Genomic DNA, 115,343 nt, shown 5'->3' with positions numbered 1-115,343 from the left:
GATTAAGTGCAAACTCGTTATGGATGTCTTTTGAGATCGTAGCTTCAGCCCAATCTTGAATGTCTTTTGCTGTGCATAATTCTACAATCAATTTGAGTTTTAGACGAAATTTTTCCTCATCATTCATCTTTTGTATTTTTAAATAATACCATTGATTTCATTTTGGCATAAAAAAACCCACCGAAGTGGGTTTTTAGAACTTAATTTAAATTAAGCATTTTCACGAGCAATTGCGCGGTAGCCAATATCTTTACGATATTGAACGCCGTCGAAAGTCACTTTTTGGCAAAGCTCTAAAGCTTTCGCTTGTGCTTCACCAATGGTATTACCCAGTGCAGTAACGCAAAGTACACGACCGCCAGCAGTCACAATGTCACCATTCTCAAGTGCTTTAGTACCAGCATGGAAAACTTTAGCATCAGCCATTTCAGTGTCTAAACCTGAAATTACATCACCATTGCTAGACGTTTCTGGGTAGCCCTTAGATGCAAGTACGATACCTACTGTCTTGCGCTCATCCCAATCTGCTTCCGCAGGTAAGTTACCAGCAATACCAGCTTCAACTAATTCAACTAATGATGATTTTAAACGCATCATGATCGGTTGAGTTTCGGGGTCGCCAAAACGACAGTTAAACTCGATCACTTTAGGTTGACCTTGTTCATCAATCATCAAACCTGCGTATAAGAAACCTGTATAAACATGACCGTCTTTTTTCATACCTTCAACGGTAGGACGCATCACTTCATTCATGGTTTTTTCAAATACGTCAGCGGTCACTACAGGTGCAGGAGAGTATGCACCCATACCGCCAGTGTTTGGACCTTGGTCGCCTTCAAAAATACGTTTGTGATCTTGAGAGGTTGCCATTGGCAAAATGTTGTCGCCATCAATCATGCAAATGAAAGACGCTTCTTCACCAGCAAGGAATTCTTCAATCACAACACGTGAACCAGCATCACCAAATTTGTTGCCAGCCAGCATGTCATCAATCGCATCAAATGCTTCTTGATTGGTCATCGCAACAATAACGCCTTTACCCGCAGCAAGACCGTCAGCTTTAATTACGATTGGCGCGCCATTTTTCTCTACAAATGCTTTGGCTGCATCTACTTCTGTAAATACATCATAGAAAGCAGTAGGGATGTTATGGCGTTTAAGGAAGTGCTTAGCAAATGCTTTTGAGCCTTCAAGCTGTGCAGCAAATTGGGTCGGACCCCAAATTTTCACGCCAGCTTCGCGACAAGCATCGACTACACCATTGACTAGAGGTGCTTCTGGACCAACCACGATCAAATCAACTGCATTATTTTTTGCAAAGTCGATAATCGCGGCATTGTCTAAAATATTAAGCGCAACATTTTCGCATTTATTTTCTGTTGCAGAACCTGCATTACCCGGTGCTACAAATACTTTTGTGACTTTGTCATCTTGTGCGATTTTCCATGCTAGTGCATGTTCACGACCGCCATTACCCAAAACTAAAATATTCATCTAAAAATCCCTCAAAAGAATAAAATCCCTCCCGACCTCCCTTTAAAAAAGGGAGGGGATCACGCTTGAAAATCAAGGTTTCTTACGTGAAAAGTCCCCCTTTTTACAAAGGGGGATTTAGGGGGATTAATAAATACGACTTTTAATCAATTAATGACGGAAATGACGCATGCCAGTGAAGACCATTGCAATACCAGCTTCATCAGCAGCAGCAATTGTTTCTTCATCACGCATAGAACCACCCGGTTGGATAATGCATTTGATTCCTGCTTTCGCAGCGTTATCAATACCATCACGGAATGGGAAGAATGCGTCAGATGCCATTACAGCGCCTTCAACCACGAGTCCAGCATGTTCAGCTTTAATTGCTGCAATACGTGCTGAGTTTACGCGGCTCATTTGACCTGCGCCAACACCAATCGTTTGACGGCCCTTTGCATAAACAATTGCATTAGATTTAACGTATTTCGCAACTTTCCAAGCAAAGATTAAGTCATCAATTTCTGCTTCAGTTGGAGCGCGTTTAGTCACAACTTTAAGGTCATCTTTAGTGATCATACCTAAGTCTTGATCTTGAACCAATAAGCCGCCGTTTACACGTTTGTAGTCAAGCTGTGCTTTACGTTCAGTAATCGCTGGAAGTTCGCCGCATACTAATACACGTACGTTTTTCTTCGCGCCAGTTACTTCAAGTACGCCTTCAGCAATGCTTGGTGCAATAATCACTTCAACGAACTGACGGTCAACAATGGCTTGCGCAGTTGCAACGTCTAATTCACGGTTAAATGCAATGATGCCACCGAATGCAGATTCAGGGTCAGTTGCATAAGCAAGGTCATAAGCCGCTTGAATGCCGTCTAGGGAAACTGCAACGCCACATGGGTTCGCGTGTTTTACGATTACACATGCAGGCTTAGCGAATGATTTAACACATTCAAGTGCTGCATCTGTATCTGCAATATTGTTATAAGATAATTCTTTACCTTGAAGCTGTTTCGCAGTTGAAACTGAAGCTTCAGTCGCAGTGTCTTCTACATAGAATGCAGCAGATTGATGCGGGTTTTCACCATAACGAAGATCTTGAACTTTGTTCAATTGAGTATTGAAGGTACGTGCAAATTTGTCAGCTTGACCTTCTTCCTTACCTACGCGAGCGCCTAAGTAAGATGCGATCATGCCGTCATACTGTGCAGTATGTTCAAATGCTTTAACAGCTAAGTCAAAACGTGTTGCATAAGATAAAGCGCCTTCAGCTTTAAGCTCAGCAACTACAGTTGCATAGTCAGCAGCATTTACTACGATACCTACAGATGCATGGTTTTTCGCAGCAGCACGAACCATTGTTGGACCGCCGATGTCGATATTTTCAATCGCATCTGCAAGTGAACAGTTTGGTTTCGATACAGTTGCAGCAAATGGATAGAGGTTTACAACAACTAAATCAATAGCATCGATGTTGTGTTCTGCCATCACAGCTTCGTCTAGACCGCGGCGAGCTAAGATACCACCATGGATTTTCGGATGTAGCGTTTTTACACGGCCGTCCATCATCTCTGGGAAACCTGTATGCTCCGAAACTTCAACTACGGCAACATTATTGTCTTTCAACAATTTGTATGTACCGCCAGTAGATAAAATTTCTACCCCTAGAGCAGCAAGTTCTTGTGCAAATTCAACAATACCAGTCTTGTCAGACACAGAGATTAAAGCGCGTTTAATAGTCATGATCTTCGTCACAGTTTTCAAGTACAAATAAAACAGAAATAGCTAAATTCGGGTCAAAAAAAATGCCCGCGGAAGCCGCAAGCATTTTATCATTTATTCACTCATTAAACCGTGAGCTTTTAACTTTTTACGTAAAGTCCCGCGGTTTAAGCCGAGAATCTCAGCAGCGCGTGTCTGATTACCACGCGTATATTCAAGAACTACAGATAGAAGAGGCTTCTCCATTTCCGCCAGCACCATGTCGTATACCTGAGATGGTTGCTCGCCTTGCAATTGTGCAAAGTAATGGCGAACTGCGCGATCTACGTGAATACGAAGAGCGACATCAGATTGTGCAGTAAAAATAGGAGATTTGCTATTCATGCGAATTAATCCGAAAAATCAAATATCACTTGGGTAAAGTGATTTGTTAAAAGTGGTCTATAAACTTTAATGAACTCCGTTTTAGTTCCTAATCCGGAGTTCTAAAACTTGTACATTACTTGTAGCTTGACACAACTCGCTAAATTGATCGAAAAATAAGCGTAACAATAAATTAATATTTGTTACAGCCTAAAAAACAAACAAAAAATCTACTCGATACGCGATAAGTTATAAAGCGTACGGTTGGGATTTTATTTGTTGTGAAAAATCAGCGAGGAGTTTGCAGCACAAAGCTTTCGTGGCGCGTATCATACCATTGTCTAAGCAAAAGTGAGCAAGAAAACTGCATTTTTTTTAGGTTTTTTTACATTTTTTAATAGTTTTTTCCAATATTAAGGGCGAATCAATTCTATTGAATAATTATCGAAGCTTTTACGGTCAATTGGGAGGACAAATTCAAATTTGAATGGACTACTTTTTGGAATTCGCTGAATGCCATTTAGTGTTTTATCTAAATATTCTTCTGGTTGTAATTGGTAAGTCGCAATTTCAGTACCATTTTCTTTTAATGAAACCTTTAATAAAGGTAGTGCAAGACTACGATCATGGTGATTGATCATCTCACCACTAAATTTGGTTTCTTTCTTTCCGGTGCTGCGCGCTTTGACTTTTTTAGTGCTAATTAGACTGTAGTGTTCTTCAAGTCGAGAACAATTAAACACATCACAGACTTTAGTGAAGGCAGCACCCATGACAGGGCTACTTTTTAAGTACTGTGGGTTAAACCAGAAAAATTGGAAAATCAATGCACCAAATAATAGGAAGTTAACTGAAATCCACATTAAATAATTTAAGGTGCTGCGTTTTTTTTCTTTTTCGGCTTGTTCTGCCCAATTTACAGCTGGAAGGTTGCCAATGGGTTCTGTGCTGAAATAATTTAAGTTATTTAAATAGGTTCTTAAATCAATATTTGAGTTTTCAACTTTTTGATCAAACAGCTTCAATAAAGGATGAGTTGCTTCTTCAGTATCGCTGTTGCTAATCGGTTGTTGAATATTAAATTCATTCACGTGAATGGTTGCAGGCTGTTTTTTTTCTGCATCTTGTGTGTTCGGAGTAGAAAAAGACAAGGCTTTTTCTACAACCAAATGAGATAGCGCATTAAAAGATGTTGAGCACTTTGGGCAACAGACCATACCCTGAGCGACAGTAAGCTGCGGAACAGTTACTTTATAAGTTGAAGAACAAGTCGGGCAGTTAGTTAGTTTGTCGCTCATAAGTACACATTTTAGATTTTAATACTTCTGGCGTTTTCCGGAAATTCGGCACCAGGTTTCGTCACGTTTTTCTACGTCTAATATATCAAAAAATTCAGAATAAACACTAGAAACATCAGAAACTTGCTCTTCAATTACACCTGCGAGTGCGAACTCTCCCTCAGATTTAATTAAAGTTGAGAAATCTGCCGCTAACGCCATTAATGGGCCAGCAAGAATATTTGCAACAAACACATCGGCTTTTTGACCTGCAAGCTCAGTATTGAACTCTTCAGGTAGGCCGACATATAAGTTCTCAAGTACGCCATTTAGTTCAGCATTCTGTTGAGTTGCTAAAACTGCTTGTGGGTCAATATCCGTCGCATAGACTTTTTTCGCACCCAAAAGCAGTGCAGCTACACCTAAAATACCTGAACCACAACCGTAATCGATCACGATTTTATCTTTAAGGTCGACTTTACCTAGCCATTGTAAGCAAAGGAAAGTAGAGGCATGGTTACCTGTACCAAAAGCAAGACCTGGATCAAGCTTGATATTTACGGCGTCTGCTTCAGGTGCTTCCATCCATTCAGGTACGATCCAGTATTTTTCACCAATTTGGATAGGCTCATAGGCATCCATCCAAGTACGTTCCCACTCTTGATCTTCAATGAATTCGCTGCGCATAGGTGCCTCAGGCAATTGTGCTTTAATAAATGTCTCTAAAGCAGCAACATCGATTTCTTCATCGTCTTCTTGAGCATAAATACCGGTAACAATCACTTTATTCCAAAGTGGAGTTTCGCCTGGAAGTGGTTCAAGTAAATCCTGATTCTCTGCATCATCTAGCGTTACACTCACTGCACCCAATGAACTGAGCAATGTTTCTGTGTAATCAACTTGAGCTTTCTCAACAGTAATATGAATTTGTAACCACTTCACGGATATAACCTAAAATTGTTTTATAAAAAGCTATTGTAACGGAACTAAGCAAGTTGCAGCGAGAAAATATGTATTTTCCTAAAATAAAAGGATGCGCATGGCATCCTTTTATTGGTTATATCTTCTATTCCTTTATGCCTGCTCTTCGATTTGAGTAGGCAATGGCGCAAAACGGGTAATTAAGAAACCAAATATTGCAGCAAAGATATACATAAAGAGTGAATAAACTGCGGCAGGCATTGCTACAGCTGAGCTTGCCATAACGGTTAGGGCAATAGTCATCGCAAGCGTACTATTGTGAATGCCAATTTCAAAAGCGCATGCACGGGCTTGTGCACTATTAATACCGAATAGTCGTGGTACAAAATAACCAATACATAGACTCAAAATACAGAACAGTACAGTTGCTAAGCCAACTTGGCCCAAATAGGTCGCAATGTTATTTCGCTCACTATAAATCGCACCAATAATAATTAATACGAGAAAGACGACGGCAAAGATGCGTAAAGGTTTATGGAGTTTTTCTGTGAGTTTGGGTGCGTAATGGCGAAGTAACATGCCAATACAGACAGGAATAATAATAATGCCGAATACTTGCAGAATTTTCCCAAACTGTAGGCTAATTTGCTGACCTTCTTGCATGAAGTGTTGAATAGAGAAATTGACAATTAACGGTAGGGTAATGGCGGCAATTACTGAGTTAATCGCAGTTAAGGTAATGTTTAACGCCAAATCGCCTTTAAATAAATAGCTAAACAGGTTAGCTGTACTTCCGCCTGGTGAAGCAGCCAGCAGCATAAGTCCTACAGCGAGTAATGGTGGTAAAGCTAGAAGTTTACATAGAATGAATGCTATCCCGACCAAAAGAATCAATTGACAGAATAAAGCAATCAGCACTGCTTTGGGGTGTTTGCTGACACGGGCAAAATCCTTCGGGCTAAGTTCAAGCCCAAGCCCAATCATAATAAAGGCGAGGGCCAGCGGTAAAAGAACTGTAATAATTCCAGAATCCATATTGAATGTTCTCCTTGAGCATGTTTAAAGGATTCCCACCACTATCCATATGGCGAGCGATTTTTATAAAAATTAATGTGTAGCTTCGGGGTTGCGTTTTTGAATCAGGTGGCTCCCACGACGGGTTAAAATGAAACCAAATAAGGTCGCCAGAAAATACATGAAAATAGAATAGACGCCAGCAGGTATGGCGATTGTGGTGCTTTCAAGTACACTCAATGCAATGGTTAAGGCAATACTGGTATTATGAATACCAATTTCAAAGGTGCATGCTCGCGCTTGTTTTTCTGGAATACGTGCCAGATGAGGAATTAAATATCCCAAAAACAGCCCACTGAAACAGAATAGACAAGTGGCAATACCAACACTGGCAAAGTAAGTAATAATGTTGCTTTGTTCCCGCACCACGGCAACGAGAAAAATCAGCGTTAATAAAAAAATGGACAGCATGCGCATTGGCTTATTAAATTTATAAGCAAAGGTGGGTAAAGAGTTTCGTACCAACATTCCTAAACACACTGGAATAAAGATAATTAAAAATACATGGGTGATCTTCTCGATCGGCATACCAATTGCAGTGCTTTCCCCTAAAAAATATAAAATGGATAGATTGACAATAAAAGGCAGGGTAAAGCAGGAAATAACAGAATTTATCGCTGTTAAAGTAATGTTGAGTGCAACATCACCTTTATAAATATAACTAAATAAGTTGGCAGTAGGCCCGCCTGGTGAGGCTGCTAGTAGCATTAAGCCAACAGAAAGTAGTGGGGGTAACTCAAGTAAAATGCATAGAACAAATGCGATGCCAGTTAATAAAATAAGCTGAGTAAAAAGTGCAATAAAAATTACTTTAGGATAACGTCCCACACGTAAGAAATCTTTGATTGAAAGTTCGAGCCCAAGCCCCATCATCATAATTGCCAATGCAATTGGCAGAAAAAATGCAAATAATCCCGAATCCATGGAATTTCCTGATATTTTTATCTTTATAGTCTTTTTGAGTGTAGCTGAGTTTTACAAATAAGCAATAAATAAAGCGGGTAAAAAAACGACGTTTTACCCGCTTTAAGTTTGATCTGTTAAACAGTCGATATTTACCTTGCTAACAAGATTATTTAGGGCGCGGAGGCGTGAATCCAAGCGCACATTTACCTTTAACTTCTTGTCCATTAATTGTAGCCATGGTTGCTTTTGCATCTGCGCTACATGTGCTTAGAAGTTCTGTTTCTTCACCATGAATATTTACATTTTTAGAAGAAGCAAAGAATTGTGGTTCACATGTACCATTCCAGATAATTCCGCGGTAAGCAAAGCTAACTTGAGCACCTTGAGTCTTACCTTTACACACTTGTTGATAGCGTTGGGCATCATAGACTTTTTCAACTTTGTCATTTGCTGATGCTGCTAGTGGGGATAAACATAAACCGCATAAAACCGTGGAGAGCAAAATATTCTTATTCATGCTTTTAGTCCTTATGATTCTCATGGGATCTCTAACAGCATAAAAAATAGCCAAAATAAAACAACAATGATCAGGTAACTTTTGCGGTAGATATGTATAGTTTTATGACGAATATGCAAATTATGTATGTGTATAAAGGAAAAGAACGATTTTCTGAACGCCTAAATACGATAAATTAGACTGAATCAGTCAACTTATCGATGAAATTTTGCTATAATCTTTCGTCATCCTTTTTTAATCTCCTTTACCACTATGCATTATCCTAAAGTTTACGATGTCATTGTTATCGGCGGCGGTCACGCGGGTACAGAAGCAGCGCTTGCTGCGGCACGTATGGGTCGACAGACTTTACTCTTAACTCATAATATTGAGACTTTAGGGCAGATGAGCTGTAACCCAGCCATTGGTGGTATTGGTAAATCACATTTAGTACGTGAAATTGATGCTTTGGGCGGTGCAATGGCATTGGCTGCCGATAAAGGCGGTATTCAATTCCGTATTTTAAATTCACGTAAAGGTGCAGCAGTACGCGCGACTCGTGCGCAAGCTGACCGTGTGCGTTTTAAAGCTGCGATTCGTCATACTTTAGAAAATCAAGCAAATTTGGATATTTTCCAACAAGCCGCTGATGACCTTATTGTTGAAGGCGATACTGTTAAAGGCGTAGTCACCCAAATGGGTATTCGCTTTGATGCGAAAACAGTTGTACTGACAACGGGTACATTCCTAGGCGGCGTGATTCACATTGGTCTAAATAATGCTTCAGGTGGTCGTGCTGGTGATCCTCCTTCAATTTCGTTAGCTGCGCGCCTACGTGAATTGAACTTGCCTGTAGGTCGTTTAAAAACAGGTACACCACCACGTATTGACGCACGTTCTGTAGATTTCTCTGTAATGACGCCACAGCCGGGTGATTTCCCGTCTCCGACGATGTCATTCATGGGTGATGCGTCTATGCATCCTGAGCAAATCAACTGCTACATTACCCATACCAATGAACGTACCCACGACATCATTCGTGGTGGTTTAGACCGTTCACCAATGTATACAGGTGTGATTGAAGGTGTTGGTCCACGCTACTGCCCATCAATTGAAGACAAAATTCATAAATTTGCAGATAAAGATTCGCATCAAGTATTCCTAGAGCCAGAAGGTTTGGATACACATGAGCTTTATCCAAATGGTATTTCAACTTCATTGCCATTTGATGTGCAGTTTGAATTGGTTCGCTCAATCCGTGGTATGGAAAATGCGCACATTTTGCGTCCAGGCTATGCAATTGAGTACGATTATTTCAACCCGCAATCTTTGAAATTCTCTTTAGAAACCAAATCGATTAATAACTTGTATTTTGCAGGTCAAATTAACGGTACAACAGGTTATGAAGAAGCGGGTGCGCAAGGCTTGCTTGCAGGCTTGAACGCTGCGCGCCGTGCGTGGGATCAAGAACAATGGACACCTAAGCGTGATGAAGCATACATGGGTGTATTGGTTGACGACCTGATTACTTTGGGTACTAAAGAACCGTACCGTATGTTTACCTCACGTGCGGAATACCGTTTGATGTTGCGTGAAGACAATGCAGATCAGCGTTTAACTGCTATTGGCCGTGAAATGGGTCTGGTGGATGATGCGCGTTGGGATTCGTTCTGCCAAAAAATGGAAGCTGTAGAAACTGAAAAAGGCCGTTTACAGCATCTATGGGCTGCTCCAAACAATCCATTAGGCAAAAAATTCGTTGAAATGACAGGTGATGATCTGTCTAAAGAAACCAATGCGATTGATTTGTTAAAACGTCCAAATATCAACTTCTCGCAAATTGCTGAATTGACTGGTTCAGAAGTTTCAGCCTTTGTTGGTGAGCAAATTGAAATTGCTGTGAAATATGCAGGTTATATTAACCGTCAGCAAGAAGACGTTGCGCAAATGAAACGTTTGGAAGACACACGTATTCCAGAAGACTTTAATTATGATGTGGTTTCTGGTCTTTCTCGTGAAATTACACTGAAATTGAAAGATGTTCGTCCTGAAACATTGGCACAAGCTAGCCGTATTCCGGGTGTAACACCTGCCGCAGTTCAATTGGTGATGATTACAATACGTAAGAATAACCAAGCGAAAAAATCTGCATAAGATTTTAAGCTAAAAGAAAACCCGCTACTTAGCGGGTTTTTTATTTATGCTACTTTATTATCTTCTTTTTCTTTTAAGCGCTCTAAGAGTTCAATGAACCATGGTTCATTTCGGATGTTATCTAGTTCTTTATCTGTATTTAAATGGTCAAGATTTGGGAGCGTATTATAACTCAGAGCCTTAAATAAATTATCTTTAGCTAAATCATTTTGGCTGGTTATCGAATAATAACATACTAAATTATAGGTTCTTTCGGGATTTATTTCTAAAGCATTGTTGATTGATGTAAATGCTATATCGAATAAATTTTTATCGTTTTTCAAATAAGCAAGACTTAAAATAGCTCCATTGTAATTGTTAAGATGTTCAAAATTTTCAGGTTGAAGTTTATAAGCCTGCTCAATAAGATTTACTGCTTTATGAAATAAACCTTCATCTTGTTTTTGAATAGCAAATAGAAGTACGCAGGCTCCATAATTAGCATAATGATCTGGATTGTTTGACATTAAATTTAGTACTTGATCGTAAGTGTCGAAACACTTCTGAGATAAAGCTTCATCATTTTTTATTACAGCTATCTCAATAATGGAATGTGCGTAACCTATTAAACTATTTACATACTTTGAGTTGATAGATAACGACTTTTCAAACTGTTTGACCGATAGGACAAACATATCTATATCATTATTTATTCTAGCAATGTGACAGAGAGACACACCATAATTATTAATACATCCAACATGGCTTTCACACATAGATAGAGCTTGAATATACAAGTTTTGACATTCTATATGCTTTTTTTCTTCCAAATAAATTCTTGCTTGTTGATCATAAGCCCACATGACTTGATCAATTTCATGTTCATTCAATCCATTTATTGACTCTTTATTGGAATATTTATGAATAAATGCTGTATATAGGGTTGTTGTTAATGATTTTTCGGATTGTTCAATTAAGTATGTGGTTAAGTTTTCCAAAATATCTAATCCGTCACCGAGAGGATATGGTTGCACAGTTTCAAGTTGCTGATTTAAAAACTTGTAAGGATTAGAAAATAATTCAGGTGGGAAACAATCAAGCTCTTTTGCTAGTTGAATTAAGAAGTCATCGGCAAAAGTATCTCCTATGTAATGGGTTAGATTGTTATTTTTCTTTAAAAATTTTTTAACGGAATCTGATTCTAATCCATCGATTGTGCTTTTTGTACCAGTCCAAATTAATCGATGCTGTTCAGAATATTTTTCCTCCAGTAGTGGGAAGAAAGCATCAGCATTACCACTATATCCAATAAATAGGCTTGGGTTTGTATTTAATGTTGCTGCAACGAATTCACCTAATTTTTCAGTATGTTTTTCGGTTTCGTCTTCTGTATTTAGCTGTACAAAACCAGTCCCTTGACCATGTAAATGAACAATAGAAGGGTCATTAATCAGGTGATACAAATGGGGATTGGCTGTAGCAAAATCATAAATTGAGGGGTGTAAACCGAGCATATTGCATGCACGAGAAAGAATACTATCAAAATTAAAGGTCAAAACTCGCTGAATATAGCCAGCTTGCATCAGGCAAGCTAAAGCAATATGTGCCCAATTTATCTTTTTGTTATAAATGATATGTGGTTTGAGTAAGCGTCTGCGTTCATCTTTGTCGAGTGCAGACATATATTTACCATAGTTATATTTGTCTTTTTCATGGTTAATATTTTTAACTTGTAATGGAAACTTTTCATGAATCTCTTGAATTAAACCAGTCGCAGAAGGTACATCTGCTTTGACTGAACAACCTGCACCTGTGAAAAAGACATAAGGCTTTTTATTTTCCTTAGATTGTTTTAAAAGCTGTGCGACTTCTTGTACTGTAAAGCTCATTGTTAATATTTATTGGTAAGTATTCCTTTGATTGTAATGGATATTGAAATTATAAAACATAATATTTATATCGAAATCAACTTCGCATTTTGTCTAAAACTATTTAAATAATCATTTCTAGCTATGGTTTGATCATTAAAATATTTCGAAAAATTAAATCATTGAAATATAAACAAAAAATAAATAATTAAGATGTGGAATGTATTGTTATACAAAGTTTTAAGTCTTAATTAAGTCATATTGCTAAGCTTAATTCCTACTATTGTAGTGGTATTTATTTAACGCGATAAAGAAGACACTTCAACCATGGCGGAAAACCGCATTTGCGCTCAATGAATGGAGTTCGATTATGGCAAATCAAGAATCGGGAAAAATGCAAAAATTTCTAACGGTATTTTTGTGTTTCTGGGTGGCATTTTTTGAAGGCTTTGACCTACAAGCACCCGGTATTGCTGCGAAAGGAATTGCAGCCACATTTTCCTTAGACCAAGTCCAAATGGGCTATGTATTTAGCCTTGGCGTATTTGGGATGCTATTTGGTGCATTTTTTGGTGGACGAATAGCAGACTACTTAGGACAGAAAAAAGTCCTCATGTTGTCTATTTTTATCTTTGGTGTGTTTATGTCGATTACGGCACTTGCACCAAGTATTGAAGTTTTATATACCGCACGTTTCTTTACTGGGTTGGGCCTGGGGGCTGCAATGCCAACCATGATTTCGGTTGTGGGTGATGAAGCAACAGAAGCGAATCGAGGTCGTTTAAACAGTTTGATGTACTGTGGTTTACCTGTTGGCGCTATCTTTGTTGCTGGCTTGGGCATATTGTTTAAAGACATTTCATGGCATACCTTGTTCTTAATTGGTGGTTTAACGCCACTAGTACTGCTTCCGTTTATGGCATTTATTTTAAAAGATAAACGTAAGGAAAAAGTTCAAGCTGAAACAACTGAAGCTGTGCCGGGTATGGGGCAAATTTTATTTGCTGAGCAACGCTATAAGTATACTTTGCCACTTTGGTTAAGTTTTTTCTTTACCCTTATGGTGAACTACATCTTGATTAGCTGGTTACCAAACTTGCTGATGGAGCAAGGTTTGGAGAAACAGCAAGCATTTATGATCATGCTGGTATTCCAAGTGGGCGCAGTCATTGGTACTTTGGGTCTGGGTTATCTACTTGATCGCCTAAAACTTTGGCAAATGGCAGTAATTATTTACACAGGTCTATTTGTTGCACTATTTGTATTGTTCACAACAAGTTCAATTCCACTGCTTATTGCGGCAGGTGTAATGGGTGGTATTTTCTCTACAGGAGGTCAATCTATTCTGTACGGTATTTCCCCAATCTTTTATTCTCCAGCTGGTAAAGTTACTGGTGTGGGAAGTGCAATTTCATGGGGTCGTCTTGGTGCAATGACTGGGCCATTATTGACTGGTAAGATTTTAGCACTCGGTTTAGGTACAACAGGTATCTTAATCGCAAGTGCACCGGGGATTGTATTGTCAGCTGTTGCTGTAGCAGCGCTATCCGCTTATAAATCTGCACAAAAGAAGTAAATTTTTAAAATATGAAAAAAGGAGCTGCGGCTCCTTTTTTCATGGTAGAAATTTTTATATTGATTTCAGAACATTTGATAGAATGAGGGAAATACCCAAAAAGTTCTGTTTTTATGTCTTATCAACTTATTGAACTCGATATTTCTCCATCAGATAACATTCAATGTCCACACTGCCAGCAGCACGTAATCGATTGGTCAGAAGAGCAGTATGTTCAACCATGTGAGCATGTTTTATTTATTGCGATGGATATTGGTTTTGAATACATCACCGATGAATTTGAACAAACAATGCAACATACTGTCGATGAGTTGCATGCCAATGATGACCTTTATCACATGTTTACTGAAATTACGGCTTCGACATATCCAGAGTTTTTGATTTATCAATCTGACTTAGGCGCAGAAGGTTATTCGCGATATGTTGGTTTTACTGTTTGAAAATAATTATTTAAAGATCTGAAATTTTCGCATCAAAACTCAAAACATAAAAAAAGCCAGTCGTGTGACTGGCTTTTTTTGTTCTATTGCAGTTAAAAGTTAAAAATTAACTTTCAACTTCTTCTTCTACATCATCTTCAGCACTGTCCATACCAAGTTCTTTGAGCTTGCGTGTAAGTGTGTTACGACCCCAGCCAAGAAGTTCAGCTGCATGGCGTTTACGACCACGTGTTTGCTGTAATGCAGCATTGATTAATGTGCGTTCAAACATTGGTGTCGCAATGTCGAGAATTTTCATTTCGCCATTTTTCAACTTTTGTATAGCCCATTGACCAAGTAACTCATCCCAATGATGTACACCAATTCGGTCGATGCCTTGATTGGTTGGAGTGCCATCACTGCCTTGAATAGGTATTTGTTTTAATTCTGATGGTAAGTCTTCAGGATAAACTTCACGACCTGTAATCATCACGGTGAGCCATCGGCAAGTATTTTCGAGCTGACGCACGTTACCTTGCCAAGGGAGTTTCTGCATATATTCTTGCGTTTCAGGGCGCAGAATTTTTGGACTTACACCTAGTTCTTTACCTGCACTCGCCAAGAAATGCTGCGCAAGCATTGGAATATCTTCGCTACGGTGTGCAAGCTTAGGAATATGAATACGAATCACGTTTAGACGGTGGTATAAGTCTTCGCGGAAACGACCTTCATGTACTAACTTTTCAAGATCTTGGTGGGTTGCAGCCACAATACGCACATCAACTTTAACTGGGATGTGACCACCGACGCGGTAAAATTCACCATCAGCCAAAACACGGAGTAAACGCGTTTGCGTTTCAAATGGCATATCACCAATTTCGTCTAGGAATAATGTACCGCCATTGGCTTGTTCAAAACGACCTTGACGCTGTGTATTTGCCCCTGTGAACGCACCTTTTTCATGCCCGAATAATTCAGTTTCGATTAAGTCTTTCGGGATTGCAGCCATATTGAGTGCAATAAAAGGTTTGTTGCCACGTGGTGAATGCTTATGCAATGCATGAGCAACCAACTCTTTACCCGTACCAGATTCACCATTAATCAGTACAGTAATATGCGACTGTGACAAACGCCCAATTGCACGGAAAACTTCCTGCATAGCAGGAGATTCACCAATAATTTCGGTAGACTGAATTGGCTGAACTGTTTTTGCAGACTCTTGTTGCTGTAACTTGGCAATATGCAAAATGGCACGATTGACTAAAGCCAATGCTTCATCAATATCAAAAGGTTTTGGTAGATACTCAAACGCACCTGTTTGATAACTTGATACCGCAGACTCAAGGTCTGAATGTGCTGTCATTATTATGACAGGTAGATCGGGGTAATTGCCTTTTACTTTCCCTAGGAAAGTTAGACCATCAATGCCGGGCATGCGAATGTCAGTTAAAATAACATCAGGGGCATCCACACTTAATTGATCTAAAGCCGATTGAGCTTCTTCAAAACTGGTAACATCAAACCCTTCTTCCTTAAAGGTTTTTTCTAACACCCAACGCATGGCACGGTCATCATCAATGACCCAAATCTTATTACGCGACATGATCTGACTCCCAAGGTAAATATAAGCTAAATATTGTTTTTCCCGGCACTGATTGACATTCAATCATTCCGTTATGTTGATGCATGATATTTTGTGCAATGCTTAACCCAAGTCCGGTGCCTTTGGCGCGGCCTGTCACTAAGGGATAAAAAACCGATTCTAAAATATCTTGTGGAACACCCGGTCCATTGTCTTCAATATCAACACGGACCGCAGAGCGTTTTAAAACACCATTAATCGTAACAAGCCGTTGAATGCGCGTTCTGAGGGTAAGTTCAGGTTGATGGTCGACAAAAAAATCTTTGTTTTCAGTCATGGCTTGGACAGCATTGACACTAATATTGAGCATGACTTGAATGAGTTGATCTCGATCCGCCAATACATCTGGTAAAGACAAATCATAATCGCGGGTAATTTTGATTTTCTTTTTGGTTTGATTGACGATTAGGGCGCGAACACGTTCAAGTGGTTCATGCACATTGACTGGTTCATAGCTTGGTAGTTGACGTGAACCGAGCATGGTATCTGCAAGATTTCTTAAGCGATCGACCTCACTGATAATAATGTCGGTAAATTCACTATATTTCGGGTCGTTTAAACTGCGTGCTAAAAGTTGTGTTGCACCACGAATTCCGCCAAGCGGATTTTTAATTTCATGTGCCACGCCTCGAATCAATTGACGCGCAACCTGATGCTGTTGAATCAGGTTTTCTTCTTTGGATATTTTCAACATCCGATCAATCTGATTTAACTCAATAATCAGCAGCGGGTGATAGGGCTTGCCAGAGTTAAGCTGTGAAACGGTATAGTCCACATGAATATCTTTGAAATTGACATTAATAGTTGCTTCACGACGCGTGTAGTGCTGACTAGTGGTCAAAGTATTCATTAACGCATCATGCGTATTAAATTCATCATCTGGCATATGTAATAAATTCAGCACAGGTTGACCAGATGCGCGTAATAAACTGATGTCAAAAAGGGCTTCACATGATGAATTTAAATAAAAAATATTCAGGTTGCTATCGACCAATAAAATGGCAGTGGTCAAATTATCCACTAAAAGCCGGTAATCAATCGTCATAGTCTGATCCATTAGCGTAAGGTTCCTGTCTTAAAATGGCGCAATGGCATCTTCATAAAGCAATAAGTTAACTGTAATAAGTTTCGAATTGATGCAGGTTATGCAAGATGCAAGCCAACTATTATTAAAAACGCTAAGTTTTGATGCTTATTTGAATAAATGCGTACGTTTAAGACTTTGAATAGAGTGTATAGCGGATTCAAAAGAGACTGTAAATTGAAAATGTATCAAAATGGTGCAAAATAAATTATATGGATGAATTTATAGCATTATTTTGGTGCGTGATATAAAGAGTGGGCTTTTCACCTGTTTTTATCAACTGAAAAGACATACAATACGCGGATTATAGTGGAGCGCAGATTCATGAAATCCCCCAAAGTCGGTTTTGTTTCTTTAGGTTGTCCTAAGGCGTTGGTAGATTCCGAACGAATTTTAACTCAGTTAAAGACTGAAGGTTATGATGTAGCATCAGATTATGATGGTGCTGATTTAGTTGTTGTAAATACCTGTGGTTTTATTGAATCTGCAGTACAAGAGTCTTTAGACGCCATCGGTGAAGCGATGAGCTCTAATGGTCGCGTGATCGTGACTGGCTGTTTAGGTAAAGACGAAGACAAAATTCGCCAAATGCATCCGAACGTTTTAAAAGTAACGGGTGCTGCGGCATATCAAGAAGTAATGGAAGCTGTGCACGAATATGTGCCTGAGCCACCCAAACACAATCCATTTATTGATCTAGTACCAGAGCAAGGTATTCGTTTAACACCAAAACATTATGCATATTTGAAAATTTCAGAAGGTTGTAACCATCGTTGCACATTCTGCATTATTCCAAGTATGCGTGGTGATCTAGTTTCTCGTCCTGTGGGTTCAGTGCTCAGCGAAGCGCAAGCATTGAAAAAAGCAGGGGTGAAGGAAGTCTTGGTTATTTCACAAGATACTTCTGCCTATGGCGTAGACACCAAATACAAACTTGATTTTTGGAATGGTCAACCTGTAAAAACCAAATTCTTTGACATGTGTGAAGCACTTGGTCAATTGGGTATTTGGGTGCGTTTACATTACGTTTATCCATACCCACATGTGGATGCTGTCATTGACTTAATGGCACAGGGCAAAATCTTGCCTTATTTGGATATTCCATTTCAACATGCTAGTCCAAAAATTCTGAAGTTGATGAAGCGTCCTGCGCATAGTGAAAACACTTTAGAGCGTTTAAAAGTTTGGCGTGAAAAATGCCCAGACCTTGTGATCCGTTCTACATTTGTTGTGGGCTTCCCAGGCGAAACTGAAGAAGACTTCCAAATGTTGTTGGATTGGTTGAAAGAAGCGAAGCTTGATCGTGTAGGTTGTTTCACATATTCGCCTGTTGAAGGTGCTACAGCAAACGACTTGCCAGATCATGTGCCTGAAGAAATCAAACAAGAACGTTATGAGCGCTTCATGCAAGTTCAGCAAGAGATTTCAGCTGCAAAACTGCAAAGTCGTATCGGTCAGAAAATGACAGTACTCGTGGATGACTTAGAAGAAGAATTCCCAGTGGCTGTTGCACGTTCTTATGCGGATGCACCAGAAATTGATGGTAATGTTTTTGTTGAAGATATTGATAAATCATTAATCAAAGCAGGTGATTTACTCGAAGTTGAAATTACAGATGCAGATGAATATGACTTATTTGCCAAACTAGTTTCAGTGAAGACTGCTTAAACGATTCATTAAAAATAATTGAGATTAAATAATTCGGAGTTGATGATGATGGATTCTAAAAAACCACGCTTTAGTCGTATCTTACTCAAACTTTCTGGCGAAGCACTTGCTGGAAATAAAGACATGGGTATCGATGCTCAAGTCTTAGATCAAATGTCGCTTGCGATTGCTCACCTTGTGGGTTTAGGTGTGCAAGTGGGTATCGTGGTTGGTGGTGGTAACTTATACCGTGGTAGCCAATTACAAAAAGACGGTTTGGTTGGTCGTGTAACAGGTGACCAAATGGGTATGTTGGCGACTGTGATGAATGGTTTGGCATTACGTGATGCATTGGTACGTCGTAATATTAAAACTCGTCTAATGTCAGCTTTACCGATTGGTGCCGTGGTTGAATCTTATTCAAGCCGTGATGCAATCCGTCATTTAACTCGTGGTGAAGTATGCGTATTTGTTGCCGGTACAGGTAACCCATTCTTTACAACAGACACAGCTGCATGCCTACGTGGTATCGAAATCGAAGCAGATTTGATTTTGAAAGCGACTAAAGTGGATGGCGTTTACAACAAAGATCCAAGTAAGTTTGAAGATGCTGTGAAATATGACACATTAACTTTCGATCAAGTGTTGGATGAAAAGTTAGGTGTAATGGATTTAACAGCAATTTGCTTGTGCCGCGACCACAATGTTCCACTTCAAGTATTTGATATGAACAAATCTGGTTCATTGCTTTCAGTTGTGATGGGCGAAAAAGAGGGTACTCACGTTACGAACTAATGTACGTGAGCCATAAAGCTCTTTATACTACACTCTATTTTAGAATTTACATCTTTTCGAATTAAGTAAGGAAGATCACATGATTAACGATCTTAAAAAAGACGCAGAAGAACGTATGAACAAGTCTCTAGACTCTCTAGAGCACGGTTTTGCAAAAGTTCGTACTGGACGTGCGCACCCATCAATTTTGAATGGTGTTATGGTTCCTTACTATGGCTCTGATGTGCCATTAAACCAAGTTGCAAACGTGGGTGTTGAAGACTCACGGACTTTACTTGTACAACCTTTTGAACGTTCAATGGTTGCTGCAATTGATAAAGCTATTCGTGAATCAGATTTGGGCTTAAACCCAATCACAGCTGATGCAATCCGTGTTCCAATGGCGGCATTGACTGAAGAAACACGTAAAGACATGCAAAAAGTTGCACGTAACGAAGCTGAAAATGCAAAAGTTGCGATTCGTAATATCCGCCGTGATGTTTTAGGTGATATCAAAGCATTATTGAAAGAAAAAGAAATTTCTGAAGATGATGAACGCCGTGCAGGTGATGATATTCAAAAAATCACAGATAAATTCGTTGCTGAAGTTGAAAAACGTCTGGCTGCAAAAGAAGCTGAATTGATGAAGGTCTAAGTTTTAATGACCTCATCAGAAGAAACTTCCCGTCTTCCAAAACATGTTGCCATCATCATGGATGGCAACAATCGTTTTGCCAAAAAGAATCAAATGCAAAAAGGTGAAGGGCATCGTTCTGGAAAGGACATCCTAGATCCCATCGTTGAACATTGTCGTAAAAAAAACATCCAAGCACTGACAGTTTTTGCTTTTTCAAGTGAAAATTGGAATCGCCCTCAATTTGAAGTTGATTTACTCATGGCTCTTCTCGAAGAGACCATTCATGAGCAGTTGCCACGTATGGAAAAATTTAATATTTCTCTACGTTTTATTGGTGATCGTTCTCGTCTATCTTCTCAGTTACGCGACTTAATGTTGCAAGCTGAACAAAGGACTGCTAATTTCGATAGCATGACCCTCACCATTGCGATTAGTTATGGTGGTATGTGGGATATGGCTCAAGCTGCAAAACATATTGCAGCAGATGTTTTAGCAAATAAAATCGATCTTGAAGCAGTGGATGCTGATGTCTTTGGTCAGTACGTAAGTTTGAGTGATTTACCAGCAGTAGACTTGTTGATTCGTACAGGTGGAGATTTCCGTTTGTCGAATTTCTTGCTTTGGCAAGCTGCCTATGCAGAACTCTACTTCACCCAAACGCTTTGGCCAGAATTTACCATTGAAGAATTTGATGACGCACTTGCAGTTTTTGGTGGTCGTGAACGTCGTTTTGGTAAAACTTCAGAGCAGATTCAACAAGAGCAACTTGAGAATAAATAAATGTTAGAGCGGATCATAACCGCATTGGTACTAGTTTCAGTTGTACTGAGTTGCATGTTTGCAACCGAGTCTAAATATCCAATGCTTGTGCTGATGATTATTGCATCAGCTGTTGCTGGCTATGAGTGGTTTAAGCTTATGCCTCGCAATACTAAAAATGTGATTAAACCACTTGCTTGGGGCTATGGTTTAGTCACCGCAATTCTTTCAGCATTGGCATTGCATTATAGTGACGTAGCTTTGTTGCTTTGGGCTGCATCAATTTTTACTTGGATCCTCAGTGTTTACTGGGTGAAATCTTATCCGGAGTATGATAATTGGTATAACCCTAGCTTAAAAGGTATTGGTTTAGTCCTTGTTTCAGCAGCCGTTACGGCTATTTTTGCTGTCTGGGATAGTTCACCTTGGTGGCTCATGTACCTGTTCCTATTGGTTTGGGGTGCTGACAGTGGTGCTTATTTTGTTGGTCGTAAATTAGGTAAGCGTAAACTTGCTGCCGATGTAAGCCCAAATAAATCTGTAGAAGGTTTATATGGTGGTTTATTTACTGCAATGATTATTGTAGTGGTGGTGGAAGTCATGTACTTAGACCTAAGTATTGCTGAACACATATTATTTTTAATTCTTTCAGTCGTTACTGTTTTTAGTTCAGTGCTGGGCGACCTATTTGAATCAATGATTAAACGCCGTGCTGGTATTAAAGATTCAGGTCGTATTTTGCCTGGACACGGTGGCGTATTGGATCGTATTGACTCGTTGCTTGCTGCAGCTCCTATATTTGCAGCAGGTATGTATGTTTTGAAACTTATTGGCGTAGATTTATAGATGTCAAAATCTGTTTGTATATTGGGTGTTACAGGATCAATTGGTCAAAGTACTTTAAAGATTCTGCAAAATCACCCAGAAGAGTATTCTGTATTTGCTGTTACCGCGCATAGCCGAATTGTAGAACTTGTAAAAATTTGCAAACAGTTTCGACCGAAAATCGCAGTAGTTCCACAAGATCAAGTGGATCAGCTGCGCCAATTACTCATTCAAGAAAATTTAGCTGATATTGAAATTCTGCAAGGTGAAGCGGGCTTAATTGCAGTTGCAGAACATCCTCAAGTTGATGTTGTTATGGCGGCGATTGTTGGTGCGGCAGGTTTGCTTCCAACACTAGCTGCGGCTAAAGCAGGTAAACGTGTACTTCTTGCAAACAAAGAAGCATTGGTGATGTCAGGCGACATCATGATTCAGACTGCACGTGAAAATAATGCACTATTGTTACCTGTAGATTCTGAACACAATGCAATCTTTCAATGTTTGCCACAAAGCTATTTGCAAAAAGAACGCAATGGTCAGCCTAAAATGGGTGTTAAGCAAATTTTGCTTACGGCATCTGGTGGACCATTTCTTCATCATAGCCTTGAACAACTTGAAAATGTTACACCTGCCCAAGCGTGTAAACATCCAAACTGGTCTATGGGGCAAAAAATATCGGTTGACTCCGCAACTTTAATGAATAAAGGTTTGGAACTCATTGAAGCATGTCACTTATTTGCAGTTGAAGAACAATTTGTAACAGTTGTTGTGCATCCGCAGAGTATTATTCATTCCATGGTTCAATATGTAGATGGTTCAACTTTGGCACAAATGGGTAATCCTGACATGTGTACGCCGATTGCACATGCACTTGCATGGCCAGAGCGTATTCAGACACATGTACCACCTTTAGATTTATTTTTGCATTCGCAGCTTAATTTTGAAGAGCCTGATACGCAGCGTTTTCCTGCATTAAAGTTGGCTCGTCAAGCAATGAAAGCTGGTGGTTTAGCACCAACAGTACTTAATGCTGCAAATGAAATTGCAGTCTCAGCATTTTTAAATAATCAAATTGGCTTTACTCGCATTCCACAAATTGTTGAACACACCTTAAGTCAAATTGAAAATAGCGCTGCAAATAGTATTGATGTGATTTTAGAAGCGGACCATACTGCAAGAATGGTTGCTGAGAAAGCAGTATTGAATTCAGGAAGTTAAGACATGAATGCCTTGTTTATGATCATTGCAGCAATTTTGCTACTTGGACCGCTTATTGCGATCCATGAGTTTGGGCATTATATTGTTGCACGTAAATTGGGTGTGAAAGTCCTGGTGTATTCAATTGGTTTTGGTCCTACTTTAATCAAATGGACATCTAAAAAATCAGGTATTCAATATCAACTTTCAGCGTTGCCACTGGGTGGTTATGTCAAAATGTTGGATGAGCGTGAAGGTAATGTCGCGGAAGCTGATTTACCCAAAGCATTCAATCGCCAACATCCATGGAAACGTATTGCGATTGTTGCAGCTGGTCCACTGATCAATCTTGTATTGGCAGTGGTTTTATTTTGGATATTATTTTTACCCGCTCAAGAGCAACTGAATACACGTGTTGGTAAAGTTCTACCGAATACACCTGCTGCATCAGTTCACATGCAAGCGGGTGATAAAATCACTGCTGTAGACGGCACACAGGTTTCGACTTGGGAGCGTTTAAATTATGCCCTTGTTGATCGTGTCGGCGAGACAGGTAATATTCAAATTCAGGCTGAGCGTAATGGTCAGTTACAAACCTTCAGTTTACCAATTCAAAGTTTTTTACGCGATCAATCTCAGTCGCCACTCGAAGTTTTAGGTTTTACACCTTATCGCCCATCTATACCAGCTGTTGTTTCGCAATTGAGCGAGGATGGTGCTGCGATTCGTCAAGGGATGAAAAAGGGTGACCAAATTGTTTCGATTGATGGCGTAAAAATGAAAGATTGGTTTGATGTTGTTCAAGTTGTACAAGCATCACCAGAAAAATTACTTAAAATTGAAGTTTTACGACAAAATAAAATTGTACATTTGGATGTAATGCCGCAAGGTAAGCGCGACCAAATGGGTAAAGTAACAGGACTGCTTGGTGTTCAAAGTGATCCTGGTAAAGTTACTGTTCCAGCAGAATACAAACAAACAATTCAATATTCACCTGTTGAAGCAGGCGTTAAAGCAGTAGAGAAAACGGGCCAAATTTCCGGCATGATTTTAAACTCTATTGTAAAAATGGTACGCGGTTTGGTGGGTTTAGATAATTTATCTGGTCCAATTACCATTGCGAAAGTGGCGGGTCAAAGTGCTGAAATGGGGTGGCAAACCTTTATTTCATTTATGGCACTCATGAGTGTAAGTTTGGGGATTTTGAATTTATTACCCATTCCAATGCTTGATGGCGGTCATTTAATTTACTATTTTATTGAATTAATTCGTGGTAAACCTGTTTCTGAACAAATACAATTGGTTGGATTAAAAATTGGTATGGTATTGCTGGGTAGCATGATGCTACTCGCTCTATTCAATGACATTATGCGTTTATAAGAACGTTATACGTAATAAATTAACAGCGGAAAAGACTGGCATGCAGCACAAACATTTATTTATGCCATTGGCACTCGTTAGTGCTATGGCCGTAGCACAACAAGTATATGCAGCCGATGATTTTGTAGTACAAGATATTCGAGTTGATGGCTTAGTACGTTTAACACCTGATAACGTAGCAGGAATGATTCCATTCACCGCTGGTGATCGTGTTAATGATCAAATCATTTCGAATTCTATTCGTAGTCTATTTGCCTCTGGTTTATTTGATGATGTGAAATCATCACAAGAAGGCAATACTTTGGTGTATACGGTTGTTGAGCGTCCAGTCATTTCTAAAGTTGAATTGAAAGGCAACAAACTCATCCCTAAAGAAGCACTAGAGGAAGGCCTGAAAAAAATGGGTCTGTCTGAGGGGGAAGTGCTGAAGAAGTCTTCTCTGCAAACTGTTGAAACAGAGCTTGAACAGCAATATATGCAGCAAGGTCGTTACGATGCAGATGTGAAAGTCACAACGACTGCACAGCCGAACAACCGTGTAAACGTATTGATTGAATTTACCGAAGGTCAATCTGCCAAAGTTTTTGACATCAATATCATTGGTAATACAGTCTTTAAAGAAAGTGATATCAAGCAAGTCTTTGCCTTAAAAGAAAGTGGTTGGAACTCGGTTATTTCGCGTAATGACCGTTATGCACGTGAAAAAATGGCGGCAAGCCTTGAAGCATTACGTGCGCTATATCTGAACAAAGGTTATATCAATTTTAATATTACCAATTCTAGCTTGAATTTAAGTGAAGATAAAAAACATGTCTTCATTGAAGTTTCTGTTGATGAGGGTGAGCAATTTAAGTTTGGAGAAACCCATTTCTTAGGTGACACCTTATATACGCAGTCAGATTTAAACGCACTTAAGTTGTATAAAGATGGCGATCTATACTCTCAAGAAAAAGTGAATGGTGTTAAGCAACTTCTACTTCGTAAGTATGGTAATGCGGGTTATTACTTTGCTGAAGTGAATATTGTTCCTGAAATCAATAAAGACACTAAACTTGTAGACCTCAACTACTACGTAAATCCGGGTCAGCAAGTAACAGTCCGTCGTATTAATTTCACAGGTAACTCTAAAACTGCTGATGAAGTTTTACGTCGTGAAATGCGTCAAATGGAAGGTGCTTTAGCAAGTAATGAAAAAATTGACTTGTCTAAAGTGCGTCTAGAACGTACAGGTTTCTTCAAAACTGTAGATGTTAAACCTGCACGTATTCCAGGAACACCTGATCAAATTGATTTAAACGTAGCTGTTGAAGAGCAACACTCAGGTACAAGTACTTTGGCTGTTGGTTTCTCACAAAGTGGTGGTGTAACGTTCCAAGCAGGTTTGAGTCAAACTAACTTCTTGGGTACAGGTAATGCGGTTTCTATCGATTTGTCTCGTTCGGAAACGCAGGATTACTATAACTTAAGTGTGACGGACCCGTACTTCACTATTGATGGTGTACGCCGTGGTTATAACATGTACTACCGTAAAACCAAGTTGGATGACGACTATAACGTTAACAACTATGTAACCGACAGTTTTGGTGGTGGTATCAACTTTGGTTATCCAATCGATGAAAACCAAAGTATCAGTATGGGCTTGAATATTGATAATACCGAAGTGACAACAGGTCCATATGTTTCTACATATGTGCGTGATTATTTACTAGCAAATGGTGGTAAAGCGACGGATACCACATCATTCTGTCCTGCTGATGCGTCTGGTAACTCACAATTAACTGTGCCCGTATACAAAACTGATGAGAATGGAAATTTTGTACTAGATAGTGAGGGTAATAAAATTGTTACTCATAACACTTGTGCAGTACCTGAAGAATCATACGACAGTGCTTTTAAAGGTGATTTCTTAACTTATAACCTTAACTTGGGTTGGTCATACAATACCTTGAATCGCCCGGTATTCCCTACATCGGGTATGTCACACCGCGTCAATGCTGAAATTGCCTTACCAGGTAGTGATGTTGAATATCAAAAAATCACTTACGATGCACAGGCTTATTTCCCGCTAGGTAAAGACTTTGTACTACGTGGTTACGGTAAGTTAGGCTATGGTAATGATTTACCGTTCTATAAAAACTTCTATGCAGGTGGTTTTGGTTCGGTACGTGGTTATGATAACAGTACTTTGGGGCCTAAATATCCTGGCGTGTATTATGATGCGCAAAATCAGGTTGACTATGATCCAGAAGAAGTGGGTGGTAATGCTTTAATTCAATTTGGTACTGAATTAGCTTTACCAGTGCCATTTAAAGGGGATTGGGCACGTCAGGTTCGTCCAGTTTTATTTGCAGAAGGCGCACAAGTATTTGATACACAATGTGACGTTCCTCAATCGAGTGAAGATCGCAAATATTGTAAAGATAATTTTGGTTTCGATATGAATAATATGCGTTATAGCGTAGGCGCAGGATTCACTTGGATTACCATGATTGGTCCAATTTCATTAAGTTATGCATTCCCGCTGAATGACAAAGCTGGCGATGAAACCAAAGAAATTCAATTCGAAATCGGTCGTACTTTCTAAGTACGACCCATTTTGGGTAAATATATTAAAGGGATAGAAAATGAAAAAATTAGTTGCTAGTCTAGCTTTGGTTGGTATGTCGTGCACGACAATGGTACAAGCAGCTGGTTATGGTGTTGTTGATTTAGAAAAAGTTGTTGAGCAAAGTACGTATATCAAACAGCAAAATGCATCGATTCAGCAGCAAGTTAAACCTCAAACTACAAAAATTGAGAGTTTGGCTAAAGAATTAGAGCTAATGCAGCAAAAAGCCCAACAAGAAGGTGACAAACTTTCCGCAGCACAAAAGCAGCAAATGGGGCAGCAATATCAAGCAAAACTGAAAGAGCTGAATGATCTGCAACAAAAGGTACAGACTTCTGTTCAGGCGAATATTCAAACTTTGAATCGCACGATGGACTCAAGAATTAAACAAGTTGCAGAACAATTACGCACTGAAAATAACCTTGATGTTGTTTTGAATAAAAATTCAGCACTTGCTTATGACCCTAAGTTTGAATTAACTGATAAAATGATTCAAAAGGTTAATGCAATTAAATAATCAATGAATTCTCAAAAATTCAGTTTAGAAAAACTTGCTCAACTTGTACAAGGTCAATGTATAGGTCAGGCTGATTTGCAACTGAGTGGGATGGCAAGTCTTGAACATGCACAATCCCACCATCTCGCTTTTGTAAATGCAGATAAATACTTGCTTGAGGCGCAACAATCTCAGGCAGGTGCACTTATTGTGACTGCTGAAATGCAGGCGCATATTCCTTCGCAACAAAATTTTATTGTTGTACCCAATCCATATCTTGCGTTTGCGATTTTGACGCATGTTTTTGAAAAGAAACATGTGAGCATCGGTATTGAAAGTACAGCGCAAATTGATCCCTCTGCTATTATCTCGGATAGTGCCTATGTCGGGCATTATGCAGTTATTGGTGCACATTGTGTGGTGGGTGACGGTAGTCGTATCGAATCACAAGTGAAACTTGATGATGGTGTTGAAATTGGTAAAGAATGTTTTATCGATTCGCATGTGACCATTACGGGTGAAGCAAAACTCGGTGATCGTGTACGTATTCATGCCAACACAGTCATTGGTGGTGAAGGTTTTGGATTTGCACCTTATCAGGGTAAGTGGCATCGTATTGCACAATTAGGTTCAGTTCGCATTGGGAATGACGTGCGAATTGGGTCAAATTGTAGTATCGATCGTGGTGCTTTGGATGACACAATTTTGGAAGATGGTGTCATTATTGATAACCTTGTGCAAATCGCGCATAACGTCAAAGTTGGTGCGAACACTGCAATGGCTGCTAAATGTGGGATTGCAGGAAGTACGACTATTGGCAAAAACTGTATCTTAGCGGGTGCTGTAGGTATCGTGGGTCATATTAATATTACCGATAATGTGACTATTACGGGGATGTCAATGGTCACAAAAAGTATTTCCGAGCCGGGAAGTTATTCATCTGGCACGCCAATGCTTGAAAGTGGTTCTTGGAAGAAGGCTGCAATTCGCTTTAAACAATTAGCAGATGTGCCATTGACCCAATTGGTCAAACGACTTGATCATATGCAATCTCAAATTGAGTCCCTTGAATCAACATTTAAATTGCGTAAATAATTATGATGACAGAGTCGAATACCCCAGCATTCACAAAACCTGAATTACCAATGACCATTCAGACCATTCGTGAATATTTGCCGCATCGTTATCCGTTTTTATTGGTTGATCGTGTTGTTGAAGTGACCGACAACGGGATTGTTGGCTATAAAAATGTAACGATTAACGAAGAATTTTTACAAGGCCATTTCCCAGGATACCCAATTATGCCGGGTGTTCTGATTGTCGAAGCACTTGCTCAAGTTTCTGGAATTTTAGGTTTCATCATGAATGGTGAGAAGCCTTCTGCAGGTTCTTTGTTCTTATTTGCTGGCGCAGAAAAGGTTAGATTTAAAAAACAAGTGGTTGCAGGCGATCAACTTGTTTTAAAATCTGAATTAGTGATGCAAAAACGTGGCATTTACAAATATAATTGTATTGCTACCGTTGATGGTATTGTCGCAGCAACCGCGGAAATTATGGTTTCGCATCAAAAAACAGAGAAAGCATGAGCAATAACGATTTAATTCATCCTACCGCTATTATTGATTCATCTGCAGTGATTGCTGCAGATGTGCAGATTGGGCCATATTGTATTATTGGTCCAAATGTAACAATTGGAGCGGGCACTAAACTGCATTCACATGTCGTGGTGGGTGGATATACCCGTATTGGTCAGCATAACGAAATTTTTCAATTTGCAAGCGTAGGCGAAGTTTGCCAAGACCTGAAATATGCAGGTGAGGAAACTTGGTTAGAAATTGGTGATCACAACTCAATTCGTGAACACTGTAGTTTGCATCGTGGTACCGTTCAAGACAAAGGTCTTACCAAACTTGGTAGCCATAACTTACTTATGGTGAATACCCACATTGCACATGACTGCGTAGTAGGTGATCATAATATTTTCGCCAATAACGTGGGTGTTGCTGGACATGTTCATATTGGTGATTATGTCATTGTTGGTGGAAACTCAGGTATTCACCAGTTCTGTAAGATTGATTCTTTCAGTATGATTGGTGGAGCTTCACTGATTCTGAAAGACGTTCCGGCCTATGTGATGGTATCTGGTAACCCAGCTCACGCATTCGCTATGAATATTGAAGGTATGCGCCGTAAAGGGTGGTCTAAAAATGTGATTCAAGGTTTACGTGAGTCATTTAAACTGATCTATAAAGATGGTTTGACCACCAACGAAGCTATTGAACGCATTCGTACTGAAATTTTACCTGAAGTCGCAGAAGCACAATTATTGATTGATTCTTTAGAGCAATCAAAACGCGGAATTGTTCGTTAAGTAATCTTCAGAAAACCAATCTGAAATAAAAAAAGACACCGCTTGTGGTGTCTTTTTTATTGTCTCACGTGTAAGTATTACTTTTTAAGATAACCCGCTTCTTCAGATTTTGGATATTTTTGCAGAAGCTTATTTTTTAATTGTGTTGCTGAAGCCGCATTGTGGTCTACATCTTTTGAAATGCTATATAGTTGATAGAGTGCACGTGGAGCACGGCTCGATTCTGGATATTTGTCTGCCACAATGCTGTAGTTCTTTTTCGCTTCTACATAATTGGTGGGTTCAATGGCAAGATTGAATTCAGCTAACCAGAAATAAGCATTACCAATGTAGACACTATTTGGATTATTTTTTATAAAATTTTGCATCGGTGCAATCGCTTTTTTTGCACCACCTTGCTTATAAGCATCTAAAGCGACGGTATAGGCAGCTTTTTCAAGTTCAAGGCTATCTCCGCCTGCATTCACAGGTTTTGATGCTGACGTGCTTATTGTAGCTTGTTGTACAGAGGTTTGTTTAGTTGTACTAGGTGGTGCTGGGAGAAGTACCTTGTTGGTTATCCTCCGTTGCGCCCGCATCCTCAGATGGATCAACTTTTTGTTGCAGGAGTTCAAGACGCTGATCTAAATCGGCGTAGCGATTGGTTAACTCGCTTTTGAGTTTTTCAATTTCGTTATCTTGTTCTTCCATTTTGCCACGTAAGGCACGTAACTCATTTTCTAATTGTTGGTTTTTTTGCATCAATTGCCAATTTAAATTGGTCGGTACTGCTGCTGCACCGCCGGTCTGAACAGCCGTGCTATTTGCAGTGTATACGGTTCCATTATTTGCGCCACTCAGTCCTTTAGACTCGATTGGGATATTGGCATAGAGCGCACCAGAGCATGCAAGGGCGAGGGCACAGAGTATATGCTTTTTGAGCATCATAAAATTTCCATTTAGTTACGAACTGAGCTGCTTTGCAAATTTTTATCACAGACAGCCAATTGATAAAGCGATAAGCACATTAAAAACGCCAAACTTATGAATTGCAATAAGCTTTTACTATCTTGTTGTGTATTAAAGTAAATAATATGCCCTAAATTTTCATGCTTTCTACACAATATAAATGGACATTGATTTATAAATAATCAAACGATTACACATCGAGTGGAAAAGCAAGTTTTTGGCTTGCAACTTTATTAAAAATCTCTATACTCTGTTCTTGCAATGGTAGCCCTGCCGGTTACTTCGCAATTGTACTCTACAAACCCCGCCAGGACCGGAAGGTAGCAACGGTAGTAGAACTATGATGTGCCGAAGTCCTGCTGGTAGGGTTGCCACCAGTTTATAAAAATAATATAAATTATACTTCTATTTAAATCTCAATATTTTTTATCTGATTCTTCTAAACCTTGCTTATATTTCATTTTCCCGTACATTTAAATTTATTTATTCGTCATTTAAATCTTTACGTGCAATTACTTTGAAGATAGTGTCTAAATCAAAGCCCCGATATTGCAAGAAACGAATTTGCTTGGCTTTGAGTTTTGGATCACGTTCAACCTCTTTTCCAAATTTTTTGACTTTTAAACTATAGGCTTGGGCAACCCAGTCGGTTTCTTTAAGTTCGTCTTGAATCAGTTCACTATTAATTTTCTTATTTTTTAACGCAAGTTTAATTCGATTTGGCCCTTTACCTTTCCTTTTTTGGCTCGAGAGCATCAGCTCTGCGACACGTTGATCGCTCTGATAGTTTTCCCGTGCGAGCTCTTCTACAAGTTGAATGACTTCATCACGACTATCTGCATACAGTGCTAATTTTTCGATCAAATCAGCTTTTGAATATTCTTTACGAGTTAATACAGCAAAGGCATATGAGCGTAAGCGTGTACCTGTGAGGCCGGGCTTTTTCTCAGTATTGATGTCTTTGCCGTTGGCATCGAAATGCAGCGCATCTGTATTTAGACTTTGACTAGAAGTTGGATTTGCTGGAATTTGATCTTCATCCTCAGCGAATTGTTGTTTCAATGCTTCGTAGTCAAGCAGGAGTGGGAAGTAGTCTTTAGTCATAATGTCATTTTAATACGATTCTTAGGTGCAAAACAAAACGCCCCGTAGGGCGTTTATAAACTTTTTTATGAAAGCAGATCTTAAGATTCTAAAAAGTCTGGCTCTTCTTCGTCCTTTTCATCGGCTGGCAGTGTTACTGGTGTAAGTAACTTTTCGCGAATTAAGCGATCCAGTTCTTGCGCAATTTCTGGATTCTCTTCTAAATGACGAATCACGTTATTTTTACCTTGGCCAATTTTATTGCCTTGATAAGAATACCAAGCACCAGCTTTTTGTACCAATTCTTGTGCTACAGCCAAATCGACTAATTCGCCAAGTTGGTTCACGCCTTTACCGTATAAAATCTGGAATAGCGCTTCTTTAAAAGGAGGAGCCATTTTGTTCTTCACCACTTTTACGCGGGTTTCTGAACCGACAATTTCATCGCCTTCTTTCACTTGGCCGATACGGCGGATGTCTAAACGTACAGACGCATAGAACTTCAGTGCGTTACCGCCTGTCGTTGTCTCAGGGCTACCAAACATCACACCAATTTTCATACGAATCTGGTTAATGAAGATCACCATACAGTTAGAGCGTTTTGCGTTACCAGTCATTTTACGCAGGGCTTGGCTCATCAAACGTGCTTGTAAGCCCATATGAGAGTCACCCATCTCGCCTTCAATTTCGGCACGAGGGGTAAGCGCAGCAACAGAGTCGACTACGATCAAATCGATTGCACCTGAACGTACCAGCATGTCAGCAATTTCAAGCGCTTGTTCACCATGATCGGGTTGTGAAACAAGAAGATTGTCGATATCTACGCCTAGTTTGCGTGCGTATTGAGGATCTAAAGCATGTTCGGCATCGATAAAGGCACAAGTTCCACCAGCTTTTTGACATTGTGCAATTGCTTGCAGTGTCATTGTGGTTTTACCAGAAGATTCAGGGCCGTAAATCTCAACGATACGTCCTTTTGGTAAACCGCCAATACCTAATGCGATATCTAATGTGAGTGAGCCCGTAGATACTGCTTCAACAGCTTGTACGGTGTTATCACCAAGACGCATAACGGTGTTTTTACCAAATTGTTTTTCAATCTGGCTTAAGGCCGCATTTAACGCCTTGCTTTTATTATCATCCATCTTACAACCTCAATACGATGTCACGAAACAATATACTCAAGTGGATGTATTCAGTTCAAATCTGTTCCACAAGCGTATAGTGACAGAATTCATCCTTTTGTTCTATGAAAATCACAACCCTTGCGACAGGTTGTGACGCTTTAACTTAATCATCATTATAAGACCATTGCTGGTCAAACTGTTGATCATTTTCTCTTTTAAATTTGCCAATATCTCGACGATCTTTTTTACTTGGTCGATGATCTGGTCGAGCTAGATTATGCAACTTTCTTTGTGATGCGAGCAATTCCCGTTTTGCAATACTCACCTCAGTTTCGTCATAAAGCAGCTGAGCGGTTGGGGCAGGCCCACGAACATCTGAGAGTGCTTTTACTACGACAGTCTTTTTCTCAAGACCTTGAGCAATGGTTAGCTCCATACCAATTCGAACTTCTCGAGAGACTTTTACGCGTTCACCATTATGATGGACTTTACCACCTTCAATGGCATTTTTAGCAATCGAGCGGGTTTTAAAAAAACGTGCCGCCCAGAGCCATTTATCAATACGCATACCAACCGCATCTTCGGCTAGATTCGATTTACGCATATTTCTTTTGTTCCTCGTCTTTAGTTAAAGCTTCGCTTTCTAAAATAGTGATTAGATCTGTTAATGCGGACAACATTGGATAATTACAAGTTTCACGTGCCGCTTTTGCAGATGACGGTTGCTGAATGGAATAAAGTTGTTCTATGCCAAATGTTTTGGCACCATTTAAAACTTTTTCGGTGTCATCAATGAAATAGCAATTTGAAGGATCAAAAGGATGCTCTTGTTGTAAAACTTGCCAAAATTCGATGAACTCTTTGGCATGACCCAATGTTTCAGAGCTGACAATCACATCGAAATAGTCACGTAGACCTGTTTCTTCGAGCTTAAACTGTAAACCCGCATAGTCTGCATTGGTTGCAATCCACATCGGGTAATTATTTTCTTTTAAATAGCTAAGCAGTTCGATACAGCCTTGGCGCTTTGCAACTTTATGTTTATGTTCAATTTGTAGCGCTAAGACATCTACGCCAACTTGTGACGTCCAAAAGCGAGATGAATACCATTTTAGGGTATGATTATGTTGTTGGTAAAAACTAAATAGTGTTTCTTTACTTTGCTCAAGCGTGCATTCATGCTGTTTGGTATAGCGAACTGGCAGTAGTTCATTCCAGATGAAATCATCATAAGCAAGATCGAGTAAAGTTCCGTCCATATCAAAGATGATCGTCGGCTTTTCTGAGTAATTTGGCATATAAAAGGTATTCTATGTTTAAAACAACAACAGCACCGCAAGACCCAATGATTTTGCAGCTTTTGCCCATTGTGACACAGGCATGCGAAATTTTGCGAGAAGAATATCAGCGTTATTGTTCAGGTGCAGATTTTGATATTGAACATAAAAGTGATGATTCACCTGTAACCCAAGCTGACTTTCGCTCGAATCATTATATTACACAAGCACTTTCTCAGGTATCGGACTTACCTTTACTGTCAGAGGAAGGTCTAAAGTCTGAGCGTATGCAATGGCAGAAATTCTGGTTGCTTGATCCATTAGATGGCACCAAAGAATTTCTACATAAGCGTCCTGAATTTACCATTAACTTGAGTTTAGTGGATGGCTCAAATACAACGTTTGCGGTTTTGGCAATCCCCGGTGAATACAGTGCATATTTTTGTCCTCTAAAAGGGCAACCTTTGAAATATGAAATGCAAACGGAATCTTGGTTTGAATACACAGAAGCTAAAATAGAAGAACCTGTACAAATTGGTTTGAGTCAAAGTGCTCGGCATAAGCCTGAATATGGCCAATATTTAGAAGCATTAGGTCATTTGTGTGAATACAGTACTTACCATGCAGGGAGTGCTTATAAGTTTTGCATGATGCTAGAAGATAAAGTCGATATTTATCCACGCTTTCATCCGACCTGTGAGTGGGATACGAGTGCAGGGCAGTGTTTGATTGAACGAATCGGTGGTGGCTTGGTCGATTCTAAAGGTCGTCCATTTATTTATAATCAACGAGAAACTTTATTAAATGGTCGTTTCATTGCATATAAAAATAATGCAATGAAGCAATTGGCTTTAAAAGCTTTACAACAGATGAATCTCTGAACTTGAGCTGTTATAGTGTGTTGATACCTAGATCGTTTATCTTGTAATGAAGAATTGTTGATTATGGCCTTAGATTTGCTCCCGTCCAGTATGTTGAAGGCAATTGATTTATTGCCTGATGAGAAGACGCCGGTGACTTTATTTACCCGCCATTCCATTCGTGAAGTGGTGCAAGGGCAAGGATTGGCAGGCTATGATTTACAACTTACCAGCCAAGGCCGCGATTTGGCAGAAGCTTGGGGAAGTTATCTAATTGAAAATACGGATCGTGTGATACAGCACTGTATTTCCAGTCCCATCCAACGTTGTGTCGATACCGCAGCATTGATGATTCAAGGCGCTGACCATGTCACGATTGAGCCAAATACACATCATATTGAGATTATTGAGCAGGGACTGTTGGTTGAGCCGGGCAGTTTTGTTTTAGATATCAAAAAAGCTGGGCCGTTCTTTCAAAAGCAAGGCGCTTTGGGCTTTATTAATAGCTTTGTGAATAATGCCTTACCCGGTATGAAACAACCTATACATGGTGTGGTCGATGTGCTTGAACTGATTTATAACACCCATCCGACCAATGATTATGGGTTGAGTCTGGCTGTCAGTCATGACACGATTATTGCCGCAATCCTCGCTATTATCTCTGGAAAAAATATCGTTACTCGTGAAGATTGGCCTAAGATGATGGAAGGGCTATTTGTTTGGTTTGAAGGTGATGTTTTTCTTGAATCTAAACTGAAATGGATTTGGCGCGGTGAGCTCAATGAGCTAAATATCCGTGATTTTCAGCAAATGTATTTGAGTGAAATGTAAAAATTATATTGAGTATCACTCAAATTATTTATTCAGCAAAGGCATCCTATTTTCATACGATGCCTTTTTTGTGTATTGACCATAATAAATTATATACGTGCGCGCATACGTGCAGGAAATTCATTTAACTTTAGAGATAAACCATCGTCATTTAGAGGCCAAATGCTGGTATTCACGGCTACATGCTGCTGATGGATACGGCTATATTTATCAGCGGCAATCAATGTTGCAAGATCATGTCCTTCAATACTATAAGCATTGACCACATCGGCTGGATATTGTGTTCGATGATAAAAATCTGATTCAGTTTCACCATCATGTAGGGCAAAAATGCGTTCGATTGCGGGTAAATATACGCCATAGCCTAGCCAAGAATCCACGCCTTGTGATGCTTGGATTTCAGCAGTTGATTTCATATTTGAGATGACTTTTCCCAAGACATCTTTTTCACCTTTTTCAGTGAAATACTCAATATATTGCTTTTCAATTTTCTCAAATTTTTCTAATGATGGTAAAAACTGGTTAATTGACATTTGCATCCCTCTTTTTCAGTTGTGCAACACCGGCTGCTATAGGATGAAAATAAAAATACCATAAAAAATATATGGGATTAAACCATTTCCTTAAATTTTTATTTCAAATTTTTTAAAAATATCCTGACAAATTTTGTCGATTATATACGTTTGTATTTATAGGCTTAGATTAGGTTTTAGTTGAAAAGTGAAATATCTGTCACAGCAAATGTTATATATTTTGTGTGAATATTTATATTTTATTTGAATTGTTATTAAGTGACAAAACACGGCAGTTGAATGATCTAGTCAAAAAAAATAGTATCTACAATCTTATAAAATGTTGATTTATATATCTTATATAGATCACTTAATTGAGTTTTTTTGTGGTTGATTGGGGGGTAGTAGTGAAAAGTGTGATAGGTTTTTCATATAATAAATTGTCAATTTGTATTGTGTCACTAATGTTGGTTGCTTGTGGTGGCGGAGGCGGAGGTGATAGTTCTGGTGGCTCTGCATCATCTGCCAGTTATCCTGAGCCTACACAGGATATTGTCGATGAAACAAGCATTGGTTTTTATGACTACGATGCCAATGATGCTGTTCGTGAAATACGTAATGATTTAGTCGGTAGTTTTTCAGCCCAAGTTCAATTTGGTCAAAGTCATGTGGTCGATCCAAATGCGAATGAAGCCAAGAAAATGCCACGTTTAACCAGTGAAAAAGAAGCACTGTTAATTGTCACGCCAACGCTTGATATGCAAAATATCAAGCAACTTAAAGTAGAGATCTATCAAAACAATCGCTTACTTAGAACCGTCGCATTAAATGATCCAACTCAGATGCCTGTTTCAGATCAGAGCGGGCAAAGAGGACGTCCAGATGTTTGGTACAGTAAACGTGCATGGACTACAAAACTCAATTGGGATGAAGTTAAACCCGGGCTAAGATTAAAATTTATCGATAGTAATAAAGTTAGTGGTGAGTTGCCTGAAGATAAAATCGATTTTGCTGCACCCGGTGAATTGGTTTTAAATAATATTCGTGTGGGGATGTTGGCAGATACACCAAAATCTTCAGGTCATTACATGCTTTTAGAACCTGAAAAAGCAGGGACAGATTACTTTCAGACTATTCCTGCTGCGGAAATGACTGTAGCACAATATGATGATATGCAATTATCACGTGTAATGGTTTCATCAGGCGTCATTTACGATACGGTTAGTGCAACAACTGGTGATGTCTATTCTGGGGATATGCGTGGAGATGTTGGTAAATCAACCTTTAGTGTTGGCATAAACCTTGCCAACTGGGGCATTACCAGTGCATCTATGGAAAATCAAAGCCAGCCTCAGTTAACGCAAACAGTGGTTGTTCATCATACCAAAGGTAACTATGCCAATGGTGTGCATACCCATGGCTTAAGTGGTGGTAATGGTATGCTGACGCTCTATGATTCTGTCGGTAATGAGTTTAGCCATGAAATTGGGCATCACTACGGTTTAGGGCATTACCCTGGTCAGGTGGGTGATAATCTATTTTGGGCTGCACACCATGCAGATAGTGGATGGGGTTATATTGCCAATCGTAATATGATGCGCGGTAATTTATCGTGGACAGCAACATGGAAGTGGGATGGAGCGAATGGTATCCCTAATTTTAAAAATCTTTTCCCGTACGGAAAAGATGCCATGTCTGGTGGATATACTGATAGTAATGTATCGCGCTACACGCACTATACGGGCTACAGCACATTCCTAAAAATTCAACCGCACTTCGACCGTTATGTTTGGGATGAAAGCTCACCTACAGGCTACAAAAAGTGGAATAAAACCACACGTGAGATGGAAGTTGCTCAGCCGAAGATGCCTAATTCAACAGCACCTGTTTGGTATAAAGCAGATCAAAATTATCCACGACCACGGATATTTGGTCAGCCTGTCATTACCATTTTAGGGGGCTATGATCCAGTCAATCAAGTTGGTTTGTTATATCCTGCTGCACGTTCAAACTGGGGCAATGTGTATGACTTAACGGCTGCCAATACAGCTTTGGATCAAGCGGCGTGTTGGTTGAATGTACAATATAGCAATAAGGTCAATAATATTGCCTTAGCACCAACCCGTTTAGGCAGTAATGCCAATAAACTGCATGTTAATTTAGCCTTAGCTGATGCACCGAAAAAAGTTGATTTATACTGTAAAAAAGCGGGTGAGGAAGCCAAATTATTAGCCAATATTGATATTCCAGTGTATGATGCTGCACTGAAACCTGCAGTTAAAATTGGACGTAAGAATGGTTATAGTGCTTTGCGTGCTATTGAACTTCCTCAATTAGAACGCGCTTTAGAAGCTCAAGCAGCAAATACAGTTGTTGCACTTAATCCGACTGAAAAAATGCTGTATGACTCATACAAAAATGACTCATCTTTGATGAGTAGTGTGGCACGTCAGCAACTAACTCGTTATGAGTCGCAACAAAATACAGCCTACCGATTGAATCGTTGGATGAATGTATATGCCCAAGACTTAACCAATCAAGTACCTGAAGCGAAAAGTGCACTCGATGCATTTATGAAAAAACTTTCAGTAACTCAGGAAGGTTTATTTGAGCAGGCGACATTGATTAAAAATGGTAACAACTGTTTGAAATCGGAAACATTAACGGATGGAAAATTAAATTTATACATTAGTGGTCCAAGCGGATGCACGGCGGATGAAACTGAACAGTGGGTATATGATGCCATCGGTCGTATACACAGTAAGTCAAGTCCAGACCAATGTATTACAGGCAATGGTGGTTCAGCTAAAGTGACTTTAGAACGTTGCGTGTTAAACCAAACCAATCAAATTTGGACGATGGACCCTGCGACCACAACGATTCGTCAAAGTGGTCAATGTATGGACTTAAATACGGGACGTTTGCAAAATAACCGTGCGGATTTAATTCGATATAACTGTACCAATGGTGGCAATCAGCGTTGGACCAATTTGACAGCAAGTCAAAATTTATTATGGACGTATTTGTCGCCTACGAATATGAAGTTACTAAAGCAATAATCTCTGAATAAAAAAATAAGGTCCAATTGAGGCCTTATTTTTTTTATATTGTAAAATATACAGACACAAAAAAAGCCCTAAAAAGGGCTTTTTTCATCGCAACAAATTAGTTAGCTAAAGCTTTAACTTGTGCATTTAAACGGCTCTTATGACGAGCAGCTTTGTTTTTATGGATGATGCCTTTATCAGCCATACGGTCGATTACAGGAACAGCTTTTTTGTAAGCTTCTGAAGCGACAGTGTAATCACCAGCAGCAATAGCAGCTACTGTGCGTTTAAGATAAGTACGAACCATAGAACGTAAGCTTGCGTTGTGTTGACGTGCTTTAACGTTTTGACGAGCACGTTTTTTTGCTTGAGCAGAGTTTGCCACTCGTGCACTCCTTGAAATTGATTGGTCTGGGCGGGCTGAAATTACATCTGAAAACCAACATCAGAAGAACTATCACCAGCCCGTAAACAAGTGCCATATTGTGATTAAACTGAACGCTTAAGTCAAGTCTTGACATGCTTTCACAACATTTTAGATGCAGAAAAATTTCAAAGAAAACGTTAGATTAGTCTAAAGCGCTAGAGATTGTATGAAAAATGACTAAAAGTATTGAAAATGCGATTGTTATTGGAGCAACAGGTTTGGTAGGGCGAGAACTGGTGCGCCAACTAAGTTTAAATCAGGGGTGTAAGAATATTACTGCAGTGGTGAGACGGCGTGATTCGGAGCTAAATAGTTTAAAAAAAGTGCAACAATTGGTCACAAATGATTTTTTAACTCTCAATTTAGATGATGTGAAAGATTATAGTCATGCTTTTAGTTGTTTAGGGTCAACTATAAAAAAAGCGGGTTCCAAAGAAAATTTCTATCATATTGATTTTACAATTAATGCTCATTTAGCAAATTTATTGGAGCATACAGAAACACACTATTTGATAGTGAGTGCACTTGGGGCACAGCCTAACTCCTTGTTTTTTTATAATAGGGTCAAAGGTGAGTTGGAATATTATTTAAAAAGTTTAAAGCTCGATAAAGTCTCAATTTTCAGACCATCATTATTGTTAGGCGATCGGACAGAAGCACGTCCAGCAGAAGAAGCGACACAAAAACTCTATAAACGCTTTTCGCATTTAGTACCAGACAGTTTTAAGTTTAAGCCAGTGACAGCTGAACAAGTGGCTCATACTATGGTCGAGGCAGCGCAAACTCAAACTGAAAAATTTGAGATTTATGATAATTTACGCATACTAAAAACCAAATAATGAGGGTTTAATCGTGTCTACAGTTCCATTCGTCACTTGTGATTTACTTGATGATCATCCAGAGATGGATTTACAAGTGGTGATCCCATCACTCGATGGTAAGTTTTTTCAAAGTTATGGTGCACGTAAAAGCTTTGGTGGTCAGGTTGTAACGGTAAAATGTTTTGAAGATAATTCTCGTGTTAAAGAATTATTAGCGACCGATGGAACTGGAAAAGTCCTAGTTGTCGATGGTGGTGCATCAATGCGCTGTGCACTAATGGGCGATATGATTGCTGAGTCAGCAGTGAATAATCACTGGAATGGCGTCATTATATATGGCTGTGTGCGTGATGTTGATGCGATTGCGGAACTTGATTTGGGTGTTCATGCTTTGGCGGCAATTCCAAGAAAAAGCAATCGTAAAGGTGTAGGCGAAACCGAGGTTGAATTAAGTTTCGGTGGTGTAAGTATCCAGTCTGGAGATTATATTTACGCAGATAATAATGGAATTGTGATTGCTAAAGAGCAATTGGTTCAACTGTAAAAAGATACAAATTTAAAAATTATCATTTCAACCGCATCAGCCTAGTTCACTAGGCTGATGCAAATATAAAACCAAGTAAAATAATAAAAGGAAAATCCCTATGTTGTTACATCAAATTAAAGTGGCTCAGGCACTCCTCTCAGGCGTTGCAGAAGGTGGGCGCGGTACAAATGGTACGGCATTTCCATTTCAACCTGAAAAGGCGTTAAAACTCTATGAATTTGAAGGGTCGCCATATTGCCGTCGTGTGCGTGAAGTACTGACAACATTGAACTTAGACTATGAAGTATATCCTTGCCCTAAAGGAGCAAAGAAATATCGTTTAGATGTGCAAAAAATAGGTGGCAAACAACAATTTCCATTCTTGGTTGATGAAAATACGGGTGATCAGTTATACGAGTCTCAGCAAATTATTCATCATCTATTTAAAAATTATGGTAAATCGGGAAAAACACCCAAAAAATATGCAAGCTACCCCAAAATCCCTTATATGGCCTATGTCGGAACACTGATTAATGGAGCTCAAGGCGTATGGATAGATCGTAAGTTAATTCATCGTGATGCACCGCAGCAATTACTAGAACTGTGGGGATTTGAAGCGAGCCCATATACACGTATTGTACGTAGTGCATTATCTGAAATGGAGCTCGCTTTTAAGTTTCATAATGTGGCGAAAGAGCGTTGGCAGGATCAAGGGCTAGCAGCATTACGTTTAAAACCTGGGAAATATGTGCCAATGAAAGGTGGAAAGCGTGAAAAGGTATTGAAAATTATGGGGGATAATATTCAAGTGCCTTATTTAAAAGACCCCAATACGGGTGTTGAGCTTTTTGAATCGGAAAAAATTGTACGATATCTGAAGCAACAATATGGTCTACAGACTTAACTAAATTTGGCAATTAGGCGAGAGTACTTTGACCAAAGAGTTAAAAGTACTTCATCGCCGAAACGTTTTTAAACAATTAAATTAAGCAAATAAGTCGATAAAGTTTAAAAATAAATCTATAAAAATAAGAAATTTACTTAATTATAGGGATATGTTTTAACTATAATTATAGTTAATGTAAAAAGCATTTCATTTTTTGGGGGTATAAATCATGACACCAGAAGTAATATTACCCGTCCCAGTACTTGTTGTAGAAGATGAAGAAATCATTCAATTACGTTTACGTAAAATTCTGACAGAACTTGGCTATAAACGTGATGAATTAATTTTCACCAAAAATGTAAAAGAATCGATTCAAGTAGTAGACACACAACCCATTTCATTGGCATTGGTTGATTTAGGTCTTCCAGACGGAAATGGGATTGAAATCATTGAAAAAATTCGTTCACTCGAATGCAATACCATGATACTTGTTGTTTCTGCATGGAGTACGCAAGAGAGTTTATTTTCTGCGATTAAAGCTGGCGCAACAGGTTATGTGCTTAAAGAGCGTGATGATGCTGAAGTGCTATTGTCAATTCGCAGTATTCTACGTGGCGGCGCTCCAATTGATCCGTTTATTGCACGTGAGATTCTAAAACAAATTTCAGAGTCGGAAGGACCAGCTCAAGAAGAAACTGTATCAGCTGAAGTTGAAAGTATTCTCACTAGCCGCGAAAAAGAAATTTTAACATTGGTGGCGCAAGGACTGAGTAATCGTGAGATTGCTGAACAACTATTCGTATCGCGTTATACCGTAGAGAGTCATATTAAGCATATTTATCGGAAACTCTCGGTAACCAAACGTACTAAGGCGGTGAGTACAGCAAGATCGATGGGGATCTTATAATGCGAAAATGGGGATATTACTTATTTTTTATCCTCAGTATATTTTGGGGGAGTATGACCAATGCTGCCCAAGTTTATCCCATTAATGAACAATGCAATGTAACATTGAATGATGTATTAAAAGTTAAAACACCATCAAATAAAGAATTACCACGAACTGGATGGAAAAGCACTCAAATCCCAGATCGTTGGAAGGATGATCCAGCCTGGCAAGGCTATAAGGGTGGCGCTTGGTACAAATTGGATTGGTCTTGGCATTGTAAGGGCAATGCGCGTTTAGCTGAACCGATTTCATTTTATATTGATTATATTGTGACTGCTGGTGCAGTTTTTCTGAATGGTGATTTGTTGTGGAGCAATACCAACCTCGAAGAGCCGTTATCCAAAAGTTGGAATGTTGCACGGTATTGGATTTTACCTATAAGTGGGATTAAGCAAGATCATAATGAAACAATGATCTATGTGACTGGTTATGCCAGTACGAATGCAGGCTTAGGTCCAATTAGCTTCAATAACGTGATGGCGAACATTACACAAACAGAAGATGTTACTTGGTCACGAAGAACAGTTATACAACTGAATTTACTACTTTCAGGTACGCTTGGAATTATCTGTTTTGTCATTTGGATTATGCGGCGCAGTGATACAAGTTTTGGGTGGTTTACACTTTCGACAGCCCTATGGATTTTATTCCTTAGTAATACGCTAACCACGGAAACATTTCCATTCCCCAATTCAATTTTTGCTACCAAGGCAAACTTGATATTCGCAATGCTGTATTTCCTCTGTTTCTGTACTTATATCTTGAGGTTTATTGGGAAGAAGTTCCCACGGCTTGAGCTAGCATTTACGATATTAACAGCATCATTAATTGGGATTGTGTGTATTTTGCCTTTTGATCAAAATGCCGATGTTTCCTCGTATATTTTCCTGCTGTACTGTTTTATCTTTTTCTGTACCTATGTTTATCTTTGTTATGTGAGTTATATAGAAGCAAAGAATGACTATATTTTGCTCAGTATTTGTTTGTCTGGAATCATTATTTTTGCTGTTGTCGACCTTGTCATATTAGGTTTCTTCCCTAAAAATGGCTTTGATCCTGTATCACCTTTTACCTCTCCAATTATTACACTATTTATTGTTATTATTTTAGGTGCCCGTTTAAATAAGAATATTCAACGAATTGAAAAGTTTAATGATGAACTTGAATTTGAAGTGAAAAAAGTCAGTGATGAATTATGCGATAGTATGAATGATAAACATCAACTTGAATTGAGTAATGTTCGTCTTCAGGAGCGCATTAAATTATCCCATGATTTACATGATGGACTCGGTGCTTCGATTGTGCGTTCGATGATTTTGGTCGATCAATGCGATAAAAATATTTCAAATAATCAGTTTCTCTCGATGTTGAAATTGCTTCGAGATGACCTAAGGCAAATCATTGATAGTGGCTCATCTTTAGATAGTAAAGTACCTGATTCACCACTACTTTGGGTTGCGCCTGTTCGTCATCGTTTCAGCCAGTTAATGGATGAAATTGATATGAATGCTAAATGGATATTTCCAGCAGAATGGACTGTGAAACCGACGGCCTTACAATGCTTGACCTTAATCCGAGTAATGGAAGAAAGCCTGACCAATATCGTCAAACATAGCCAAGCGAATCAAGTTGTTGTCTCGATGTGTCATTTTGAAAATGATCTATTTGTTTTAACGATTGAAGACAATGGCGTAGGATTTGATGTGGATAGTGTGTCTTTAAATGGGATGAGTATTGGGATGCGCAGTATGAAAATGCGAGTTGAACGAATTGGTGGAAAATTAACAATTAATTCAAAGCCTGGATGTACTGTCGTACATGTTGAAATTAATTTAAAATCAATTGTATAAATATATATAAGAAAAAGAAATTTATGCCTAATCGAAGATTAAACTACACATCAAAAGTGTTGTGTTTTGTAGGGTTGCTTGTGTGGTTGGTAGGGTGTTCCCACTCAGATCAACTTCCACAACAAGGGGAGTTTGGTCAAGTTCTACATCAACAAGCACGCTTAGCAACAGAAGATATTGAACAGTTAGTTGCGAAAAGTCAGTCTAAACAAGGTTCCAATGATTTTGCAGAATATACGATTCATTACACGGCACATTCAGGGCAAAATCCATATCGTACGGTATTAGTCGTACAGGGCGCTGCGCTAGTTACAGGTGATGTGAACTTAAAATTTAGAGTTGATAATTACAATTCAAATGTAAATAGCAGCTCAAGTAACTTGTTAAGCATGGATGCAGGAGTCGATTATTTAGAAAGACGCCAGAAACTCAATGCAGGTGAAGCATTTACATTTGTATTAGATGGCGCGCCATTTTCTGTGAATGCTGCAAATGATCCTAATGAGATGTCTACTCAACTGAGTTTAGTGGAGTCTAGTAATGTCCAGTTTCAAGGTATCGAGCTTCAAATCTGGCAAGGAAAAGGCAGTAAATACGGTGTAATGCGGTATCTTTGGTTTATTGGATTGGTGTTATTGACTCTATGGGTTTATCGAGTAATCGTCGAGAAAAAAGCCGATCAAGTCGAAGATTTTTTAAATAGTAGAAAGTGGAAAAAATAATATGTTCCAGAAAATCAAAGGGAGCATATCGCTCCCTTTTAATTTCATTTTATTCAGACTCTGTTGGCACAAGCATCAGTACAGATTCATTTAATAACATCGCAATATCTTCAAGAATATCGGCATCATATAAATTTTCATCTAAAGCCAAAGCTTGACCATCGGCAATGATTTTTAAGTGTGTTGCAAATTCATCTGAAATGCACAAACCTTCACCATTGGCCCAGAATAAAATGTCACCATCTTGTTCTGTATACAATAGGCGTGATGCAGGCTCTAAAATCAGTTGATAGCCTTGGTCGAGTGCTTCTTCTAAGTCACCTGTACCAATTTCCTCTGCTTCAGGAATATTGTCAGGATACTTAGGTTCAGACATCAGGCTCATGATCGCATATTCAATCACAGTTGAATTATGCAATTGCTCAAACAGTTTTTCTTTGAGGTAGCCAATTTCATTTTCTGTGATTTGTCCAATTGAACTGATTTGATCACGAATGATGTCGGTTAATGGGTTTTTAAGCAGTTGGTCATCACTAAATTTATCTGCGACACGATCCATCATTTCAGAGACATTTGGCATGCGAAAGCCAAATGAGAAGGTGAGGCATTCATCTTCTGCTACGCCATAATGTGACAGACCAGGTGGTACGTATAATAGATCGCCCGGTGCTAAGACTTCGTCAAAGTGTACATCCATATCTGGAAGTAAACGTAAAGGTTGACCCGCAACAAATTCCGTTTCTGCGTCGCACATTTGACCCAATTGCCAACGACGATGACCATAACCTTGAACGAGAAAGACATCATAAAAGTCAAAATGTTTACCGACAGATCCGCCTTTTTGCGCATAAGACACCATGATGTCATCACGACGCCACTGCGGAATAAAAGAAAACTTTTTCCACAGTTCGGATAAATCAAACGAATAATGATCAACGGCTTGAACCAATAAAGTCCACAGCTTTGGCATTTTTTGGAAGTCAGCTTTTAATAAAGGAGAGGACTTCACTGACCATTGATTTGGATCGCGATCTTTTTGTTTAATCAAGCGGGCAGTCACATTGTCTTCAAGTGCTAATTCCATGACATCGTTTGGCTCTAAAATGCCTGCGATTTCAGGAAGTGCATTACGAACGAGGAGCGGTTTTTTTTGCCAATATTCGGCAAGGAATTGCTCAGCGGTGATTCCACCGAGTACATCAAGAGTTTGAGCCATAGCTAAAAACATAAAATTTCAATGGTGCTATTGTCCCTTGAGATTCCAGTTTTTAGCAAGACTCAATTTTACATTAATTGGTGATGAAGTAAAAAACTTGAATTAGTTTAAAGGATTATTCTTTAGATAGAGCATAACCTGATTTTCAACATCTTTTTCATATGCATTTGCAGCAGCTGTCGTTTCTGAAAATTTCATAAACTCTTCAAAATGATGTGCTGTATCAATTTTTGTATTATCGCCTTCAGAGATGAGTTTAAAATGATTAGGCATCACTTTGAGCATCATATCCAAATTTTCACTTTGGAGTTGTAGAAGCTTTTGAATTTCTGTGGTTTGAGGTTGAATACTTTTTAGCTTAATACGAGCGTCATCAACTAACTTTTTTAATTGAGTTTCAGCGTTAATGCTTGTACCAGTTTTTGTCTTTTTACCGAGTTGCTGAACAATATTTGCCTGCATAGCAGAACCTTGCTGTTCCAATTCCGCATAAATAAATTTGTATTTTACCCATTCATTCACGAGGTTTTTATTATATTGTGAAGGAGTAGAAACCGTATTTTGATTCACCGTTGTTGCCTGAGTTTGGGCTACGCTAAAAACTAAAGTAAGTGCAATCAAGCCAGAAGTTAAAAGATTCTTTGTCATAATGCGTCAGTTCTTGGTTATAAAAAATTAAATAAATTTCATCATTAACTCATGGAGCTAATGATGAATGAAAAAAATATAAATTGAAAAAAATTAAGGCACCAATATTTTCAGATCACGCAAAATACCGCAGAGCTTAATCATTGGCATACCCATCAGTGTGGTTTGGTCTTGACCGATCATTTCCTCAAACAAGCTAATCCCTAAGCTTTCACATTTAAAGCTACCAGCACAGTGCAAGGGCTGTTCCACTTCTACATAACGTTCAATTTCAGGCAAGCTTAATTTGCGAAATTTCACTTTATAATGTTCGACCAATGTTTGTTCATAACCTGTGGACTGCTGTTGGACACTAAGAGCAGTGCTGAAATACACAATTTTGTCAGAGTTGGCTTGCAGTTGCTTAACAGCTTTTTCATTGCAAAGTGGCTTACCGATAAAAATATCTGGAGCACCTTCACGCCAAGCGACTTGGTCTGAGCCAATGACAATCGCATCTGGGTTTTGTTCAGCAATAAAACGGGCTTTTTCGAAAGCCAGTCGTTTTGCAAGCTCGTCGGCGTGGTTTTCACCGCGTGGGCTCTCATCTATATCTGGTACAACTGAGTGATAATCAATCCGTAAACGGTCCATCAGGTCTTTACGGGTTTGGCTGCTTGAAGCCAATATGATTTTGGGAGTACTCATTACACTGCATATTCCATAAGTACATCAAGCGGGACATAAGAGAGTGCCGCTTGGTGACACGCTTGTATTTTAATAGGTGGGGCAAATCCTGCTTGAAATGCTTCCACCCAGCGGGTCACACAGATACACCAAAAGTCCCCAGGTTGTAAGCCTGGAAAACCAACTTCGGGTAAGGGTGTGATTAAGTCATTACCAACTTTTTGAGAAAAGTTTAAAAATTCAGATGTCATTTGTACACACATGGTGTGTTGACCAAGGTCAGTTGTCGCTGTGTGACAAAAACCATTTCTAAAATATCCGGTAATCGGATCAAAGCAACAGCTCGCAAGTGGCTCGCCTAAAACATTTAAACGATTGATATTCGGGTCTGGATGAATAGACATAAGCGCTGAATCTTTATAAGGCTTTTCTCTATCATAACAAAACTTTGCCCCTACATAGCTTTTCTGCAAAAGAAGCTAACGTTTTTCTGCATAATCATTTAAAATCGTGGCGTTTTGAAATTAATAAGAGAGCGATACATGAACTTTCAGCGTATGACTGACCTTGATTTGGCGGGTAAACGTGTTCTGATCCGTGAGGATTTAAACGTACCAGTTAAAAATGGCGTGATTACAAGCGACGCACGTTTACGTGCTGCATTACCCACAATTAAAGCAGCTGTAGCAAAAGGTGCTGCTGTAATGGTGTATTCACACTTAGGTCGTCCTGTTGAAGGTGAACCTAAAGCTGAGCAATCTCTTGCTCCAGTGGCAGCTTATTTAACAGAAGCTTTAGGTCAAAATGTTCAATTAATCACTGACTATTTAAATGGTGTTGAAGTTGCTGCAGGTCAAGTGGTATTGCTTGAAAACTGCCGTTTCAACGTGGGTGAAAAGAAAAATAACCCTGAATTAGCTGCTAAATACGCTGCACTTTGTGACGTGTATGTTATGGATGCATTTGGTACTGCACACCGTGCAGAAGCATCTACAGAAGGTGTTGCACGCTGTGCAAAAGTTGCTGCTGCAGGTCCATTACTTGCTGCTGAACTTGATGCTTTAGGTCGTGCATTGAAAACTCCAGCAAAACCAATGGTTGCGATTGTTGCTGGTTCTAAAGTTTCAACTAAATTAGATGTATTGACGTCACTTTCTGATATCTGTGATCAATTGATCGTGGGTGGTGGTATTGCCAATACTTTCTTGGCAGCGGCAGGCTTTAATGTTGGTAAATCACTTTGCGAAAATGATTTGATTGATACTGCAAAAGCGATTTCTGCAAAAGTTTCAGTGCCATTACCAACTGATGTAGTTGTTGCAGATGCTTCAGAAATTGATTTTGCAGACTTCTTAGGTTCATTGGCTACAGCTAAAGCAACTGTGAAAAAAGTTAAAGACGTTGCTGATAACGATATGATCTTGGATGTAGGTCCAGAAACGGCTAAAGCATTTGCTGAAATTTTAAAAACATCGAAAACCATCCTTTGGAATGGCCCAGTGGGCGTATTTGAAGTAGATCAATTCGGCGAAGGTACAAAAACACTGTCTTTAGCGATTGCTGAATCTGAAGGTTTCTCTATTGCAGGTGGTGGTGATACTTTGGCTGCAATCGATAAATATGAAGTAGCAGACAAAATTGGTTATATCTCGACTGGTGGTGGCGCATTCCTTGAATTCGTTGAAGGAAAAACACTTCCTGCAGTTGCAGCACTTCTTGATCGTGCATAATTTCACATGATCAATCAGATCGTGTTTGATATGAAAAAGGCTAACGTCGGTTAGCCTTTTTTTATGGGCGTTCATTTGAACGTCATCAAAGTGCAATATTTCTGCAATAAAATTCTTTGCAACACCTAATACGTTGCAGTAGGAAACACCAATGAAATTTAAATTAGCTTTAGCTGTACTTATGATCGCGCCATTAACACTTACAGCTTGTGCTAAAAAAGAACAAGCACCGGCAGCGGGCACAGAAGCTTCTTCTGTTGCAACTGATGATGTGCAAACAAGTCCAGAGCAGCAAAAAGCCATTGATGCATTAGACAAACCTGTACTTGATGAAAAGAATCAAGACGTGCCTGCTGAACTTGCAAATGCTCCTGCAGATGAAGCAACTGCTCATGCTGAAACTGAAGCGTCAGCAGCAGCAACACACTAAGTTTGTTGTCTTTATTTAAAAAGTCCCTGCAAATGCAGGGATTTTTTTTTAAATAGTGTTATTTGTTGCTGAATTGAAATGATTGAGCATGTAGAATATGCGGCATTACCTGGGAGGATATTATGGCTCTTATTTCATTGCGCCAGCTCTTGGATCACGCCGGCGAACATGCTTACGGCGTACCAGCATTCAATGTAAACAACTTAGAACAAATGCGTGCAATTATGCTTGCCGCTGATGCTACGAATTCACCTGTGATCGTACAAGCGTCTGCAGGTGCTCGTAAGTATGCAGGCGCTCCGTTCTTGCGTCATTTGATTTTGGCAGCAATCGAAGAGTGGCCACACATTCCTGTGGTTATGCACCAAGACCATGGTACAAGCCCTGACGTATGTCAACGTTCTATTCAGTTAGGCTTCTCATCAGTCATGATGGATGGTTCTTTAGGTGAAGATGGTAAAACACCAACTTCATATGAATACAACGTAGAAGTAACTCGTCGTACTGTTCAAATGGCACATGCGTGTGGCGTTTCAGTAGAAGGTGAGATTGGTTGCTTAGGTAGCCTTGAAACTGGTATGGCTGGTGAAGAAGATGGCGTAGGCGCTGAAGGCGTACTTGACCATTCTCAACTATTAACTTCAGTTGAAGAAGCGCGTTCATTCGTTGCTGACACCAATGTTGATGCATTGGCAATTGCAGTGGGTACTTCACACGGTGCGTACAAATTCACTCGTCCACCTACAGGTGACATTCTAGCGATTGACCGTATCAAAGAAATTCACGCTGCGTTACCAAATACGCATCTTGTTATGCACGGTTCAAGCTCAGTGCCACAAGAATGGTTAGCTGTTATCAATGAATTTGGCGGTAACATTGGCGAAACTTACGGTGTTCCAGTAGAACAACTTGTAGACGCAATCAAACACGGTGTTCGTAAAATTAACATCGATACTGACTTACGTCTTGCTTCTACAGGTGCAATGCGTCGCATGATGGCTGAAAAACCAGCTGAATTCGACCCACGTAAATTCTTCAGTGCAACAGTTGATGCAATGAAACAAATTTGTATCGATCGTTATGAAGCATTTGGTACAGCAGGTAATGCTGACAAGATTCGCCCAATTTCTTTAGAGAAAATGGTGAATCAATATAAATAATTGGTCTTAAGAATTGATCTTAAGCTGAATTATTTAGCGAGAAAAGCCCACATAATGTGGGCTTTTCTTTATGCTGATCTAAGTTGATAATAAAAAGATGTCATTTACTTAAATTTTATAACAAGAGCATGCAATGGAACTGATCTTTGCTGCAGCCATCTGTAGCGTCCTTGTCTCTGTCATTTTGAAAATGAGCCGTGATAAAGGGCTAAATCCCGCGCAAATGATTACTTGGAATTATGCTTCGGCAAGTATTCTGTGTTTTTACTGGTTTAAACCAGACTTAGCTCATGTCTCGCTATATAAAACACCTTGGATATTAATTATTGCTCTCGGGGTATTATTGCCCAGTATTTTCTATTGTTTAGTCAGATCCTTACAGTCTGCAGGCATTTTAAAAACTGAATTAGCACAGCGTTTATCTGTCGTATTATCTTTAACAGGAGCTTATTTTGTTTTTAATGAATATTTTAATGCTATTAAGCTTGTGGGGATTGCACTTGGTGTGCTGGCTGTATTATTAATTTTATTATCACAACGAAAATCTGATCACCATGCTGGCAATGAAGGTATGCTATTTCTGCTCAGTGTTTGGGCAGGATATGCACTCATTGATGTACTGCTTAAATTTGCATCAGGTTTGGGCATGCAGTTTGCTGTCACCTTAAATTTGGTCTTTATTTGTGCATTTATACTGTCTGTTGTTTATAACTTGGTTCAATATAAAAGTGTTGGACAAACTAAAAGTGTGCTCGCAGGTTTAGGGTTGGGGATTTTAAATTTTGCCAATATTGCCTTATATGTGAAAGCACACATGTTGCTAAAAGATACGCCAGCTGTGGTGTTCGCTGGCATGAATATATTGGTGGTGGTATTTGGTGTGCTCGCAGGTTTGATTATATTCAAAGAAAGGCTCAAGGTAGCAACCATCTTTGGTTTAATCGCAGGCATTATGAGTGTGGTTTTTTTAGCTTATGCCATGTCTGTTTAAAGTAACGTGTTGCATAAAACATCGGATGTTGAATGAGATCATTGAATTCAACCAGACCTAAAAGCCGACCAGCTTGGTGGCAATCTGGACAGGTTGGATAATGATGATTTTCAAGTCGATAGGAATGAAAATAGCAGTGATTGCAATGTGTGCATTCAAACTTCATCGGCATGTGTAAAAGCGCATACATATTTCACCTCGAGTTGACTTTGTCGTTTTGATTCCATCAATATTGCAAATATCAGACCATAATTCGAAATAGCATTCTGAGCTTTGTTGCAAAATGATTTGCACATAAAAAAATCCCCGAAAGTGGGGATTTTTTTATTCAAATTATATTTAGCGAGTCAGTTGTTGAAAGCGTTGTAAGGTATTTTCTAGATAGCATTTACCTACAGCAACAGGGTACTTCAATATATCTTGTGCTTCCATTGTTCCTTGTAGCTGACCGGCTTGATTACAGTTTGGGCAGTTAGGATAACTATGAACCATATCACTAAAATATTTTTGCATATAAACCGTTTTGCACGCGTTGCAACGAAATTTCATTGGTGATTTTATAGCTGTCGGCATGGGAGAGAAACCTGTTTGAAATTTGTGCAAAATATACTCGATTATTGTTTAAAAAATAAGTCCTGAAATGACAAAAAAGGTGCTTTAAAGCACCTTTCGTCGGTTTTATGAAAAGTTTACAAGTGTGTAAAAATATCTTCAGCCTTTAAACGCGATTTTGGCAATTTTGCATTGAAGTCATTTTCACTGCGATAACCCAGCGTCATAATCACAGATGGTATTAAACCATGCTCTGAGAGTTCCAATTCTTGGCTAATAATGTCTTCATCAAATCCGCCAATAGGCGTAGCATCAATATCTTCAATACCCGCAGCCAATAACATTTGACCGAGTGCAATAAACGTTTGGTTTTCTGCCCAGCGTTGAACATCACCTTTTTCATTGCGGTAATAATCTACATAACCAGTACGACTATCTTTTTGGCCTTGTTTTGCTTTGTCATCTTTAAAGCGTCCACTGTTGTCATCTTGGGTAAGCAAATTTTCTAAATGCTGTTCGGTAATGTCTGCTTTGGTGCAAAATAATATAGTGTGTGACGAATCCAGTACTTTAGGCGCATTGTATGAGTATTTCCCAACCAATGCTTTCGCAATACGCTGTTTCGCAGCATCATTGTCTGCAATAAAAAAATGCCAAGGTTGAATATTAATAGATGAGGGCGCTAAACGTAGAATCTGTAATAGGCGTTCAAACTGTTCTTGTGGAATTTTCTTCGTTGGATCATAAGCTTTAGTGGTGTAGCGTTGTTTTGAAATGTTTAACAGATCCATCGAAAATCTCCAGATAAAGTTTCTATTAGTTTAACGGATTACTAGAATTTAGGTCTAAACAGTTTTTACTCTAAATATAGATATTAGTCTTATATGTCGATGTAATGTTATATAAATAATTAGAAATATGTAGGTTTTGGATTGAATGAGCGTTTTTAAAAATGAAGAAATAGCAAAATCCTATTGGTAGTTTTTGCCAAAAGGCGTTTAATTGAAAGACGTTTATCATAGTTCAAATATGAGTAGGTCGCATGGATTACACCAATCACTTTAAACAGAAGCTAAAAAACCAGCAGCAAATTGGTTTATGGGTCGGTCTGGCAGATGCCTATGGTACTGAAATTGCAGCCAATGCAGGATATGACTGGTTGCTGATAGATGGTGAACATGCACCGAGTGATTTGCGAACAACATTGGCGCAGTTACAAAGTATTGCAGCCTATCCATCTCAAGCTGTGGTACGTCCACCGATTGGAAGTGTGCAACTGATTAAACAATTACTCGACATTGGTGCGCAAACATTACTCATTCCGATGGTGGAAACGGTCGAACAGGCTCAATTGATGGTAAAAGCTGTACATTACCCACCTGAAGGCATTCGCGGTGTTGGTGCTGCACTGGCACGTGCAACGCGTTGGAATAGTATTCCAGACTACTATGCAACGGCCCATGAGAATATTTGTCTATTGATTCAAATTGAATCGGTAGAAGGGATTAAAAATCTGGATAAAATTTTGAAAGTAGAGGGGATTGATGGCGTATTTATTGGCGCTGTTGATTTGTCTGCAACTATGGGCTATCAAGGCAACCCAAACCATCCAGAAGTACAAAAAACTGTGATTGATGCAATTCAACGAATTCGTGCTGCAGGTAAGGCAGCCGGAATTTTATCAACGCAACATGATGCTACACAGCAGTATTTAGAATTGGGTACTGAGTTTGTTGCTGTCGGGGTGGATACCAGTGTATTAATGAATTCACTGCGAGAACTTTTAGCCAAATATAAACCTGAAGCAAAAATAACAATAACCGAAGGTGGTTATTAATCGTATACTAAAACCAAAAAGCAGCAATGTGCTGCTTTTTATTTGAAATTTATTTATCAATTAACAATTGATTAGGTTTAATTTGAAGTCAAAAATATAAAATGTCTTAAAGAATACAGCTGAAATATTTGCCATTTGATAAAAAGTACTGTATAAAACGCCAACTTCAGAGTAAGTATTGTGCTTACTATTTGTTTCTAGCTGTTTGTGATTTATTTTTTCAGAAATTTCCCGCCTGAAAATACTCTATGTAACAACATATCGTAACTACAGAAATATTATTAAATTTGTGTTTATTAATCTCTTCGTTTAGTCACAAAAAGCTCATATGATGAGTAAATGTTTTGAAAAATTTAAATGAAAGCTTTGTCGCGACCGCAGTTAATGGTGGTCAAATCAATGTAAAATTAGTGCCATTACAACGTCAGCAAAGTACACCAAATGGTTTTATTATGGTGGATGTTGGTCAAATGGTTGAACTTGAAACAGGTGAAACGTTTCCGCTCAATGTCGATGGTAAAAGTTTCTATACGGGCATCAACCGACTATATCGTTTCTAATCTTACATAATATCAACGTGGTGTTTTAATAATGCCACGTTTTGAGTTTTAAATCTTTGAAATCTAGATCGCTCTGGATTTCTAAAATCTGTGCGTCATGCTCACGCCAATCACCAAGCACGATTCTTTTTTTATCTGCAACTTGATGTATATTCGGTCTGTGTGTATGTCCATGTATCAAAAGATCAGCATTTTTAAGTGCAAGACTGACCGCAGTTTGATTCACATCCATAATGTCATACGATTTAACTTGTTTGGTTTCCGCGCTTTTTTTACGAAAGCCATTGGCAATTTTTTGTCTAAAACTTATAGGTAAACTTTTCAGAAAGCCAAGCAATATTGGGTTGCGTATAATTTTACGGAATTTTTGATAGGACACATCGTCGGTACAGAGCAGATCACCATGTTCAAGGCGAATTTGGATTGAGCCTATGCTGATGTTATCGATATCATTTAATAAATGACCATCAAACTTATTTAAAAACTTTTGACCTAAAGCGAAGTCTCGATTACCAACTTGGAAATATATGTGATTGCCTGCTGCATTGAAATCTTTTAAGGCATGAACGATTTCATCTAACCAAGGGGCAGTGAAGTCATCACCAATCCAAGCATTGAACCAATCACCTAAAATATACAACTGGGTATTTTGATTTTTATATTGCTCTAACAAAGCTAAAAACCCCCGAACGAGTCGAGGGTGTTCAGGTGACAAATGTAAATCAGAGATAAACAGATAGGTCACGGTCATTTTCCTTATTTTAGAATCCCTCCCAGCCTCCCTTTTTCAAAGGGAGGAGATCCAGCATCCTAAAGATATGAAGCTCCCTCCTTTAGTAAAGGAGGGCTGGGGAGGATTTAAAAATTATTCAGAAATGATTTTTGCTGATTCGATTACAACGTTCTCTAGAGGAACGTCAGCGTGGTAGCCACGGTTACCTGTACGAACGCCTTTGATCGCGTCAACAATGTCAAGACCTTCAGTTACTTTACCAAACACTGCATAACCCCAACCTTGCGCTGTTTTACCAGTGTGGTTAAGGAAAGAGTTGTTTTTTACGTTAATGAAGAATTGAGCAGAAGCAGAGTGAGGTGCTTGAGTACGCGCCATAGCGATTGTACCCACATCGTTGCTTAGACCGTTGTCAGCTTCGTTTTCAATAGAGTCACGCGTTGTTTTTTCTTTGAAGTTTTCATCCATGCCGCCGCCTTGGATCATGAAACCATCAATAACACGGTGGAAAATCACGCCGTCATAGAAACCATCGCGAACATACTGTAAGAAGTTTTCAGCAGTTTTAGGTGCTTTATCAGTGTTAAGCTCAAGAACAATACGACCTTTATTGGTGTTTAATTCAACTTGAGGAAAACTCATTGTGTAATCTCCTATACATGGACATGAAAGCCATGGGTTTTTTGGTTGTGAGAAGCATAAGCAAACTGTAAACTACAAGGCAAGTAAAAACGTTATTTTCTTTGTTAAAAATGAAGAAAAGCGTTTTAATTATCCTAATTTTTTATTTTAGAAGTGATTTTACTGCTATGAAGCCAAATGATGTTGTTTCAACACTGCCAAACACCCCGACACCAAATAGTAACGCCGTCGATGCTGTGCAGCAGGAACAACAGCCGGGCTTAGACTTTGTACGTCAGGTGATTACGGATGATTTAGCGGCTGGTCGTACTCAACAAGTGATTACACGTTTCCCGCCAGAGCCAAATGGTTATCTTCATATTGGTCATGTAAAAGCAATCTGCCTGAACTTTGGTATTGCTCAAGAATTTACAGGACTATGTAATCTGCGTTTTGACGATACAAACCCAGATGCAGAAGAACAAGAGTATGTCGATGGTATTGCCAACGATGTGAAATGGTTAGGTTTCGAGTGGAATGGCGAACCACGTTATGCGTCTAGCTATTTTGATCAGCTTTATACTTGGGCAATTCAATTGATTGAACAAGGTGATGCCTATGTGGACTTACAGTCACCTGAAGAAATCAAATTGAACCGCGGTAACTTTATTGAGCCGGGTAAAAACTCGCCATATCGCGATGCTTCAGTTGAAGAAAACTTAGCACGCTTTGAACAAATGCGTAACGGTGAGCTAGGTGAAGGTAAGGCAGTACTGCGTGCCAAAATTGACATGACTTCACCGAACATCCACATGCGTGATCCTATTTTGTATCGTGTACTTCATTCTGAACATCACCAAACGGGTGATAAATGGAAAATGTACCCGATGTACGACTATGCGCATCCTTTATCAGATGCGATTGAAGGCGTAACGCACTCGCTATGTACATTAGAGTTTGTGGATCATCGTCCATTCTATGATTGGGTTGTGGAAAAAGTTAAGTCCCCATCTGTACCGCGTCAGTACGAATCTAGCCGTTTAAATGTGGATTACACCATTACCTCTAAACGTAAATTACGTAAATTGGTTGAAGGTGGTCATGTCAATGGTTGGGATGATCCTCGTATGCCAACAGTAGTGGGTATGCGTCGTCGTGGTTTTACGCCTGAAGGTCTGCGCGATTTCTGTAAGCGTGTTGGTGTGACTAAAGTTGACGGCAGTATTGTTGATGTTGCAATGCTTGAATACTGCATCCGCCAATCTTTAGAAAATACGGCTGCTCGTGGTATGGCTGTGTTGAATCCACTGAAAGTGACTTTAACCAACTTGCCTGAAGCAATGGATGTAAGTCATGCGCGTCATCCAAACGTGGATATGGGCGACCGTATCATTCCATTGACTCAAGATATTTACATTGACCGTAAAGACTTTGAAGAAGTGGCACCTAAAGGCTTTAAACGTCTCATTCCGGGTGGTGAAGTACGTTTACGTCATGCTTATGTGATTAAGTGCGATGAAGTGATTAAAGATGCGAATGGTGAAGTGGTTGAGCTGAAATGTTCAATTGACCCTGAAACTTTAGGTAAAAACCCTGAAGGTCGTAAAGTGAAAGGTGTAGTGCATTGGGTTTCTGCAAGCAAAGGTATTCCTGCAGAAGTTCGTATCTACGACCGTTTATTCACTGAATCTGACCCTGAAGTAGGTGATGATTTCTTGGCAAACTTAAACCCTGAATCACTCAAAGTGGTTCAAGCAGTGATTGAGCCTGCACTTGCAGACGCTCAACCTGAAGATCGTTTCCAATTTGAGCGTGAAGGCTACTTTGTGGCAGATCAATTTGATCACTCAGCTGCAAAACCAGTGTTTAACCGTATCTTAGACTTAAAAGATAGCTTTAAACCGGGTAAATAATTTCTTATTTTTCAATATGATTTATATTGATTTATAAGTAGTTTAAGATTTAGCTCAACTTCGGTTGGGCTTTTTCATGTCAAATAATTCAAAGGCTGCAAGAACATCTATTAAGGAAGAAGCGTGATTATTCGAGATAAATCCAATAGCTTTAAATTGCTGTTTGCATGGCATGGCACGATTTTACCTAAGGTCTTTGTTGCATTGATGATGGTTGTGCTGATCTCAGCGGCATTGGTTTATTTGGCTGCGCATCATTTTGTACAGGTTCCCGAAGTTCCCGCCATTGGTTTTACCATTTTTGGGGTAATACTTTCGATCTTCCTTAGTTTTCGTAATACGGCTTGCTATGAGCGTTGGTGGGAAGGGCGTAAGTTATGGGGCGCATTGATTGCAGATACACGCCATATTATTCGCGATAGTCATGTGCTGAATAATCATGAACGTCAAGTGATGATGTATCGCGTCATGCTATTTACGCATTTATTGCGTGATCGATTAAGAAAAAAATCTCAGTCTTTTGAGCATTATCGTGAACATGTTCAATTATCCGATACGCAGTGGCAAGCCTTACAAAGCCAAATGAACCCACCGCAGTATGTGCTGGAAATCGTGCAAAAGGATTTGGCTGAGTTGTATAAGCAAGGTCGGATTTCAGACATTATTTATACAGGATTAACCAAGCACACTATCGCACTGGGGGATATCCACGCGGGCTGTGACCGTATTTCTTCAACGCCTTTGCCATTTTCCTATTCAGTACTGCTACACCGCGCTGTATATTCTTTTTGCTTTATTCTGCCTTTTAGCTTGGAATCTAGCCTAGGCATATGGACACCTGTCATTGTAGCGCTGATTGCGTATCTATTTTTGGGTCTGGATGCGCTCAGTGCGGAACTAGAAGAGCCGTTTGGTGAACAGGAAAATGATTTAGCCTTAGATTCAATTGTCCGTAGTGTTGAACGGGAAATGCTCAGCTCATTAGGCGCTGAATTACCACCTGCATTGTTAGCATCTAAAGGTAATTTAAGCTGATTTAGCAGTTACATGTGATTTTGAAATAACAATTCAGTGGTGGTGAATTATTTTAAAACTATGCTATCACTGAATAGAACAATAATTAAGGAAGATAAAAATGAATGCAGTGATTGAAACGCAAATGTTGATTCGCAAGTCAATCAATATCGTCTTTAACGCTTTTGTTGATCCATTAATCACGCAGAAATTTTGGTTTAGTTCCTCAACAGGTTATTTGGAGCAAGGTGCCAAGGTTGAATGGACATGGGAAAAATATCATGCTGTTGCCCAAGTACATGTATTAAAAATAAAAGAAAATGAACTGATCAGACTAGAATGGGGTGATCCCAAAACCAAAGTCGATTTTATCTTTGAAAAAGTCTCTGCAATGGAAACCTATGTGCATATTAAAAACTATGACATCCCACTGCAAGATCAAGCATTAATCGATTTTGTGATTGATGCTACAGGTGGTTTCACGACAGTTTTGGATGCCGCAAAAATATTTTTGGAACATGAGATTGAACCCAATCTAATCTTTGATAAATTTCCGCCTTTTGAATCAGCCCATTAAAAAAGATGAAATATAAACAGGACGTTATAAACTAAATGTTTAACGATTTTTAGGATCTTGTCGTTTTAAATAGTTATAGACAGGCATCTGCATTTTGGCTTTTTCGCGCAGTTTCTTCTTAATATAGAATACCAAAGCAAAGCAGGTTGTGGTTACAGTGAGCATCATGCTGCTCATGTAGGTCATGATCGAACTGATATACCCAATGGTGGTTAGTCGATTCATCATGCGGAAGACTTGTGGACTACTTTCAACGCCTGTAATGGCCCAAGTACATAAGTGTTCGCAGTTATTAATAATGAGATGATAGTTGTTTTCATGCATACGTGAACGCATGCGGCGCACGACTTTACGCCCTTTAAATTTAGGGTTGTTATACTGCTGAACTAAAATTTTTTTGCCATGACTGAAGTTTTCAATCGAAGTGATTTCAATCGGATGCTTTTTGAAAAGGTGTGCAAAACCAGAGTAGTGAATTACTCGACCACGACCAGCGTATATACCATGATGGCTATAGCCTAAGTGTTTAACAATTAGATGTGTTCCTAATGGATAACCATCTTTCTGCACATGCATATTTATGCGAATCCTAATCTAAAATCCGATCTATATATTAAGTTCTAGTCTACTTTCAATCTGTGAATTAATCGACTATTTTAACGGTGATTCATCTAAATATTGATCAACTTTTGTGTTCAGCTTTGGAGTGTACAATGCTTTGGCTTAATTTAAAGGCAGCTGTGAAAAAAATAGGCTTTTGTATTGCAATAGGCGGTGTTCTAGCTCCAACTATGACATACGCCAAACTTCAGGCGTATCGGATCAATCAACCGATTGCTGTGGATGTGGTGGAAATTACCGACTTAAGTAATCTCCAGCTTTATTTGAACGATAAACATGGGCAGCCATATCAGGATTTCCAGCGATTAAAAACATCATTACAGCCCATTTGTAAGAAAATGGAATTTGCGATGAATGCTGGGATGTATCAGGCGAATTTGAGTCCTGTTGGTTTATATATTGAAAATGGTGTACAGCAAAAATCATTAAACCGTGCGACCAAAGGTTTTGGTAATTTCTTAATTCAGCCAAATGGTGTTTTGGCATGGAATGCAAATCAAGCCATCATCACGACGACGCAAAAATATGCAGCGTCAAATTTCAAAGCACGTAATGCGACCCAGTCTGGTCCAATGTTGGTGATCGATGGGCATATGAATCAAAATTTCTTAGCTAAATCTGATTCATTGAAAATTCGAAATGGTGTCGGGATAAAAAATGGAAAGTTGTATTTTGTGATTAGCCGTACAGGGGTATCTTTTTATGCCTTTGCTCAGTATTTCAAAGACAATCTAGGTGTGAAAGATGCGCTGTATTTGGATGGTTCAATTTCAAGTGCGGTGATTTCTGACTTAAATCGATTTGACAGGAATTTGCGACCTTTAGGACCAATCGTGGCTTATACACCTACGTTTAAATGTAAATAAGCCCGAACAATCGAGCTTATTTGTCCTAAATGATTTGAAGGTTGTGAAGTTGGATTATTTACCCACTAAACCTAAGAAGCTGGTTTGAGTTTTACAAATTTGAATAGCTTCATCTTTAGGTTTTTTAGAAATTTCTTCTTCAAACTGTTTTTTCTGCTCTTTAATCTGATCTTCACTGAGCCCCATTTGCTTAGACAGGGATTCTAGCTTTTCCCAAGATTCTTCACATTCTTTTGGCATTTTGCTACAAGCAGTCAGACCAAGGCACAGAGTGGTGAGTAGGGCAATTGAGAGTTTATTCATGTGTATATCCGTTGTTTTTGAATGGGTTTTTTATTGGGTGAATTAAAAATAGAAAATTGGATTAAAAAAATAAAACCAATGAAAATAGTGTCTTATTTGAACGAGTATAGCGCAAGCTGAATAAATAGCCAGACTATATTTCTACGAGGGGTTTCGTTTCGGTATTTTTTAAGTAGGGTAATGTGATAAGCACTAAGACGTTCGTGGTATCTATGCTTGTTGCTGCATTAAAAAAGGCATTTTGTATATTACAAAATGCCTTTTCAAGAGTATCTGTTTAGACTCTACTGTAGAGGTAGATGCTGGATTTCATTTAACTCTCTGCGGCTATAACCTCTAGACGCAAGAACCTTTTTAATACCAAGAATAACATCTTCATCTGTTGCAGTTGTAAGAGCAGCAATGAGCTGTTCATTGGTTTTACAAGAGCAATCATTTTCAACACAGGCAATTTGATTCTTATGCCCGTTTTGCTGTTCATCTGAGAACAGCTTATGCCAAAAACTCATAGAGCCTTCATTTACGACCTAACATAGGACGAAATATAACCAATCCATTAAATAAAGCAAGACTACCAAAGTGATATTTTAAACAGTTGAACAATTGTTTTTTCGATTGGACTTTTTAAATTGTTAAACTCATCTCAAAAAATCGACTGAAAAATTTTGTATGTGATTAGAATATAAATAGATTTTTAAATCATAAAAAAGGAGCTTATCTAAAGCTCCTTAATGACATTTGTATGACTTGAAATAAATTGTTTAAATCTTCTCAAGCAAAATGCTAGATTCCACATGATGGGTATATGGAAATTGATCGAATAAAGCAAATTTAGTGATTTTATGACTTTGTGAGAGTTGCTTTAAATTGTCATGTAAGGTGTCTGGGTTACATGATATATAGATAATGCGTTCGAAACGTTGTAAAAGTTTCAATGTCTCATCGTCAATGCCGGCGCGTGGCGGATCAACAAATACCGTATCAAAGTTATAGCTAGAAATATCAATTTCTGCTTCTTCTAAACGGCGGAATTCACGTTCGCCATTATAGGCTTGGGTAAACTCTTCGGCAGATAGGCGAGCCACTTGAATATTATCAATGGCATTTTTTTCAATATTCCACTGCGCTGCATACACAGATGACTTAGCCAGTTCTGTTGCGAGTACACGGTGGAAACGTGTAGATAATGGCAGCGTGAAATTACCATTACCACAGTACAACTCAAGCAAATCTTTGTCAGATTGTTCAGCGGCATTACATGCCCATTCCAACATTTTTTGGCAAACGCCTGCATTGGGCTGGGTAAAGCTACTTTCAATTTGCTTGTATTGATATTTGCGCTCAAAGACTTGGAGTTCTTCAACCACATAATCGTCAGTTAAAATGACGCGTTGACCACGGCTACGACCATAAATTTTAATATTGAGCTTATCTGAAAGTGCTTTAGCTGCGGTTTCCCATTCAGCAGTCAGTGGGCATCGGTAAACTAAAGACACCAACATTTCGCCTTTTAGCGTTGCTAAAAAGTGTACTTCAAATAAACGCTTTGACAGAATTTCTTGTGCTTTTAACTCATTGAGCAATACAGGCATTAAAGCATTAATGCTTTTGTCTGCAATTGGGAAATCTTTGATTTCAACAACTTGTTTTTGGTCGTCTGCGTCACGTTCAAACATCGCATAGAACATATCATTTTCTGTATGCCAAATACGGAATTCAGCCCGCATACGAAAGTTCTGTTCGGCCGAAGGGAAAACTTCTAAAGAGGGAGGATTGTATTCTGAAAATTGAGCCGTAATACGGGCAACTTTGGCATCAAGTTGTTGCTGATAAGTTGAAGTCATATGCAGTAGAAAATCGCAAACATATTAAAAAAAGTCATGTTAGCAAAAATCACCCTAGAAGACTAAATTAATTGTGTTTTAAACCTGATAAATCCTATGATATAGCGTGATGTGATGAATATAAAATGTCATTCACTTTTGTTATAGCCGTAGATCATCATGAACTTAAAAAAATGCTCAGCCATCATGGAACATTCATAACAACTGAGCGAACTGAGGAAATGATTAACGTATCGTGATTAATTCATTGTCATGAGGCTGGCATTACCACCCGCTGCCGCAGTATTAATGCTAATGGCACGTTCTATAACGAAACGTTCAACAGGGATGCTGTAATTACCTGTACTTAAATGAGTGATGCCAACAATTGCACCTTTGCGTGCAGCGATTTGCTTTTGAATTTTGAGCAATTCATCTTGTGTACCATGATGTAATACGGCATCAAAATCACCTTGAACAATATCAGCAACCACTTTAAATACATTGGCTAATGGTTTTGGCATTTGATTTAAATATTTCAACACAAAAGTATTGTCCGCAAGTACCGCAGGCTGACTACCCACCGATAAAATCGCAGCAATTTGATTGAGTTGATCCGCCTCATTTTGCGCGAGTGACAATACTGCTTTACGTGCCAAAATGGCATATTGGTTATGTTCGCCTGTAGGACCCTGTAACTCAAAACTTTGACCGGCTGCAGTCGCATTCGGTTGTTGAATTTGAATATCAGGGAATTTTTGTGCAGCCCACGTTTTAAAAGCTTCATAAGCAGGGAAAGTCGCTACTGCTGTTTCAGCTTTAGCTGCATAAGGTGCTGCAAGCTTTTTCTCAGAAATTTGATGCATTAAGCGATATAGATAAAGAGGACCACCCGCTTTAGGGCCTGTACCTGATAAGCCTTCGCCACCAAATGGCTGAACGCCTACGACAGCACCGACAATGTTTCGATTAATATATAAATTACCAACTTCTGCATGCCCAATGACTTTTTGAATAGTGTCATCAATACGGGTATGTAGACCCATGGTTAAACCATAACCTTTCTGATTGATGTGAGCCAATAAGTCTTCAATTTCGCCATATTTATAGCTAATCATATGCAGCACAGGGCCAAATACTTCTCGCTCTAAATCATTTAAATTCGGGAGCTCAATCAAGGTTGGTGGAATAAAGGTGCCATTATTCAGCTCATCTTCATCTGTATTGAACATGATTTGATGTACGGGATAGCCTTTAGAGCGCATTTTATCAATATGTTTTTGAATATTGTCTTGCGCTTCACGATCAATGACAGGACCAATGTCGGTTTTTAATAACGCTGGGTTGCCTACACGTAGTTGCTTCATTGCACCTTTGAGCATGTTGCGTACAGTCTCCGCATTATCTTCTTGTACACATAAAATGCGGAGGGCAGAACAACGTTGACCTGCACTGTCATAAGCAGAATTGACCACATCTAAAACCACTTGTTCAGTCAGTGCGGATGAATCCACAATCATGGCATTTTGACCGCCCGTTTCCGCAATCAATACCACGCTTTCACCAAATTGATTAAGGCGCTCTGCGACAGTTTTTTGCAAAATACCTGCAACTTCAGTTGAGCCTGTAAACATGATGCCTTGTACGCGTGCATCGCTACTGAGTTTTGCACCAATCGTTTCACCCTGACCAGGGAGTAATTGAAGCACGTCTAATGGAATTCCTGCTTCCCATAAAATATGTACAGCTTGAGCCGCGATTAACGGTGTTTGTTCAGCAGGTTTTGCAATGACGGTATTACCAGCAACCAATGCAGCAGCAATTTGCCCTGAAAAAATTGCCAATGGGAAGTTCCAAGGGCTGATGCACAGGACGGTGCCTAAAGGTTCGATACTGGTATTTTGCGGAAGATCGAGCATTTGTGCTGCATAATAGCGTAAGAAATCAACTGCTTCACGTACTTCAGCTATAGCATTGGCATAGGTCTTGCCACTTTCACGTGACAATAAAATCATTAATGGCTGTAACTGTGCTTCCATCAAATCTGCGGCACGATTCAAACAAGCTGCACGTTTATCTTTAGCGGTGTTTTTCCAACTGCTTTGTGCTGCCTTTGCTTGTGCTAAGGCTAAATCAGCCTGTTCGATAGTAGCCTCAAAGACTGTACCCACAATATCTTCATGGCGTGCAGGGTTTAGAACAGCCTGACCATCTGTTAGAGAAATATTGTTAAAAGCGCTGCCCATTGCATGAGATTGCCATTGTGTGTGAGCAAATTGATTCGCTGTAGTGTTTAACTCTGACAAATCACGATCATTCGCTAAATCGAGACCTTTAGAGTTTGTACGTTCATCAGCATATAAGTTGACAGGATAGGGAATTGATCCATGTTTAGCACCAACCACATGTTCTGTTTGAGCGGCAGCTAAAATAGTTTGACGTGGATTTTCAATTAAATCTTCAATTTTAAGATTTTTGTCTGCAATACGATTGACGAAAGATGTATTGGCACCATTTTCCAGTAAACGACGAACCAAATATGCCAGTAAGGTTTCATGGTTGCCGACAGGTGCGTAAATACGACAAGGAATGCCCAGTTTATGGTCAGATTTTTTGCCAACCACTTGTTCATAAAGTGGCTCACCCATGCCGTGAAGGCATTGGAACTCATACTGGCCTGGATAATATTGCTCAGGCTGTGCAAGGTGATAAATGGTTGCAACCGTTTGAGCATTGTGCGTTGCAAACTGCGGGTAAATTTGTTCAGGTGCAGCAAGTAATTTTTGTGCACATGCAACATAAGACAAATCCGTATGAACTTTACGAGTAAAGACGGGGTAGTCAGCCATCCCTTCAACTTGTGTTTTTTTAATTTCGCTATCCCAATACGCACCTTTAACCAAACGAATCATCAAGCGTTTTTGACTGCGCTTCGCTAAATCAATGACGTAGTCGACCACATAGAAACAACGCTTTTGATAGGCTTGAATGACGAAACCAATGCCTTTCCAGTTTGCTAGTTGTGGCTCAAAACATAGACGTTCAAGCAGTTCGAGTGAAATTTCTAAACGATCGGTTTCTTCTGCATCAATGTTTAGGCCGATATCATAATGTTTTGCTAATAGCACAAGCTCAAGGACTTTGCCATAGAGTTCATTGTGTACACGGTCAATTTGTGAACGTTGATAGCGAGGATGCAGTGCCGATAATTTGATTGAAATACCAGGGCCGTTATAAACGTCTTTGCCTGCCGAAGCTTGACCAATCGAATGAATGGCTTGGGTATAATCTTCATAATAACGTTCAGCATCAGGGTCAGTTAAAGCCGCTTCACCCAACATGTCATAAGAATATTGAAAGCCTTTATCTTCTAAAATTTCAGCATGTTTTAATGCTTCTTGAATGGTTTCACCTGTGACGAATTGTTCACCCATCATACGCATTGCGACATCAACAGCTTTACGGATAATACTGCGACCACTACGTGCCAAAATACCGGTCAGTAGGCTCGATAAACTTTTTTGTTGAGGCGTTTCCATGAGCTTGCCTGTGAGCATTAAACCCCACGCAGCAGCATTGACAAACATTAAGTTGCTTTGACCTAAGTGGTCTTTCCAATTGCCTTGGTTGATTTTGTCTTTTATTAATAAATCACGCGTCGCTTTATCGGGTATACGTAACAAGGCTTCAGCTAAACACATCAAGGCTATGCCTTCTTGCGAAGACAGTGAAAATTCTTGAAGTAGTCCTTGAACGATACCAGCTTTACCAGTACCACTTTTCCGTTCGCGTAGGGAATGGGCTAAATCAAAAGCCAATTGTTGAATCTGTTCGCTAATCGGTGAAGGAATATCACTATGTTCAAGCAAATTTTCCACACATTCAGTTTCGGCACGGCGCCATGCTGTATTTATCGACTGCTCGAAACTATTTTTTTCATTAAACTCGGTGATGTAATCAGCGTTTGGTGCGACTTCGAAAACTTGTCCGTTCATCTTTACTATTCCATATCATTGTTTTTAACCTACAAATAAATCTTGAGGTCAGTCCTTTATTTAATTTATGATCACAGAATATTTAGCGAATAACTCACTATAGTTTTAATTATATTTAGAGAATAATTCTGATGAACAGCCCTTATTTGAGCTTAGATCGTATCGATTTTAAAATTTTGGAATTACTTCAAGTAGATGGAAAATTATCTAATATTAAACTTGCTGAGTTGGTAAATTTATCGCCTACAGCAGCATTAGCGCGCGTACAAAAACTATCCAAAGAAGGCTTTATTTTAGGCTATGAAGCACGTCTAAATCCAATTTTATTGAACAATGGTTTTGTGGTTTTTGTTGAGATTTTATTAGATAAAACCACACCCAATGTCTTGGAAGATTTTTCTGATGCAGTACGACAAATTCCCGAGATTGTGGAATGTCATATGATTAGTGGTGGCTTTGATTTTGTCGTGAAAATTCGCTGTGCAAACATGGAAGAGTTCCGAAAAATTTCAGGACAAGTCCTGTGGCAGTTACCGGGAATAAAAGAAACGCGCAGCTATCCAGTGATGGAAGTGATTAAAGAAAGCATGCAGATCAAAGTGAAGCCGCCAGCACGGGCGAAATAAATATTAAACTCGCATGAGAAAAGGGGCATTTAGCCCCTTTAATCTGTGCGAAGAAAATTAAATTTCAGAGATTTCTTTTTGGTATTTTGCTTCTGCTTGTTCAAAACGTTCAACAACTTCTGTAGCTGGCGCTTTATCCATTAAACTTACGACTACGATGCTAATCCAAGAGAAGATAAAGCCCGGAACAATCTCGTACAATCCTAGATGCCCCATATAGTTTTTCCAAACAATCACAGTTACAGCACCCACGATCATTCCAATGATCGCACCATTTAAGGTCATGCGTTTCCACATTAGAGATAGAATAATCAGTGGACCAAATGCAGCACCAAAGCCAGCCCAAGCATAAGAAACCAAGCCTAGAACCTTGCTTGCTGGGTTCATCGCAATAACAATTGCAAGTACAGCAATGACCAATACCATGGCACGTCCAATCCATACGAGCTCATTTTGAGATGCATTTTTACGGATAAAACCTTTGTATAAATCTTCCGTCAATGTCGTTGAGCAAACCAAAAGCTGACAGCTTAGGGTACTCATTACTGCTGCTAAGATAGCCGCTAAAATGACACCTGCAATCCATGGATTAAACAGAATTTTGGTTAATTCCATAAATACCGTTTCAGGGTTTGCATTGACCACACTGGCAAGCTCTGGATGTGCTTGGAAATAAGCAATGCCGATATAGCCAGCGGCAACAGCGCCACCTAAGCACAGAATCATCCAAATCATACCAATACGACGTGCGGCAGGAATAGATTTCACTGAATCAGCTGCCATGAAACGCACAAGAATGTGTGGCTGACCAAAATAGCCTAAGCCCCATGCCATGCTTGAGATAATTGCCATGGCGCCTAAACCTTCAAAAAGGTTAGATGCTTGTGGACGTGCGGCTTCTAGTAAAACACCGATATCTTGGCTGTTACTGCCTAATGATAAATATGTAATTACTGGTGTGATTAATAAGGCGAAAATCATTAATCCTGCTTGGAAAGTATCTGTCCAACTAATGGCTAGGAAACCCCCAATGCAGACATAACTAATGGTTGCAATTGCACCAATCCACAGTGCTGTGGTGTAGTTCCAACCAAATAAACTTTCAAATAGTCGCGCGCCTGCAACCATACCTGAAGCACAATAAATCGCAAAGAACACTAAAATGACGACAGCAGAAAGGATACGCAAGATTCTTTTTTTGTCAGAAAAACGACTCGTGAAATAATCAGGCAAGGTCAGAGCATTGTTTTGATATTCAGTATGAACACGTAAACGACCCGCTACAATTAACCAGTTGAGCCATGCGCCAATAATTAAACCAATGGCAATCCAAGCTTCAGAAAGTCCTGAAAGATAAATTGCCCCTGGCAAACCCATGAGTAACCAGCCACTCATATCAGAGGCACCTGCGGAAAGAGCAGTTACCACGCTGCCTAAGCTACGACCGCCAAGAATATATTCATCAAAATTGTTTGTTGATTTATATGCGTATAAACCGATGGCAAGCATGGCAAGGATATAAAAAATAAAAGTGACTAATGTCGGGTTTAAATGGCTCATAGGCTTTTCGTCCTTAATAAAAGCGAATCATCTGCTTCCTAGATGAAATTTTGTACTTGTGTCATAAGTCGCAGATTCAAACATAGTTTAAAAATTACACTCTGTAACAATTAAGGGTGTTTTATGTATGACAAGTGTAATTTACATTTTTAGCAATTACATAGTGTTTTAGGTAAATGTCTAGAAGAATGCTTAAATTTATAGCGCTGAAATGCAGATCCATTTTTGAGCAAATATTATTGATCACGAAAATCAAACTTTATATTTTGCTATCAAATTACATAAACTTACATTCTAAACAAAAAATAAGTACTTGTAATATTTGGTTGCATTTCAGCATCATTTGAGATCTAGCGCGAAAGTGAAAACAGTTTGATGATGAAATATGCACAAAAATAGTGCGTAGATAGAGGGTATGCGCAGTGACGACGGTTCAAATGGAAATAACAAGATTAGAGCATGATTTGTTGGGTAATAAAGCAGTACCACAATCATGTTATTACGGGATACATACGCTTCGAGCAGTGGAAAATTTTCAAATTTCTTCACAAATCGTTGGGCGCAATCTAAATTTTATTCGTGCGATTGCACAAGTAAAAAAAGCATCGGCACAAACCAATCAAGAATTTGGCAGAATTCAGAACGATATCAGTTTTGCTATCCAGCAGGCTTGTGATGAGTTAATAGAACATCCAGAAAAGTGGACTGACTCGTTTCCGATCGACATTTACCAAGGTGGCGCAGGTACGTCCATTAATATGAATGCAAATGAGGTCATTGCCAATATTGCGTTGGAAACATTAGGCGAGGCAAAAGGGACATATCATCGTATCCATCCAAATGATCATGTCAATAAATCACAATCGACCAATGATGTTTATCCGACAGCATTGCGTTTAGCGACTTATAACGCTTTTGATGGTTTATTTAGCGTATTGAGGCAACTGGTAGATAGCCTATATATAAAGTCAGAAGAGTTCCAGCATGTTATTAAAATGGGGCGGACTCAGTTACAAGACGCTGTCCCAATGACTTTGGGGCAAGAGTTTCGAGCATTTGCAACTTTACTGAAAGAAGACTTAAAACTGATTGAGCAAACACGCCAACTATTATTGGAAATCAACTTAGGTGCAACGGCAATTGGCACAGGAGTGAATTCACCAGAAGGCTATGCTGCAAAAGTCGTGGAAAACTTAGCGCATTTAACAGGTCTTAAATTACAGGGTGCGGAAGATTATGTTGAAGCCACCAGTGATTGTGGTGTATTTATTATTTTATCGAGCTGTTTAAAACGTTTGGCTGTGAAACTATCGAAAATTTGCAATGATTTACGCTTGCTCAGTTCAGGGCCAAGAACAGGTTTGGCGGAAATCCGTTTGCCTGAGTTACAAGCAGGTTCATCTATCATGCCTGCAAAAGTTAATCCTGTGATTCCAGAAGTGGTTAATCAGGTCGCATTTCGCGTAATGGGCAATGATTTAACGATTACGATGGCGGCAGAAGCTGGACAATTACAACTTAATGTTATGGAACCGGTTATTGCACTTGCAATGAATGAGTCAATTGAGCTTTTGGTGAATGCAATCATTTCATTGGATACCAAGTGCGTTCAAGGTATTGAGGCAAATACCCAAGCATGTTTTGATGCCGTGATGCGTAGTGTTGGAATCGTGACATTATTAGATCCAGTTTTGGGTCATGCAAAATGTGATGAAATTGGCAAGCAATGTATTGCTGAAAATAAAACCATTCGACAGGTTGTATTAGAGCAGGAGTTATTAACTGAGCAAGAACTGGATGAAATTTTCTCCATTGAAAACTTGGTTTCAGAGGTTACACCGTTCAGTATGCCACTTGCGCAAGTCAGCTAGTGTCAACCTTTATATAGCAAGATAAAGAAACTATATAGAACATGAAAATGAACTTAAAAAGAGTGAAGCATTGCCTTCGCTTTTTTTATTGGGAAATGTTAAGTGGCTTAGTTTTCAGCACCGATTTAACGCGTGCTTATATTTAAAATACTCAGCGATAAGCTGTATTTTCGCAGTACAATACAGCTTTTACCACGCTATAAATCTGTATGTTTAATAAGTTAAGCCAACTATTTAAAGGTTCAAAACCATCAGCTGAACAAATTTATTTAGAACAACATCATATTCAGCATGATGAAACGCAAGGCTATATTATTGATGGTGTCGTGCTAAACACACTTTCAGAACGTATGGAATACTTATCAAATCGAAAATTGACGAATTTTAATGATCTAAAACAACTCTATTCAGCGGCTATGATTATCAACGAAAAAATTGATTTGGAAATTGCCAACCAACGTTTTGTTGCACGGTTAGGCAATACCGAAGAAAATTTACTTCAGTTCAAAAATTACGTAAAACTGCTAAATGACTATTATTATGAGTTTGTTCGCGATCGAAAATAATTCAGTAGGCTTTAATCTTCACAACATGTATGGCACACATTTTATTTTATAAAGCGTGTATAAAAGTCTTTGATTTGGGGTAGAAAATAACGCGAGGAAAATGCAACGTGTTAATATGTGCTTAGGTGATTAAAACATTAAAAGCTATTCCCATGTTCCAGCAAGAAATTTCACAACTCAATCTAAAACAGCTTAAAGCTGGCGAAAAGCGGTGGGTCGGAAACTTACAAGGCTCATCTGCGGCGCTGTTATTTAAAGAAATCAGTAAGCAGTCCAAACAACTGTTCGTTATAGTAGCGCGCAACAATCAGCATCTTGGGCAATTGGAAAGCGAGCTGGAATTTTACGGAATAAAGCCTACGATTTTTCCAGATTGGGAAATCTTGCCTTATGATCGCTTATCACCTCATCAAGATATTGTTTCTGAACGGTTAGCAATTTTATCTAATATGCCGCAGCAAGGTGTATTGTTGGTTTCAGCAACAACTTTAGCACAGCGCATAGCACCCACATCATGGGTCTTAGGCGAACACTTTGATATTAAAGTGGGTCAAAAATTTGATTTAGAACAACAAAAAGCACGCTTGGTACAAGCGGGCTATCATTTGGTCGATACCGTCTATGACCACGGTGAGTTTGCCGTCCGTGGTAGCATCATGGATATCTACGCTTCGGGGCAAAGTGCTCCAATTCGTATAGACCTCTTTGATGATGAAATTGATAGCCTAAAATTCTTTGATCCTGAAACTCAGCGCACCACGCAAAATCTTCAGCAGTTTACCGTTTTACCTGCCAAAGAATTCCCTTTAAAAGAAGCACGATCACTTTTTCGTGATCGCTATGCAGAAAGTTTTCCTTCAGCAAATCCGAAGAAAAATCCAATTTATCAAGATGTACACGACGGCATCTCATCACCTGGGATTGAGTTTTATCTACCGCTATTTTTTAGCAAAAGTGCAATGCAGGAGCAAAGTACGCTATTTTCGTACTTACCAGAGAATGGCATTGTCATTACAGATAAAGCGATAGATGATGGTTTGATTCAATTTTGGTCAGATGTGGTACGACGCTATGAAGATCGTCGTCATAATATTGATCAACCGATTTTGCCGCCAGATGAAGTCTTTTTACAACCGAATCAGGTGTTAGAACATCTGAATAAGATGCGTCGAATCGTTGCTTCGCCTGAAGCATTTGATGAAAAAGCGGGTGTGCTCAATCTGAGTACTGAAGTGCCACCACGTTTACCTGTCGATCCAAAACGTGAAAAACCATTTTTAGCCGTAAAACAGTATATCGACAGTGCAAATTATCCTGTGCTTTTGGTTGCTGAAAGTGCCGGTCGCCGTGAGACTTTAAAAGATGCACTACGACCTAGTTTAGGTGATATTCCAACAGTTGAAGGCTTTGATGAATTTATTGCATCCATGCATGCGATTGCAATCACCAATGCGCCACTAGATCGTGGGTTACTCTTAACAGATAAGCTCAGCGTTATTTCGGAAAATCAACTTTATGAGCATCGGGTCGTTCAGCGTCGCCGTAAACGTCAACAAGAAGTATCCGAAGAGTTTTTGGTACGCAGTCTGACCGAACTCAGCATTGGCGCACCTGTTGTACATATTGATTATGGCGTAGGGCGTTATGCAGGCTTAATCACCTTAAGTATTGATGATCAAGACCATGAGTTTTTACAGCTCGATTATGCAGATGCAGCCAAAGTCTATGTTCCTGTGACGAACTTGCATCTTATCAGCCGATACAGTGGTGGTGATCCAGATTTAGCACCTTTACACAAGCTCGGCACAGATGCATGGTCAAAGGCAAAACGTAAAGCACTTGAACAAATCCATGATGTTGCAGCGGAACTTTTACATATTCAAGCGCGTCGACATTCAAAACCGGGTTATGGTTTTGAGTTGGATCAAAGCTTATATATGCAATTTGCGAGCGGCTTTGCTTATGAAGAAACGTTAGATCAGGCAAATGCGATTGAAGCCACAATTTATGATATGCAACAAGCCAAACCAATGGATCGTTTGGTTTGTGGTGACGTCGGTTTTGGTAAAACTGAAGTTGCTATGCGTGCAGCATTTGTGGCTGTACAAAATAATAAACAAGTTGCGGTTCTCGTTCCAACCACCTTACTCGCGCAGCAGCATTATGAATCCTTTAAAGATCGTTTTGCTGATTGGCCAATTCGTATTGAAGTTCTATCTCGCTTTGGCTCATCAAAATCACATACCAAAACCATAGAAGACTTGGCTGACGGTAAAGTGGATATTGTCATTGGTACCCACAAAATTTTGCAAGAAAGTGTGCAATTTAATAACTTGGGTCTGATGATTGTCGATGAAGAACATCGCTTTGGTGTACGTGATAAGGAGCGTATTAAAGCCTTACGTGCCGATGTGGATATGCTGACATTAACTGCAACACCGATTCCACGAACATTAAATATGGCGTTTAGTGGGATGCGGGACTTATCCATCATTGCTACACCGCCTGCGCGTCGTTTAGCGGTTAAGACCTTTGTACAAGAGCATACGGATGATGCAATTAAAGAGGCAATTCTGCGTGAGTTATTACGTGGCGGTCAGGTTTATTTCTTACATAATGAAGTTGATACCATTGAACGCGCAGCTGAAAATTTAAGAAATTTAGTTCCAGAAGCGCGTGTAGCTGTCGCGCACGGACAAATGCGTGAGCGTGAGTTAGAGCAAGTCATGCAGCAGTTCTATCACAAAGAATATAATGTTTTAGTCTGCTCAACCATTATCGAAACAGGTATTGATGTCCCGAATGCTAATACAATTTTGATTGAACGGGCAGATAAACTTGGTCTGGCGCAGCTACATCAATTACGTGGTCGTGTTGGACGATCACATCATCAAGCCTATGCCTATTTACTTGTACCATCGCTCAAAGGCTTAAAAGGCGATGCCGAAAAACGTTTAGATGCGATTTCACGCGCTTCAACTTTAGGAGCAGGTTTCATGTTGGCGACTGAAGATTTGGAAATTCGTGGCGCAGGTGAATTGCTAGGTGAGCAACAAAGCGGATCAATGCAAACGATTGGTTATAGTCTGTATATGGAAATGCTTGAAAAAGCTACAAAAGCCATTCAAAAAGGTAAAACACCAAACTTTGATTCCCCATTGTCATTAACCTCTGAAATTAGCATGCATATGCCAGCCTTAATTCCAGATGAATACTTGGGGGATGTGCATCAACGACTGTTGTTCTATAAACGTATTAGTAATACGGACAGCCAAGAAAAGCTAGATAACATTCGTATGGAGCTAATTGACCGTTTTGGTTTGCCGCCACAACCAGTGAAGCAGCTATTTTCTGTGCATCAACTTCGCTTAAAAGCTGAACAATTAGGTATAACCAAAGTTGATATTGCGGCACAAGGAGGTAGTATCGAATTTTCTCCCGATACTCCAGTACAAGCGATTTCAATTATTCAAATGATGCAGAAGCATCCGACTTTCTTCCGTATGGAAGGTGGGCAGCGCTTAAAAGTAATGGTGATGTTAGAAGAATATGACAAGCGCATTCAATTTATAAACGATTTACTAGACAGTTTATTGAAAGAATTAGCACACTAATAAGTCATTATGGCCTGTAAATTGCTTCTTTAATTCAGTTAAATGCAATTGGCGTTTTTTCAATAGAAGAAACGCTTGATTTTTTTGAAATATTTATTACAGTCGTAAGAACTGAATGTTGAATTCAAATGCAGTTTATTTGTAATGAAACGTTCTGTACCGAATATTCACACCCTTTAGGATGTGATAGTATTAGCCATCATTCTAATTTTGCATCATTTATAAAGATATGTTTAGTTTACATCCACAACTTGCTCAAGATACGTTTTATGTAGGCGACTTTCCACTGTCAACATGTCGTTTGATGAATGATATGCAATTTCCGTGGCTTATTCTAATTCCACGTGTGCCGGGTATCACAGAGCTTTATGAATTAAGTCAGGCAGACCAAGAACAATTCTTACGTGAATCAAGTTGGTTATCTAGCCAATTAGCACGTGTTTTCCGTGCAGACAAAATGAATGTTGCTGCATTGGGCAATATGGTCCCACAATTGCATTTTCATCATGTGGTTCGTTACCAAAATGATGTGGCTTGGCCTAAACCTGTTTGGGGTACACCAGCAGTTCCATATAACAACGATGTTTTGGCACATATGCGTCAAACATTGATGTTAGCGCTTCGCGGTCAAGGCGATATGCCATTTGATTGGCGCATGGACTAATCCTGATTTACGGACAATATCTGGATACTAGGAAAATGGAAGTCCGTATGGGGGCGATCGAGTGCCGTTAGACAATCTAATTAGCAAAGAACCTAAACAGTTTGAGTATTTTCATCGTTTGATGGGGTATATCATGCTGTCTTTGGTAATTGTTGTCTATCACTACACTCAACCCGATACGCAATATCAAATTTATATTCCAATATTTCTCAGTGTCCTGTTACTGATTATTCCAAAGCTATCGCATTGGTTAATCTATCGATATAGTAATAGCGTAAAACGCAGTGTTCTTTTTATTATCGATATTGTCATTATTTCAGTTTTACTTTCTGCAATTCACTTAAATTTAGTCCTGACATTTCTCGCTTTCTTTGCCTTGTTGTATACAACAATTTATAACAAAATCAACTTCATGATGTTTGCCTTGGCAAGCCTCATTGGCATTGCAGTTTTTTACTTATGTAATATTTATATTTTTGGTTTTCAAGAGTACTTTGAGGCGACCAGTAGTGAGCTGACGGTACTTGGTTTTATGTGTTTGATTACCTACTTTGGCGTCGGTACTTTTTATCAACGCAGTCAAGTTCAATCTTTAACCAATAAAAAAGATCATTATTATGATCAAATGAATCGTTATATGGAATTTGCTAATCAGCTCAGTCGTTATGCACCGATGCAGCTTTGGCAATCTATTATGAAAGGTGAGTCTGAAGCCAAAATTGAATATAAGCGTAAGAAAATGACCATTTTCTTCTCAGATATTCAAGGTTTTACAGAGCTTTCAGAAACCCTTATTCCAGATGATTTAGCCTTCCTGCTGAATGATTATCTAAGTCATATGACTGAAATTGCCAAACAGTATGAAGCGACTGTCGATAAATTCATGGGAGACGCAATTCTTATTTTCTTTGGTGATCCGCATAGTCAAGGCGTTGAGCAGGATGCAAAAACCTGTTTAGAAATGGCCATGGTAATGCGTCAGCAAATGAAACTTCTGCGTGAACGCTGGATTAAAATGGGTTATCCGCCACTTCATATCCGTATGGGTATATCGACTGGTTATTGCCACGTGGGGAACTATGGTGCTGCACATCGTATGGCTTATACCATTGTTGGTCGTGATGCGAACTTGGCAGCGCGTTTACAAAGTGCCGCTGAAGTGGATGAAATTTTAATTTCAGATGACACACATCATTTGATTAAAAATGATTATTTATGTGCACCGAAAGCACCGATTTTTCTCAAAGGGATTAAGGGGCCAGTGCGTACATGGCAAGTGATGGAAAAATATACCTCACAAAAAACCGATTACCAACGCTGGTTTGATTATGAATACAAAGGCTTCAATCTATTGCTGAATTTGGATGAAGTACAAAACTTTGAATATCCAGAATTGATTCATGTATTAGAACGTATGATTAAGCGTTTACAAACTCAGCAAAAAATGACCAATTCGGAAGGGATTGTTAAATTAAATCTTGAAGACGAAGTGATTGAAGAAATTAAGAAAACCGAATCTCATACTTAAATTTCTTGTATATATCATCACTCATAATTGTTAATCGTTCACAATTATATTCCAATCTTTTTCAGGTCATTGACCACAAGTAAGAATAGGCATTTAAAATTATTTGCTAAATTCATCTGCAAATGGCCATAAAAAACAGCTCTTGGTGAGCTGTTTTTTAAATCGTTACAGGATGATTTAGTGATTTTCCGACGCATGGTTAATTGTATATTTCGGAATTTCAACTTCTAAATCTTCGTCTTCGATTTTCACTTGGCAAGAAAGACGAGAGTCAGGCTCTAAGCCCCAAGCGCGGTCAAGAAGATCTGCTTCAACATCATCCATTTCGTCAAGCCCATCAAAACCTTTGCGTACAATGACGTGGCAAGTGGTACATGCTTTAGACATATCGCAAGCATGTTCAATTTTGATGCCATTTTTTAACATGCTTTCGCAAAGGTTGGCATTTGCTTCGACTTCAAACTCAGCGCCATTTGGGCAAATTGTTGCGTGAGGCAATACTTTAATACGTGGCATAGTCTTTACCTGTTAATTAATTTGAGTTTGACCAATCATCGAGTTTAGTGCCTTTTAATGCGGCATCAATGTGCTGATTCATACGCGCAGCGGCAAACGCATCGCTATGTATTTTAAGCTGTTCAACAGCATGTTCAATAGCTTTGATATCGGTGCTTTCTAATGCTGTATCTAATACTTTGCGTGCAGCAGTTAAATCAGTTTGCTGTTGCTCAGTCAGCAACTGTGCATCAACTTTAAGTGCCTGGTCGAGTGCTTCGAGTTCACGTTTTGCTTCGACTTTGGTTTCTTGCAAATGACGTAAGTTTTTATCTTCTTCAGCAAACTTGTAGCCATCTATCAATAAACGTTCGGTATCGGCATCTGATAAACCATAAGAGGGCTTAATGTCAATTTGTGCATGTACACCAGAAGTGGTTTCTTTAGCAGATACAGTGAGTAAACCATCTGCATCGACTTGGAAGGTTACTTCAATACGGGCTTGTCCAGCAGTCATTGGTGGAATACCGCGAAGTACAAAACGTCCTAAACTGCGACAATGTTCAACCAGATCACGTTCACCTTGTACCACATGAATCAACATTGCTGTTTGACCATCTTGATAAGTGGTGAATTCTTGGCGACGCGCCACAGGAATAGCAGTATTTCGTGAAATTAAACGCTCAACCAAACCACCCATGGTTTCTAAACCTAGTGATAATGGTGTGACATCTAGAAGCAAAGAACCATCTTTAGAATTGCCAATGAGTTGGTTGGCAGTAATAGATGCCCCAATTGCAACAACTTCATCCGGGTTAATGGTGCAAAGTGGCTCTTGATTGAAAACTTCAGCTACTGCTTTTTGCACGGCATAAGAGCGGGTCGAGCCACCCACTAACACAACGTTTTGAATGTCGTCTAGTTCAAGTTTGGCATCACGCATCACGCGTTTACAAACACTAATAGTTTTATCTAATGCAACTTTAATAATTGCTTCAAAAGTAGGGCGGTCTAAAGTTAAAGACTGGTCTAATACCTTAAGTTCAACAACATCTGTATCACTTAGCGCTTCTTTTGCTTTACGCGCAGAAACAATGAAATGTGCAAATTCAGCATCATCTAAAGTTTCAATATTCAATTGCTTTTTAGCCCATTTCACGATTAGGCGGTCTAAGTCATCACCACCGAGTGCCGTATGACCACCAGTTGCTAGAACTTCAAAAACACCTTGAGAGAAACGTAAAATTGAAACGTCAAAAGTACCGCCACCTAAGTCATAAATTACATAGTTTTGATCATGTGCAAGATTTGTTTCTTGATCTAAACCATAAGCCACAGCTGCAGCAGTTGGTTCATTTAATAAACGAAGAACATTTAAGCCTGCAAGTTGGGCTGCATCACGTGTTGCTTGACGCTGTGCTTCGTCAAAATAAGCGGGAACAGTAATAACTGCACCATTGACTGGGTTATTTAAGCTACTTTCTGCACGGTCTTTAAGTTGTTTTAAGATTTCTGCAGAAATTTCAACTGGGGTTTTACGACCTTGAGCGGTTTCAAATGCTGGCATTTCATTCGCTTCACCTGCAAGTGCATATGGGTGTTGGAATTTAATGTCGGCTTTAGAGCGACCCATAAAGCGTTTAACAGAAACGATCGTATTTTTAGGATCTGTCGTTAAAAAAGCTTTTGCTGCATCACCATATTCAGATGATGATTCGCTATAGTGTGCAATAGATGGAAGTAACACTCGACCGTGTTCATCGTTGAGCACTTTTGCTTTACCAGAAAGTACCGTGGCTACTAAAGAGTGTGTAGTCCCAAGGTCGATACCAATCGCAATGCGGTGTTCATGCGGTGCACTTGATTGACCAGGTTCTGCAATTTGCAAGAGAGCCATGTGTTACATCCTTTGAACGTCAAAAATTAAAAATAAATTAAAAATCATCATCTAAATCAAAGCTATCATCGTCTAAAAAGCGATCTTCAGCTTTTTCAATGTCTGCCATTACTTTTTGGAAAAAACGTAATTTACGGACAGTGTCGCGAGCTTCAGCCCAATCTTCATCATCGTAATCGATTTTAAATTCACGTACTAAACCATCAATCCATTGTTGAACTTCAGTTTTAAGTGAGGTGAGGTCATCGGCAGAACCAGCTTCGTCCAATTGCTCACGAATTTCGAGTGCATCTTGGAGGAATTCAAAATCGCTGATGGATTGATCAAGATGGTAATCTTGTTTTTTTAGGCTGAGTAGATAAGCTGCACGGCTATCAACGTTTGATAAAGCTTTAAATGCCTGATTAATTTCACTTGATTTAATCAGTGCAAGATCTTTGTCTTCAGCTTTATCTGGATGATATTGTTGCTGCAACTTTAAAAACTCAGATTTTAAAACAGCTAAATCAATATCGAGTGCTACAGGTAAGTTAAACAACTCAAAATGATTCATGGGAGAATTTGTCCGCGATAGATGTGTAAAAAATGTTGCTTTAAATGCAATTAAAACAGTGAATAGTACACTGTTTTAATGCGAAAAAGGGAGTATTGCAGCCAGGTTAAACAGTGAAAGATTCACCACAGCCGCATTCGCCTTTTTTATTCGGATTGTTAAATTCGAAGCCTTCGTTTAAGCCGTTTTTAACATAGTCCATCTCCATACCTTCAAGATAAACCAAGCTTTTCGGGTCAACGAATACTTTAACACCAAACTGTTCAAAGACTTGATCATGTGTGTCGACGTCATCTACAAATTCAAGCACATAAGCCAAGCCAGAACAGCCTGAAGTTTTCACGCCAACGCGAATGCCTTCACCCTTACCGCGATTCTTCATGTAATTGCTGATATGAGTTGCAGCATTTTCAGTTAAATGGATCATGAAAACTCCGTTAATCTTTCTTAAAACGCTTAAACAATTAAGCTTTTACTTTCTTGCTACGATAGTCTTCTACAGCAGCTTTAATTGCATCTTCTGCAAGTACAGAGCAGTGTACTTTTACTGGTGGAAGCGCAAGCTCAGTTGCGATATCAATGTTTTTAATTGCTTGAGCTTCATCAAGCGTTTTGCCTTTAAGCCATTCAGTTACTAAAGAGCTAGACGCAATTGCTGAACCACAACCGTAAGTTTTGAAGCGTGCTTCTTCAATTACGCCATTGTCATCAACTTGAATTTGTAGACGCATTACATCACCACAAGCTGGTGCACCGACCATACCTGTACCAACGTTTTCTGCATTTTTGTCTAAAACACCAACATTACGTGGGTTTTCGTAATGATCAATTACTTTTTCGCTATAAGCCATGATGCTTCTCCAAAACTCGGGGTCAGCCTAAGATTAATATGGGGGTGAAATTACATTTATCAATGAGATAGCCTTAAAAATAAAGCTATCTCACCGGGTTGAATTAGTGTTCAGCCCATTCTACAGAGTTTAGATCGATACCTTCTTTGTACATATCCCAAAGAGGAGAAAGATCACGCAATTTTTCAACTGCAGACTTAGTGATTTCAAGTACATGGTCAATGTCTGCTTCAGTGGTATATTTACCAAAACTGAAACGGATTGAGCTATGTGCAAGTTCGTCTGAAAGACCAAGGGCACGAAGAACGTATGAAGGTTCTAATGTTGCAGAAGTACATGCTGAACCTGAAGATACTGCTGCATCTTTAAGTGCCATCATCAACGATTCGCCTTCAACAAAGTTGAAGCTAACGTTTAAGTAGTTTGCAACGTTGTATTCTGGGTGACCATTTAGAAAAACTTGTTCAAGACCTTGCAAGCCATTCCAAAGTTTGTCACGAAGTACGCGGATACGTGTTTGTTCTGCATGTAGGTTTTTACCTGCAAGTTCAAATGCTTCACCCATACCGACGATTTGGTGAGTCGCAAGTGTACCAGAACGCATACCACGCTCATGACCGCCACCATGCATTTGCGCTTTAATACGCACACGTGGTTGACGACGTACATAAAGAGCACCGATGCCTTTAGGACCATAGATTTTGTGGCCTGAGAAACTCATCAAATCAACTTTCATTGTTGAAAGATCAATTTCTACTTTACCTGCAGCTTGCGCAGCATCAACGTGGAAATATGTTTTGTTTGCACGAGTCAATTCACCGATTGCAGCTACATCTGTAGTTGTACCGATTTCATTGTTTACCATCATCAAAGATACAAGAATAGTATCTGGACGAAGTGCAGCTTGAACCATTTCAGGTGTAATAAGACCTGTTTTAGCTTCTGGCTCAAGATAAGTAATTTCGAAGCCTTCTTCTTCAAGCTCGCGGCAAGTATCAAGAATCGCTTTATGTTCGATTTTACTTGTAATAATGTGTTTGCCTTTAGAACCGTAGAACTGAGCAATACCTTTAAGTGCAAGGTTGTCAGATTCAGTCGCACCTGAAGTCCATACGATTTCGCGTGGATCAGCTTTTACAAGATTGGCTACTTGTTCACGAGCATATTCTACTTTTTCTTCTGCCTGCCAGCCGTAAGCGTGTGAACGTGACGCTGCGTTACCAAAAGTACCGTCAAACGTTAAACATTCCATCATACGTTCTGCGACTTGAGGATCTACAGGAGTAGTTGCTGCATAGTCAAGATAAATAGGACGCTTCATGTTCAAATACCTGTAACCGATAAAAGGGCTGAATCAAAGTTTGCTGAGTTCTGGCGAAGTGATACGGTTTGAACGTTGTCACGTGCTACAAGGTCAGCAAGGGTGATTTTTGCGAGATAATCGGCAATGTGGTGGGAGAGTTCCTGCCATAAATCGTGAGTCAAACACATCGCACCATTTTGGCAGTTACCTTTATGGTCACAACGCGTTGCGTCAACTGTTTCATTTACAGCTTCAATAATTTCCAAAACAGTGATGTCTTCAGCACTACGAGCAAGGTGGTAGCCACCATTTGCTCCACGGATACTGGACACTAAGCCGTGACGCTTTAATTTTGCAAATAACTGCTCTAAATAAGCAACTGAAATGGTTTGACGAGCTGCAATTTCGGCAAGAGTAATCGTCTGTTCAGTAGGCTGCAAAGCTAGATCGAGTAGAGCAGTCACTGCGTAGCGACCGCGAGTTGTTAAGCGCATGATTCGATACACATGTTAAGTCTAGATGTGCAGATTTTATGAATCCTGACTAAAATAGTCAAGTTTTTTTAAGAATGTTTATTTGTTTTATTTTATGTGAAAAATTATGTATTTAGTTGAACCACACATTATACACTAATAACGTTATTAAAAGAACAGCTATTAGACTAAAAGCGATGTTAATACGTTTTTGACGACGTTCAATTCGTTTAATACGATTTTTGTATTGCTTAACTTCAACTTGTAAAGTATTGATTTTTGAGCGCTGTTGATCGATTTTCTCTAAAAGTGGAGCAATACGCTTCTTAGATGCAATGACATCAGTTTCATCTGTAGGTTCAGATAACCATTGTTTCCAATCGGCTAGGATTTTTGGAACACTAAATAATGTAACTAAATCACGAAATTCATCTTTTAGGACTAAATCCCCATCGATGCGCATTTTTTTAATACTTTTACGATTGCCAAAAACAAATATTTTTATCAGATCCATCAATGTGGTACGTACGTCTAGATCGATTGCTTTGTCTGGAGACTTTGTGTCAAAGAGGATACCATGCTCAGAGAATTGAACATAAAAGTCAAAGTAAGGAATATAGCTGTTTATTTTTAGTGCAATTTTTTGGTCAACAAATTTTTTAGCTTGTAATGCTACAACACGATCATGTTTTAGAATAAAGGTAAAAATAGTTTCTAAAACAATCAGGGTCATAGTAAGCAACAAATGAGGTTGAGCTTGTGTTTGTTGCGTATCACTCATAAAAAAAATGTCCTTTTAAAATCATTAAGCGCCAAAAGCGAGCATCCTGCTCAAATCTGAGCTAACAATATACCAAAAAGTTGGTAATTCAACAGCTTTGTAGAACAGTTTAGCGAATCTATCAAGTAATATGTTTGCTATTATGAGGATAAATTGTGGTTCACATGTGAGTGTGCACATAAAATAATCAGGAGAAGTGCAATTTATGGAAAAATTAGAAAGCATTAATGATGATGTGCCATCAACAGCAGATAAACCTTTGAAATCACGTAGTCGTGGACAATTTGATCGAAAGTCAAAAATGGACTTTCGAAAGTATACTAAGCAAATTTGGCTTGCTGGTTTAGGTGCTTTTTCACGTGCTGAAGGTGAAGGAAATAAGCTTTTTGACTCTTTAGTCAAAGTTGGTGAGGAGCTTGAGTCCAAAACAATTGATATTGCTGATCAAACTGTCGAAAAAGTTTCAGAAAAAGCTAAGGAATCGGTTACAGATACCAAAGATAAAGTAGAAAAAATTTTAGATAATAGTGTTAATCATTCTTTAAACCGTTTAGGATTAGTCACTGTAAAGGATTTACAGCACCTAGAAAGGCTTATACTTCAATTACATACTAAAGTTGACCAATTGACCGAAGAAAATGCTCAATTAAGAGCCGAAATATTAAAAAAACGCTAGAATTTTTACTATTATCGAATTTTCAAGGTTTTTTTCGTCAAAAAATTATATAAAAAGAGGTTGAGGAGTATTGCGTTTAACCCTAAAGCATTGCTATAAAGGCGCTATGGCGTTTTAAACAAATTCTTGAACCTTAAATAAACGATATTAAGAGGACGTAATTTTCATGAATAAATCAGAATTAATTGATGCAATTGCAGAAAATGGGGGATTATCTAAGGCCGATGCCGGTAAAGCTTTAGATGCTACAATTGCTGCAGTTACTAGTGCACTAAAAGCTGGTGATACAGTTACTTTAGTTGGTTTCGGTACTTTCAGCGTTAAAGAACGTGCTGCTCGTACTGGTCGTAACCCACAAACTGGTGCGACTCTAGAAATCAAAGCAAGTAAAGTTCCAAGCTTCAAAGCTGGTAAAGGCTTGAAAGATTCTGTAGCTTAAGTCGATTAAGCTTATTAAACGCGCCAACTTTGGCGCGTTTTTTATTGGTAAATGTGATTAATCTATTTATCGCATTCATTCATCACGGGTTTTCGGTTAAAATTCACCGCAAATAAAATATTGGAATACTTATGGAATCGTTTCGTAAAGTCATTAGAGGTTGGTTGGGCAAAGTGTTGCTCATTTTGTTTTTGACCCCTTTAGCACTTGTAGGTATTGAAGGATATTTTAGTGGTGGTTCAAAAGATGCAGCTAAGACTGTAAATGGTACTGAAATTTCCAAAAAAGAACTCGAAGCGTTAACGAGCTCATTAAAAGAACAATATCTAGCTTATGCACAAGGTGATGAAACATTGTTAAACCAAAGCTTTATTAATAATAAAGCAATGGATACGCTGATTTCTCGTCAATTGTTATTGCAACAAGCAGATAAACTTGGCATTAGCCTTAGTGATGCTCAAATTGTACAAATGATTCATCAACAGCCAAGCTTCCAAGTGAATGGCGTATTTTCTGATGAGCAATTTGCAAAGTACTTAGAATCGATTGGTATGAATAATCGTGCGTTTGTTGAAAACTTACGTAAAGATCATTCTTTGAAAATGTTGTCTACAACGTTCATGCAATATGCATTGGTAAGTAAGTTGGATATTTTGCAGATTGCGAATCTTCAAACCGAACAACGTAGTATTCAGTTGGCAAGTATTAATCTTGAAAACTATAAGAAAAATGTGAAAGTAACCGATGCTGAAATTGCAGCATATTACGAAAAGCATAAAAACAAGTTTAAGCAAGCCACTAGTGTTGATGTTGACTATGTATTGTTAACACCTGCAAATATTACTGCTCCAGTTGAGCCAGCGACTGACGCTGAACTTAAAGAAGCGTATGACGCTTTTGTTGCAACTGCACAGAAATCTGTTAAACCTATTGTTAAACACATTTTAATTACTGCAGACAGTCGTTCAGATGCTGATGCGAAAAAACTCGCTGAAAGTGTTGATGCAAAAATCAAAGCAGGCTTAAGTTTCAATCAAGCTGCAGCTCAATTTTCAGAAGACCCTGAAAGTAAAGCAAAGGGTGGTGAACTGGCAGCTTATGAAAAAGGTGTATTCGGTGATGCATTTGATGCTGCTGTAGAAAGTGCAAAATCTGGCGCTGTTTCAGCACCTGTTAAAACTGATGCAGGTTATCACTTGATTCAAATTGAAGCACCTGCTGTGAAAGTTGCCTCTTTTGAACAAGAGAAGCCACGTTTACAAGCTGAAGTTGCAGCATCGAAAAAAGCCAATATTTTCTCAGATACTGTAAATAGTCTGAATGATATGGTGGTTAGCAGTGATGCATTAGATGTTGTTACTCAAGAAGTTAAAGGTGCAAAAGTTCAAACGGTTAAAGGTTTGACATTGGCATCACAGCATCCTGTACTCAGTGATGCAAATGTGAAATCAAAATTGTTTAATGATGATGTAAAAAATGGTGAGCGTAATGTTTCATCTAGCATTCAGTTGAAAAATGGCGATACCGTTTGGGTAAAAGTGCGTAATTATCACGCTGCTGGTGTGCAAACGCTTGCAGAGGCTAAAGCACAAGTTAAGACCCAATTGATTGAGCAAAAAGCATCAGATGCAGCGAAAGCACAAATTCAGGCAACATTAAATGCATTCAATACTCAACCTGCGGCAAGTGTTGCTAAAGGAAGTTTGAACTTTGAAAATGCAGGCACATTTACACGTGCTGATGGTTTGTTGAAACGTGAAATCCAACGTGCTGCATTTAGTGCAAAAACACCGAAAGAAGGTCACTGGTCTGTAGTTACAACGAATTTGCCAAATGAATTGGTGGTAGTTGCTGTAACAAATGTGAAAAAGCAACCAGAAGATGCGTTGACTGGTGAGCAACTTACTGAATTGACTAAGTTGTACCAGCAGTTACGTGGTCAACAAGAGTTTGATGATTACACTCGTTATCTAAAAGACCATGCAAAAATCAAATAATTGATTGATGTAGTAAAAACCAGCCTGAGGGCTGGTTTTTTTATGTCATAAACTGACAGTAAAAACAAAAAATAGAAAATGGGCAAATTTGAATTGAATTAATTTTGTCCTCGATATTAAAAAATAAACCCTTTTCATTGCTTAAAACACATCTTGAGGAAGTAAGCATTTTTTTCTTTAAAGTACATTGTTTTAAGAATGTAGCGTATTCAAAAATATGTCTCATCTTAACGGACTATTTCTGTGTATTGTTTTGATGTATCTATATGAAATACGACAGAAGAGCATAATCTTAAATGGTGTGGGGGACATGCCAGTTTGAGAGGCAGTGCAATAGCAGTTTTAGCCTTATTTGAAATTTTATCGACGTTTCGCTTAGCTGTTTAATATGAGTAAAATGAGCAAATAAAAAGCGAGATGATTCTCGCTTTTTATAATGTGAAATAACCAATTTTAAAAAAATTAAGTACGCACCTTAATTTCATAACCCGTATATTTACGAATATTAATTACACCTGTATCTAAAATTAAATACTGACCTTTAATCCCTTGTAATTTACCGCGGATAATCGGAGTTTTATCTAGATTGTGCGATTTAATTTTTTCAGGATATTCTTCCACAGGATAAATAAATTGACGAGGAAGTTCATCTTCGAGTAATTCAACAGTTTCATTGAATTCAAGTTTTCGGCTGTATTCTTCACGGATGGTTTGAATTTTGGGTGCAAATTCTTCAACCAACTGATCACGAATTTCAACTAAATTGATTGGTTCAGCTTCGCCTTTTAGGAGTTTACGCCAATCGGTTTTGTCAGCGACTTGTGTGCCAAACATGACTTCAAGCTGACCAGATAGGCGGCGCGAGCCAACTTTCATGATTGGTAGTGCTTGGGTGGCACCTTGATCTAACCAACGTGTCGGCATTTGACCTAAGCGGGTAATACCGACTTTTAATGCGCTCGAATTGGCCAAATAAACAATATGAGGTTGGAAGCAGACTTCATGTGCAAAATCATCCTCACGGCAAGTACCGAGGTGATAATGGCATGTTTCGGGCTTCATAATACACATATCGCACGAGGCTTTAGTCTTCATGCATTTGAAGCAATGACCTTGTGAATAAGACTTTGGTGTTTTAGCACCGCAAGAAACACAGTAAATATTACCTGTGGCTTCAATCTCAATTTCTTGGCCAATATTAAACGGCAGATCAACTTCTGCACGATCTAGAATAAATTTATACTCAACATTTGCCTTGTGTGTATGTTGATCAGTTACACTAAGGTCCTTAAGACCGGCATGCATTTTATGGCAAATGCCTTGTAGTTCCATACAAATAATCTCTCAATATTAAAGGATGCGGTAAATGGCTGAACAAAATGTCATCACTTCTATGCTAGACGATTTGTCAAAAGAGCAGCCCATTTCTACCGCAACGTGTATTGGTCAAAATCTTGAACAATACAATCAATTTCATCCAATTCAATGGCAATATTTTAACGTAACTGAGTTTTTAAATCTGCCTTTTACCCAACGTTTTGACCTTGGTTTTGTGATTCTTGATACAGAGGAAATGGTAGCACTGTCTGAACAGCAGAAAACCCAGATGTTAGTGAAATTACGTGACCTCATGGCAAAGCGTATTGTTGTGGTTAGTAAACTGCAAGATGAGCGTCTATTGCGTGCTTTAGGGTTTACACAGCTAATTGATAAAACAACTCATGAAAGTGATTTTGCATTGTGGCAGTTTAATATTTTGACCTATAAACATATTCCAGATTGGTTTAATTCAAAATTTTGGGCGAATCCTGAAAACTGGGATAAATTCCGTTGGTAACAAGTACTTAGTGTACTTTTTGTTGCAAAAAGTAACAAACAAATCTGATTTAATCCGTGTTTCCAACGTATGCTGTAAAGCAGGTTTAAAACAGGAAAAATAAAATGACGAATTTAAACAATATTGTCGAAATTTTAGCGAAACAAGCGCTTGGCGGTTCAACAGGGCAAAACCAACAAGGTGGTTTAGGTGGCATTCTTGGTTCTGTATTGGGGCAGTTGGGGAATAATGCAAATACACAAAACCAAGCGGGCGGACTTGGTGGTATTTTAGGTTCAGTACTTGGACAGCTAGGTGGTGCAGCTCAACCACAACAACGCACCAGTGGTGGAACAAACACTTCGGCTATTCTTATTGCAGTTTTACCTTTGGTTTTGGCTTGGATTCAAAAACAAGGTGGCTTACAAGGCGCACTAGATAAATTGCGTGGCCAAGGTCTTACTAGTCAAGTGGATGATTGGGTGTCGACTGGGCCAGGTGACAATGCTGAAGTAAATAATCAACAGGTTCAAAGTTTGTTTGATGATGCTGAAATTGAAAAAGTGGCACAAGAAACTCAGACACCTAAACAAGAAGTATACAGCGCAATTTCTACAGTATTGCCACAAATTATTGATTCATTGACTCCTCAAGCAGGTCAAACCAATCAAAGTGAAGCCAATGCGGATATTCAGCAAGTAATGAATTTGGTTTCAGGTTTTCTTAAACGCTAAAAATCTTTTACCCTAAAAATAAAAAAGCCAGTGTTCACTGGCTTTTTCCATTTAAAAATGAATTATTTGGAAAATATAAAATAGACTTAAGATGGGTTAAATAAACGATTCGAAGCACAAATCTTTTTACCAATATAAAGTGACTTCTTTTGACGTATTAAAATAATTTTGGATTGAAATTCGAGCTCACCAAATTCAGGTTCAACTTGTACATAATGTAATTGACCATATTCATCACGAACGCGTGCTTGTGCAGAAAATCCGGGACGAGCATTGCCGCTGGATATGGTAGCTAAACGTCCAAGTAAGTTGACAGTTTCTTTCTTGTATTTGGGTGGGACAACCTGATCTAAGCAGTGAATCATAAAAACGGTGAAAAAGATTGCAATAATTAGGGCAGGCAGCATGAGGTAATAAGCAGGGATAAAACGATTTTCTTGTGCGTGAATACAAAACTCTAAGACATAGCCTGCGAAGCTAAAATTCATGAGTAAAAAGAATAAAATTAATGTTTTGGAAAATTTAACATTAAGTAATGGTAGTTCTTCTAAGCGCTGTGGCGCAATTTTTTTGAGTAATTGGCTTGGGCTAATATTAATGTAATAACCAATGGTTTCTACCATGCCCAACAAAAGCACAGCCAATAAACTTAAATGGAAAGGGATTAAGTTATAGTCTGTTAAAAATGCGGACATGGTGATATTCCAGAGCTTATTCTTCTGTGAGGTAAATTCCACCATCAGAATGCACGTTAATCTCTACTTTTTCAAGAGATTGTCCTTGGCATGGACCAGAAATACATTCACCAGATTCAACCATAAATAAAGCGCCATGGGTTGAACACTCAATAAACTCTTGGTCACGGTCTAAAAATTGGTTTTCCAAAAATTCCAATTCAACTTGTAGGTGAGGACATAGGTTTTGGTATGCGTAAAAAATACCATCACGTTGAGTAATAAAAATCGTATCGCCATTTGGCGTTTCATATGAGCGTGCTTCACGTTCAGGCACGTCATCGGTCATGCAAATTTTAAACATTAAGCACATTCCTTTTGGAAAGTCTGTAAAAGCGCAGCGTAGTCTTCAACCGCAAGTCGAGGACCAAATTGAGAAACTACTTCACTAGAAATTAAAATCGCCAGTTCTGCGGCAGTTTTATAATCATGACCAGCATTTAATGCATAAAGGAATGCACCAGCAAATGCATCGCCCGCACCGTTGGTGTCGACAGCTGTGACTTTGCGACCTGGAACAGTAAATGTATTGGCTTCATTGTGAATTAAAGCGCCTTTTGCACTTAATGTAATGACAATGTGTTTACTTAATGATTGCAATTTGGCTAAAGCAGCCTCTAAAGTTTCGGTTTCGGTATACATTAGCGCTTCTAATTCATTACAGAACAGTAGATCTACACCATCATCTAGAAGTTCATCTAAACCTTCACGTGCATACTGAACCATTGCTGGATCAGAAAGCGTTAGCGCAATTTGGACATTATTTGCTTTGGCAATTTCACGTGCTTGCTTTACAGCTTGGCGTGCAGTATCTGATGTTGAAAGATAACCTTCAATGTATAACCATTTTGCTGAATTCAATGCAGAAAAATCAATTTGAGTATCAGTTAATTCAGCGGTAATACCTAAATAGGTATGCATGGTACGTTCAGAGTCTGGGCTAACCAATACCATACACGTACCCGTCACACCTTCACTGATGGATTGAGTAGCAGTTTGAATGCCTGCTTCATTTAAGCCATTTAAGTAAATTTGACCTAATTCATCATTACCTACACGGCAACCATAAAATGCAGAACCGCCTAATGCACTAAATGCCACAGTCGTATTTGCAGCAGAACCACCAGAAGCTTGACCTTTATAATCTTGAGTGGTTTTTAAATTGTTATAAAGTGCAGCTTGAGTGTCACCATCCGTTAATTGCATGGTGCCTTTTTGCAAATTTTGCTGAATAAGGAATTCGTCAGAGACTTTAAATTCTTGGTCAATAAGTGCGTTACCAATTGCAAAAAGGTCAACTGTTGCCATGTTGTTCAATCACATCAAAAAATGAAAGTGTTAAGTTTACACGAATGCTCAGGATTGCTGTAGTAAGTTGAATAAAATTCAATTAAAGGACAGCTGTGTATATATTTCACTCATACTCACTAATTTTTTACATTTTTTATTGATTTAGTTGCCGTTTTAATCAGCTTTGCTATTGTGCAAAATGATTTTTTTTACTTTTATAGTGCAAAGGGTTTTTCGTGCTAATTCGAAGTACGTTTTGTAGAAATAAATAGATAAACTGATTAAAAGTGTGAGTATATGGAAATAACAATTCGTCAAGCTGAGCAATTGCCTGCTCAAATCGAAAATATTGCCGCGTTAGCACAGCATGAAGGCCATGTTTTTATACACCGTTTAATCGAAGAGTATCGTAGTGGTAAAAACCGCTTTGATCAAACTGGTGAGCAACTATTATTGGCTTTTGATGGCGATAAGTTAATAGCTTGTGGTGGTTTAAATCAACAATGGGGTGATACTGGTGTGGAGGAGCGAATCGGTCGTGTTCGTCGTTTCTACGTGCATCCACAATATCGTCAGCATGGCGTTGGGAAACAGTTGTTGATTGAGCTTGAAAAAGGCGCGAAAAAGCATTTTTCTGCACTTTGCCTAAATACTCACACTAAATCTGCGGCAAGTTTCTATCAAAAGCAAAATTACGTATTTGTGGAAAATCATCCAAATTATAATTATTTTAAATATTTGGTTTGATGTTTTAAGCATCACATCGACTTAGTTGATTCAATATAGCATCCATTTTTTGGATGCTTTTTTTATCTATTTGATTTTCATGACTTCGCAAACCGCACAAAATTTCACGTTGTAGCAGGCTTACATTTGGGCAAGTTAATATTCAATTAAGCATGAACATAAATGATGGAACTAAGCTATTCATCAGGTGATGCTTAGGATGACTTCTACAGAATTAAAGCAGTTAAGAGTTAAAGTACCTGCGATTACAGGATTATTTTGGATCACAAAAATATTCGCCACTACTTTTGGTGAAACGGGCGGTGATGCACTGTCGATGTCTATGAATTTAGGTTATCTGATCAGTACGTTTATTTTTGCATCTATATTTATTGTTCTTCTATTTTTCCAAATTCAAGCTAAAATTTATCGACCTTATTTGTATTGGGCAACCATTATTGCCAGTACTACGGTAGGAACGACATTAGCTGATTTTGTCGATCGTTCTTTGGGTATTGGTTATTTAGGCGGAAGTCTCATATTAATTAGTCTAGTGCTCATTTCATTATTCAGTTGGTATCAGGTTGAAGGTACGATTAATCCATATGCCGTACAACGTCCTCGAACCGAAGTATTTTATTGGTTAACGATTACCTTTTCGCAAACATTGGGTACAGCCTTGGGTGATTGGACTTCTGATAGTGCAGGACTAGGTTATACCGGTGGTATGGTGCTGTTTATAAGTTTGATTGCATTGATGGCTATACTGTACGTCTTTACATCTGTAAATCGTACGGTGTTGTTCTGGAGTACCTTTGTTTTAACCCGTCCATTGGGTGCAGTCGTGGGTGATTTCTTGGATAAACCCATTAGCTCGGGAGGCTTGGATTTAAGTCGTTTTACAGCTTCATTGGTCTTGCTGATTGCTATACTGGTTTGTATTTATTGGTCTACACGTCGCGATCAAACTGCAGCGAAACTTATGCATTAGTTCAGGTATCAATGACTTGATCGTTTTTACATACGCCAAAAAGTATCTCGATTAAAACAGTTGGAAATGTCGTTTCAGTGAATCTAGTTGTAGTTTTTTAAGGTATACTTTCAAGTATCTTTAAAGTATTAAATTAGGAGCACACATGACTGTAGATGTCACTGAAACCATTTCTCAAACTGTACATCCTGCGTTTCAGCTGATACGTCAACACCATGTTGATGCCTTAGACATTTTAGTGTCTGAATATAAACACAAAGTCACAGGTGCGGTGCATTATCACTTAGCCACCAATCATGATGAAAATGTATTTTTAGTTGCATTCCGTACGCAGCCTATGGATTCGAAAGGCGAAGCGCACATTCTTGAACATACAGCACTTTGTGGTTCAGAAAAATTCCCTGTACGTGATCCATTCTTTTTAATGATTCGTCGTTCGTTAAATACTTTTATGAACGCTTTTACTGCTGCCGATTGGACAGCTTATCCATTTGCGACACAAAACAAGAAAGACTTCCAAAACTTACTTGAAGTGTATATGGATGCAGCGTTTGCAGCGAATCTAAATCCACTAGATTTCGCTCAAGAAGGTATTCGTATTGAACTTGAAAATGGCGAACCTGTGTTTAAGGGTGTGGTATTTAATGAAATGAAAGGTGCGATGAGTTCGCCTTCAGATCAGTTATATCACCAGCTTGCACATCATTTATTCCCTGAAACAACTTATCATTACAACTCAGGCGGCGATCCAAAAGATATTCCAGACTTAAGTTACGATGAGTTGGTTGGATTCTACAAGTCACATTATCACCCAAGTAATGCGGTCTTCATGACCTTTGGCAATGAACCTGCTTATGACTTACAAGAGCAGTTTGAAAAACTGGCATTGTCTAAATTTGAAAAAGGTCAAACCTTATATTCAAAACCTGAACGTCGTTTAGCTGCACCAGTGGCAGTTACTGAAACCTATGCGGTGGATGCAGAAGATTTAAAAGACAAAACCTATCATGTGTTATCTTGGTTATTACCAGAGGCGAGCAACATTAAGCTTCGCTTGGGTATGCGCTTGGTTGAAGGTGTATTACTTGAAGACTCAGCTTCACCACTTCGTCATTATCTTGAAACATGTGGTTATGCTCAATCGACTGGTCCATTCATGGGCGTGGATGATTCGAACTATGAAATGACTTTCTTCTGTGCTGTTCAAGGTTCAAACCCTGAACATACAGAAGAATTTAAAAATGGTGTATTCAACATACTTGAAGATGTTGCATCTAAACCTGTGGATGCGGCATTGGTTGAAGCGATTTTGCATCAAATTGAATTACATCAACGTGAAATCAATGGTGATGGTACACCATATGGCCTCAGCCTAATTCTTAATGGTTTAAGCAGTGCTATTCACCATTCAGATCCTGTCGATGTATGGGACGTGGATACCGCAATTGATTTGGTGAAAGAAGAGTTGAAAGACCCAATGTGGCTTTCAAATTTAATTAAAACCTATTTGCTAGATAATCCACACCGCGTTCAATTGACTTTGGTTCCAGATGCAGAGAAAAATGCAGCGGAAGCAGCGGCTGAAAAAGCACGATTGGCAGACATTGGTGCCAAGCTGACTGAAGAAGATAAAGCTGAAATTATTCAACAAACTGAAGCGTTGAATATTCGTCAAGATACACCAGATGATTTGAATCTATTGCCAAAAGTCGGTCTAGAAGACATTCCTGCACAGTTGCAAATCGTTCAAGGTCAGTTGCGTGAAATTATCAGCAATGGGCTAGATACCCCATTAAATCTCTACCATGCAGGGACCAATGGTATTTATTACCAACAAGTGCTGATTCAAATTCCAGATGAAGTGGTGCAATCTCCTTACTTCAACTTACTGTCAATTTTGATGGGTGAAGTGGGTGCAGGTGAATACAATTATCTTGAACTCCAACAGCTGCAAACAGCAGTGAGTGGTGGTCTGGGCATGGGTGCAACATTGCGCTCAAAAACAGACGATAAGGGTAAAATCAGCGCATGGTTAACACTTACGACCAAGTCATTGGTGAATAACCTTGAGGCCATTCGTTTATTAAAATTGGCATTTGAACAATTACGTTTTGATGAAAAGAATCGTATTGTCGAATTGCTGCAACAACGTAAAGCACGTTGGCAGTCTCGTGTTTCTGGCTCAGGTCATAGCTATGCAATGCAAGTTGCGAGTCGTGATCACAGTGCTTTAGCACTCCGTGACTATCACAATACGGGACTTGGTGCTTTAAATTGGCTATCAAAACTTGTCAGCAATATTGAAAAAGATGAATCTGCTTATGATGCCTTAATTGCTGAGTTGAAACTAATTCACAATCGTTTGTTGAAAGCGCCTAAGCAATTCTTATTGGTGTGTGAAGAACATCAGTCTGATCGCTTGGTCGAAGAAGTTCAAACTATTTGGGATAAAGTGGCGATTGAAAACAATGCCAATGCATTAACTCAAGTGAATTTTGCAAATAGCCATAAAGACGAAGCTTGGTTAATTCAAGCCAATGTTCAGTTCTGTGCTTCAGCATATCCTGCTGTTGAAGTATCACATCCAGATGCTGCGCCTCTGATGATTCTCGCTGCATATTTACGTAATGGCTTCTTGCATAGTGCAATTCGTGAAAAAGGCGGCGCTTATGGTGGTGGAGCTAGCTATGATGGCAATGCATGTTCATTCCGTTTCTATAGCTACCGTGATCCGCGCTTAGCAGAAACATTTAAAGATTTTGATGTAAGTGTTCAATGGTTATTAAATGCAGAGCAACAACCTCATCAGCTTGAAGAAGCGATATTAGGTTTGATTGCAAGCATGGATAAACCGGGTTCTCCTGCAGGCGAAGCAATTACTGCATGTTATGCTTTATTACACAACCGTACGCCAGCCTTCCGCCAAATGTTACGTGAGCGTCTACTGCATGTAACTTTGGATGATTTGAAACGTGTTGCGCAAACTTATTTACTAGAACAACAACCGACCAAAGCAGTTGTTGCACCTGTAGCAAAACGTGAAGCCTTGATTGAGCTTGGTTTTGAAATAAAACAAGTAAATTAAAAGATATAAGGGGTTTTTATGACGTTCAAATCTCTTGAGCGTACAACATTGCAACTGAGCCTCATTGCGCTCAGTTCATTGTATGTAAATGGTGCATATGCACAGTCAAATGCAGAAGTTGCTGCAAGTCCTGCTACGCCTGAGGCGTGTGTGGCACTTGAGTCGAATGCAGAGCGACTGGCTTGTTATGACATTTTGTTTAAAGTACCTGAAGCAGCTAAAGAAACTTTTGTGTCTGAACGTCAAGCGGCTCAGGAAATTAAACCTGAACCCACTGAAAAGTTGACGCTAAAAGAAAAGGTAGGTCATGCCTTTACAGATCGTCTTTTTGCAGTAGAAGCACCAAAATTAAATCCTAATCTGTCTTTGTTAGATAGTCGTTGGGAACTTTCGCAAGAAAGTAAGCTTGGAACTTGGAATATCCGTGGCTATCAGCCTGTTTACTTAATGCCAGGTTACTGGACTTCAGACAAAAATGAACGTCCATCAAGTCCAAACGAAAACAACACCGTTCAAGAAGGGAACGAGCAGAACTTGAAATCAATGGAAGCAAAGTTTCAGCTTTCATTGAAAACAAAAGCTGTTGAAAATCTATTTGGCAACAATGGTGATATTTGGCTTGGTTATACGCAGTCATCACATTGGCAAGTCTATAACGAAGAAGAGTCTCGTCCTTTTCGTGAAACTAATTATGAGCCTGAAGCGAGTTTGGTCTTCCGTACGAATTACGAACTGTTAGGTTTGAATTGGCGCATGCTTGGCTTAACTTTTAATCACCAGTCAAATGGACGTTCAGATCCACTGTCACGAAGTTGGAACCGGGTCATGCTGAATCTTGGTTTTGAACGTGATAATTTTGCCCTAATGTTGCGTCCATGGTATCGCTTTGAAGAAGATGCAAAAGACGATAACAACCCAGACATTAAAAATTATATGGGTCGTGGCGACTTAACGGCATTCTATCGTCACAATGATCATGACTTCAGTTTGCTGCTACGTCATTCACTTAAAGGTGGAGATGATTCGCATGGCGCTGTGCAGTTTGATTGGACTTTCCCAATCAACGGTAAACTTCGCGGAACATTACAAGTGTTTGATGGATATGGTGAAAGCTTAATTGATTATAATCACCGTGCGACGTATGTCGGTCTGGGTGTATCATTAATGAATTGGTTCTAAATATTGATTAAATAATAAAAAACCACGCTTAGGCGTGGTTTTTTATTTCTGTTGTAAACGGTGAATTAACCGATTTGAATTTCCGAAGGAGGATGTTTTAAGCGGCTCTTTTTAGGTGTCGCAATGAGGTAGGCAAGGGTGAGTGGCCCAAGTCGTCCTGCAAACATTAGCAACATAAGTGCCACTAAACTTGCAGGTTGTAAGTCACTAGTGATACCACGAGATAAACCAACTGTACACGCCGCAGAAACTGCTTCAAACAACAAATCTAAAAAGCGTTTGTCTGGTTCTAAAAGAAGCAAACTAAAGAAGCCAATAAAAATTAAAGTTACAGTAATGAAAATCACTGCGAGTGCCTTAAAAGTCGTTTTTTCCGAAACAGAGTGATTAAATACTCGAAGCTCATCTTCACGTCTTAAGAAACTGATGACACTAAGTACCACAATAATAAAAGTACCAACTTTAATACCGCCTGCAGTACTTAAAGAGCCACCTCCAATAAACATCAATAGCATAGTCACTAGAGATGAAGCATCTGTCATGCTTTGTACAGGTAAGCTATTAAAACCTGATGAGCGTGGCACAGTTGCATGGAACCACGCATTAAGAGCTTGATCACCAACAGACATGCTGGCTAATGTCGCTGGATTCGTCGCCTCTAAGGCCCAAATCGTGATAAAGGCGAAAACATTTAAGCCCACAATAGTGGATAAAATAAGCTTGCTATTGGTACTCAGTTTTTTCCAACTTTTATTGCGGCGAATATCCATCAATACTAAAAACCCAATACCTCCAATGATGTACAGCATACTAATGGTAAAGGTAATGAAGTAACGATCTGCAAAGCTCATTAAGCTATTGGGGAATAGTGAAAATCCACCATTATTAAAGGCAGAAATACTATAAAAGGCTGCATAAAATAGGGCTTGGAGAAAATTATATTCTTGCATCCATGCGATCGTTAAAATGACTGTGCCAATACATTCAAAAAATAGGGCATATAAAAATACGCTTTTAATAGTCATTGAAACTTTGGTTAGGCTGGTTTGACCAATGGTTTCTTGTGCCATGACTTGCTGCTTTAAGCCCATCTTGGGGGAAAGGCTCATCGCTGCTAAGATGGCAAATGACATAAAGCCTAGTCCACCACATTGCAGTAGGCCCATAATGACGATTTTGCCAAATACCGTATAAGCTTCACCGACATTCACCACAGATAAACCTGTAATCGTGACAGCTGAGGTTGCGGTAAATAACGCATTCAACCAAGTTAAATCCCCATGATGGGAAAATGGCAATTTTAGTAATAATGTACCCAGTACAATTAAACCTAAAAAGCCTAACGCCAAAATACTTGGTGGACTTAAATTAATCGTATTTCGATTTTTATTATGCAAATTCATGCTGTTATTTATGGCCATGATTTCGTAATTCCACACAACTTCACTAGGTATATCTTATTATTTTAAAGGCTTGCTTTAAAATGCTTAGACAGTCGGCGTAATGGTTCAATCGAACCTTCGACCACTAGAATATCACCTGTTTGTAAAACAAGATTGGGGTCTAAGTTGTATTGAATGTCTTTGCCACGTTTATGAAGAATGGTTTTAATCTCAGTGACATGATCCATAATTTGATTCAGACGAAGACCTTGTTGTGCGTCTTTAATTTCAACTTTCACTAAATAATGGTCATCTTCTAGCGCCATATAGCGACTCACCATCGGGTAACTTAAAGATTGCGCAACACGGACGCCCATATCTTCTTCAGGATGAATAATTTTACTAATACCGAGATGCGTCAAAATCATATGATGCGCTTTGGACTTTGCCTTAGCCCAAATTTTATTGATCCCCATATTTTTTAAATGCAGCACACATAGAATACTGGCTTCAATGTCTTCACCAATCGCAACAACGACAGCTTCACAGTTTTGAATATTGAGTTCTTGCAGGACATGTTCATCAGTTGCATCTGCAATTACCGCATGGGTCAATTGATCAGAAATGCTTTCAACAAATTTTTTATTGCTATCTATACCGATCACATCATGCTTTAAATTGACTAATTCGGTAGCTACGGTGGCACCGAAACTCCCTAAGCCAATTACTGCAAACTGAGCCATACTTAAAGATTCCTGTATTTATATCGTATTTATTAACGATAATTGGCTATAAAGCAAACAATTATTCGTCTATGCTGTTTGTAGGGCATATTTTATCGGTTTAGCGATATTTCAGCTATTGAGCTTACAAAATTATATATAACAAAAGCTTATTGGAATAGAACCCCAATAGGAGTTTAGGCATGCACAAGACACTGTATCAGGCTTTGCAAGTTGCTTTTCCAGAATTAAAAGACACCACGTTGCCTGAAGAATAGGATAATTTTGAAAGTTTAACGCTGTGGCTCAATCATTTTTATTCGAATTTGCAGCAATTGCAGATGTCGGATTATCGGCAAAATGGCATTGCAGAGTGCCATCGCTTACAGCAGCTCAAAATTGATTTAAATGAACTTAATAATGAAATTGAGGCTGAAATGAGTACCTTTCAGCAAATGTATGAGGAAAGTGATCAAGAAATTGATCCTGAACCTGCGCATGCTTATGATTTTGAGTTTACCTACAATGTCATATTCAACAACATTAAAATGTTTATTGAGCCTTATGATCTGGCACTTTTAGTCATAGAGCGTGAGAATCCGTATTGGCTTTTAGTGCCCAATAGCGAAGAATCAATTGACTGCATCATGACAAATTTTAATGACATTTTTGGCAATGAGGAGCCAATGGTATTAATTGATTAGCGTTTAGATTTTATAAGCGCTGTAGAGTTTTCTCGTTTGCTTTTGCTGTTATATTTTGTTCAAATCAGATTGCTATGATCAAGTTGTAAAGGTCATACGAAGCTAGGTATAAGCACGGGTGAAAGGACTTTATATCCTGTGTGAATCCTGCCTATTAGACAGACAACCTTATGTATTACTCATTGATTTTTGGATAAATGTTGTTGTGAGAAATATGATTTATTTTTAACAATATAAGTAGCTTAGATAATAAGAATATAAGAAGTCAAACATGAACGAGAAAAAATCTATTAGTGGCTACAGGAATGGTATCCAGAACTCCAAACAGAAAAAATTCCAAAATCAGATAACTGTAGTCAATTTGAACAATTTAGGTGTTGGCTATTATCGGAGAAGAAAGTAGGTCATGAGCGCTCATTCATCATGACTTTTGATCCGTTGAATTTTAAGCCGTCAGATTTATTTAGTAGTGCGGTTTTGCAAGATTTACACATCGATATGAACAATCTGTATCAGTATATCACTCGGTAAATTCGGCCGATTCAAGAGCACCATGAGTAATCTAAAAGGCTTTTAGGAAAATATTACAATGTACAGGAACAGCTTGCAGAAATTATGCTCAACGTGCTTTATCAAGAACTGGGCAAGTGTAAATATTAACTGCTTTTGATCTGTGCGGAACAGTATTATTGGCTTGCAGTGCATGAAGATGCAGAGAAAGTTCATCAATTTTGTAAAAAGTTTGATAAGCAGTTTAAAACTGAAAATCTCAAAATAGATATTTACGTGCCTCAGGATAACTTACTCAGTTTATAGATCAGTTTAAAAAATAGCCTAAGCAAATTTGGCAATTTACAATTTTAAAATCGAACATATTATGGTTATGTCGTTTCTTGAATTTCATCCTCCGGCTCATGAAAAATCCGGTAAATCATCATAGCAATCATCGTTATTACAAAATAACCAACCAGTCCTTTGGGTTGATAGGGTTCTTGATCGGCATAACTGCTAATAAAAAGTATAAGTTGCATCAAACAAAACAGCATAAACATATAAACAGCAGTTGCTTTATATGCATGCTTTGGCGCAAGTTTAAGCATGCTGTATGGAACACGTACAGTAAATATTGCGAGTAAGATCAATAAGGGAATGGCAGCTGTAAAATCCTGAAAAAAGAGTTTTAAAATGTTAATTAGTGCGCTGATGCATAGTAATTGTAAAAAGGGAATGATAAAAAATCTTTCCCAAGATGGATTATTCAATTTAAAGATCATTTTTGTTATCACTAATTTTTTATCTTTAATGAATCTACAAAAAAATAGCCTGTAAACATACAGGCTATTTTTAAAAAATTTTGAAACCAGTGTTTATTTCAAGAAACGCTGATAACCCAAGTTATTGGTAATTTCAGCATATGGGTAAGTAATACTTTCCAATGTTTCGATTAAACCATCTGGGTTTTGCTTAGCATCAGTTGCTTCCATACCCACAAGGACACGACCTTCAGCAGCACCATGATTACGGTAATGGAATAGTGTGATGTTGTGTGTTGGGCCAAGACGGTCTAAGAAAGTCAGTAATGCACCTGGGCGTTCAGGAAATTCAACACGGAATAAACGTTCATTTTCGATGTCTGCATGACCGCCAATTAGGTAGCGAATATGCAGTTTAGCCACTTCATCATCAGATAAATCGTCTACATCGTATTGCAACTTAAGTGATTCAAAAATGTCATGACGTTCTTTTTCGCCACCTTTTAAGCTAATACCTACAAATACTTGGGCAGCAGACGCATCGCTAGCACGGTAGTTGAACTCAGTAATGTTACGACCTTGTAGTGCGCGGCAGAAGTTTAAGAATGAACCTTTTTCTTCTGGAATCGTCACGGCAAAAATTGCTTCTTTGCGTTCACCCAGTTCGGTACGTTCAGCAATATAACGTAGACGGTCAAAGTTCATGTTGGCGCCGCAGACAATCGACACCATGTTTTTGCCTTCTAGGCCATGTTCAGCAACATACTTTTTAATGCCGGCTAAAGCCATTGCACCTGATGGTTCAACAATACTGCGACATTCATCAAAGGTATCTTTAATGGCAGCACAAATTTCGTCTGTGTTGACTAGAACAACGTCACGTTCAACGATTGGGCCTGAGTTATTTGATTTTTGTAACTGGATCACTTCAAATGGTTTTTCACCAATTTGCGCAACCGCTGTACCATCTGCAAAAAGACCTACAGACGGTAAAATCACACGCTCGCCAACTTCAAATGCAGCTTTTAAGCATGCTGATTCGTCATATTCCACTGGAATGACTTTCACATGCGGCGCAACATCACCTAAGTAGGCTGCAACACCAGCAATTAAACCACCGCCGCCTACAGCTACGAAGACATATTCGACATCACGCCATTGACGCAAAATTTCATTGGCAATTGTGCCTTGTCCAGCCATCACAAGTTCATCGTCATATGGCGGAATAAAGGTCATTCCTTCATCTTTTGCACATTGGATGGCATATTTATTCGCAATATCAAAAGAATCGCCATGTAGAACAACATCACCGCCCAAACGCTTAACCGCTTGCACTTTAATATCAGGTGTGGTTTTTGGCATAACAATAATGGCGCGAATTCCCAGTTTTTTACCAGATAGAGCCACACCTTGCGCATGGTTACCTGCTGAAGCCGTAATAACGCCACGTTCTAACTGAGATTTCGGTAATTGACTAATACGGTTATATGCACCGCGTAGTTTGAAAGAAAAGACAGGTTGTAAATCTTCGCGCTTAAAGCGAATGTTATTATTTAGTTTTTCACTAATTCGTGGCGCTGCTTCGAGTGGAGTTTCGATTGCAACGTCATAGACCGTTGCCTGTAATATTTGTCGAACCAAACGAGACAGCATGTTAATTTTCCATCTAACAGTTTAAAATAGACGTTCATTGTAACAAACACCTGTACATTTGGGCTGTAAAATCAGCAACAAATGTCAAAAAATAGTTGAGCCAAGTTATGAGTCTGTATGCTACCCAAGATGAAAAGAAACAAGCTGTCGCAAAAGCTGCGTTAAAGCATTTGCCGAAGGGCGGTATTTTGGGTGTAGGTACAGGAAGTACAGTAAACTTCCTCATTGAATTATTGCCTGAACTTCAATTAGAAGCAGCCGTTGCCAGCTCTGAAGCAACCGCACAGCGTTTGAAAAAATTAGGCATTGAAGTGGTTGATATGAACCATGTTGGCGGCTTAGATGCCTATGTTGATGGCGCGGATGAAATTGACCGTCACATGCACATGATTAAAGGCGGCGGTGCTGCGCTTACACGTGAAAAAATTGTGGCATCAATTGCGAAAAAATTCGTATGTATCGTAGATGATTCAAAATGGGTAGAGCAGTTAGGTCGTGAATTTCCGCTTCCTGTAGAAGTGATTCCAATGGCGCGCTCTGCTGTGGCACGTAAAATTGTCTCTTTAGGTGGCGACCCTGTGTATCGTGAAGGCGTAGTGACTGATAACGGTAACGTGATTTTAGATGTTCATAACTTAAACATCTTAAATGCGCTAGAACTTGAAAAAACGTTGAACAATATTCCGGGTGTCGTGTGTAACGGTATCTTTGCTTTGAATAAAGCGGATATTGCTGTTGTTGCAACCGATAATGGTATTGAAGAGCGTACAGCGGTTTAATCTGTTCTATTAGAATCCCCCTAATATCCCTCTTTGATAAAGGGTGACTTTTCACCTGAATTTATTTAGGTGATTTCCCTCCTTTGTAAAAGGAGGGTTAGGGAGGATTTAAATTCAAAAACTAATAAAAATATGACCCCAAACCTTCCTGAAATTCAAATCACTCGAAAACTACGCGCAACTCGCTTAAGACTGCGTGTCGAGCCGACACAAATTAAATTAACTGTGCCCCAGTTTTGCACACAGCGCCAAGTGCAAAATTTCCTAAAACAATCCGAACAATGGATGATCGAGGCATGGCAAAAGCAACAGGAAAAAGTAGAGCTACAGGATCGAAGTCTGCCAATAGAATTAAAATTATTTAACTTAGTACAACCTTTAACGGTTATTTATCAAACGCAAAAAAAGTCTTTTGTTTTTGATGAACAAAATCTTCAACTTTTCATCAGTGATCGTCAGCCTGAAAGTTACTTAAAGGCCTTTGTCATTGCTTATGCAAAGGCGCATTTACTGCTGTATTTGCAAAAGCTGAGCCTTGAAACAGGTTTGAGATTTAATCAGTGTGTAGTTCGTCAGCCCAAAACTCGCTGGGGTAGTTGCTCAGCTAAACATGACATTATGCTGAACAGTGGATTGGTACTTTTCCCGTTGGAAATTGCACGCTATGTAGCTGTACATGAGTTGGCGCATACCAAGCATTTTGATCATAGTGCAAACTTTTGGGCTGAAGTTCAAAAACATGATATTAATTTTCAGCAACATCGGAAAATACTAAAAATGACGCCAATTCCTTGGTGGTGGCTGGAAAAATAGGGGTATACAAATGAGTTATAAAATTAAAATACTGTCTCAAGATGAGCATGTGGAAGAATCACTTTGGATTGAAGTTGATGGAAAAATATTAAACGCTTTTTGTAGTGATTATAATTTTGTTTTCAACGTTAATAGTATTTATCATGTTGAATTAGAATATGAAATATTTGATGAGTATGTACCCGAGATAACAGATAACTCACCTCAATTTAGAAAAATTGATCAGTCTTTTGCTTATGAAATTATTGGGATGTTAAATAACGGAACTTTATCAGTAGGAGATATCTTTTTTAAAGATGAAATTCTATTAAGTGAATACGGGTATTTAGACAATAAAATAATTAGTTTAAAGGTAGATCGTATCAAACTTTATTTTGACTAGATAACTTATATTTACTAATCGCTACTTAGTTTCTGTAATCCTAGGTTGAAGCAGTTTATGGAGCACTGTTGTTTTTTTATAAATTTACCGTTTATGAAGAAATAAACCCAAGCAAAACAGTTCAGAAAACCGTAACTTCCTGTCATACTACGCAGTCATCAAATGGATACTTTGAATAGAGGTAAAGAGCGTGATTTCAGTAGGTATTGTTGGTGGAACGGGTTATACAGGTGTTGAATTACTGCGTATTTTACTGCGACATCCAAATGCAGAAGTAAAAGTGCTGACTTCACGTACTGAAAATGGACGCCGTGTCGACGATATGTTCCCAAGCTTACGTGGACATACAGACCTTTGCTATTCTGACCTCAATATTGAAGAGCTTAAACAATGCGACGTTGTTTTCTTTGCAACTCCACATGGTGTAGCAATGAAACATGCCGAAGAACTTGTAGCAGCAAATACTAAAGTGATCGATTTGGCTGCGGACTTTCGCTTACAGGATCTAGCTCAATTCGAAAAATGGTATGGCCTAGACCATGCTTGCCCAGAATTATTAAAAGATTCAGTTTATGGTTTGTCTGAATTAAACCGTGACAAAATCAAACAAGCAAATGTCATTGGTAACCCAGGTTGCTACCCTACAACAGTTCAGCTTGGTTTAGCGCCAGTTTTAAAAGCTGACGCATTGGTGAAACCTGAAAGCATTATTATTGATGCTAAATCAGGTGTTTCAGGTGCAGGCCGTAAAGCAAGCCTTGGCATGATTTACTCTGAAAATGCAGATAACTTTAAGGCTTATGGCGTTGCTGGTCATCGTCATCATCCTGAAATTGTAGAAGCACTGGAAAATATCTCAGGCCAAAAAGGTGTGTTTAACGAAATTTTATTTGTGCCACACCTTGTACCAATGATTCGTGGCATGCTGAGCACAATTTATATCGATTTGACTGATGCAGGGGCTGAAGCAGATCTTCAGTCACTTTATGAGCAATTCTATGCCAATGAACAATTTGTTGATGTCATGCCAGCAGGCAGCTCGCCAGAAACACGTACAGTACGCGGTGCGAACCAATTACGTATTGCGATTTGCAAGCCACAACCTAAAAAACTGGTTATTCTTATAGCTCAAGATAATTTGGTGAAAGGTGCGGCAGGTCAGGCTGTACAAAATATGAACATTATATTTGACTTTGCTGAAAATGCAGGCTTACAAGGCATTGGTTTATTACCATAAGAAACGTTTTTAGACTTCACACACATTTAAATCTGGATTTAAATGTGTGTCTTGAATCAATTCAAATAAGAGATGACGATGTCGAATACAGAATCAAATATCACGTCACAGCCTGAACACAGTGAAAAGACGCCTTTTATGAAGACGAATATGCCACTGGCAATTGGTGCGGTTGTACTGGCACTGAGCAGCGGCTTGCTTGGATATAGTATTGGGCATCGACAAGGTTTAACGGTAGTTGGTTATGATGCAGATGCAGAACAGCTTGTAGATGTTGTGCAAAAGCAAAAAACTGAACTTGCAGCATTAAATAAAAATTTGAACACTGCTATTCAAGAGCGTGATGTTGCTGTCAGTAATTCAAATGATTTGTATGTGGCAGTAAATAAAGCACGTGATGAGCAAGAATTAACAGGCAATTTAGGTGTGCTATACCGCGAAGTACTACGTCAGCGTGGTGGTATGCCATTGGCAGTGCAACATCTCGCGATTAAACCTTTGCCAGAAAATGCCTTTGAATACCAACTGGATCTTGTGCAAGTTAGTCCTTCAAAAAGTACCGCTTCGGGAAGTATTGAACTTCGCTTAATCAAAGGTACTGAAGTTTTATCCGTGCCATTAGAAGACAAAAACTTTAATTTTACGGAAAGCGAGCGCCTAACTGGACGTTGGACAATGCCTAAAGGCTTTAACCCAGACTTTATTGAAGTTCGACTATCTGGTAGCAAGCCAGTTATACGTCGTTTTAGCTGGTCTAAAGGTCAGCCTGTTGAAAATCAATCTGCCTTCCTTTCAGAAATTCCTCAAACTGAAGCAAGTGCAAACTAAGTGTGAATGCAAAATCCTATGCGAACCAATAAGCGTCAAACGTGTTTATCTGACATTAAAAATTCATTTTACCAATCAGGTTTAGTGGACTGGCATCTAAACCCGACTCTCAGCCAAGGTACGCAGGATGATGGTGATGCTGACATTCAGGTATTGACTGCACCACCTGAGTTAAAACGCCCTCCAATGTATGCTGTCGTATTAATGAACGATGATTACACCCCAATGGACTTTGTAATTGAAATTTTACAACAATACTTTGCTTTGAATCTTGACCAAGCCACTCAAGTAATGCTAACTGTACATTATGAAGGAAAGGGTGTTGCAGGGGTTTATCCGCGGGACATTGCGGAGACTAAAGCAAACCAAGTCAATAATTACGCTCGATCACAAAGTCATCCATTACTTTGCCAGATTGAGCCAAAAGATTAATAAGGGGATTACATGCTCAGTCGTCAATTAGAAGTATCATTACGTTTGGCTGTCAGCATGGCTCGTCAAAAGAGACATGAGTTTTTGACGGTTGAACATTTATTATTGGCTCTACTCGACAACGACTCCGCTGTAAATGCATTAAAAGCATGCGGTGCAGACATTATTGTACTCCGTAAGGAACTTGAAGAATACGTCGAACAACATACCCCAAAACTTGCAGAAAATAGCGATCAAGCTCCACACCCGACTGAAAGTTTTGATCGTATTTTGCAACGTGCAATTTTCCATGTGCAATCCAGTGGTAATGACCGTACTGTAGAAGGTGCGGACATTTTGGTTGCAATGTACTCAGAACGAGATTCGTTTGCTGTATACCTGCTTAAACGTCATCAAATCAACCGTTTGACATTAACTCAATACTTGTCACACGGAACACGTAAAGATGAAGTACAAGCAGAAGAAGAAATTGAAGAGCTTGATGGCGAAACAACGTCTTCTTCAAACGCAGGACCTTTGGAACTATACACAACCAATTTAAATTCAGAAGCACAAAAAGGTAAAACTGATCCTTTAATTGGGCGTGAAAAAGAAATTGAGCGTACAGCACAAATCCTTTGCCGTCGTCGTAAAAATAACCCGCTGTTGGTGGGTGATCCGGGCGTAGGTAAAACTTCAATTGCTGAAGGTCTGGCGTGGTTAATTGTGAATGGTAAAGCGCCAAAACCTTTAGAAAATGCTGAAGTGTTTAGTTTAGATATTGGTGCATTGGTTGCGGGTACAAAATACCGCGGTGATTTCGAAAAACGTTTAAAACAACTTTTAAATGCGTTGAAGAAAAAACCTGAAGCGATTTTATTCATTGATGAAATACACATGATCATTGGTGCTGGCTCAAGTATGGGTAGCACAATGGATGCGTCAAATTTGATTAAACCTGCTTTGGCAAATGGATCACTTCGCTGCATCGGTTCAACAACCTTCCAAGAATATCGCCAAGTTTTTGAAAAAGATCATGCTTTATCTCGTCGTTTCCAAAAGATCGATGTGAATGAACCATCTATTTCTGAAACTATTGATATTCTTCGTGGTCTAAAATCGAAATTTGAAGATTTCCATCACGTAAAATACGAAGATCAAGCTTTAGTTTCTGCGGTAGAGCTTTCTGCGAAATTTATTAATGATCGTTTCTTGCCAGATAAAGCGATTGATGTAATTGATGAAGCAGGTGCACAGCGTCGTTTAAAAGCTGAGCAAGACGATACAGTGATTTCAGTAGAAAATATTGAAGATATTGTTTCGAAAATTGCGCGTATTCCACCAAAAACAGTGTCTAAAGATGATAAGAGCGTTCTGGAAAATCTTGAGCGTGATTTGAAACGTGTAGTATTTGGTCAGGATGAAGCCATTGAAGCGCTTGCTTCTGCAATCAAACTGTCTCGTGCAGGCTTGAAAGCACCTGATAAACCAGTGGGTAATTTTGTATTTGCTGGCCCGACAGGTGTTGGTAAAACTGAAGTGACCAAGCAGCTTGCCAAACTGTTAGGTGTTGAGCTGGTGCGTTTCGATATGTCTGAATACATGGAGCGTCATGCGGTATCTCGCTTGATTGGTGCACCTCCGGGTTATGTTGGTTTCGATCAAGGTGGTTTGCTCACCGATGCGATTCATAAAAATCCGCATTGTGTCTTACTACTCGATGAAATTGAAAAAGCGCATCCTGATGTATTCAATTTGTTATTGCAAATTATGGATCATGGCTCATTGACTGATAATAATGGTCGTAAGTCAGATTTCCGCAATGTTGTTCTTGTTTTAACGACTAACATTGGTGCGGAAAGTATTTCACGTGTCAGCATTGGTTTTAAAGAGCAAGACAATAGCAATGACAATCAGGAAGCAATGAAAAAAGCATTCTCGCCTGAATTCCGCAACCGTTTAGATGGCGTGATTCAATTCAAAGCATTACCAACGACGGTTATTGAAAGTGTGGTCGATAAGTTCTTAACAGAGCTTCAAGCTCAACTCGATGACAAAAAAGTCATTCTCGAAGTTGATCAAGATGCGCGTGAATGGATGGCAGAGCAAGGCTATGACCGATTAATGGGTGCACGCCCAATGCAACGTCTGATCCAAGAACATCTGAAGAAACCGCTTGCCGAAATGATTTTATTTGGTGAGTTGGCGGAACATGGTGGTAACGTTGCAGTTTCTGTGAAAAAGGAAAATGGCAAAGCTGTGGGTCTTAAACTAGAAGTCTTTGAAGATCAAACAGCAGAACCTGCTTAATTGATATCCTAATTTGAAATAACCCGTGTAATCACGGGTTATTTTTTTATTCAACATTTTAAATCCAGTGATTCATAGCGTATGGATATTCATTTCAGCAAAGTAATTACCACTTTCATTTTATTTTTCATAACCGCCGTAATGGAAATTTTAGGTTGTTATTTCCCTTATCTAATTTTAAATCAGCATAAATCCCATTGGTTGTGGATTCCGACAGCCTTGGCATTAGCAGTATTTGTATGGTTGTTGACCTTACACCCAGCAGCTTCTGGGCGTATCTATGCAGCCTATGGTGGCATTTATATTTTTACAGCACTCATGTGGCTACGTTTTGTTGATCAAGTCAGTTTAACCCGTTGGGATATGTTGGGTGGGGCTGTTGTATTGGTCGGGGCGGCAATTATTATCTTACAGCCACAAGGTTTGATTCGATAAATAAGATTTTTAAGTGAAACTTTATGAAGTCACCTTGGAAACAATGGGATTGTTTACATTTCATAAGTAGATTGATTTGTAGGTGCAAAATCAATAACTACTTGAATGTCTATTCTTATTTTATCTAAACATTTTTTTCAGCTATAGAATTAAATGATTTAACATAAAATCGTGGAACAATAATCAATAAGTTAGCGTGAAACATGGAATATCAAGGAAAAGCCCACCCAATAGTGAGATAGCTTTCATGTTGTTAATATATTGATTTATAATGAATAAAATAAACCATTAGTATAGCGTCTATTATGTTAATTTTAGAATTTTTAATATTCTGAACTAGAGATTTTATGATTATCCATTTTATTGGGCCAGGTGGCGCAGGAAAGACTACGACAGCAATTCACTTAGCGCAAAAAATAGGTGTCAGCTATCATGATTTAGATCAATGTTTCCTCACTGCGGAAGGTAATATTTCTCAATATATCAATAAAAATAGTTATAGTGGATATGCTATTAGAAATATTCAATTATACCTTAAAATTAGAGAATCTCTTGATCCAACCAGATTAAATATAATTGTTTGCTCATCTGGATTCATGACTTATCAAATAGATATTTGTCCTAGCTATAAAAAAATAAGACAAGAAATAGAGTCAAATCCTTTTACATTTTTATTGATACCATCATTAGAAATTGAAAGTTGCACTAAAGAAATTATACGTAGACAACTCAAAAGATCATATTTAGATAGCTCTATAGAAAAAGAAGAGAAAAAAATTAGAAGCCGGTTTCCAATTTTTATAGATTTTAAGTGTAAAAAAATCTTAACGAATGATAATCCAGAAAACATAGCTGAAGTAATTTACACTCACTTATTAGACCTGATACCACTAACTTAATGGCGATTATGCGTAATGACTTTGTTAGAACCCATTTAAAGTGTCTAATTTTGATGCGACTCTTCGTCCATTTGTTTGCGAGATTATTTTAGCCATAAGCTCAGCAAAAAAAAGCAATGCTTTGTTTACAGTGCAAGGCGCAGTTGATGATTAGTGTGTTTTGCTATTCCATTGTTGCAAACTCATTATTTTGAAGGACTCAATTATCAAAGATTGCGCTATGTACTGTCTAAAGACACTTACTGTTGAAAATATAGACGAATTGTCAACAGACCCTAGATTCTGGAAATATAAAAAACCTCTAGATAGAGGTTTTTGAATTATCTTAACTGAATTTTAGAATTTACATTCACTATTTTTAATACTGAAAGAATAAACCTGATCCGTAGACATAAGTTTTAAATTTACGCTATATGGATTGTTACGTTGAAATTGATGTTCAAATAATAAAGCGCAATTTTGTAATGAGTTATTCTTAATGAGTTGTTTCACTTTTTGCTGACCAACAGACTCAGCAAATTGAGCAAAATCTGGAGTTGTAATAATGCCTTCAATTTCAACTTTATTTGCGGAAACTTGCATTTTTTCCATCAACATATTTTGATCGACTTGAAAGGGAAGTGTGCGTGAATCTTCTTCACTAATTGCAGAAAGTATTTCATTTAAAGCAGTCGTATTTTTAATTTTAAATGATGAATCCAAAATGTCTTTTTTCACCAAATAATTATCTAGCTCCGTTGGTTGCGCAGCAGTGACGATTGAACTCAGCCCTATAGAAGCTAAAAATAAGCAGTATTTTTTAATTTGCATCATATAAATCACTTATAAAAGTTATGGTTTTATTAAAGCATGCAAAAACAAAAAAAGCACCCGAAGGTGCTCTAATTGTCTAAGTAAAAACTTAGTCTTTTTTAAGATTTTCGTTAATCAAGAACTCAACCAATGCTTTTTGTGCATGTAAGCGGTTTTCAGCTTCATCCCAAACGACAGCATTTTTATGGTCAAGCATGTTTTCAGATATTTCTTCACCGCGGTGTGCTGGTAAGCAATGCATAAATAGGCAATCTTCGTGCGCTAAATCCATCAAGCGTTCATTTACTTGATAATCAGCAAACGCTTTTTCGCGAATTTTTTGCTCTTCTTCTTGGCCCATACTTGCCCAAACATCAGTTACGATAAGGTCGGCATTTACAGCAGCATCTTCAGCAGAGCTAACAAGCTCAGCACAATGAGCAAACTCAGCTAGGAATTCAGCTTTTGGTTCGTAACCTTTAGGTGATGCAATTTTAAGTTTAAAGCCCCACATGTGTGCTGCTTCAATATATGAATTACACATATTGTTGCCATCACCAATCCAAGCAACGGTTTTGCCTTCGATTGAACCACGGTGTTCAACAAAAGTTTGCACGTCAGCAAGGAGTTGACAAGGGTGGTGATCGTCAGTTAATGCATTGATTACAGGAACTTTTGAATAAGAGGCAAAACGTTCAACAATGTCGTGACCAAAAGTACGAATCATCACAATATCAAGCATGCTTGAAATTACGCGTGCAGAATCTTCTACAGGTTCACCACGACCTAATTGTGAGTCGCGTGAAGAAAGGAAAATTGCACTACCACCAAACTGACTCATACCTGCTTCAAACGATACACGGGTACGGGTACTCGATTTTTCAAAAATCATTCCCATGACTTTGCCAACAAAAGGTTGGAAAACTTCATTGTTATGTTGTTTGCGCTTAAGTTCAATTCCGCGCTGCACAATTTGGTTAAGTTCTAAAGTCGATAGATCGCGTAAGGTAAGAAAGTGACGCAGAGCCATGATTACTCCACAATAATTGCTGAATCAAAAAATAAACAACAATTAGTTGTTGGTTGGTTAAAAGAAAAGGAGAATCGAATACTCTATACTAAATAAATGCAAAAATGCAAAAAAACTAGCGCTTTTGGTGACCTTCTAAAAAGCGATCTACACAATATGTGATGTATTTGTCTGTTTCTTGATCATTTTTGGGATCGTAAATCCCCATCAAAATACGCCACTCCAAATTTCTTAATATTCCAAAATAGAATTGTGCGGAAAATAGCGGATTATCACAATAAATCAAACCATGTTCATGTGCTTGCGTTAAAATTTCTGCGATTACATTTTGTATATGTTTCGGACCCTGTTCATGAATATATTGGGCAATATCAGGGTTGCGTCCAGTTTGCTCAAAAATTAAACGCATAAAGGCGGCATTTTCGGGCATAACGATATGTTGATGAAAATTTAGCAATGTGCGAATGAGGTAGGCGCGAATGTCGGTATTTTCATTGACATTAAAAGGTAGGCAAATATCTTTAAAAAATAAGCTGCGACGATAATCACAAATGGCTTTAAATAAGCCGTCTTTATTTCCAAAATATTTATAGATTGACGCCTTCGATCCACCTGCATGATTCACAATATCGTCCAGTGAAACAGCTTCAAAACCACGCTTTAAAAATAACTCGGTCGCACTTTCCAATAACGCAACACAACGCTCATGCCCGCGCCGAGTTTGTGGCAGGCCGAGAGGTTCAATGTGCGCTAAATTTTGCATAAAATGATAATTTTCAACAAAAAAATGGATATCTGAGAATGATTATATCAAAAATAAGTGCCGTTTTCTTATTTGGAAAAAAATAGCTATTCTTTGACTAAAGAATAATAAACAAAATGTGAATATTGAATTGTGTGACTAAAGTTTTAGAGTTTTTATCCTACGAAGCCATAGAGTTGAAAAGAAATATGGATATACTCGAATTTCGAAAATTATAGTAATGCCGTGGAAAGGAATATGACACAACAAACATCTGCAGGCTTAAGATTTAGACAAGCACTGGAAGTAGAAAAACCATTACAAATCATTGGGACGGTAAATGCCTATGCCGCGATGATGGCCAAAGAAGTTGGCTATAAAGCAATTTATTTATCTGGTGCAGGTGTTGCGAACTATTCATACGGTTTACCTGACTTGGGTATGACCAGTCTAGACAATGTACTTGAAGATGTGCGTCGTATTACTGAGCGTGTTGATACACCACTTTTAGTGGATATTGATACTGGTTGGGGTGGTGCGTTTAACATTGCACGTTCTGTGAAACAAATGATTGCAGCTGGCGCGGCAGCCGTACATATTGAAGACCAAGTGGCACAAAAACGATGTGGTCACCGTCCAAATAAAGAAATCGTTTCACAACAAGAAATGGTTGACCGTATTAAATCTGCGGTAGATGCAAAGACTGACTCAAATTTTGTTGTAATGGCACGTACAGATGCTTTGCAAAA

Annotated in this window: 111 protein-coding genes, 1 other RNA gene and 1 pseudogene (1 of these 113 running past the window's edge); 61 read left to right on the top strand and 52 right to left on the bottom strand. The window is 38.8% G+C overall.

Annotated features, from left to right (window positions below; genetic code table 11):
• The 9 genes from B9T33_RS04280 to B9T33_RS04240 form a co-directional block, all read right to left on the bottom strand.
• Positions 1-127, bottom strand: partial view of a hypothetical protein gene (locus tag B9T33_RS04280; RefSeq protein WP_086177719.1) — the 5' portion only. It extends 377 nt beyond the left edge of the window; the window shows 127 of its 504 coding nt (coding positions 1-127); the start codon lies at positions 125-127; its stop codon lies off the left edge, out of view.
• An 83-nt stretch (positions 128-210) separates the two neighbouring features.
• Positions 211-1,494: a phosphoribosylamine--glycine ligase gene (gene purD, locus B9T33_RS04275; RefSeq protein WP_086177718.1), complete on the bottom strand. Its 1,284-nt coding sequence runs from the start codon at positions 1,492-1,494 to the stop codon at positions 211-213.
• A 150-nt stretch (positions 1,495-1,644) separates the two neighbouring features.
• A complete protein-coding gene (purH, locus tag B9T33_RS04270; protein WP_086177717.1) occupies positions 1,645-3,219 on the bottom strand; it encodes a bifunctional phosphoribosylaminoimidazolecarboxamide formyltransferase/IMP cyclohydrolase in 1,575 nt (524 codons plus the stop codon).
• 93 nt (positions 3,220-3,312) lie between these two features.
• Complete coding sequence (gene fis / locus B9T33_RS04265) at positions 3,313-3,582, bottom strand: DNA-binding transcriptional regulator Fis (protein WP_001086304.1); 270 nt, start codon at positions 3,580-3,582, stop codon at positions 3,313-3,315.
• 392 nt (positions 3,583-3,974) lie between these two features.
• On the bottom strand, positions 3,975-4,859 hold the full coding sequence (locus B9T33_RS04260; RefSeq protein WP_086177716.1) for a DUF3426 domain-containing protein: 885 nt from the start codon (positions 4,857-4,859) through the stop codon (positions 3,975-3,977).
• Between the two features lie 18 nt (positions 4,860-4,877).
• The gene (gene prmA, locus B9T33_RS04255; protein WP_086177715.1) at positions 4,878-5,780 is read right to left on the bottom strand and encodes a 50S ribosomal protein L11 methyltransferase; all 903 of its coding nucleotides are present in this window, start codon (positions 5,778-5,780) and stop codon (positions 4,878-4,880) included.
• 132 nt (positions 5,781-5,912) lie between these two features.
• Positions 5,913-6,794, bottom strand: a complete 882-nt coding sequence (locus B9T33_RS04250) for a bile acid:sodium symporter family protein (RefSeq protein WP_086177714.1) — start codon at positions 6,792-6,794, stop codon at positions 5,913-5,915.
• Between the two features lie 72 nt (positions 6,795-6,866).
• Positions 6,867-7,757 carry a bile acid:sodium symporter family protein gene (locus B9T33_RS04245; RefSeq protein ID WP_086177713.1) on the bottom strand — a complete coding sequence of 297 codons (891 nt, stop codon included), beginning with the start codon at positions 7,755-7,757 and terminating at the stop codon, positions 6,867-6,869.
• Positions 7,758-7,905: 148 nt separating this feature from the next.
• Complete coding sequence (locus tag B9T33_RS04240; RefSeq protein ID WP_086177712.1) at positions 7,906-8,256, bottom strand: hypothetical protein; 351 nt, start codon at positions 8,254-8,256, stop codon at positions 7,906-7,908.
• Between the two features lie 252 nt (positions 8,257-8,508).
• Here B9T33_RS04240 and mnmG point away from each other — a divergent pair, with 252 nt between their 5' ends.
• Positions 8,509-10,389 (top strand): tRNA uridine-5-carboxymethylaminomethyl(34) synthesis enzyme MnmG, encoded by a 1,881-nt coding sequence (mnmG, locus tag B9T33_RS04235; protein WP_086177711.1) that lies wholly within the window; start codon positions 8,509-8,511, stop codon positions 10,387-10,389.
• A gap of 44 nt (positions 10,390-10,433) precedes the next feature.
• On the opposite strand, the gene B9T33_RS04230 is transcribed toward mnmG, so the two are convergent.
• A complete protein-coding gene (locus B9T33_RS04230) occupies positions 10,434-12,257 on the bottom strand; it encodes a TPR end-of-group domain-containing protein (protein WP_086177710.1) in 1,824 nt (607 codons plus the stop codon).
• 349 nt (positions 12,258-12,606) lie between these two features.
• On the opposite strand from B9T33_RS04230, the gene mhpT reads away from it, so the two are divergent.
• Positions 12,607-13,812, top strand: coding sequence for a 3-(3-hydroxy-phenyl)propionate transporter MhpT (gene mhpT, locus B9T33_RS04225; RefSeq protein WP_086177709.1), 1,206 nt, complete (start codon positions 12,607-12,609; stop codon positions 13,810-13,812).
• 113 nt (positions 13,813-13,925) lie between these two features.
• The gene (locus B9T33_RS04220) at positions 13,926-14,252 is read left to right on the top strand and encodes a hypothetical protein (protein ID WP_086177708.1); all 327 of its coding nucleotides are present in this window, start codon (positions 13,926-13,928) and stop codon (positions 14,250-14,252) included.
• Positions 14,253-14,358: 106 nt separating this feature from the next.
• Here the strand turns inward: B9T33_RS04220 and glnG are convergent, their stop codons facing one another.
• Positions 14,359-15,834, bottom strand: coding sequence for a nitrogen regulation protein NR(I) (glnG, locus tag B9T33_RS04215; protein WP_086177707.1), 1,476 nt, complete (start codon positions 15,832-15,834; stop codon positions 14,359-14,361).
• Complete coding sequence (gene glnL, locus B9T33_RS04210; protein ID WP_086177706.1) at positions 15,824-16,930, bottom strand: nitrogen regulation protein NR(II); 1,107 nt, start codon at positions 16,928-16,930, stop codon at positions 15,824-15,826. Before glnL ends, glnG begins: the two co-directional genes overlap by 11 nt.
• A gap of 351 nt (positions 16,931-17,281) precedes the next feature.
• Between glnL and rimO the strand changes: the two genes are divergently transcribed.
• The 12 genes from rimO (at position 17,282) to lpxA (ending at position 29,651) form a co-directional block, all read left to right on the top strand.
• Complete coding sequence (gene rimO / locus B9T33_RS04205) at positions 17,282-18,625, top strand: 30S ribosomal protein S12 methylthiotransferase RimO (protein ID WP_086177705.1); 1,344 nt, start codon at positions 17,282-17,284, stop codon at positions 18,623-18,625.
• A gap of 45 nt (positions 18,626-18,670) precedes the next feature.
• On the top strand, positions 18,671-19,399 hold the full coding sequence (pyrH, locus tag B9T33_RS04200; RefSeq protein ID WP_086177704.1) for a UMP kinase: 729 nt from the start codon (positions 18,671-18,673) through the stop codon (positions 19,397-19,399).
• A gap of 79 nt (positions 19,400-19,478) precedes the next feature.
• Positions 19,479-20,033 carry a ribosome recycling factor gene (gene frr, locus B9T33_RS04195; RefSeq protein ID WP_086177703.1) on the top strand — a complete coding sequence of 185 codons (555 nt, stop codon included), beginning with the start codon at positions 19,479-19,481 and terminating at the stop codon, positions 20,031-20,033.
• A 6-nt stretch (positions 20,034-20,039) separates the two neighbouring features.
• Complete coding sequence (gene uppS / locus B9T33_RS04190) at positions 20,040-20,795, top strand: polyprenyl diphosphate synthase (RefSeq protein WP_086177702.1); 756 nt, start codon at positions 20,040-20,042, stop codon at positions 20,793-20,795.
• Positions 20,796-21,620 (top strand): phosphatidate cytidylyltransferase, encoded by an 825-nt coding sequence (locus B9T33_RS04185; protein WP_086177701.1) that lies wholly within the window; start codon positions 20,796-20,798, stop codon positions 21,618-21,620.
• On the top strand, positions 21,621-22,817 hold the full coding sequence (gene ispC, locus B9T33_RS04180; RefSeq protein WP_086177700.1) for a 1-deoxy-D-xylulose-5-phosphate reductoisomerase: 1,197 nt from the start codon (positions 21,621-21,623) through the stop codon (positions 22,815-22,817).
• Positions 22,818-22,820: 3 nt separating this feature from the next.
• Entirely contained in the window at positions 22,821-24,176 is a 1,356-nt protein-coding gene (gene rseP / locus B9T33_RS04175) for an RIP metalloprotease RseP (protein ID WP_086177699.1), read from the top strand.
• Positions 24,157-26,760 (top strand): outer membrane protein assembly factor BamA, encoded by a 2,604-nt coding sequence (bamA, locus tag B9T33_RS04170; protein WP_416202582.1) that lies wholly within the window; start codon positions 24,157-24,159, stop codon positions 26,758-26,760. The genes rseP and bamA overlap by 20 nt, the downstream gene beginning before the upstream one ends.
• A gap of 40 nt (positions 26,761-26,800) precedes the next feature.
• Entirely contained in the window at positions 26,801-27,301 is a 501-nt protein-coding gene (locus B9T33_RS04165; protein WP_086177697.1) for an OmpH family outer membrane protein, read from the top strand.
• A 3-nt stretch (positions 27,302-27,304) separates the two neighbouring features.
• Positions 27,305-28,375 carry a UDP-3-O-(3-hydroxymyristoyl)glucosamine N-acyltransferase gene (gene lpxD / locus B9T33_RS04160; protein WP_086177696.1) on the top strand — a complete coding sequence of 357 codons (1,071 nt, stop codon included), beginning with the start codon at positions 27,305-27,307 and terminating at the stop codon, positions 28,373-28,375.
• Between the two features lie 5 nt (positions 28,376-28,380).
• On the top strand, positions 28,381-28,866 hold the full coding sequence (gene fabZ, locus B9T33_RS04155) for a 3-hydroxyacyl-ACP dehydratase FabZ (protein ID WP_171263575.1): 486 nt from the start codon (positions 28,381-28,383) through the stop codon (positions 28,864-28,866).
• Positions 28,863-29,651 (top strand): acyl-ACP--UDP-N-acetylglucosamine O-acyltransferase, encoded by a 789-nt coding sequence (lpxA, locus tag B9T33_RS04150; protein WP_086177694.1) that lies wholly within the window; start codon positions 28,863-28,865, stop codon positions 29,649-29,651. Before fabZ ends, lpxA begins: the two co-directional genes overlap by 4 nt.
• Before the next feature lie 77 nt (positions 29,652-29,728).
• Here lpxA and B9T33_RS04145 read toward each other — a convergent pair.
• A pseudogene (locus tag B9T33_RS04145) lies at positions 29,729-30,578 on the bottom strand (YbgF trimerization domain-containing protein).
• Between the two features lie 292 nt (positions 30,579-30,870).
• Here B9T33_RS04145 and ffs point away from each other — a divergent pair.
• An RNA gene (gene ffs / locus B9T33_RS04140) (signal recognition particle sRNA small type) lies at positions 30,871-30,967 on the top strand.
• Positions 30,968-31,082: 115 nt separating this feature from the next.
• Here ffs and B9T33_RS04135 read toward each other — a convergent pair.
• From B9T33_RS04135 to B9T33_RS04120, 4 genes are all read right to left on the bottom strand, one after another.
• Complete coding sequence (locus B9T33_RS04135; protein ID WP_086177693.1) at positions 31,083-31,703, bottom strand: regulatory protein RecX; 621 nt, start codon at positions 31,701-31,703, stop codon at positions 31,083-31,085.
• 80 nt (positions 31,704-31,783) lie between these two features.
• The gene (gene recA / locus B9T33_RS04130) at positions 31,784-32,827 is read right to left on the bottom strand and encodes a recombinase RecA (protein ID WP_086177692.1); all 1,044 of its coding nucleotides are present in this window, start codon (positions 32,825-32,827) and stop codon (positions 31,784-31,786) included.
• Between the two features lie 145 nt (positions 32,828-32,972).
• Positions 32,973-33,413, bottom strand: a complete 441-nt coding sequence (locus B9T33_RS04125) for an RNA-binding S4 domain-containing protein (protein WP_086177691.1) — start codon at positions 33,411-33,413, stop codon at positions 32,973-32,975.
• Complete coding sequence (locus tag B9T33_RS04120) at positions 33,406-34,107, bottom strand: HAD-IA family hydrolase (RefSeq protein ID WP_086177690.1); 702 nt, start codon at positions 34,105-34,107, stop codon at positions 33,406-33,408. Before B9T33_RS04120 ends, B9T33_RS04125 begins: the two co-directional genes overlap by 8 nt.
• Positions 34,108-34,121: 14 nt before the next feature.
• Between B9T33_RS04120 and B9T33_RS04115 the strand changes: the two genes are divergently transcribed.
• Positions 34,122-34,967 carry a 3'(2'),5'-bisphosphate nucleotidase CysQ family protein gene (locus B9T33_RS04115; RefSeq protein WP_086177689.1) on the top strand — a complete coding sequence of 282 codons (846 nt, stop codon included), beginning with the start codon at positions 34,122-34,124 and terminating at the stop codon, positions 34,965-34,967.
• A 63-nt stretch (positions 34,968-35,030) separates the two neighbouring features.
• On the top strand, positions 35,031-35,777 hold the full coding sequence (locus B9T33_RS04110) for a histidine phosphatase family protein (RefSeq protein WP_086177688.1): 747 nt from the start codon (positions 35,031-35,033) through the stop codon (positions 35,775-35,777).
• Positions 35,778-35,866: 89 nt separating this feature from the next.
• Here B9T33_RS04110 and B9T33_RS04105 read toward each other — a convergent pair whose 3' ends face one another.
• Positions 35,867-36,310, bottom strand: a complete 444-nt coding sequence (locus B9T33_RS04105; RefSeq protein ID WP_086177687.1) for a hypothetical protein — start codon at positions 36,308-36,310, stop codon at positions 35,867-35,869.
• A 443-nt stretch (positions 36,311-36,753) separates the two neighbouring features.
• On the opposite strand from B9T33_RS04105, the gene B9T33_RS04100 reads away from it, so the two are divergent.
• Positions 36,754-39,348 (top strand): M66 family metalloprotease, encoded by a 2,595-nt coding sequence (locus B9T33_RS04100; protein WP_171263574.1) that lies wholly within the window; start codon positions 36,754-36,756, stop codon positions 39,346-39,348.
• A 106-nt stretch (positions 39,349-39,454) separates the two neighbouring features.
• On the opposite strand, the gene rpsT is transcribed toward B9T33_RS04100, so the two are convergent.
• Entirely contained in the window at positions 39,455-39,721 is a 267-nt protein-coding gene (gene rpsT, locus B9T33_RS04095; protein WP_086177686.1) for a 30S ribosomal protein S20, read from the bottom strand.
• A 215-nt stretch (positions 39,722-39,936) separates the two neighbouring features.
• Between rpsT and B9T33_RS04090 the strand changes: the two genes are divergently transcribed.
• The 6 genes from B9T33_RS04090 (at position 39,937) to B9T33_RS04065 (ending at position 45,517) form a co-directional block, all read left to right on the top strand.
• Positions 39,937-40,602 carry an NAD(P)H-binding protein gene (locus B9T33_RS04090; protein WP_086177685.1) on the top strand — a complete coding sequence of 222 codons (666 nt, stop codon included), beginning with the start codon at positions 39,937-39,939 and terminating at the stop codon, positions 40,600-40,602.
• 13 nt (positions 40,603-40,615) lie between these two features.
• Positions 40,616-41,128: a ribonuclease E activity regulator RraA gene (gene rraA, locus B9T33_RS04085; RefSeq protein WP_086177684.1), complete on the top strand. Its 513-nt coding sequence runs from the start codon at positions 40,616-40,618 to the stop codon at positions 41,126-41,128.
• Between the two features lie 100 nt (positions 41,129-41,228).
• Entirely contained in the window at positions 41,229-42,014 is a 786-nt protein-coding gene (locus B9T33_RS04080; protein WP_086177683.1) for a glutathione S-transferase N-terminal domain-containing protein, read from the top strand.
• A gap of 211 nt (positions 42,015-42,225) precedes the next feature.
• A complete protein-coding gene (locus tag B9T33_RS04075) occupies positions 42,226-42,903 on the top strand; it encodes a LuxR C-terminal-related transcriptional regulator (protein ID WP_416202581.1) in 678 nt (225 codons plus the stop codon).
• Positions 42,904-42,956: 53 nt separating this feature from the next.
• Positions 42,957-44,795 (top strand): ATP-binding protein, encoded by a 1,839-nt coding sequence (locus B9T33_RS04070; protein ID WP_228145781.1) that lies wholly within the window; start codon positions 42,957-42,959, stop codon positions 44,793-44,795.
• An 80-nt stretch (positions 44,796-44,875) separates the two neighbouring features.
• Positions 44,876-45,517, top strand: coding sequence for a hypothetical protein (locus B9T33_RS04065; RefSeq protein ID WP_086177680.1), 642 nt, complete (start codon positions 44,876-44,878; stop codon positions 45,515-45,517).
• A gap of 49 nt (positions 45,518-45,566) precedes the next feature.
• Here B9T33_RS04065 and B9T33_RS04060 read toward each other — a convergent pair whose 3' ends face one another.
• The 4 genes from B9T33_RS04060 to B9T33_RS04045 all read right to left on the bottom strand — a co-directional run bounded on the left by B9T33_RS04060 (position 45,567) and on the right by B9T33_RS04045 (position 48,451).
• Entirely contained in the window at positions 45,567-46,733 is a 1,167-nt protein-coding gene (locus tag B9T33_RS04060) for a cupin domain-containing protein (RefSeq protein ID WP_086177870.1), read from the bottom strand.
• 102 nt (positions 46,734-46,835) lie between these two features.
• Positions 46,836-47,303: a hypothetical protein gene (locus B9T33_RS04055; protein WP_143223992.1), complete on the bottom strand. Its 468-nt coding sequence runs from the start codon at positions 47,301-47,303 to the stop codon at positions 46,836-46,838.
• Between the two features lie 171 nt (positions 47,304-47,474).
• Positions 47,475-48,068 (bottom strand): Maf family protein, encoded by a 594-nt coding sequence (locus B9T33_RS04050; protein WP_086177678.1) that lies wholly within the window; start codon positions 48,066-48,068, stop codon positions 47,475-47,477.
• Positions 48,068-48,451, bottom strand: a complete 384-nt coding sequence (locus B9T33_RS04045) for a DUF2237 family protein (RefSeq protein WP_086177677.1) — start codon at positions 48,449-48,451, stop codon at positions 48,068-48,070. The genes B9T33_RS04050 and B9T33_RS04045 overlap by 1 nt, the downstream gene beginning before the upstream one ends.
• 138 nt (positions 48,452-48,589) lie before the next feature.
• Between B9T33_RS04045 and B9T33_RS04040 the strand changes: the two genes are divergently transcribed.
• From B9T33_RS04040 to B9T33_RS04025, 4 genes are all read left to right on the top strand, one after another.
• Positions 48,590-49,777 carry a phosphoglycerate kinase gene (locus tag B9T33_RS04040; RefSeq protein ID WP_086177676.1) on the top strand — a complete coding sequence of 396 codons (1,188 nt, stop codon included), beginning with the start codon at positions 48,590-48,592 and terminating at the stop codon, positions 49,775-49,777.
• Between the two features lie 151 nt (positions 49,778-49,928).
• The gene (locus tag B9T33_RS04035) at positions 49,929-50,207 is read left to right on the top strand and encodes a hypothetical protein (RefSeq protein WP_086177675.1); all 279 of its coding nucleotides are present in this window, start codon (positions 49,929-49,931) and stop codon (positions 50,205-50,207) included.
• A gap of 122 nt (positions 50,208-50,329) precedes the next feature.
• Positions 50,330-51,367: a class II fructose-bisphosphate aldolase gene (fba, locus tag B9T33_RS04030; protein WP_086177674.1), complete on the top strand. Its 1,038-nt coding sequence runs from the start codon at positions 50,330-50,332 to the stop codon at positions 51,365-51,367.
• Positions 51,368-51,500: 133 nt separating this feature from the next.
• Complete coding sequence (locus B9T33_RS04025; RefSeq protein WP_086177673.1) at positions 51,501-52,358, top strand: DMT family transporter; 858 nt, start codon at positions 51,501-51,503, stop codon at positions 52,356-52,358.
• A gap of 339 nt (positions 52,359-52,697) precedes the next feature.
• Here the strand turns inward: B9T33_RS04025 and B9T33_RS04015 are convergent, their stop codons facing one another.
• A complete protein-coding gene (locus tag B9T33_RS04015) occupies positions 52,698-52,871 on the bottom strand; it encodes a hypothetical protein (RefSeq protein WP_228145780.1) in 174 nt (57 codons plus the stop codon).
• Positions 52,872-53,047: 176 nt separating this feature from the next.
• On the bottom strand, positions 53,048-53,701 hold the full coding sequence (gene nfsB, locus B9T33_RS04010; RefSeq protein WP_086177670.1) for an oxygen-insensitive NAD(P)H nitroreductase: 654 nt from the start codon (positions 53,699-53,701) through the stop codon (positions 53,048-53,050).
• A gap of 251 nt (positions 53,702-53,952) precedes the next feature.
• On the opposite strand from nfsB, the gene hpaI reads away from it, so the two are divergent.
• Both hpaI and B9T33_RS04000 read left to right on the top strand, forming a co-directional pair.
• Complete coding sequence (gene hpaI, locus B9T33_RS04005) at positions 53,953-54,747, top strand: 4-hydroxy-2-oxoheptanedioate aldolase (RefSeq protein WP_086177669.1); 795 nt, start codon at positions 53,953-53,955, stop codon at positions 54,745-54,747.
• Positions 54,748-55,091: 344 nt separating this feature from the next.
• Positions 55,092-55,307 carry a transposase gene (locus B9T33_RS04000; protein ID WP_086177668.1) on the top strand — a complete coding sequence of 72 codons (216 nt, stop codon included), beginning with the start codon at positions 55,092-55,094 and terminating at the stop codon, positions 55,305-55,307.
• A 25-nt stretch (positions 55,308-55,332) separates the two neighbouring features.
• Here the strand turns inward: B9T33_RS04000 and B9T33_RS03995 are convergent, their stop codons facing one another.
• Together B9T33_RS03995 and B9T33_RS03990 are read right to left on the bottom strand one after the other, a co-directional pair.
• Complete coding sequence (locus B9T33_RS03995; protein ID WP_086177869.1) at positions 55,333-56,052, bottom strand: UDP-2,3-diacylglucosamine diphosphatase; 720 nt, start codon at positions 56,050-56,052, stop codon at positions 55,333-55,335.
• Positions 56,053-56,172: 120 nt separating this feature from the next.
• Positions 56,173-56,682, bottom strand: coding sequence for a peptidylprolyl isomerase (locus B9T33_RS03990; RefSeq protein ID WP_086177667.1), 510 nt, complete (start codon positions 56,680-56,682; stop codon positions 56,173-56,175).
• Positions 56,683-56,849: 167 nt separating this feature from the next.
• Between B9T33_RS03990 and B9T33_RS03985 the strand changes: the two genes are divergently transcribed.
• From B9T33_RS03985 to B9T33_RS03975, 3 genes are all read left to right on the top strand, one after another.
• Positions 56,850-58,574, top strand: a complete 1,725-nt coding sequence (locus B9T33_RS03985; RefSeq protein WP_086177666.1) for a glutamine--tRNA ligase/YqeY domain fusion protein — start codon at positions 56,850-56,852, stop codon at positions 58,572-58,574.
• A gap of 123 nt (positions 58,575-58,697) precedes the next feature.
• Positions 58,698-59,609 carry a bestrophin family protein gene (locus B9T33_RS03980; RefSeq protein WP_086177665.1) on the top strand — a complete coding sequence of 304 codons (912 nt, stop codon included), beginning with the start codon at positions 58,698-58,700 and terminating at the stop codon, positions 59,607-59,609.
• Between the two features lie 100 nt (positions 59,610-59,709).
• Entirely contained in the window at positions 59,710-60,165 is a 456-nt protein-coding gene (locus B9T33_RS03975; protein WP_086177664.1) for an SRPBCC domain-containing protein, read from the top strand.
• A 39-nt stretch (positions 60,166-60,204) separates the two neighbouring features.
• Here the strand turns inward: B9T33_RS03975 and B9T33_RS03970 are convergent, their stop codons facing one another.
• Entirely contained in the window at positions 60,205-60,741 is a 537-nt protein-coding gene (locus B9T33_RS03970) for a lecithin retinol acyltransferase family protein (protein ID WP_086177663.1), read from the bottom strand.
• 137 nt (positions 60,742-60,878) lie between these two features.
• Here B9T33_RS03970 and B9T33_RS03965 point away from each other — a divergent pair, with 137 nt between their 5' ends.
• Positions 60,879-61,652 carry a phosphodiester glycosidase family protein gene (locus tag B9T33_RS03965; protein WP_228145779.1) on the top strand — a complete coding sequence of 258 codons (774 nt, stop codon included), beginning with the start codon at positions 60,879-60,881 and terminating at the stop codon, positions 61,650-61,652.
• A 54-nt stretch (positions 61,653-61,706) separates the two neighbouring features.
• Here B9T33_RS03965 and B9T33_RS03960 read toward each other — a convergent pair whose 3' ends face one another.
• From B9T33_RS03960 to putA, 4 genes are all read right to left on the bottom strand, one after another.
• Complete coding sequence (locus B9T33_RS03960) at positions 61,707-61,955, bottom strand: hypothetical protein (RefSeq protein WP_086177662.1); 249 nt, start codon at positions 61,953-61,955, stop codon at positions 61,707-61,709.
• A 284-nt stretch (positions 61,956-62,239) separates the two neighbouring features.
• Positions 62,240-62,464: a hypothetical protein gene (locus tag B9T33_RS03955; protein WP_086177661.1), complete on the bottom strand. Its 225-nt coding sequence runs from the start codon at positions 62,462-62,464 to the stop codon at positions 62,240-62,242.
• Positions 62,465-62,716: 252 nt separating this feature from the next.
• Complete coding sequence (trmA, locus tag B9T33_RS03950; RefSeq protein ID WP_086177660.1) at positions 62,717-63,799, bottom strand: tRNA (uridine(54)-C5)-methyltransferase TrmA; 1,083 nt, start codon at positions 63,797-63,799, stop codon at positions 62,717-62,719.
• Positions 63,800-64,038: 239 nt separating this feature from the next.
• The gene (putA, locus tag B9T33_RS03945) at positions 64,039-67,773 is read right to left on the bottom strand and encodes a trifunctional transcriptional regulator/proline dehydrogenase/L-glutamate gamma-semialdehyde dehydrogenase (protein WP_086177659.1); all 3,735 of its coding nucleotides are present in this window, start codon (positions 67,771-67,773) and stop codon (positions 64,039-64,041) included.
• Between the two features lie 131 nt (positions 67,774-67,904).
• Between putA and B9T33_RS03940 the strand changes: the two genes are divergently transcribed.
• Positions 67,905-68,399, top strand: a complete 495-nt coding sequence (locus tag B9T33_RS03940) for an Lrp/AsnC ligand binding domain-containing protein (protein WP_086177658.1) — start codon at positions 67,905-67,907, stop codon at positions 68,397-68,399.
• A gap of 57 nt (positions 68,400-68,456) precedes the next feature.
• Here B9T33_RS03940 and putP read toward each other — a convergent pair whose 3' ends face one another.
• Positions 68,457-69,959, bottom strand: a complete 1,503-nt coding sequence (putP, locus tag B9T33_RS03935; RefSeq protein ID WP_086177657.1) for a sodium/proline symporter PutP — start codon at positions 69,957-69,959, stop codon at positions 68,457-68,459.
• Between the two features lie 437 nt (positions 69,960-70,396).
• Here putP and aspA point away from each other — a divergent pair, with 437 nt between their 5' ends.
• From aspA to B9T33_RS03910, 5 genes are all read left to right on the top strand, one after another.
• Complete coding sequence (aspA, locus tag B9T33_RS03930) at positions 70,397-71,830, top strand: aspartate ammonia-lyase (RefSeq protein WP_086177656.1); 1,434 nt, start codon at positions 70,397-70,399, stop codon at positions 71,828-71,830.
• Between the two features lie 209 nt (positions 71,831-72,039).
• Positions 72,040-72,396 carry a hypothetical protein gene (locus tag B9T33_RS03925; protein ID WP_086177655.1) on the top strand — a complete coding sequence of 119 codons (357 nt, stop codon included), beginning with the start codon at positions 72,040-72,042 and terminating at the stop codon, positions 72,394-72,396.
• Between the two features lie 152 nt (positions 72,397-72,548).
• Positions 72,549-76,010, top strand: coding sequence for a transcription-repair coupling factor (gene mfd / locus B9T33_RS03920; protein ID WP_086177867.1), 3,462 nt, complete (start codon positions 72,549-72,551; stop codon positions 76,008-76,010).
• A gap of 229 nt (positions 76,011-76,239) precedes the next feature.
• Positions 76,240-76,674 carry an HIT domain-containing protein gene (locus B9T33_RS03915; RefSeq protein ID WP_086177654.1) on the top strand — a complete coding sequence of 145 codons (435 nt, stop codon included), beginning with the start codon at positions 76,240-76,242 and terminating at the stop codon, positions 76,672-76,674.
• Between the two features lie 61 nt (positions 76,675-76,735).
• Positions 76,736-78,202 carry an adenylate/guanylate cyclase domain-containing protein gene (locus B9T33_RS03910; RefSeq protein WP_086177653.1) on the top strand — a complete coding sequence of 489 codons (1,467 nt, stop codon included), beginning with the start codon at positions 76,736-76,738 and terminating at the stop codon, positions 78,200-78,202.
• Positions 78,203-78,379: 177 nt separating this feature from the next.
• Here B9T33_RS03910 and fdx read toward each other — a convergent pair whose 3' ends face one another.
• The 8 genes from fdx to B9T33_RS03870 all read right to left on the bottom strand — a co-directional run bounded on the left by fdx (position 78,380) and on the right by B9T33_RS03870 (position 84,555).
• Positions 78,380-78,718 (bottom strand): ISC system 2Fe-2S type ferredoxin, encoded by a 339-nt coding sequence (gene fdx / locus B9T33_RS03905; protein WP_086177652.1) that lies wholly within the window; start codon positions 78,716-78,718, stop codon positions 78,380-78,382.
• Positions 78,719-78,734: 16 nt separating this feature from the next.
• On the bottom strand, positions 78,735-80,594 hold the full coding sequence (gene hscA, locus B9T33_RS03900; RefSeq protein WP_086177651.1) for a Fe-S protein assembly chaperone HscA: 1,860 nt from the start codon (positions 80,592-80,594) through the stop codon (positions 78,735-78,737).
• A gap of 37 nt (positions 80,595-80,631) precedes the next feature.
• On the bottom strand, positions 80,632-81,147 hold the full coding sequence (gene hscB, locus B9T33_RS03895; protein ID WP_086177650.1) for a Fe-S protein assembly co-chaperone HscB: 516 nt from the start codon (positions 81,145-81,147) through the stop codon (positions 80,632-80,634).
• A 106-nt stretch (positions 81,148-81,253) separates the two neighbouring features.
• The gene (gene iscA, locus B9T33_RS03890; protein ID WP_086177649.1) at positions 81,254-81,574 is read right to left on the bottom strand and encodes an iron-sulfur cluster assembly protein IscA; all 321 of its coding nucleotides are present in this window, start codon (positions 81,572-81,574) and stop codon (positions 81,254-81,256) included.
• Between the two features lie 37 nt (positions 81,575-81,611).
• The gene (gene iscU, locus B9T33_RS03885) at positions 81,612-81,998 is read right to left on the bottom strand and encodes a Fe-S cluster assembly scaffold IscU (RefSeq protein WP_078188667.1); all 387 of its coding nucleotides are present in this window, start codon (positions 81,996-81,998) and stop codon (positions 81,612-81,614) included.
• Positions 81,999-82,101: 103 nt separating this feature from the next.
• The gene (locus B9T33_RS03880; protein ID WP_086177648.1) at positions 82,102-83,319 is read right to left on the bottom strand and encodes an IscS subfamily cysteine desulfurase; all 1,218 of its coding nucleotides are present in this window, start codon (positions 83,317-83,319) and stop codon (positions 82,102-82,104) included.
• Between the two features lie 2 nt (positions 83,320-83,321).
• A complete protein-coding gene (locus tag B9T33_RS03875; protein WP_086177647.1) occupies positions 83,322-83,795 on the bottom strand; it encodes an Rrf2 family transcriptional regulator in 474 nt (157 codons plus the stop codon).
• Between the two features lie 112 nt (positions 83,796-83,907).
• Entirely contained in the window at positions 83,908-84,555 is a 648-nt protein-coding gene (locus B9T33_RS03870; protein WP_086177646.1) for a hypothetical protein, read from the bottom strand.
• 205 nt (positions 84,556-84,760) lie between these two features.
• On the opposite strand from B9T33_RS03870, the gene B9T33_RS03865 reads away from it, so the two are divergent.
• The 3 genes from B9T33_RS03865 to B9T33_RS03855 all read left to right on the top strand — a co-directional run bounded on the left by B9T33_RS03865 (position 84,761) and on the right by B9T33_RS03855 (position 87,667).
• Entirely contained in the window at positions 84,761-85,231 is a 471-nt protein-coding gene (locus B9T33_RS03865; RefSeq protein ID WP_086177645.1) for a phasin family protein, read from the top strand.
• A gap of 166 nt (positions 85,232-85,397) precedes the next feature.
• Positions 85,398-85,670, top strand: coding sequence for an HU family DNA-binding protein (locus B9T33_RS03860; protein WP_086177644.1), 273 nt, complete (start codon positions 85,398-85,400; stop codon positions 85,668-85,670).
• A 131-nt stretch (positions 85,671-85,801) separates the two neighbouring features.
• Positions 85,802-87,667 carry a SurA N-terminal domain-containing protein gene (locus B9T33_RS03855; protein ID WP_086177643.1) on the top strand — a complete coding sequence of 622 codons (1,866 nt, stop codon included), beginning with the start codon at positions 85,802-85,804 and terminating at the stop codon, positions 87,665-87,667.
• A 462-nt stretch (positions 87,668-88,129) separates the two neighbouring features.
• Here the strand turns inward: B9T33_RS03855 and B9T33_RS03850 are convergent, their stop codons facing one another.
• A complete protein-coding gene (locus tag B9T33_RS03850; RefSeq protein WP_086177642.1) occupies positions 88,130-88,999 on the bottom strand; it encodes a DUF2797 domain-containing protein in 870 nt (289 codons plus the stop codon).
• 34 nt (positions 89,000-89,033) lie between these two features.
• On the opposite strand from B9T33_RS03850, the gene B9T33_RS03845 reads away from it, so the two are divergent.
• Complete coding sequence (locus tag B9T33_RS03845) at positions 89,034-89,504, top strand: DUF6231 family protein (RefSeq protein ID WP_086177641.1); 471 nt, start codon at positions 89,034-89,036, stop codon at positions 89,502-89,504.
• A 104-nt stretch (positions 89,505-89,608) separates the two neighbouring features.
• Positions 89,609-90,217: a YidB family protein gene (locus tag B9T33_RS03840; protein ID WP_086177640.1), complete on the top strand. Its 609-nt coding sequence runs from the start codon at positions 89,609-89,611 to the stop codon at positions 90,215-90,217.
• Positions 90,218-90,303: 86 nt separating this feature from the next.
• Here the strand turns inward: B9T33_RS03840 and B9T33_RS03835 are convergent, their stop codons facing one another.
• The 3 genes from B9T33_RS03835 to B9T33_RS03825 are packed head-to-tail and all read right to left on the bottom strand — an operon-like array spanning position 90,304 to position 92,259.
• Positions 90,304-90,912 carry an OB-fold-containig protein gene (locus B9T33_RS03835; RefSeq protein ID WP_086177639.1) on the bottom strand — a complete coding sequence of 203 codons (609 nt, stop codon included), beginning with the start codon at positions 90,910-90,912 and terminating at the stop codon, positions 90,304-90,306.
• Between the two features lie 16 nt (positions 90,913-90,928).
• Entirely contained in the window at positions 90,929-91,240 is a 312-nt protein-coding gene (locus tag B9T33_RS03830) for a Rieske (2Fe-2S) protein (protein ID WP_171263573.1), read from the bottom strand.
• 14 nt (positions 91,241-91,254) lie between these two features.
• On the bottom strand, positions 91,255-92,259 hold the full coding sequence (locus tag B9T33_RS03825) for an adenosine kinase (RefSeq protein ID WP_086177637.1): 1,005 nt from the start codon (positions 92,257-92,259) through the stop codon (positions 91,255-91,257).
• 279 nt (positions 92,260-92,538) lie between these two features.
• On the opposite strand from B9T33_RS03825, the gene B9T33_RS03820 reads away from it, so the two are divergent.
• From B9T33_RS03820 to B9T33_RS03805, 4 genes are all read left to right on the top strand, one after another.
• The gene (locus B9T33_RS03820; protein ID WP_086177636.1) at positions 92,539-92,988 is read left to right on the top strand and encodes a GNAT family N-acetyltransferase; all 450 of its coding nucleotides are present in this window, start codon (positions 92,539-92,541) and stop codon (positions 92,986-92,988) included.
• A gap of 199 nt (positions 92,989-93,187) precedes the next feature.
• Positions 93,188-93,958, top strand: a complete 771-nt coding sequence (locus B9T33_RS03815; protein WP_086177635.1) for a hypothetical protein — start codon at positions 93,188-93,190, stop codon at positions 93,956-93,958.
• A 145-nt stretch (positions 93,959-94,103) separates the two neighbouring features.
• Positions 94,104-97,043, top strand: coding sequence for an insulinase family protein (locus tag B9T33_RS03810; protein WP_086177634.1), 2,940 nt, complete (start codon positions 94,104-94,106; stop codon positions 97,041-97,043).
• Between the two features lie 18 nt (positions 97,044-97,061).
• Positions 97,062-98,222 carry a phospholipase A gene (locus tag B9T33_RS03805; RefSeq protein WP_086177633.1) on the top strand — a complete coding sequence of 387 codons (1,161 nt, stop codon included), beginning with the start codon at positions 97,062-97,064 and terminating at the stop codon, positions 98,220-98,222.
• Between the two features lie 65 nt (positions 98,223-98,287).
• Here the strand turns inward: B9T33_RS03805 and B9T33_RS03800 are convergent, their stop codons facing one another.
• On the bottom strand, positions 98,288-99,643 hold the full coding sequence (locus B9T33_RS03800) for a TrkH family potassium uptake protein (protein ID WP_416202580.1): 1,356 nt from the start codon (positions 99,641-99,643) through the stop codon (positions 98,288-98,290).
• Between the two features lie 44 nt (positions 99,644-99,687).
• Positions 99,688-100,347: a potassium channel family protein gene (locus B9T33_RS03795; RefSeq protein ID WP_086177632.1), complete on the bottom strand. Its 660-nt coding sequence runs from the start codon at positions 100,345-100,347 to the stop codon at positions 99,688-99,690.
• A gap of 320 nt (positions 100,348-100,667) precedes the next feature.
• Here B9T33_RS03795 and B9T33_RS03790 point away from each other — a divergent pair, with 320 nt between their 5' ends.
• Positions 100,668-101,030, top strand: coding sequence for a hypothetical protein (locus B9T33_RS03790; RefSeq protein WP_228145778.1), 363 nt, complete (start codon positions 100,668-100,670; stop codon positions 101,028-101,030).
• 881 nt (positions 101,031-101,911) lie between these two features.
• On the opposite strand, the gene B9T33_RS03780 is transcribed toward B9T33_RS03790, so the two are convergent.
• Positions 101,912-102,292: a hypothetical protein gene (locus B9T33_RS03780; protein WP_143223991.1), complete on the bottom strand. Its 381-nt coding sequence runs from the start codon at positions 102,290-102,292 to the stop codon at positions 101,912-101,914.
• 105 nt (positions 102,293-102,397) lie between these two features.
• Entirely contained in the window at positions 102,398-103,936 is a 1,539-nt protein-coding gene (ilvA, locus tag B9T33_RS03775; protein WP_086177630.1) for a threonine ammonia-lyase, biosynthetic, read from the bottom strand.
• Positions 103,937-104,043: 107 nt separating this feature from the next.
• Here ilvA and rpiA point away from each other — a divergent pair, with 107 nt between their 5' ends.
• The 9 genes from rpiA to B9T33_RS03730 all read left to right on the top strand — a co-directional run bounded on the left by rpiA (position 104,044) and on the right by B9T33_RS03730 (position 112,030).
• Positions 104,044-104,715 (top strand): ribose-5-phosphate isomerase RpiA, encoded by a 672-nt coding sequence (gene rpiA / locus B9T33_RS03770; RefSeq protein ID WP_086177629.1) that lies wholly within the window; start codon positions 104,044-104,046, stop codon positions 104,713-104,715.
• 132 nt (positions 104,716-104,847) lie between these two features.
• On the top strand, positions 104,848-105,528 hold the full coding sequence (locus B9T33_RS03765) for a M48 family metallopeptidase (protein WP_086177628.1): 681 nt from the start codon (positions 104,848-104,850) through the stop codon (positions 105,526-105,528).
• A gap of 10 nt (positions 105,529-105,538) precedes the next feature.
• Positions 105,539-105,910: a hypothetical protein gene (locus tag B9T33_RS03760; protein ID WP_086177627.1), complete on the top strand. Its 372-nt coding sequence runs from the start codon at positions 105,539-105,541 to the stop codon at positions 105,908-105,910.
• Positions 105,911-106,100: 190 nt separating this feature from the next.
• Positions 106,101-107,147: an N-acetyl-gamma-glutamyl-phosphate reductase gene (gene argC, locus B9T33_RS03755; protein ID WP_086177626.1), complete on the top strand. Its 1,047-nt coding sequence runs from the start codon at positions 106,101-106,103 to the stop codon at positions 107,145-107,147.
• 78 nt (positions 107,148-107,225) lie between these two features.
• Positions 107,226-107,975, top strand: coding sequence for a hypothetical protein (locus tag B9T33_RS03750; protein WP_086177865.1), 750 nt, complete (start codon positions 107,226-107,228; stop codon positions 107,973-107,975).
• Between the two features lie 18 nt (positions 107,976-107,993).
• Positions 107,994-108,407: an ATP-dependent Clp protease adapter ClpS gene (clpS, locus tag B9T33_RS03745; protein ID WP_086177625.1), complete on the top strand. Its 414-nt coding sequence runs from the start codon at positions 107,994-107,996 to the stop codon at positions 108,405-108,407.
• A 12-nt stretch (positions 108,408-108,419) separates the two neighbouring features.
• Positions 108,420-110,696: an ATP-dependent Clp protease ATP-binding subunit ClpA gene (gene clpA / locus B9T33_RS03740; RefSeq protein ID WP_086177624.1), complete on the top strand. Its 2,277-nt coding sequence runs from the start codon at positions 108,420-108,422 to the stop codon at positions 110,694-110,696.
• Positions 110,697-110,777: 81 nt separating this feature from the next.
• Positions 110,778-111,131: a YnfA family protein gene (locus B9T33_RS03735; RefSeq protein ID WP_086177623.1), complete on the top strand. Its 354-nt coding sequence runs from the start codon at positions 110,778-110,780 to the stop codon at positions 111,129-111,131.
• A gap of 347 nt (positions 111,132-111,478) precedes the next feature.
• A complete protein-coding gene (locus tag B9T33_RS03730; protein ID WP_086177622.1) occupies positions 111,479-112,030 on the top strand; it encodes a shikimate kinase in 552 nt (183 codons plus the stop codon).
• Between the two features lie 336 nt (positions 112,031-112,366).
• On the opposite strand, the gene B9T33_RS03725 is transcribed toward B9T33_RS03730, so the two are convergent.
• The 3 genes from B9T33_RS03725 to B9T33_RS03715 all read right to left on the bottom strand — a co-directional run bounded on the left by B9T33_RS03725 (position 112,367) and on the right by B9T33_RS03715 (position 114,615).
• Complete coding sequence (locus B9T33_RS03725) at positions 112,367-112,843, bottom strand: hypothetical protein (RefSeq protein ID WP_228145777.1); 477 nt, start codon at positions 112,841-112,843, stop codon at positions 112,367-112,369.
• Positions 112,844-112,931: 88 nt separating this feature from the next.
• Positions 112,932-113,852 carry an ornithine carbamoyltransferase gene (argF, locus tag B9T33_RS03720; RefSeq protein ID WP_086177621.1) on the bottom strand — a complete coding sequence of 307 codons (921 nt, stop codon included), beginning with the start codon at positions 113,850-113,852 and terminating at the stop codon, positions 112,932-112,934.
• Between the two features lie 115 nt (positions 113,853-113,967).
• A complete protein-coding gene (locus tag B9T33_RS03715; protein ID WP_086177620.1) occupies positions 113,968-114,615 on the bottom strand; it encodes a TetR/AcrR family transcriptional regulator in 648 nt (215 codons plus the stop codon).
• Positions 114,616-114,852: 237 nt separating this feature from the next.
• On the opposite strand from B9T33_RS03715, the gene B9T33_RS03710 reads away from it, so the two are divergent.
• The coding region (locus B9T33_RS03710; protein ID WP_171263570.1) for an isocitrate lyase/phosphoenolpyruvate mutase family protein at positions 114,853-115,343 on the top strand (491 nt) is incomplete at its 3' end.

It is taken from the genome of Acinetobacter sp. ANC 5054, from assembly GCF_002135295.1.
Lineage (GTDB): Bacteria > Pseudomonadota > Gammaproteobacteria > Pseudomonadales > Moraxellaceae > Acinetobacter.
Note: the sequence above shows the minus strand (reverse complement) of the source record. Positions and strands in the feature narration are given on the sequence as shown.

What these genes read in the sequence shown, in the direction of transcription:
- hscA (WP_086177651.1), bottom strand. Translation starts at nt 80,594, where the DNA reads ATGGCTCTCTTGCAAATTGCAGAACCTGGTCAATCAAGTGCACCGCAT.
- B9T33_RS04185 (WP_086177701.1), top strand. Translation starts at nt 20,796, where the DNA reads ATGTTAGAGCGGATCATAACCGCATTGGTACTAGTTTCAGTTGTACTG.
- mnmG (WP_086177711.1), top strand. Translation starts at nt 8,509, where the DNA reads ATGCATTATCCTAAAGTTTACGATGTCATTGTTATCGGCGGCGGTCAC.
- B9T33_RS04245 (WP_086177713.1), bottom strand. Translation starts at nt 7,757, where the DNA reads ATGGATTCGGGATTATTTGCATTTTTTCTGCCAATTGCATTGGCAATT.
- B9T33_RS03845 (WP_086177641.1), top strand. Translation starts at nt 89,034, where the DNA reads ATGGCTGAACAAAATGTCATCACTTCTATGCTAGACGATTTGTCAAAA.
- iscU (WP_078188667.1), bottom strand. Translation starts at nt 81,998, where the DNA reads ATGGCTTATAGCGAAAAAGTAATTGATCATTACGAAAACCCACGTAAT.
- B9T33_RS03750 (WP_086177865.1), top strand. Translation starts at nt 107,226, where the DNA reads ATGTCGAATACAGAATCAAATATCACGTCACAGCCTGAACACAGTGAA.
- aspA (WP_086177656.1), top strand. Translation starts at nt 70,397, where the DNA reads ATGGAAATAACAAGATTAGAGCATGATTTGTTGGGTAATAAAGCAGTA.
- fabZ (WP_171263575.1), top strand. Translation starts at nt 28,381, where the DNA reads ATGACAGAGTCGAATACCCCAGCATTCACAAAACCTGAATTACCAATG.
- glnG (WP_086177707.1), bottom strand. Translation starts at nt 15,834, where the DNA reads ATGTCGCGTAATAAGATTTGGGTCATTGATGATGACCGTGCCATGCGT.
- B9T33_RS03925 (WP_086177655.1), top strand. Translation starts at nt 72,040, where the DNA reads ATGTTTAATAAGTTAAGCCAACTATTTAAAGGTTCAAAACCATCAGCT.
- B9T33_RS04070 (WP_228145781.1), top strand. Translation starts at nt 42,957, where the DNA reads ATGACCAATGCTGCCCAAGTTTATCCCATTAATGAACAATGCAATGTA.
- B9T33_RS04045 (WP_086177677.1), bottom strand. Translation starts at nt 48,451, where the DNA reads ATGTCTATTCATCCAGACCCGAATATCAATCGTTTAAATGTTTTAGGC.
- rpiA (WP_086177629.1), top strand. Translation starts at nt 104,044, where the DNA reads ATGAGTCTGTATGCTACCCAAGATGAAAAGAAACAAGCTGTCGCAAAA.
- B9T33_RS04025 (WP_086177673.1), top strand. Translation starts at nt 51,501, where the DNA reads ATGGAACTGATCTTTGCTGCAGCCATCTGTAGCGTCCTTGTCTCTGTC.
- B9T33_RS03970 (WP_086177663.1), bottom strand. Translation starts at nt 60,741, where the DNA reads ATGCATGTGCAGAAAGATGGTTATCCATTAGGAACACATCTAATTGTT.
- B9T33_RS03810 (WP_086177634.1), top strand. Translation starts at nt 94,104, where the DNA reads ATGACTGTAGATGTCACTGAAACCATTTCTCAAACTGTACATCCTGCG.
- B9T33_RS03790 (WP_228145778.1), top strand. Translation starts at nt 100,668, where the DNA reads ATGTCGGATTATCGGCAAAATGGCATTGCAGAGTGCCATCGCTTACAG.
- B9T33_RS03865 (WP_086177645.1), top strand. Translation starts at nt 84,761, where the DNA reads ATGGAAAAATTAGAAAGCATTAATGATGATGTGCCATCAACAGCAGAT.
- B9T33_RS04060 (WP_086177870.1), bottom strand. Translation starts at nt 46,733, where the DNA reads ATGGCTCAAACTCTTGATGTACTCGGTGGAATCACCGCTGAGCAATTC.
- B9T33_RS04100 (WP_171263574.1), top strand. Translation starts at nt 36,754, where the DNA reads ATGTTGGTTGCTTGTGGTGGCGGAGGCGGAGGTGATAGTTCTGGTGGC.
- B9T33_RS03985 (WP_086177666.1), top strand. Translation starts at nt 56,850, where the DNA reads ATGAAGCCAAATGATGTTGTTTCAACACTGCCAAACACCCCGACACCA.
- frr (WP_086177703.1), top strand. Translation starts at nt 19,479, where the DNA reads ATGATTAACGATCTTAAAAAAGACGCAGAAGAACGTATGAACAAGTCT.
- B9T33_RS03730 (WP_086177622.1), top strand. Translation starts at nt 111,479, where the DNA reads ATGATTATCCATTTTATTGGGCCAGGTGGCGCAGGAAAGACTACGACA.
- mhpT (WP_086177709.1), top strand. Translation starts at nt 12,607, where the DNA reads ATGGCAAATCAAGAATCGGGAAAAATGCAAAAATTTCTAACGGTATTT.
- B9T33_RS03735 (WP_086177623.1), top strand. Translation starts at nt 110,778, where the DNA reads ATGGATATTCATTTCAGCAAAGTAATTACCACTTTCATTTTATTTTTC.
- B9T33_RS03840 (WP_086177640.1), top strand. Translation starts at nt 89,609, where the DNA reads ATGACGAATTTAAACAATATTGTCGAAATTTTAGCGAAACAAGCGCTT.
- B9T33_RS03850 (WP_086177642.1), bottom strand. Translation starts at nt 88,999, where the DNA reads ATGGAACTACAAGGCATTTGCCATAAAATGCATGCCGGTCTTAAGGAC.
- B9T33_RS04135 (WP_086177693.1), bottom strand. Translation starts at nt 31,703, where the DNA reads ATGACTAAAGACTACTTCCCACTCCTGCTTGACTACGAAGCATTGAAA.
- B9T33_RS04110 (WP_086177688.1), top strand. Translation starts at nt 35,031, where the DNA reads ATGGCCTTAGATTTGCTCCCGTCCAGTATGTTGAAGGCAATTGATTTA.
- B9T33_RS03725 (WP_228145777.1), bottom strand. Translation starts at nt 112,843, where the DNA reads ATGATGCAAATTAAAAAATACTGCTTATTTTTAGCTTCTATAGGGCTG.
- B9T33_RS04120 (WP_086177690.1), bottom strand. Translation starts at nt 34,107, where the DNA reads ATGCCAAATTACTCAGAAAAGCCGACGATCATCTTTGATATGGACGGA.
- mfd (WP_086177867.1), top strand. Translation starts at nt 72,549, where the DNA reads ATGTTCCAGCAAGAAATTTCACAACTCAATCTAAAACAGCTTAAAGCT.
- B9T33_RS04080 (WP_086177683.1), top strand. Translation starts at nt 41,229, where the DNA reads ATGTTGTTACATCAAATTAAAGTGGCTCAGGCACTCCTCTCAGGCGTT.
- B9T33_RS03875 (WP_086177647.1), bottom strand. Translation starts at nt 83,795, where the DNA reads ATGCGCTTAACAACTCGCGGTCGCTACGCAGTGACTGCTCTACTCGAT.
- B9T33_RS03855 (WP_086177643.1), top strand. Translation starts at nt 85,802, where the DNA reads ATGGAATCGTTTCGTAAAGTCATTAGAGGTTGGTTGGGCAAAGTGTTG.
- B9T33_RS03760 (WP_086177627.1), top strand. Translation starts at nt 105,539, where the DNA reads ATGAGTTATAAAATTAAAATACTGTCTCAAGATGAGCATGTGGAAGAA.
- glnL (WP_086177706.1), bottom strand. Translation starts at nt 16,930, where the DNA reads ATGGATCAGACTATGACGATTGATTACCGGCTTTTAGTGGATAATTTG.
- B9T33_RS04125 (WP_086177691.1), bottom strand. Translation starts at nt 33,413, where the DNA reads ATGCGTAAATCGAATCTAGCCGAAGATGCGGTTGGTATGCGTATTGAT.
- B9T33_RS03880 (WP_086177648.1), bottom strand. Translation starts at nt 83,319, where the DNA reads ATGAAGCGTCCTATTTATCTTGACTATGCAGCAACTACTCCTGTAGAT.
- B9T33_RS03815 (WP_086177635.1), top strand. Translation starts at nt 93,188, where the DNA reads ATGACTTCTACAGAATTAAAGCAGTTAAGAGTTAAAGTACCTGCGATT.
- hpaI (WP_086177669.1), top strand. Translation starts at nt 53,953, where the DNA reads ATGGATTACACCAATCACTTTAAACAGAAGCTAAAAAACCAGCAGCAA.
- B9T33_RS03800 (WP_416202580.1), bottom strand. Translation starts at nt 99,643, where the DNA reads ATGGCCATAAATAACAGCATGAATTTGCATAATAAAAATCGAAATACG.
- putP (WP_086177657.1), bottom strand. Translation starts at nt 69,959, where the DNA reads ATGAGCCATTTAAACCCGACATTAGTCACTTTTATTTTTTATATCCTT.
- B9T33_RS04260 (WP_086177716.1), bottom strand. Translation starts at nt 4,859, where the DNA reads ATGAGCGACAAACTAACTAACTGCCCGACTTGTTCTTCAACTTATAAA.
- rseP (WP_086177699.1), top strand. Translation starts at nt 22,821, where the DNA reads ATGAATGCCTTGTTTATGATCATTGCAGCAATTTTGCTACTTGGACCG.
- B9T33_RS04040 (WP_086177676.1), top strand. Translation starts at nt 48,590, where the DNA reads ATGAACTTTCAGCGTATGACTGACCTTGATTTGGCGGGTAAACGTGTT.
- B9T33_RS03830 (WP_171263573.1), bottom strand. Translation starts at nt 91,240, where the DNA reads ATGACCGATGACGTGCCTGAACGTGAAGCACGCTCATATGAAACGCCA.
- putA (WP_086177659.1), bottom strand. Translation starts at nt 67,773, where the DNA reads ATGAACGGACAAGTTTTCGAAGTCGCACCAAACGCTGATTACATCACC.
- B9T33_RS03820 (WP_086177636.1), top strand. Translation starts at nt 92,539, where the DNA reads ATGGAAATAACAATTCGTCAAGCTGAGCAATTGCCTGCTCAAATCGAA.
- B9T33_RS03965 (WP_228145779.1), top strand. Translation starts at nt 60,879, where the DNA reads ATGCTTTGGCTTAATTTAAAGGCAGCTGTGAAAAAAATAGGCTTTTGT.
- B9T33_RS03990 (WP_086177667.1), bottom strand. Translation starts at nt 56,682, where the DNA reads ATGAGTTTTCCTCAAGTTGAATTAAACACCAATAAAGGTCGTATTGTT.
- B9T33_RS03870 (WP_086177646.1), bottom strand. Translation starts at nt 84,555, where the DNA reads ATGAGTGATACGCAACAAACACAAGCTCAACCTCATTTGTTGCTTACT.
- clpS (WP_086177625.1), top strand. Translation starts at nt 107,994, where the DNA reads ATGCGAACCAATAAGCGTCAAACGTGTTTATCTGACATTAAAAATTCA.
- trmA (WP_086177660.1), bottom strand. Translation starts at nt 63,799, where the DNA reads ATGACTTCAACTTATCAGCAACAACTTGATGCCAAAGTTGCCCGTATT.
- B9T33_RS04115 (WP_086177689.1), top strand. Translation starts at nt 34,122, where the DNA reads ATGTTTAAAACAACAACAGCACCGCAAGACCCAATGATTTTGCAGCTT.
- B9T33_RS04075 (WP_416202581.1), top strand. Translation starts at nt 42,226, where the DNA reads ATGACACCAGAAGTAATATTACCCGTCCCAGTACTTGTTGTAGAAGAT.
- iscA (WP_086177649.1), bottom strand. Translation starts at nt 81,574, where the DNA reads ATGATCCATTTAACTGAAAATGCTGCAACTCATATCAGCAATTACATG.
- lpxA (WP_086177694.1), top strand. Translation starts at nt 28,863, where the DNA reads ATGAGCAATAACGATTTAATTCATCCTACCGCTATTATTGATTCATCT.
- B9T33_RS04165 (WP_086177697.1), top strand. Translation starts at nt 26,801, where the DNA reads ATGAAAAAATTAGTTGCTAGTCTAGCTTTGGTTGGTATGTCGTGCACG.
- recA (WP_086177692.1), bottom strand. Translation starts at nt 32,827, where the DNA reads ATGGATGATAATAAAAGCAAGGCGTTAAATGCGGCCTTAAGCCAGATT.
- B9T33_RS04220 (WP_086177708.1), top strand. Translation starts at nt 13,926, where the DNA reads ATGTCTTATCAACTTATTGAACTCGATATTTCTCCATCAGATAACATT.
- lpxD (WP_086177696.1), top strand. Translation starts at nt 27,305, where the DNA reads ATGAATTCTCAAAAATTCAGTTTAGAAAAACTTGCTCAACTTGTACAA.
- clpA (WP_086177624.1), top strand. Translation starts at nt 108,420, where the DNA reads ATGCTCAGTCGTCAATTAGAAGTATCATTACGTTTGGCTGTCAGCATG.
- B9T33_RS04090 (WP_086177685.1), top strand. Translation starts at nt 39,937, where the DNA reads ATGACTAAAAGTATTGAAAATGCGATTGTTATTGGAGCAACAGGTTTG.
- B9T33_RS03960 (WP_086177662.1), bottom strand. Translation starts at nt 61,955, where the DNA reads ATGAATAAACTCTCAATTGCCCTACTCACCACTCTGTGCCTTGGTCTG.
- fdx (WP_086177652.1), bottom strand. Translation starts at nt 78,718, where the DNA reads ATGCCACGTATTAAAGTATTGCCTCACGCAACAATTTGCCCAAATGGC.
- B9T33_RS03940 (WP_086177658.1), top strand. Translation starts at nt 67,905, where the DNA reads ATGAACAGCCCTTATTTGAGCTTAGATCGTATCGATTTTAAAATTTTG.
- B9T33_RS04240 (WP_086177712.1), bottom strand. Translation starts at nt 8,256, where the DNA reads ATGAATAAGAATATTTTGCTCTCCACGGTTTTATGCGGTTTATGTTTA.
- B9T33_RS03795 (WP_086177632.1), bottom strand. Translation starts at nt 100,347, where the DNA reads ATGGCTCAGTTTGCAGTAATTGGCTTAGGGAGTTTCGGTGCCACCGTA.
- B9T33_RS04050 (WP_086177678.1), bottom strand. Translation starts at nt 48,068, where the DNA reads ATGAGTACTCCCAAAATCATATTGGCTTCAAGCAGCCAAACCCGTAAA.
- B9T33_RS04250 (WP_086177714.1), bottom strand. Translation starts at nt 6,794, where the DNA reads ATGGATTCTGGAATTATTACAGTTCTTTTACCGCTGGCCCTCGCCTTT.
- rimO (WP_086177705.1), top strand. Translation starts at nt 17,282, where the DNA reads ATGAAATCCCCCAAAGTCGGTTTTGTTTCTTTAGGTTGTCCTAAGGCG.
- B9T33_RS03765 (WP_086177628.1), top strand. Translation starts at nt 104,848, where the DNA reads ATGACCCCAAACCTTCCTGAAATTCAAATCACTCGAAAACTACGCGCA.
- nfsB (WP_086177670.1), bottom strand. Translation starts at nt 53,701, where the DNA reads ATGGATCTGTTAAACATTTCAAAACAACGCTACACCACTAAAGCTTAT.
- B9T33_RS03915 (WP_086177654.1), top strand. Translation starts at nt 76,240, where the DNA reads ATGTTTAGTTTACATCCACAACTTGCTCAAGATACGTTTTATGTAGGC.
- purH (WP_086177717.1), bottom strand. Translation starts at nt 3,219, where the DNA reads ATGACTATTAAACGCGCTTTAATCTCTGTGTCTGACAAGACTGGTATT.
- B9T33_RS03715 (WP_086177620.1), bottom strand. Translation starts at nt 114,615, where the DNA reads ATGCAAAATTTAGCGCACATTGAACCTCTCGGCCTGCCACAAACTCGG.
- fis (WP_001086304.1), bottom strand. Translation starts at nt 3,582, where the DNA reads ATGAATAGCAAATCTCCTATTTTTACTGCACAATCTGATGTCGCTCTT.
- B9T33_RS03860 (WP_086177644.1), top strand. Translation starts at nt 85,398, where the DNA reads ATGAATAAATCAGAATTAATTGATGCAATTGCAGAAAATGGGGGATTA.
- B9T33_RS03835 (WP_086177639.1), bottom strand. Translation starts at nt 90,912, where the DNA reads ATGTCCGCATTTTTAACAGACTATAACTTAATCCCTTTCCATTTAAGT.
- B9T33_RS04015 (WP_228145780.1), bottom strand. Translation starts at nt 52,871, where the DNA reads ATGCAAAAATATTTTAGTGATATGGTTCATAGTTATCCTAACTGCCCA.
- ilvA (WP_086177630.1), bottom strand. Translation starts at nt 103,936, where the DNA reads ATGCTGTCTCGTTTGGTTCGACAAATATTACAGGCAACGGTCTATGAC.
- B9T33_RS03975 (WP_086177664.1), top strand. Translation starts at nt 59,710, where the DNA reads ATGAATGCAGTGATTGAAACGCAAATGTTGATTCGCAAGTCAATCAAT.
- pyrH (WP_086177704.1), top strand. Translation starts at nt 18,671, where the DNA reads ATGATGGATTCTAAAAAACCACGCTTTAGTCGTATCTTACTCAAACTT.
- bamA (WP_416202582.1), top strand. Translation starts at nt 24,157, where the DNA reads ATGACATTATGCGTTTATAAGAACGTTATACGTAATAAATTAACAGCG.
- B9T33_RS04035 (WP_086177675.1), top strand. Translation starts at nt 49,929, where the DNA reads ATGAAATTTAAATTAGCTTTAGCTGTACTTATGATCGCGCCATTAACA.
- hscB (WP_086177650.1), bottom strand. Translation starts at nt 81,147, where the DNA reads ATGAATCATTTTGAGTTGTTTAACTTACCTGTAGCACTCGATATTGAT.
- B9T33_RS04105 (WP_086177687.1), bottom strand. Translation starts at nt 36,310, where the DNA reads ATGTCAATTAACCAGTTTTTACCATCATTAGAAAAATTTGAGAAAATT.
- ispC (WP_086177700.1), top strand. Translation starts at nt 21,621, where the DNA reads ATGTCAAAATCTGTTTGTATATTGGGTGTTACAGGATCAATTGGTCAA.
- B9T33_RS03955 (WP_086177661.1), bottom strand. Translation starts at nt 62,464, where the DNA reads ATGAGTTTTTGGCATAAGCTGTTCTCAGATGAACAGCAAAACGGGCAT.
- B9T33_RS04230 (WP_086177710.1), bottom strand. Translation starts at nt 12,257, where the DNA reads ATGAGCTTTACAGTACAAGAAGTCGCACAGCTTTTAAAACAATCTAAG.
- B9T33_RS03825 (WP_086177637.1), bottom strand. Translation starts at nt 92,259, where the DNA reads ATGGCAACAGTTGACCTTTTTGCAATTGGTAACGCACTTATTGACCAA.
- argF (WP_086177621.1), bottom strand. Translation starts at nt 113,852, where the DNA reads ATGGCTCTGCGTCACTTTCTTACCTTACGCGATCTATCGACTTTAGAA.
- B9T33_RS03805 (WP_086177633.1), top strand. Translation starts at nt 97,062, where the DNA reads ATGACGTTCAAATCTCTTGAGCGTACAACATTGCAACTGAGCCTCATT.
- purD (WP_086177718.1), bottom strand. Translation starts at nt 1,494, where the DNA reads ATGAATATTTTAGTTTTGGGTAATGGCGGTCGTGAACATGCACTAGCA.
- uppS (WP_086177702.1), top strand. Translation starts at nt 20,040, where the DNA reads ATGACCTCATCAGAAGAAACTTCCCGTCTTCCAAAACATGTTGCCATC.
- fba (WP_086177674.1), top strand. Translation starts at nt 50,330, where the DNA reads ATGGCTCTTATTTCATTGCGCCAGCTCTTGGATCACGCCGGCGAACAT.